This window comes from Massilia eburnea (assembly GCF_009720745.1).
In the GTDB taxonomy this organism is placed as follows: domain Bacteria; phylum Pseudomonadota; class Gammaproteobacteria; order Burkholderiales; family Burkholderiaceae_D; genus Rugamonas; species Rugamonas eburnea.
In genome coordinates this window covers 111,924-223,644 of the sequence record NZ_WNKX01000008.1, presented here as the reverse complement: position 1 = coordinate 223,644, position 111,721 = coordinate 111,924, and the positions used below count along the sequence as shown (strand labels likewise).

Genomic DNA, 111,721 nt, shown 5'->3' with positions numbered 1-111,721 from the left:
TAACTGGGGCGCTACCGCTGCCCGCACCGACGAGATCCCATTCGTCGTAGCCCGCGTTGTGCTGCAGGACTTCACCGGCGTTCCGCTGCTGGCCGACCTGGCCGCGATGCGTAACGTCGCCTCCAAAATGGGCGTGAACCCTAAGAAGATCGAGCCTCTGGTCCCAGTGGACCTGGTGGTTGACCACTCCGTCACCATCGACCACTTCCGCGAGCCTAAGGCCCTGGACCTGAACATGAAGCTGGAATTCTCGCGCAACAACGAGCGCTACCAGTTCATGAAGTGGGGCATGCAAGCCTTCGACACCTTCGGCGTGGTGCCACCAGGCTTCGGTATCGTTCACCAGGTGAACCTGGAATACCTGGCACGCGGCGTGCACAATGCATCGGGCGTGTACTACCCTGACTCGCTGGTGGGCACCGACTCCCATACCACCATGATCAACGGTATCGGCGTAGTGGGCTGGGGCGTGGGCGGCATCGAGGCGGAAGCCGGCATGCTGGGCCAGCCAGTGTACTTCCTGACCCCGGACGTGATCGGCGTGAACCTGACCGGCGCCCTGCGCGAAGGCTGCACCGCGACCGACCTGGTGCTGACCATCACCGAAATGCTGCGTAAGGAAAAAGTCGTGGGCAAGTTCGTCGAATTCTTCGGCGAAGGCACCGAGTCCCTGTCCGTGACCGACCGCGCAACCATCGCCAACATGGCGCCTGAATACGGCGCGACCATGGGCTTCTTCCCAGTCGACGACGCGACCATCGAATACTTCGAAGGCACCGGCCGCACCAAGGACGAAATCGCTGCATTCCAGTCCTACTTCAAGGCACAGGGCATGTACGGCGTGCCGAAGAAAGGCGACATCGACTACACCCGCGAACTGCACCTGGACCTGTCCACCGTTGCACCGTCGCTGGCCGGTCCTAAGCGTCCGCAAGACCGTATCGAAATCGGCAACGTCAAGTCCACCTTCACCGAACTGTTCTCGAAGCCAACCACCGAGAACGGCTTCAACAAGAAGGCCGACGAACTGACCAAGACCTACACCACCAGCAATGGCGTGAACGTGAAGAACGGCGACGTGCTGATCGCTGCCATCACCTCCTGCACCAACACCTCGAACCCGAGCGTGCTGCTGGCAGCCGGCCTGCTGGCCAAGAAAGCCGTGGAAGCCGGCCTGACCGTTGCTCCGCACATCAAGTCGTCCCTGGCTCCTGGCTCGCGCGTTGTGACCGAGTACCTGACCGCTGCCGGCCTGCTGCCATACCTGGAAAAACTGGGCTTCGGCGTGACCGCTTACGGTTGCACCACCTGCATCGGTAACGCTGGCGACCTGACCCCGGAACTGAACGCCACCATCACCGGCAACGACATCGTTGCGGCTGCGGTGCTGTCCGGTAACCGTAACTTTGAAGCGCGTATTCACCCGAACATCCGCTCCAACTTCCTGGCATCGCCACCGCTGGTCGTCGCTTACGCGATCGCCGGCAACGTGACCCGCGACCTGATGACCGAACCAGTCGGCCAGGGCAAGGATGGCAAGGACGTGTACCTGGGCGACATCTGGCCGACCTCGAAAGAGATCGCTGCCCTGATGAAGTTCGCGATGAACTCCAAGGTCTTCAAGTCCAACTACGCCGACGTCAAGGGCAACCCAGGCAAGCTGTGGGAAGCCGTCTCCTCGACCGAAGGCCAAGTGTACAACTGGCCTGATTCGACCTACATCGCCGAGCCTCCGTTCTTCGACGGCTTCGAGATGAAGCCGAAGGCAGCGGAAGCCGGCATCACCGGCGCACGTGCACTGGGCGTGTTCGGTGACTCCATCACCACCGACCACATCTCGCCAGCAGGCTCGATCAAGGAAGACGGCCCAGCCGGCAAGTGGCTGAAGGAAAACGGCGTGATGAAGGCCGACTTCAACTCCTACGGCTCGCGCCGCGGCAACCACGAGATCATGATGCGCGGCACCTTCGCCAACGTGCGTATCAAGAACAAGATGATTCCTCCTAAGGCCGACGGTTCCGCGGTGGAAGGCGGCATCACCCTGCACCAGCCATCGGGCGAACAACTGTCGATCTACGACGCGGCAATGCGCTACGTTGAAGAAGGCACCCCGACCATGATCTTCGGCGGCGAAGAATACGGCACCGGCTCCTCCCGTGACTGGGCGGCCAAGGGCACCCAGCTGCTGGGCGTGAAGGCTGTGATCTGCCGTTCCTTCGAGCGTATCCACCGTTCCAACCTGGTGGGCATGGGCGTGCTGCCGCTGCAGTTCATCGGCAACGATTCGGTGGAATCGCTGGGCATCACCGGCAAGGGCGAAACCTACGACCTGAAGGGCCTGGAAGGCGACATCAAGCCTCAACAGCAAGCTACCCTGGTGATCCACCGCGCTGACGGCTCGAAGAAGGAAGTGCAAGTCCTGCTGCGTATCGATACCCCGATCGAAGTGGACTACTACAAGCACGGCGGTATTCTGCCATTCGTGCTGCGCCAGCTGCTGGCTGCCTAAAACCGGTACCCCGGTGTCTGCCCCGCAGGGTCAGACACCGATGCTCTACCGTCAACGAACGCCGGGCTTGCCCGGCGTTTTGCTTTCAGGGTGTCTGACCCTGCGGGTCTGACGGGGCGGCCATCCGACCGAAGTACCGGTTTTAAACGCCGAGTCTTGCCGAATCCACTACAATAAGAATAACCAGGTTCCTTATTGACAAAGAAAAGCGCTATGCGTCGCCCATCCAAAGATTCAACCCACAAATTATCCGCCGACAGCCAGCGCCTTATCACCCTCGCCCAGGCCCTGGGCCAGGCCGCCAGCCGCATTGAAGAGCGTAACTGGGAACGGGTGCTGGACGCCCAGCTGCACAAACTGCTGCGTACCGGCCACCAGGAAACTGTCGACTCAGCCCTGAACTCCCTGTTCAGCGTGGACTTGCCGGCCTACGACATCCTGATGGACAGCGTGGAAGCCGTCAGCGAATCCGATTCCATCGTGGTGGAGGTCGACGGCGAGTCGCGCGAGTACGACATCCTGCTGGTCGCCGCCCCGGTATTGGCCTGGACGCGCTTCTCGATCGCTTCCGGCCAGATCCCGGCCGACATCCTGAACACGCTGTCCGCGCACTTCTCCGCCCACCTGCTGGCGGATGGCACGCACATGGCGATGTCCTCCACCCTGTACTCCATCGACCAGCTGCCACGCACCCATGCCGAAGCCTATTCGAAGGTGCACAAGCTGGCGCAGGCCGCCCTGAAAGGCCAGGCGCTGAAATCCGAGGCCAAAGTGGCCGAAACCGCGCCCTTCCTGGCCGACACCCGCTACCTGATGGTGGCTGTGGTGGCGCCGCACAACGGCCCGATGTTCCGCTGGCAGATGCCTGCCCATCACGCCGCCCAGGCCGAAGCGCGCCGCGATGCCTTGGCCGCATGGACCACGCAAGCCACGCCGACCGTAGCGCGCCTGCTGCCGGGCTGCGGCATCGAACTGCTGCTGCCGGAAGCCTATTACACCGGCTGCCGCGAAGCCGACAAGCTGATCCGCCCGGTCTCGATCCGCGCCGCCGTGCATTACCTGACCCATTCGCTCGATTGCGAGCCTTCCGACCTGCGCGCGGTCATCGCCGGCTTCGGCGACGAATCCGCACCGGACGGCCAGATCGACGAATACCGCGTCGCCTTCACCCGCCGTTCCGACAGCGACGTGATGTATGGCGTCGTGTGGCCGCTGTACGGCCAGGAGGACGAGGAAGGCACGCCGGCCGAAGGCCTGTCCGGCACCACGCTGGCCGATCTGCTCAAGCCGCGCACTCCAGTGGAAGAAATCGTCGAACACCTGAACGCCGCCGGCGTATCGCAGGTGAAGAAACTCGGTGAAAAGTACGTCGCCGAATACTGCGACGACTGCGGCGCTCCTCTCTTCGCCGATCCGTCAGGCGAGCTGGTCCACGCAGAAATGCCGGAAGACGCCGCCACCGGCACCGAGCACTTCCATTAAGCTGAAAAGCCCGCGGTCAACGCGGGCTTTTTTCTTGGGGCATCGGCTGTAGGACCTCTTGCTGGCATTGCGCCGGAGGAGCCTGCTGGACGACCGTTTGCGGAGGCATCTTCCAGAACAAGTTGCCCATCGCCATAATCAGCCCCGAGAAACCGATAAAGAGGCCGATGACTGTCGCCAACGTCCATCGAGCAATGTCGGCGCGCAGCGCCTCCATATCGGCTTTAGTCGCCAACGTCGGCAGAATCGCCTCGAAACGGACGAGGCGAAAATGGTGGTCTTCGTCCATACGTCCAGCATACGCCGGACGCACATCACTTCCAAGTGGAATACGGCTGCTTGATGAGGCGGGAATTGAGGTAGCGCAAATCGTGCGTGACGTCCTCGCCAGCCCAGTCCGGCTTGTCGAATTGAGCATCCTCAGCTGGCAATTCGATCTCGGCGACGACGAGGCCGGCGTTCTCGCCGAGGAACTCGTCCACTTCCCACACAAAGCCGCCGAAGGGAATGCGGCGCCGGTACTTCTCAATCAGCGGCCGTTCGCACAGCCGGTCAAGCAGTTCGGCGGCGTCGGCAAGCGGCACGGGATATTCCCACTCGCCGCGCGCCGCGCCTACGTTCTTGCTCTTGATGGTCAAGACCGCCTGCTCGCCCTCGATCCGCACGCGCACCGTGCGCTCGGGATGCGAAGACAGGTAGCCCTGGCGCAGCAGCACCGGCTCGCCTTGCGTGCGCCAGCCATCGCCCTTCACCAGGAACTTGCGTTCGATCTCGACGCCCATCGACTTACTCGTCCAGCGACAGCAGGATAGGCTGCAGGATCGCAGCACCCAGCGCCGCACTGCGCGCGCCGTTCCAGCCCACGGCCGGCACTGGCAGGTCCGCGTTGTCCTTGAACGGCATTTCCAGCGTCAGCGACAGCACCTGGAAGTGATGGCCGATGTACTTGGACGCCAGCGTCAGCATGTCTTCCTTGTACTTGGACGGCGCATAGCCCACCGCATCCTGGAAGTCCGGCGACGCATTCTTGTAGCGGTCAATGAAGTTCTTCTGGCGCGCCATCTGCGCCGGCGTGAAGTTCTCCAGCATTTCATTACCGGCCACGAAGTTGTAAGGCAGCGCCTCGTCACCGTGGATGTCGAAGAACATGTCAACGCCGGTTTCGTGGATCTTCTGTTTCACGCACAGCACTTCCGGCGAACGTTCCAGCGACGGGGTCATCCATTCGCGGTTCAGGTTCGCGCCAGCGGCGTTGGTACGCAGGTTGCCGCGGATCGAGCCGTCCGGGTTCATGTTCGGCACGATGTAGAAGCAGCAGCGTTGCAGCAGCTTGCGCGCGATCGGGTTGGCATCGTCCAGCAGGGAATCGATCAAGCCTTCGATGAACCATTCGGCCATCGATTCGCCCGGGTGCTGGCGGGCGATGAACCAGATTTTCTTTTCAGCTTCCGGCTCGCCGATGACGACCAGGTTCATGTCGCGGCCATCGACGGAGGAGCCGATGTCCAGCACGCGGGCGATCGGATTCTCGGCCACTTCGCCCAGCAGGCGCAGGTGGCGTTCCCACGAATACGGCTCGAAGTATGCGTAGTAGACGCTGTCGTTGTGCGGCGTGTGCTTGATGGTCATGACCTGGCCATCGAAGGAGGTCGGGACGCGGAACCAGTTTTCGCCGTCGTAGCAGGCAGCGGCGTTGTAGTCTTCAAAGCCTTTGGCGTAGGTGGCGTCGCCGGCGTTCAGGAATTTCATGGTCAACGCTTCGCCGCGCGCGCCCTGCACGCGGAAGTGGAACCACTGGTGGATGTCGGCGGCGTTGTCCTTGCGGAGGTTCAGTTCGATGTTCGCGGCATTGTCGGCGCGGACTACTTCGATGGCGCCAGAGTCGAAATTCTGGCTGATTTTGATGGTCATTGCGATCCCGTTCAGAGGCTTGGGTTGATCGGAACCGATATTGTACACACCAACCCGCTAATTCTGGGTCAGACCCAAGGGTCAGCCCCTCGAAACGCGACTGCCGCAGGCCAGGGTCAGACCCTTGGGTCTGACCCAGGTTTACCGGGTTTCAGTCGACGTTCCGCCCACGCGCCTTCAACGCCGCACGCACGCCGGCGCCATAAGCTGCATCCGCCTTATCAAAATGCCCCAGCTGCCGCTGGATAATCTCATCACTAACCTGGCTCAAAGGCCCGGCAATATTCTCGAACAGGTTCAACTTTTCCTGCTCTGGCAAAAGCCGGAACAAGTTACCCGCCTGCGTGTAATCATCCTCCTTGCCACGGCCGTCATAGCGCCCTGCCCCGCCATTCAGCGCCAGCGCCGGCTCCCCATGCCCCATGCCCTGCGGATTGGAGCCCGCCGCCTCGGTCGCCGCATAGTTCTGCTCCGCGCCACCGGCACCAACCGCCATCGCCCCATCCCGCTGCTGGTGATGAAAAGGACAACGCGGCGCATTCACCGGCAGTTGCTGGTGATTGGTACCCACCCGGTACAACTGCGCATCGTGATAAGCGAACAAGCGCGCCTGCAGCATCTTGTCCGGCGAATAACCCATGCCCGGAACGATATTGGCCGGCGACAGCGCCGCCTGCTCCACCTCCGCGTGATAGTTCACCGGATTGCGGTTCAGCTCCAGCACGCCGACAGGAATCAGCGGGAAGTCCGCATGCGGCCACACCTTGGTCAGGTCAAACGGATTCCAGCCCGTACGCTGTTCCCACGCCGCCAGCTGGGCGTCGGTCGCCACCTGCAGTTTCACTTCCCACTGCGGGAAATCGCCGTTGGCAATCGCGTTGTACAGGTCCCGCTGGGCATGGTCCGGGTCCGAACCCGCCAGGCGCACCGCATCGGCCGCGCTCAGGTTCCTGATGCCTTGTTTGGTCTTGAGGTGCCACTTGACGTAGACACGCTCCCCCGCCGCGTTCACCAGGCTGAAAGTATGGCTGCCGAAACCGTCCATGTGGCGATAACCGTCCGGCGTGCCGCGGTCGCTGAACAGCATGGTGACCTGGTGCAGCGACTCGGGCGTCTTGCTCCAGAAGTCGAACATCATGGTCGGGGATTTGAGGTTGGTCTGCGGGTCGCGCTTCTGGGTGTGGATGAAGTCCGGGAACTTGATGCCGTCCTTGATGAAGAACATCGGCGTGTTATTGCCCACCAGGTCCCAATTGCCTTCCTCGGTATAGAAACGCACCGCGAAACCGCGCGGATCGCGTTCAGTATCGGCGCTGCCACGCTCGCCGCCAACGGTGGAGAAGCGCACGAAGGTCTCGGTCTGCTTGCCCACGGCAGCGAACAGCTTGGCCTTGGTGAATTTGCTGATGTCGTGCGTCACGGTGAAAGTACCGTAAGCGCCGGAACCCTTGGCGTGCACCACACGTTCCGGGATACGTTCGCGGTTGAAATGCTGGAGCTTTTCAATCAGGTGGAAGTCCTGCAGCAGGACGGGGCCACGCGGCCCGGCGGTCAGCGAATTCTGGTTATCGGCGACCGGAATGCCGGAGGCGGTGGTAATCGGGGTCTGGCTCATTGGTTAGCTCCTTCATGTGATCAGTGAAATCATTCTAAAGAGGCACGAGTAATTAATAAATTTGATTAAATCTATGAAATCGATAGTCAAAATTGTTCATGGATGGCAATTCCCTCGAAGGTATCCGCTCCTGCGGCCCACGGCTTTGCCTTGAAAGCCCGCTGCGCATCCGCGTAGCCGGCCTGCCAGCGCTGGCTGATGCCCGCGCTCGAGAAATCAATATCCTTGGTATGGTCTTCGCAGCTCAAATGCGGGGCCTTCAGCAGCACCACGTGCATTGAAGTGCCGCAGCCCCACAGCGCCAGATCCCGCACCTCCGGCGAGCTGCGCAGGTCTTCCGGCATCTTCATCGCCAGCTCGCGGATCACGCGCCGCAGGCGGTGCAGCTTGCGTTGCTGCTCGATGTGGCTGGCGCGGCTGGCATACTGGATCTCCTTGTGCTTCTCCAGCACATCGAGCACGCTTAGCGGCTCGCTCCCGTCAGGGTTCCACACCTGGACCGAGAAAATCACCGAGTCGCGGCGCGGCTCATCATCCAATACCGCCTCGATCGGCGTGTTGGAGTAGATGCCGCCATCCCAATAAGGCTCGGTGCCGATGCGCACCGCAGGGAAAGCCGGCGGGATCGCGCCGGACGCAATCACATGCGACAGCTCCAGCGCTTCCTTGCGCGTGTCGAAGTAGCGCATGACGCCGTTGCGGGCGTTCACCGCTCCTACCGTCAGGCGCGTGTGACGCTCGTTCAGGTAATTCAAGTCCACCAGCCCGGCCAGCGTGTCGCGCAGCGCATTGGTGCGATAAAAGGAAGCGTTCTCCACGCCGAGCGGCGCGGCAGGATTCCACCAGGCGATTGGGTTCGGGTCGAAAAAGGCGGGAATCCCCTGCGCCAGCGTCAGCGCGTTGGCAAAGGCTGGCGGCAGGCTGCCGAAGATATCGTGCCGTTCCATCGCTTCCCAGAACGCACGCAGTCTCGGCAAGCGCTGTTCGGGCGGATTGCCGGCGATGATGGCGCCGTTCAGCGCACCGATCGAGGTGCCGATCACCCAGTCCGGCTCCACGCCCGCTTCGTGCATGGCCTGGTAGACGCCGAGCTGGTAGGCGCCGAGCGCCCCGCCGCCCTGCAGCACCAGTACTGCCTGTCCTGGCATGGCTTTCTTCACATCCGCACCGACAAGCCTACCGTGAACGCCAGGTCCGGCGTGCGGTGGTTCAAGCCGACCATGAAGGCGGTGTCGACGCGCACGTCGCGCGTCAGCGAATAGCCGCCTCCAAAATCGAAACTGGCCTGGGTGCCGCCGTCGCGCGCGCGGGCAATGCGCGGCGTGGATACTTCGACGAAGACGTCGGCACGCTCGCTCAGGCCCTTGCCCAGCGTGACGCCGAACATGCCGGTCGTGAAATGGCGGCCGTTCTCATCGCGGTCGCGGTAAAGGCCTGGCATCACGCCCAGGCTCATGTCGTGCGGCAGTTCCCACTCCAGCGGCATGCGAATCGAGGGGCGTGTGCCATTGCCCCTGAAATCGCGCGAGCCGGTCGCAAAATCCAGCTGCGGAATCAGGCCGGCTGTTGGGGTGCCGTCCTTGCCTTCGTTGATTTGCCATTTGATGCTCAAACCTGTGTCGCCCCAGCCTTTCGGGTGGCTTGGGTCGCTGCGGTCGGTCACGCGTCCATCCGTATCCAGCCGCAGTTCAAGGTTGTCCGACACGCCCAGGCGCAGCAGCAAGGGCGTGCTGCGGTCTTCCTTCGATTGCTGGAAACCGGTTTCCAGCTGCACGCGCCCTTTGCCAAGAACTTCGGGAGAGTCCACGAAATCGGGACGGTCGGTCGAAATCCAGCTATCAGGTTCCGCAGCCGCGCAGCACAAAGGCAGCGCCAGCGCGCACAGTACTATTTTCCTCATTCCGTTCTCCGGCGATTTCTGGCTCAGGATAGGAATATGCCATTAATACCGGAGATCAACAATGAGGTTAAACCATATGGATTTACCCGTACCGGACCTGCAAGCGAAGTTTAGCCACCGGCCAGGTTAAGGCATGCGCCCTGTCGTGAGCGCGAACGCCCAGTCCGGGCGGCCGTGGCGCTGCGCCACGCCTGCCGCCGCGTTCCAGTCATAAGCGATTGCATACTGCTCCACCGTCCAGCCGGGTCCGCTCTGTTCCACGATCGCGTAGCGCGCATGGGGCGTACCATTTTCAGCCTTGTGCGGATGCGGCAGGTCGCCGTGATAGGCCTGCAAGCCCACGCTGCCAGGATTGACGACCAGGCGTCCGTCACCCAGCAGCACCGAGCGCGGTACATGGGTATGCCCGCAAAGAATCAGCGAGGCCTGCGCATCGCCAGCGCGCTGCAGAACTTCATCGTAGGTGGCGACACGTTGCCCAGCCGGGTCGACACTCTCCATCCAGTACACGAGGTCCGAGCCCGGCGTGCCATGCACCAGCAGCACATCCTTTTGCAAGTGCATCGACGGCGGCAGCGACGCAATCCATTTCCGATGACCGGGCGCAATATGATCATGCGCCCAACGGTCCGATGCGCCCATGATTGCCGGGTCGTGTTGCAGCAGTTGCCGTTCGTGGTTGCCGCGGATGGTCGGCAAGTCCAATTGCATCAGGCGGTCCGCAGTTTCAGCCGGCTGCAAGGGCCCGGACAGGATGTCGCCCAGGTTGACTGTCACATCCACCTGGCGCCGCGCGATGTCGGACAGCACCGCGTCCAGGGCCCACAGGTTCCCATGAATGTCCGACATCACAGCAATACGCATCGCTGACGCTCCTAAGTGGCCAAAGCGGCGACCTGCGCCGCACTCAGGGCCCCATTATAGATGCGGAAATCGTCTATTTTCCCCTTGAAGTATGGATCGCGCGGGTATTGCGAACGGCCTATCCAGTTCTGCGTCGTACTGCGCATGCGGAACGGCGCATGGGTCATCGCGGTATTGGTCGCCACCGCGCTGCCGTTCACGTACATGGTGCCAGTGGTGCCAGACAGAGTCACCGCCACATGCACCCATTGTCCGGTGGGCAAAGCCGCGGTCGTCAACGCCTGGTCACCCCAGCCATTCATCAGATTGATGGCGAAGCGCATGCTGCCGTCTTCAGCTTTTGGCGTCAGGAACATGTAATGGGTGGGGCCGGATCCTAAATCGAAAATACGCGACCAATTGCTGCCGCCGTCCCAGAAGACCCACAGCGCGATCGTAAAGTCGGCCAGGTCGCTCACCAGTTTTGCCGGCAGCGCGATGTAGTCGTCGACACCATCAAGCAAGACGGCATTGCCTTGCCTGCCTTGCGTCCATTGGGCTCCGTTCATCAAGGTGCCGTCGTGGGCATTGCCGCTGGAATCGGACACCGTCGTGCCCTGGGACTCGCTGAATTGAAGAACCGTATGCGGTACCACCGCCGTCGCGACGCGCGCCTCTTTTGATGGTGCGCTATTGCCCGTGGGCGTCTGCGCCGTGACCGCGTAATAATAGGGACCGGGTTCCATGCCGCTGTCGGTGTAGGTGAGCAGGCCGCTGATGCCGGCGGCAACGGTAGTGTAAGGCCCGCCCGCCACAGGCGAGCGCAACACCGTGTAGCTGCTGGCCGTCGCCGTTCCCCACCAGGACAGTTCGACGTTGCCGCCCACCAGCCGAGCCGTCAGGCCGCTCGGCGCCGCATTCGCAGTGAGCGGATCACGGCTGAACGTCAGCGTTCCCACGCCAAGCTGGTCGCCGCCGCCGCCGTCGCCTTCCGGACGCATCATGGCCGTCATCTGCGCGCAGAACGGCGCTGCCAGCCCAAGCCGGTTGACGTAGTGGTGATAAATCATTTCCCAGACCGGACGTAAATGCGGCAAGGGGCCTCCCGCGATGGCAGTACCCGTGCCCTGCCTGTTGACAAGGGTATCGAAAGGCATCGAGAGATAGTACCGATTGCCGCTGGCATCGGACAGATTGGCCTTGGCTACGTATTCAGCACCTGCAAGAAAGCGGTTGTTGTCGTAGCCGTAGAAATCGTCGCCCTGGTTCCAGGCCATTTCGCAAAACGCGCCGGCGAGTCCGATGCCGAGCGTGGAGTGCCCCTGGTCGCGCGAACTTTCCTGCCATTGGCCCAGATAGCCGGGGTGGACAAAGGGTACCATCTGGCTAGAGGCGCCGTTGCCGCGGCCTGTCAGGAAATAGGATGCCGCCTCGTCATAGACGTCCTGGCGGTCGCACAGCACGCCGATCGCCAGCATGCAGGCCATGTTGCACAGGTCCCAGTTGGCCCAGAAATTGGTGATCTCGGAACCGTTATGCGTAATCAGGAACTCATGGTTCAGGGGATAGAACACAGTCAGCATCATGTTCTGGAAACGCGCAAAGTCTGCGGCGGCCCAGCCGGAGTATGTCCGCATGATTTCTGCAGCATTGGCGAACTGGTAGCCGTAGATGCCTGCGGCCAGGAAGCGGTCGGAATTACCGGTGACTGTGGTCAGCGTGGACGACCAGGCGTCCAGGAATTCCACCGCCTTATCGGCGAATGCCGTGTCGCCGGTCACCTTCCAGCGCACCGCCAGCTGGTAGCTGCGGGCCACGTCGATAAACAGCTGGCCGAAATTGCTGCCATCGCCACCGCGGATCACGGTTTGCAATGGGCGCGGGCTGGCATCCAGGTTCGAGTGGCCTGTGCGCAGCAGCTTGTTCCAGCCGTCCAGCCAGGGCTGCGCGCCCGCCGCCACCTTGGCGCGCATGCGTGCGAAGTCCGCTTCAGTATGCAGCAAGCCGGGATGGGTGAAGGTGCGGGCCTGGGTGACAGGCGCGGGTGGCGGCGTACTGGCGGAACCTTGGGGCGACTGCGCTGACGGCGATCCGCCCCCGCAGGCGGTGATCCCGAGCGGGCCAAGCGCCGCGAGGCTGACGGAGCCGGCACAAAAGGTCCTGCGGGAGAGGGACACATCCCTATGTTGTTTGCTCATGGTTACCTTTCGAACGATCCGCGGCAGGACGACGCGGGCGCTCGATAGTAACTTACCTCAGAGCAACAATTTTATGAGTACCTGATGAAATTTCTCGGGCGGCTGGACGGAATAAAGCGGCTTTTGGAATCAGTGACCTTCCAGCGCATCGGCCACCTTGTCCATTTGCGACGCCTTGGCAACGGCATTGGCCGGCTTTTTTTCGTTCGCCTTGGCTTCCTTTGGCTGGATGGGCGGCGGCACAGGCAACGTGGAAGCCACCCGCACCGTGTCCATGGCATACATGGACGCAGACAGCCCTACCGTTGCAATCAATAACCAGCGTACCCACCAGGAAAGCACGATGACCTCCAGCGAATTATTCTATTAATCAGTCTAGTTTCGAAATTTGCTGGGATTCTATTAAATTGTCACCGTGACCAAGAGTTTTGTCACTGTTGGGATTGCTGCGCCATATGGACCAGCTCCCAGGTATGCCCATCCAGGTCTTCAAAGCCATGGGCGTACATAAAGCCATGGTCCTGCGGTTCGCGCGGGGTCTTGCCCCCGGCCGCTACGGCCTTGCGCACCAGTTCATCAACCTCTTCACGGCTCTCGCAGGATAAGCAAACCAGGACTTCGGTCGCCTCATGAGCGTTGACGATAGGCTTGCCGGTAAAGTTGCGGAAGAAGTCTTCGGCCAGCAGCATCGCGTAAATGCTGTCTTCATGGATCACCATGCTGGCAGCATTTTCGTTAGTGAACTGGGGGTTGAAGGTGTAGCCCAGGGCGGCGAAGAAAGCCTTCGACTTTTCCAGGTTCTTGACGGGCAGGTTGACGAAGATTTGCTTGTTCATGTTGATCTCTCAAAAAGGATTTGCAGGAGGTTTGCAATCCTACGACGCGCCAGCTTTCCCGAAATCGACATCAAACGCCGTCGCGAATATAGCACTTCATTTCAAGCAAGAAGCTCGCAGATTGTCACAAACATAAATATTATAAAAAAATACAAAAATGTGACAAATGACATGCTAAATTGGTCAGTGCACCTTGAGCGTGAGCGCTCCGGGTTTTCCTAATCCATAAAAGTCAGGGAGATGTATGAAGAAAATGATCTTTGCCGCGGCATGCGTGGCACTCGTGTCCGGCTGCTCAGACCTGCCTCAAAAGGACAGTGCCGTTCACGAAGAGACGTACGTGATGACCGGATCCCATATTGCACGTAAGGCGGGCACCCCAGCCTACGGCGATGCAAAGGTGGTCTCCAAAGAGGAATTGGAACGTCAAGTGCAGAACCAGTCGGCCAACCTCGGGTCTGGCCCTAATCGCTGACTCGCGCCACCTGAACCAGAAAGTACAAAGGCCAATCCGAGGATTGGCCTTTTTCTTTGATACTGTTGGTCGGGGCGAGAAGATTCGAACTTCCGACCCCCTGCACCCCATGCAGGTACGCTACCAGGCTGCGCTACGCCCCGACTCGAGCCACAGATTATATCAGAGCAATTTGTGGTTTTGTCAAAGTTACCTCAAACTACAGGAATGGCTATCGATCGACTCCAGGCTGCGCGCGCGGCCGAACTCATTGCGCAATCGGATGGGCTGGTGATCGCGGCCGGCGCGGGCATTGGCGTGGATTCAGGCTTGCCGGATTTCCGTGGCAACGAGGGATTCTGGAAGGCCTACCCTGCCCTCGGCCGGGCGCAGATGGCGTTCACCAGTATCGCGTCGCCGCGCACTTTCCATGATGATCCGGCTTTGGCCTGGGGGTTTTACGGCCACCGTTTGGCACTGTATCGCGAGACTATGCCGCATGAAGGATTTGCGCTGCTGCGGGAATGGGGCGCGGCGATGGATCATGGCTGCTTTGTCTTTACCAGTAATGTGGATGGGCAGTTCCAGAAGGCGGGGTTCGATCCGCGTGCGGTGTATGAATGCCATGGGTCGATTCATCATCTGCAGTGCCTGGAGCCTTGCTGCAGCAAGATCTGGGCGGCGGATACATTTGTGCCTGATGTCGACGCTGACGCTTGCCGACTGCGTAATGAACCGCCCCGCTGCCCCGGCTGCGGCGGCTTGGCGCGGCCAAATATCCTGATGTTCGGGGATTGGGGCTGGATTGAGCGGCGCAGTGAGATGCAGGCGGCTCGGTTGGAGGCTTGGCTGGAGAAGGTGCGGCGTCCGCTGGTGATTGAGTTAGTGGCGGGGACGGCGATTCCTTCGGTACGCCATTTTGGGCAGGGCGTGGTGCAGCGGGGTGGGAGGATGGTGCGGATTAATCCGCGCGAGTTTGCGGTAGGGAGCGCGGAAGACGTTGCGATCGAAGCTGGTGCGCTGGATGGGACGCGGGCGGTTGCCGTCGCCCGTCTGACCCGCGCGGGTCAGACGCGTCCTGCTCACTGGCCGTGATTAGATGAACTTTACGGAGAGGCTGGCCAGGCCTTCGATGCTGCCGGTCAGGGATTGGCCGCGCGTGACCGCGCCGACGCCTTCGGGGGTGCCGGTGAATATCAGGTCGCCGGGTTCGAGGCGGAACAGCGTGGAGAGGTTGGCGATGGTTTCGGAAACCGACCAGATCATGTGGTCGGTACTGCTGGATTGGCGCACTGCTCCGTCCAGCGCCAGCGCGATCGCGGCGCTTTCGACGCCTGGCGCTTCTGACGCGCGGCGCAATTCGCCTACTGGGGCGGAATAGTCGAAGGCTTTGCCGATTTCCCACGGGCGGCCTGCGTCCTTCATTTTTCCTTGCAGGTCGCGGCGGGTCATGTCCAGCCCTACTGCGTAGCCGAAGATGTGCTTTGGCGCGTCCGCCACGGAGATGTCGCTGCCGCCGGCGCCGATCGCCACCACCAGTTCGCACTCGTAATGATAATTGCTGGTCTGCGGCGGGTATGGCAGTTCAGCCACCGCGCCCGGCGCAACCGGCACGACAGCCGATGCGTCGCCCGGTTTGCAGAAGAAGAATGGCGGCTCGCGGTCCGGGTCGGAACCCATCTCGCGCGCGTGGCCGGCGTAGTTGCGCCCCACGCAGTAGACGCGGCGCACCGGAAAGCGTTCTTCGGTGCCGTGGATGTGCAGTGCCGCGACCTGGTGCGGCGGGAAGATGAAATTGGTCATTTCTATTGGCCTCAAGTGAATAGGAGCGCCTGCATGGCGATGCGGAAGGATTTCACCAGCTCGGCGACCGGCAGTTCAGGATAATTCAACACCCTCAGTTGCAGCCCCTGGTGCAGGCAGATCACAGCCTGCATGCGCCCTTCGACGGTGATGTCGTCGGCAGCCAGGCCGTGTTTTTCGCGGCCGGACTTCAGCAACGCGAGAAGGCTCTCGCACATGCGGCGGTCGGCTTGCTGGCTCAAGGCTGCTATGGCGGGATTGCGGGCGCTTTCGGCGGCGATTTCCAGCGGCAGTGCCCAGTGGTCGGGGTCGAGGTTGTTGTGGACGCTCTGCTCGACGTCGTCGATGATCGCTTGCAGCGGGTCCGGCTGGCTGCCGATCTTGCTGATGATTTCATGCACCCGCGTTTCGTTTTCTTCCACGAAGGCGGCGATGATCGCGTCTTTGCTGGCGAAGTAGTTATAAATGTGGCCGGCGCTCATGCCGGCCGCCTTGGAAATCTCGGACATGCTGGCGCCGTGGAATCCGCTGCGGCGGAAACAGGTGGCGGCGGCGTCCAGTACCTGGCGGCGGCGGTTGGCCGCGCGTTCAGGGTCGATGTGGCGTTTTTCTGTCATAAGGCGTAACAATGGCCAAGGGATTGAGCTTTGTCAAATTACAACGTGCTATGATTGAACGGCAGTTACTTCATTCTTAAAGGAAAAGTGATATGCCCTCCCGTACCTCTCGCTCGATTGAGATGCGGCCTGCCGAAGCAGGCGATATGGCGTTCATGCAGCAGTTGTACGCTTGTACGCGCAACACCGAAGTTCGTATGGGAGGCTGCGACCTCGCCACGGAGACACTTCTTCAAGGCGTGCAGTTCAGGGCGCAGCAGTCCTGGTTCGAATCCCAATACCCGAATGCCGACCTGGCCGTGATCATGGATCGTGAGCGTCCGGTTGGGCGGCTGTTCGTTGATTATGGGCCGGGCGAATTGCGCATCCTCGATATCTGCCTCCTGCCGGAATACCGAAACCGTGGGATCGGGCTTGGGTTGTTGCGCAGCTTGCAGGCACAAGGGGAGCGTCTGCGCCTGCCGGTGCGGTTGAATGTCGCGCTGGGCAGCCCGGCGTTGCGGCTGCTGCAGCGTTGCGGGTTCGAGATCCTGGCGGTGGATGGCGTCTACAACTTGATGGAGTGGATGCCGCCGGCGGGGATTGATCTGGACTGAAAACCGGTAAGCCGGTGTCAGACCCACAGGGTCTGACACCCTCCTGTTCCACGGCCGCCGGTTTCGTCAGGCCCAGCCTCCCAGCACTTTGTACAGGGTTACCTGGTTGGCGGCTTTCGCCAGGCGCACGCTGATCAGGCCTTGCTGGGCGGCGTATAACGCTCGCTGCGACACCAGGGCGTTCAGGTAGGATTCGGCGCCTTTCTGGTAGCGCGCTTCGTGGATGCGGTAGCTGCGGCTGGCGGCTTCCGTCAGCGCGGCTTGCGATTCCACCCGTTCATCCAGCGTGCCACGCTGTGCCAGGGCGTCGGCCACCTCGCGGAAGGCAGACTGGATCGCTTTTTCGTAGCGCGCCACGGCGATGCCATTGTCCGCCCTGGCGATGTCCAGCCTTGCGCTGTTGGCGCCGGCGTCGAACAGCGGCAGCGTCAGTTGCGGCAGGAAGGTCCAGGCGCCGGTGCCGGCCTTGAACAAGTTACCCAGGCTATTGCTTGCGCTGCCTGCGGTGCCGGTCAGCGTAATGCTCGGGAAGAAAGCGGCGCGCGCCACGCCGATATTGGCGTTGGCCGCTTTCAGCGCATGCTCCGCTTCCAGCACGTCGGGACGTTGCAGCAGCACGGTGGACGGCGCGCCTTCCGGCAGTTCGGCCAGCGTGGTCACTGCGGTCGGCAATGCCTGCGGCAGCAGGCTTGCCGGCACTTGGGTGCCGACCAGCAGGGCCAGCGCGTTCTCGCCGGCCGCTACCTGGGCGGTGTACAGGGCCATGTCGTTGCGCGCGGCTTCGACACTGGTTTGTGCTTCGTACGTGTCGAGCCCCGAAGTTGCGCCCGATTCGAAGCGGCGCTTGCTCAGCTCAAATGTAATTTGCTGGCTCTTCAGCGTGTCCTGCGCCAGGCGCAGGCGCTCCTTGTCGGCAGCCAGGCCAAGCCAGGTAGTAGCGATTTCGGATACCAGGCTTAAACGCTGGGCGCGTTGCGCTTCCTGCGTGCCAAGGTAGGACTGCAAGCCGGCTTCCGAGGAGTTGCGCAGTTTGCCGAACAGGTCGAGTTCATAGGCCGCAAGCGCCAGGCCGCCGGTATATTGGCGGCTGATGTCACCGCCCGGCGCACGTGCGGCGCTCTGACCCACCTGGGCATTCACTTTCGGCAGCTGGGCGGCACGGTCGATGCCGTACTGCGCCCTCGCCTTTTCGATGTTCAGCGCCGAGACACGCAGGTCGCGGTTGTTTTTCAGCGCCAGTTCCACGACGTCGCGCAGTTGCTGGTCGCCGATGAAGTCCTGCCAGGCGATTTCGCTGGCTGGCTTGGCATCCGCGCCGGCGTTGGCGGGCTTGTAGGCCTCGCCTTGCGGCCAGGCCGCAGCGACCGGCGAGACCGGGCGCTCATAGGTCGGCGCCAGGCTGCAGCCGGCCAGCAAGGCCGCCGCTGCAAGGGTAAGGATCGTCTTTTTCATATCAGTTCGCCTCCGAAGCAATGACCGGTGCGGCTGGCGCAGCAGGCGCCTTGCGGGCTACCCACGCACGCACCACCACGAAGAACACCGGCACGAAGAAAATGCCGAGGAAAGTAGCCGTCAGCATGCCGCCCAGCACGCCCACGCCGATGGCGTTCTGGCTGCCGGAACCGGCGCCGCTTGCCATGGCCAGCGGCAGCACGCCGAGGCCGAAGGCGATGGACGTCATCAGGATCGGGCGCAAGCGCAGCTTGGCCGCCTGCAGCGTGGCTTCACGCAGTTCGATGCCCTTCTCTTGCAGTTCCTTGGCAAATTCCACGATCAGGATCGCGTTCTTGGCCGACAGGCCGACCACGGTCAGCAAGCCGACCTGGAAGTACACGTCGTTCGCCAGGTGGAAGCCCCAGGTGGCAAGCACGGTACCGATCACACCCAGCGGCACCACCAGCAGCACCGAGAACGGCACCGACCAGCTTTCATACAATGCGGCCAGGCACAGGAACACGATCAACACCGAAATGGTGTACAGGATCGTCGTTTGCGAGCCTGAGTCGCGCTCTTCCAGCGACAGGCCGGTCCACTCGAAGCCGATGCCCGGCGGCAGTTGCGCCACCAGCTTTTCCATTTCGGCCATGGCGACGCCGGAGCTGACGCCTGGCGCGGGCATGCCCTGCACGTTCATCGAAGGAATGCCGTTATAGCGTTCCAGGCGCGGCGAGGCGTAGATCCAGCGGCCGGTGGCGAAAGCGGAGAATGGCACCATTTCGCCCTGCGCATTGCGCACGAACCACTTGTTCAGGTCTTCGGGCGCCATGCGCGATTCCGGCGTGCCTTGCAGGTAGACGCGCTTGACGCGGCCCCGGTCTACGAAGTCGTTCACGTAGGAAGAGCCCCAGCCCACGCTCAGCACACGGTTCACGTCCGCGACGGACAAGCCGAGTGCAGTGGCTTTCTGCTGGTCGATATCGAGCTTGAATTGCGGCGTATCTTCCTGGCCGTTGGGACGCACGGCCATCAGCAGCGGATTCTTGGCGGCCATGCCGAGCAGCTGGTTACGTGCGGCCATCAGCGCATCGTGGCCGACGCCGCCCTGGTCTTGCAGCTGCAGGTCGAAACCGGTGGCGTTACCCAGTTCCATCACGGCTGGCGGAGCAAAGGCAAACACCATCGCTTCGCGGATTTGCGAGAAGGCGCCCATGGCGCGGCCGGCGATCGCTTTCACTTTCTGGTCCGGGTTCTTGCGTTCGGACCAGTCCTTCAGGCGCACGAAGGCCAGGCCGGCATTCTGGCCGTTACCGGCGAAGCTGAAGCCCGCCACCGTGAAGACGGAAGCGACGTTCGCTTTTTCATCTTCCATGAAGTGATGTTCCAGCTTTTCCAGCACTTTCAAGGTGCGTTGCTGGGTAGCGCCGGTCGGCAGCTGCACCATCGAGAACAGCACGCCCTGGTCTTCTTCCGGCAGGAAGGAAGTCGGCAGGCGCATGAAGGATACCGCCAGCACGGCCAGCAGTGCACCGTAGACCAGCAGCGAGCGGCCGCTGCGCGCCAGCATCTTGCCGACCAGGCCCTGGTACTTGGTGCTGTTGCGGTCAAACGCACGGTTGAACCAGCCGAAGAAACCCTTCTCCGAAACGTGTGAGCCAGGCTTCAGGAAGGTGGCGCACAGCGCAGGGGTGAACACCATCGCCACCAGCACGGACAGCACCATCGCGGACACGATGGTGACGGAGAACTGGCGGTAAATCACGCCGGTGGAACCACCGAAAAAGGCCATCGGCACGAACACGGCGGACAGCACCATCGCAATACCCACCAGAGCGCCCGAGATCTGGCCCATGGACTTGATGGTTGCTTCTTTCGGCGACAGGCCCTCCTCCGTCATCACGCGCTCGACGTTTTCCACCACGACGATGGCATCGTCCACCAGCAGGCCGATGGCCAGCACCATGGCGAACATGGTCAGCGTGTTGATCGAGTAGCCCAGCGAAAACAGCACGCCGAAAGTACCCAGCAGCACCACAGGCACCGCAAAGGTCGGGATCAGGGTGGCGCGGAAATTCTGCAGGAAGACGTACATCACGATGAAGACCAGGACCACCGCTTCCAGCAGGGTCTTGACCACTTCTTCAATCGACAGCTTGACGAAAGGCGTGGTGTCGAAGGCCACCTGGGCCTTCATCCCTTGCGGGAACTGCTTGCCTAGCGTTTCGACCTTTTTCTTGACCAGGTCCGCGGTTTCCAGCGCATTGGCGCCGGTGGCCAGCTTGATCGCCACGCCGACCGCAGGCGCACCGTTGTAGCGCGCCACAGTGTTGTAGTTTTCGTTGCCCAGCTCAATGCGGGCCACATCGCGCAGGTGCACGGTGGCGCCGCTGGCGGTGGTCTTCAGCAGGATGGCGCCGAATTGTTCCGGCGTCTGCAGGCGGCTTTGCGCCGTCACGGTGGCGTTCAGCTGCTGGTCCGGCACGGCAGGCGCGCCACCCAGTTCACCGGCCGATACTTCGGCGTTCTGCGCCTGGATGGCGGTCGTCACGTCGGCGGGCGTCAGCTGGAAGCCTTGCAGCTTCTGCGGGTCGAGCCAGATGCGCATCGCGTACTGGGAACCGAACAGCGTGACGTCGCCCACGCCCTGCACACGGCTGAGCGGATCGATCACGTTGGCGGCCACATAGTCGCCCAGGTCCGACTGCTTCATCTTGCCGTCTTCGGAGATGAAGCCGAACACCATCAGGAAGTTGCGGGTCGCCTTCGACACCACCAGGCCTTGCTGGGTCACGGCGGCAGGCAGCAACGGCGTCGCCAGCTGCAGCTTGTTCTGCACCTGCACCTGAGCAATGTCAGGATTGGTGCCGCTCTTGAAGTTCAGCGTGATATTGATGCCGCCGGTCGAATCGCTGGTCGACGACATGTAGCGCAGGCCATCGATACCCTTCATCTTCTGTTCGATGATCTGGGTGACGGCGTCTTCCACCGTCTTGGCCGATGCGCCCGGATAGGAGCCGGCGATCGAGATCGATGGCGGCGCAATGCTTGGGTACTGCGCAATTGGCAGGCCCTTGATCGCCATCACGCCTGCCAGCATCACTACGATGGCGAGCACCCAGGCGAAAATGGGGCGATTGATAAAGAAGCGGGACATGATTCAGGCTCCTCGCTTAGCGTGCCGCGGACCGGCGCTGCGCATCGCCGCCGCTGGTGTTCTTCGCCACGACTGCCGGCGCACCAGGCTTCACTTTCTGCAGGCCCTCGACAATGACGCGGTCGCCGGACTCCAGGCCGGATTTCACCAGCCATTTGTCGCCGATGGTGCCGCCGGTCTGCAGCACGCGCTGTTCGACCTTGCCTTCCTTGTTCAGCACCAGGGCAGTGGCCTCGCCTTTCGGGTTGCGGGTCACGCCCATTTGCGGCACGGCGATCGCTTGTTCGCTGACGCCAGTTTCCAGTACCGCGCGCACGAACATGCCCGGCAGCAGGTCATGCTTCGGATTCGGGAACAGCGCGCGCAGGGTCACGTTGCCTGTGCCCGGATCCACGCTCACGTCGGAGAACTGCAGCTTGCCTGGCAGCGCGTACTTGCTGCCGTCGGACAGCAGCAGCGTCACGGCAGCTTGCCCGTTGACTTTCTTGATCGAGCCGCTGTCCATCTCGCGCTTCAGGCGCAGCAGCTCTTCGCTGGACTGGGTTACGTCGACATAGATTGGATCCAGCTGCTGCACAGTGGTCAGCGCGCTCGCCTGGCCGGCAGTCACCAGCGCACCCGGTGTCACATTGGAACGGCTGATGCGGCCCGAAATCGGCGCCGCCACTTTGGTGTAATCCACATTGATGCGCGCCGAATCCAGCGCGGCTTGCGCGGCTTCCACTTCGGCCTTCGCCTGTTCGCGGGCGGCGACTGCATCGTCATAATCCTGGCGGCTTACGCCCTCGATCGCGACAAGCTCCTTGTAGCGGGCGACTTTGGGAGCGGCGGCGGCCAGGTTGGCCTTGGCCTTGGCCAGGCTGGCCTTGGCGGAGTTGAAGGCGGCCAGGTAGGTCGCGGAATCGATCTGGTACAGCTGCGCGCCGGCTTTGACGTCGGCGCCCTCGGTGAACAGACGCTTCTGGATCAGGCCACCGACTTGCGGGCGCACTTCAGCCACCTGGTAGGCGGCGGTGCGGCCCGGCAGTTCGGTGCTCATGGCCAGCGCCTGGGGCGTCACGGTAAATACGGCAACTTCCGGCGCCTGCTTGGCGCCGCCCTGGGCTGCGCTGGCCTGTTTTTCGCCGCAACCGGCAACCATTGCTGCCACCGCGGCAACAGCGCCCAGCAGCACAAATTTCTTTTGCATATTATTCATCTTTTTTCCCGAAAGACTTAGAATGAACGATCATTCTAACATGATTTGCGAAGCTGACCACAGGGTCAGTAATTCTACGCAGTGACATTTAGGCAGAATAAAAAGTTGCCAGATTGATATACTGTTCGAATGAGAACAGTTCAATGGCTTTCTGCACTGCTTGTGCAGATCACATGCATTCTTTCCTTCACTAGGGCGGCCCATGCGGAGAATCTGATAGATCGGCAAAGCAGGGTCTGGCAGCCGCCTGCAGAAGCACTCGAGATCCCGCTGTGGCCGAAGGGCCCACCTTCTCCGTCCACGCTCAAGGCGGGCCGGGAGTCTTACGGATTTGGCAGCAAGCAGATCGCTGGCCGTCCCTATGTGGCAGTCGAATTCGTTTCGCGTCCGACCATGTCGATCTTTCGGCCGCACGGCAAGGACAGCGGCGCGACGGTCGTCGTCTTCCCCGGCGGCGGTTACAGGATATTGGCGATCGACCTGGAAGGCACAGAAATCTGCGATTGGCTTACGTCCAAGGGCATCACATGCGTCTTGTTGAAATATCGCGTGCCGGGTTCGGGACCGTACTGGAACGAAGAGTGCAATTGCCGGCGCATTCCTGACCAGCCTTATGCGCTACAGGACGCGCAGCGCGCGATTGGCCTGCTGCGTGCGCGAGCGGAGGAATTTGGAATCGATCCCCGCAAGATTGGCGTGATCGGTTTTTCCGCTGGCGGGCATATGGCGGCGGAAATCAGCAATCACACCAAGCGCAGCTACAAGGCCATCGACAAAGCCGACCAGCAAAGTAGCCGGCCGGATTTCGCCATCGCGCTTTATCCAGGCCATCTCTGGAAAAAGCCCGGACTTACGCTTGAGCCGTCGATCAGGATTGCAGCCGACTGCCCGCCGACGCTGATTGTCGCTGCAAGCGATGACCCGACCGACGACCCACGCCATTCCCTCACCTATTATCTCGCGCTTCAACAGGCGAAAATCCCGGTCGAGATGCATTTGTACGCCCACGGCGGACACGCCTTTGCAGTACGCAAGACGTCAGATCCTGTCTCCCATTGGCCTGAGCTGGCGGAGAAATGGATGAAATCCATCGGGATGCTCGTAGAATAGCGCCTTTGAAAAGGATCACGGCATGAAAAAGACAGATCTGGCAAAGAACGACGCCAAAAAGCTGATGAACAAAATGGCGGCGCCAGGCGCTGCTGCATTCGGCAACGCTGGCGGACCGGCCATCGATAAACGTGAGCAGCGCAAGCGCGATCAGGCGCTTGGCCTGGTGCCGTTTGCGGTCAAGCTTAATGGTGATCTGGTGAAGCGGCTGCACACAATGGCAAATGAACGCGGCGTCGACATGAATAGCCTTGTCGCCGAAGTGCTGTCCAAGGGCCTCGAGGACTAAGTTGACTCGCCGCGAGCGCGTCTACGCGCGAGTTCGCGGTCAAGCGCGTTGGCAAAGTTCTGGCGGTCACCCTGATTGAATGCAGAAGGACCGCCGGTATCAACGCCGGCGCCGCGCAGTTCCTCCATGAAGGCCCGCATCGTCAATTGCTGCGCAATGGTGTCCTTGGTGTACCACTCGCCGCGCGGATTAAGCGGCATTCCGCCCTTCTCCAATACGAGGGAGGCCAACGGAATGTCGCCGGTGATGACAATGTCACCTGCGCTGAGGCGCTCCACGATTTCCGCATCGGCGGCGTCCGCGCCTGAAGGAACCTGCAGCGCCTTGATGAAGCGCGAACCCGGCACCCGGATCAACTGGTTTGCCACCAGCGTGACGTTGATCTGCGTACGTTCGGCAACGCGAAACAGGATGTCTTTGATAACCGAGGGACAGGCGTCCGCGTCGACCCAGATGTGCATGAATTGCATTCAAATTGGTTAGTTGAGCCGCACATTGTAGCTGCGGCGCCAACTAACCGGACAAATCAAAGCTTACGGGGTGGACGGCGTTGCATCGATTTGCACACTTTGCAGCGTTACCGACGAATAGGCCTCAAAGCCGGAGTCGATGCCGAGGATGATCCAAACATCGCCGTTGGCATCCGTGGTCACCTTCTGCACCTTGTTATTCTTGACCGTCTTGCTGACGTATGCGGTGCTGCCGCATGCGAGGCCGTTGGCGATATTGCCGATCACCTGGGCATCCTTGCCGCCTTGCGCCTGGTTGCCGCGGTCGATGTTCATGCGGGTGTCGTTGTTGACGGTGACGGCCTTCGGCTCCGCGGCTGTGGCGCCGGCGTAGATCCATACCGATTCGCCGGGCGCGCCGCCCACACCCTGGCAGCCGGAAGGTGTGTTGCTCGCAAACTTGAGCGAGAAGTCCAGGTTGTAGGTAACGTTCTTTTTGAGGCCGGAGAATTGCCTCTTCACGAACAGGAACAGGTCGTCGCTGCGGTTGGTGCCGCCGATGAAATAGCCTTTACCGTTAATCGGCGCCGGCAGCCCGCGCTGTTCGAAGGTGACGTTGGTCGGCGCGGTCTCCGGCGTGTAATCGGAAGTACTGCCCGTCCAGCCGGTAACGCCATCCCTGTCGAAGTCCACCAGCATGGAGGCTTTCTCCGGCCGGTCATCACCGCCGCCGCCACCGCCGCCACCGCATGCAGCCAGCGCGGACAACATGGTAATGGCGAGGCCGGCTTCGAGGACTTTTTTCATCATCTACCCTTCTTACAAAAGTTATTAGAGAAACCAATTGTAAGAAGCGGAAAAGGCGCCGCGAGGGCGCCTTTGTATGTAGAAGTATGTAGTCCGAAACTACACTTCTTTACTTCCAGTCGCCTCGCAATTCTGCTACCTGGCGGTACAGCATTTCGGGGGTGACATCGGTTGGATCGACCGGCTGGCCAACGGCCAGCGACAGCTGCGAGCGGAAGCCTTTGCAGAAGGCGCGTTCGAGCAGGCTGTCCTTGCTGCGGCTGAACAAGTGGCCCCACAGGCCGCGCAGCGCCATCGGAATGACGGGCACTTTGGTGCGTTCGATGATCTTGCTGATGCCGCCTTTGAACTCATTCATCTCGCCCGTGCTGGTCAGCTTACCTTCGGGGAAAATGCAAACCAGCTCGCCTTCATGCAGGGCTTGCGCAATATCGACGAAGGCTTTCTCCATCAGCCACGGGTCTTCCTTCGCAGGTGCGATCGGTATCGCCTTGGCGGTGCGGAAGATCCAGCCGAAGAATGGCGTTTTGAAAATGCGGTGGTCCATCACGAAGCGGATCGGGCGCGGGCTGGCGGCCACGATCACGATCGCGTCGACGTAGCTCACGTGATTGCATACCAGGACTGCGCCGCCTTCGGCTGGAATGCGGTCGGCATCGACCGTCTTCACTTTATGCACGGTGTGGATCAGGATCCAGGCCAGGAAACGCATCAGGAATTCGGGCACCAGCGAGAAGATGTACGCCGCCACCAGGCCATTCAGGATGGCTGTGACCAGGAACAGTTCCGGAATCGTGAAGCCCTCTTTCAGCAGCAGGATCGCCACGCCGGTCGCCACCACCATGAACAGCGCGTTCAGGATGTTCATGCCGGCGATGGTGCGCGACAGGTGCTGCGGGTCGGCGCGCAACTGGATCAGCGCGAACAAGGGCACGATGAAGAAGCCGCCGAATACGCCGATCAGGATCACGTCCAGGATGATGCGCCAGGCTCCCGGCTGCATCGCCATGGCGAAGGCATCCACCGTGCCGCTTGCGCTGTAGCCAAGGCTGGCCAGGTAGAGGTCAATGCCGAACAGCGACAGGCCGATGGAGCCGAACGGCACCAGGCCGATTTCCACCTTGCGGCCGGAAAGCTTTTCGCACAGCAGCGAGCCGGCGCCGATCCCCAGCGAGAACATCGTCAGCAGCAGCACGAAGACGCTGTTGTCGCCCTTCAGGAAATCCTTGGCGTAGACCGGGAACTGGGCCAGCACGATCGCGCCATAGAACCAGAACCAGGAATTGCCCAGCATCGACAGGAACACCGTGCGGTTGGAGGCGGAGAAGCGGATGTTGCGGACCGATTCGGTCAAGGGATTCAGGTTGACCTTGAGGTCCGGCTGCGGCGCCGGCGTATTTGGAATGCCGTGCGCAGCAACCAGGCCGAGTACCGCGAAGCCGACGGTCGCTGCCGCCAGCCAGGCAATGCCATCCGGCTTGAAGTTGACGATGATCGCGCCGAACACCTGGCCAAGCAGGATGCCGACAAAGGTTCCCATTTCAACGATGCCGTTGCCGCCAGTGAGTTCTTCCGGCTTCAGGTGCTGCGGCATGTAAGCGTATTTGACTGGGCCGAACAGGGTGGAGTGGGTGCCCATGCCCAGGACCGCAAGCAGCAGCAGCGGCAGCGTGTGCGTGAACCAGCCGACTGCCGCAACGGACATGATGCCGATCTCCAGCCATTTGATCATGCGGGCCAGCCTGCCCTTCTCCACCTTTTCAGCGATCTGTCCGGATGTCGCGGAGAACAGCACATAGGGCAGGATGAACAGGCCCGGCACCAGGTTGGTGATCAGCGATGCCGGCAGGTCGGTCCAGCTGGCGGCGTCGAACGCCAGCGCCACCACCAGCGCCGTCTTGAACAGGTTGTCGTTGAACGCGCCGAGGAACTGCGTCCAGAAAAATGGTGCAAAGCGGCGCTGCTTCAGCAGGTCGAATTGGCTGGGATGGCTCATGTTGCGGCACAGAAAAGTGAAAGTGCTGTCAACATACAGTACATCGGCCTACTGCTCAACCCACCTTGTCAAAGTATCGCAATTTAATACTTTCGCGCCACCTCATCACATACGTACCAGGCGACGAAATGCCGGGCCAACGGCCAGTACCAGCACCACCATGCGGCAGACGTGGAAGGCCGTGACCACCGGGACTTCCACATGCAGGGCGCGGGCAGTCAGCGCCATCTCCGCGATGCCGCCGGGGCTGGTAGCCAGCATTGCAGTTGCAGGGTGCAGCGCGCCGACTTTCGCCAGCGCCAGGCCGAATATAGCGGCCAGGCCCAGCGCGGTTGCGGTGCAAGCGACGACTGCCGCCATATAGCGCGGCGCCGTGTGCAGGAAGCCCGGCGTGAAGCGGGTGCCGAGCGACAGGCCGATACACAACTGGCCGGTACGCACCATCCACTCCGGCACGCCGCCGACCGGGATCTGGGCCGCTGCCAATGCTCCGGCTGCAAACAAGGGTCCGAGCACCCAGGCATTGGGTACGCCGCGCCGCCACAACAGCCATCCGGCCGCGCACGTAAAAGCGGCAAGCAGGCCGAATGCCAGCAAAGGCGCGGCGCCGCTTGGCGCCAGCGCAAGCAGGTGCGCCACCGCAGCCGGCACGCCCGAGCCGGCTGCGGTGAATGCCGCCGACGTCGAAGCCAGTGCAGGAGCATCAGCGAGCGGCGGCATGCCGTGGCTGCTCCAATAGCGCAGCACAAACGGCAGGAAGCTCACCACGAACATCAGCCGCACGCCCTGCGCCGCCGCAACGTGCTGTGCCGCCGCGCCATGCCTCTCCCCCTGCACCGCCATTTCGGATGCGCCGCCCAAGGCCATGCCGAAGAAGGCAGTGGCAATGCTGACGTCAGCAAGCCGCTTCAGCATCCATGCGCACAGGCAGCCCAGCGCCAGCGCAAACGCCACCGCCCCCAGAATATAGCCGGCATGCGCCGCCACCACCGCCAGCACGGCGGGCGTGAAGTACAGCCCAAGCACGGTGCCGATGGCCCACTGCCCTGCTGCGCGTGCGGCGACGGGACAACGCAGGTCGGCGCCGGCAATGCGCAGCGCGGCGCTGGCGAACAAAGGTCCGATCAGCCAAGGCAGCGGCGTGTCGATCCAGCGGCAAAAAAAAGCGGCCAGCAAGCCGGCCGCCAAAGCTTGGAGGAAGAAGCGTTGGTTTGTCAGAATACCCACAGTTTGTCGGCCGGCAGTTGCAGCCAGTACTGGCCATCCTGCAGGCGGTATTTGGAATGGGCGCGGACGCTGATGTCGCCGCGCTTGAACAGGCACTCCCAGCGGTCGCCCAGGTACATGCAGGTGACCAGGGCCAGTTGCAGCGAGTTGTCGGCCTGCTCGCTGCTCACGCGCACCTCTTCCACGCGGATCAGCGGAGCAATCGTATCGCCGCCCTGGCCGCGCGCGGTGGCCTGCAGCTTGGTGCCGGCAACGTCGATCACCACCTTGTTGCCATCGCGCGAGATCAGGCTGCCAGGCAGGCGGTTGTTGCTGCCCATGAATTCGGCGGTGAACAGGGTCTCCGGGGTTTCGTACATGGACTGCGGCGTGCCTTGCTGTTCGATCTTGCCGTTATTGAGCAGCAGGATACGGTCGGAAATCGCCATCGCCTCGTCCTGGTCGTGGGTCACCATCAGTGCCGACAGGCCAAGGCGCACAATCAGCTCACGCAGGAAGGCGCGCGCTTCTTCGCGCAGCTTGGCGTCGAGGTTGGACAGCGGTTCGTCCAGCAGGATGACCGGCGGGTTGTACACCAGCGCACGGGCAATCGCCACGCGCTGCTGCTGGCCGCCCGACAGCTGGTGCGGGAAGCGCTCGCCCAGGTGGCCCAGGCCCAGCTGCTTCAGCACCTCGGTCACGCGGCGGCCGATTTCTTCCTTGTTCATCTTGCGCAGCTTCAGGCCGTAGGCGACGTTGTCGGCCACGGTCTTGTGCGGCCACAGTGCGTAGGACTGGAACACCAGGCCCAGGTTGCGCTGTTCGGCCGGCATTTCAAAGCCCTTGCTGCCGTCAAACACGCGGCGGTCGCCGATGTTGATGGCGCCCAGGTGCGGGCTTTCCAGGCCGGCCACTGCGCGCAGCAGCGTGGTCTTGCCGCTGCCCGATGGACCCAGCAGGGCGACCACTTCGCCCTTTTGCAGGTGCATGGACACGCCCTTCAGGATCGGGTTGGCGTGGGCGCCGGTGCCGTATTGCAGGTGCAGGTCTTCGACAGACAGTTCGTTCATTTTCAGGTCTCGTTTCATGATGTGTGTCTCAGTTGTGCAGCTTGACGCCAAAGCGCAGCGCGATACCCAGGCCAATGCCGACTAGGGTGATGTTAATAAAGGACAGTGCCGCCACCAGGTCGGTAGAACCACCCGCCCACAGCGACACGATCAGCGCGCCAATCACCTCGGTCCCCGGCGACAGCAGGTACACGCCTGTCGAATATTCGCGTTCGAAGATCAGGAAAATCATCAGCCAGGCGCCCAGCAAGCCGAATTTGATCAGCGGCAGGGTCACGTCGCGGGTCACCTGGCCGCGGCGGGCGCCGACTGCACGCGCCGCTTCTTCCAGCTCAGGACCCACTTGCAGCAGCGCGGTGGAAATCAGGCGCATGCCGTAGGCCATCCACACTACTGAGTAAGCCAGCCACACCGCGAAGATGGTGGTGCGCAGGCTGCGCAGCGCAGGAATCAGGTTTTCCACCAGCCACACGGCGACGCCGCTGTCGGAACCTTTGAGCATGCCATCGAGCCAGCTAGGCACGAACAGGAACACCCACAGGAAGGCCAGGCCGGCCAGCAGGCCAGGGATGGCGCGCGGCACCAGCACGCTGTAGTCCAGGATGCGGGTCAGCAGGTCCGGCTTGCGGTGCATGGCCAGCGCGATAAAGCTGTAGCAGAAGATCGCCAGGCCGCCGCCGATCACGCCGATCAGCACCGTGTTGATGATGCCGCGGATCAGTGCAGGCTGTTCGAAGATGTCGCGGAAGTGCTGCAAGGTCAGCACGTCGGCCAGCTTGACGCCCTCGCCCCAGTACTGAACAAAGGAGCGCAGCGCGATGCCGGAAATCGGCATGAACACGGTCACCAGCAGCCAGGCGCCCAGCACGGCGAAAGCCAGCCACTTCCAGCGGCCCAGCGGCAGCGCCTTGCTGCGTGCGCCCTTGCCTTTGATCGACACGTATTTGTTGGCCGACTTGAGCAGCCAGCGTTGCAGCATCACCAGCGGCATGGTCACCGCCACCAGGCAGACGGCCACGGCGGCCATCAGGTGGTAGGACGGGGTGCCCAGCTTGTTGGTCAGTTTGTACAGGTAGGTCGGCAACACCAGGTGGCCTTCCGGATCGCCCAGCACCAGCACCAGGCCGAATACTTCGAAGCCGAGGAAGAACACCAGCACGCCTGCATAAGCCAGCGCCGGCATGATCATCGGCAGCGACACGTTGAACATCACCTGCAGCGGCGAAGCGCCGGAGACGCGGGCCGCTTCCTCCACGTCCGAGCCAAGGCTCTTCAGCGCCGAAGAAGCGTACAGGTAGACGTGCGGAACGTGGGTCAGGCCTGCAATCACCACGATGCTGGTAAAGGAATACACGTTCCATGGGATGAAACCGATCAGGTCTTTCACCCAGGTGGAGTAGAAGCCCACTGGGCCCATCGACACCACATAGCCGAAGCCCATCACCATTGGCGAAACGAAGATCGGCACCAGCAGCAGCGGGGAAATCCAGCCGCGACCCGGCAGGTCGGTACGCACCATCAGGAAGGCCAGCATGCCGCCCAAAGGCACGGCAATCGCAGCCAGGCCAGCCGCCAGCAGCAGGCCGTTCTTGAATGCCACGATGAAGTCCGGATCATCGAAGATGAAGCGGAAGGCATCCAGCCCTACTTCCTTGCCGGGCATGAAGAACGGCGCCGACAGGAAGCTCTGGTAGAAGATCAGGAACAAGGGCAGGAAGATGGCAACGCAAGTCAGCGTCGCCACGATCCAACGCGGCCAGTTGATGCTGGCGCGGCCCGTTCCCTGCAAAGTCGCGGTGGTCATGTACAACTCCTTATTTCTTGCCGGCGGTTTCTTTCCACTGCTTCAGGAAGGCCATGCGTTTTTGCGGGCCGAGGAACTGCAGCAGGATTGGGTGTACCGGCACCGGCTTGATCTTGTCCTGGCCGATCTGCTTGACCAGGTCGGACGAGGTGGTTTCGCCGGTGACGTCGGCGCGGATCGCGAACAGCTTGGATTCGTTGGCGATGATGGTCTGGCCGCGATGGGACAGGGTGTAGTCCAGCCACAGCTTGGCGGCGTTGACGTTCTTGGCGCCCTTGTTGATGAACATCACGCGCGACAGCACCAGGGTGTAGTCCTTAGGCAGCTGCACGCCGATCGACGGGTCGGTCTTGGCGCGCACCAGGGCGTAGGAACCGAGCACGTTGTAGCCGATCAGGTTTTCGCCCGAGGAGATGCGCTCCATCATGGTACCGGTGGAGGACTGCACGCGCACCTTGGCTTCGCCGAAGGCGTTTTCCAGTTCCAGGAATTTCGGGAATTCCTTGGCGTCCTGGGTCATGAACATGAAGCCGACGCCGGATTTTTCGATGTCGTAAGTGGTGACCTTGTCCTTGAACTTCGGCTGCTGGATCAGCTTCGCGAAGTCGGCGTGGGTCTGCGGTACTTCTTTCGCATCGACCAGGCGCTTGTTGTAGACGATGGCGGCCGGCTCGAAGGTAGTGCCGTAGGCCTGGTCGTCCCATACTGCCCAGCCAGGGATCTTGGAAGCTTCCACCGATTTGTATTTCAGGGCGTAGCCGTCGGAGGCCAGGCGCATCTGCAGGTCCATGGCGGAGGACCACATCACGTCGGCGGTATTGCCGCCTGCCGCCATCTCGGAGATGAAGCGGTTGTAGACCTCGGTCGAATTCATGTCGTTGTATTCGACGGTAATGCCAGGGTACAGCGCGTTGAAGTCGCGGATCAATGGCTGCGCGGCCTTGCTGTCGGTGGCGCCATACACCACCAGCTTGCCTTCTTTCTTGGCCGCGTCGATCACCTTCTGGTAATCGGCAGGATAGCCGGCAGGCGATTGTGCGAATGCGGTGCACGCGAACAGGCCGGTAGCGGCGGCCACCAGGGTCGTCTTGATCATGTTTGTCTCCTAGATTTTTGAGGGATGTTTCAGCGCACCAGGCCTAGCTGGCTGGCGCGTTTTCCGTAGTCGTCCACGGCTTTATGCACATACTCGTTGAGTGCCTGTCCTGTCAGGCTGAAGGGGTAGAATCCCGCTTCCGTTCGCAGCTTGGCATATTCGGGGGTCGCCATCAGGTGTTCGAAGGTCTTCACCCATTTGTGGTAGTCGGCATCGCTTACCTTTGGCCCCATCCACAAACCGCGAATCACCGGCCAGACGATGTCGTAGCCCTGCTCGCGCGCGGTCGGAACTGCTGAAAGCTTGCCCGGCAGGCGTTCTTCCGACAGCACCGCCAGCACGCGGATCGAGTCGCCGGCCAGATGAACTTCCGACGCATCGCCCGACACGACCTGCACGTAGTTGGCCTGCATTGCGGTGAACGATTCACCGCCGCCTTCCAGCGCCACAAAGCGCAGCACTTTCGGATCCAGGCCAGCCTGGCGCACCAGCATCGCCACCTTCAGCCAGTCCTGGCTGCCGACGGTGCCGCTGACGCCGATCAGGACTTTGGAAGGATCGCGCTTGAGTGCCGCCACCAGGTCGGCCAGCGACTTGTAGGGAGAATCGGCACGCACTGCGATCATGCCGTAGTCCGCACCCAGCGCAGCAACCCAGCGCACGTCATCGGCTTTGACCTTGCCGAACTTGCCTTGCGCGAGGTTCAGCAGCGAGCCGCCGGAGAACGCCACCAGGGTATCCGGCGTGGCGCTGCGCTGCGACACCAGGGAATGCCAGGCTACGGCACCGATCCCGCCCGGACGGTAGACCAGCTTCATGGGCTGGCCGCCCGGCATCGTCGCCAGGCTCTCGCGAGCCAGTTTGCACGTCAGGTCCATCGCGCCGCCCGGCTTGGACGGCACGATGCACTCTGCTGCGTGCACCTGCCCTGCCAGGAGCAGGACAGCGGCGAAGATAGAGGACAGGATCTTCATGGCTTCATTATTATCAGAAGCGGTGCTGCATGCCAACCATCAGGCCTTTTTGGCTGTCGCCAAAGCCGGCATCGTCGCGCGACAGGCCGACCAGCTGGTCATGCTTGCCGTTCGTGTAACCGAAAGTCGCGTACAAGTCGGTGCGCTTGGAGGCGGCGTAACGGTAACGTACCACGTACAGGGTAGGATCGGCGTCCTTGCCCGCGGCCAGGTTGCGCTGGTCGATGTGGTAGACAGCGCCGGTCAGGGTCACGTTAGGCTGCAGCTTGTACGCCACACCAGCCCAGAAAGTGTTGCCTTTTACATCAGCCACATTGGCTTTGCCGGCCACCAGCTTGTAGGTGCGGCCGCCCAGGTAAATCTTCGCCGGGCCGACGGCGTAGTAGCCGCCGAAGTGGAAGGCAGTGGTTTCATCGCGGTTGCCGGTGGCGGCGACCACGTTGCCGTTGATGCGCTCCACGGTGAACATGCCGCCCAGGGATTCGCCCTGGTAGCTGACAGCGCCGGCGTACTTGGCGCTGTCGGCCGAACTGGCGCCGGCGCCCTGCTGCTCGCCCATGCCGTAGCTGAAGCCGTAGTTCCAGTCGCCGGTCTTGCCGGAGTACTTGATCAGGTTATCGAAACCGGTGGTCATGCCGTATTTGCTAGGCAAGGTGGCGCTGCCGCCGGTGGCCCACGAATAGTAAGGCGCAAAACCCATCGGGTCGAAGCGGATCACGGTGTCGTACACGCTGGTGAAGGAGCGGCCCAGCACGACGCGGCCCCAGTTGCCTTCCAGGCCGACGTTGGCCTGGCGCTTGAACAGGTTGCCGTCTTGCGCGCCGGTGTCCATCAGGATGCCGCTTTCGAGCTGGAACACGGCTTTCAGGCCGCCCCCCAGGTCTTCGGAGCCCTTGATGCCCCAACGCGAAGTGTTCATGCCGCCGGAGCTGACGTGGGCAACGCTGCCGCCGCCTTGTTTTGCATCGGAAGTAATGTCGACGCCCATGTCGAGCAGGCCATATACCTGCACATTGGATTGGGCGTGGGCGGAAGAAAGGGCGGCAAACATCATTGCGACGGCCGCTGCCATCGAAGTTCTTTTCACAATCAGTCTCCTGGGTTTATAGTTATTTCAGTCATGCCTCGCTCTGGCACGGTTCAACTATAAAATCGCCAACCTTTCAATCGCCTTTCAGGCAAATGCCATGCGAATATTGTTAGTGGAAGACCACACAGAATTACAACACTGGCTTTCCAAAGCCCTTCGTGACGCCAACCTTTCCGTCGAATGCGCCGATAACGGCGCCGACGCTGATTCACTTTTGCTAACACAGGAATACGCCCTGGTGATCCTGGACCTGACCCTGCCCCGCATGGACGGACTGGAAGTGCTCAAGCGCCTGCGCGCACGCGGCGGCAAGACCCCGGTATTGATCCTCACCGCGCGCGGCGGGCTGGAAGACCGCGTGCAAGGCCTTAATCTCGGTGCCGACGATTACCTCGCCAAGCCTTTCGAGCTGATGGAACTGGAAGCGCGCGTGAAAGCCCTGCTGCGCCGCAGCGTCGGCAACGAGGCGGTGGTGTACGAATGCGGCTCGCTGCGCTTCGACACCGTTAGCCGCATGTTTTCCTATTTCGGCGAGAACCTGCAATTGACGCCGCGCGAACACGCCGTGCTGGAGGCGCTGATCACCAAAGGCGGCAAGCCACTGGCGAAAGAAAAACTCTTCGACCAGGTGTTCACATTGGCCGATGACGCCAACCTCGACGCCATCGATCTCTACATCCATCGCGTGCGCAAGAAGCTTGACCGCAAAGAGCCTGGCGCCGCGGCCATCACCACCTTGCGCGGCATCGGCTACCTCCTGCAGCCGGCCGAAGCGAAGGCCTGATGAAAGCCATGCTCGCCATGGGCAGCCTGCGCGGCCAGTTGCTGCGCTGGCTGCTCCTGCCCTTGGTGCTGCTGGAAATTTTCAACACCATTTCGGTCTACTACAACGCGGTCGACGCGGCGGACATGGCTTACGACCGCTCCCTGCTCGCGTCCACACGCGCGCTGGCGGAACGGGTCTCGGTGGAAGACGGCAAGGTGGTGGCGGACGTGCCTTACGTGGCGCTGGACAGCTTTGAGACCGATACCCTGGGCCGCATCTACTACAAGGTCACAGGCATCAATGGCGAAACGGTATCCGGTTACGACGATCTGCCCGCGGTGCCAGCCAATGTGCCGCGCTCGGAAAACTACCCTGCCCTGGTGCGTTTCTACCACGCCAACTACAACGGCCAGCCGATCCGCATCGCCGCCTTGCTGCAGCCGGTGTACGACAACAATATGCGCGGCATCGCCCTGATCCAGGTTGGCGAAACGCTCGATGCGCGCAAGGGCCTGACGCGCAAGATCCTGTACGACACCATCGCATGGCAAGCAAGCGTAGTGCTGGTGGCGGGCCTGCTGGTGTGGTTCGCGGTGAAACTGGTCTTGCGCCCGCTGATGCAATTGAAGCAGGAGGTTGAGGCGCGCGACGTGTCCGACCTGTCCGACCTGGACCCGGCCCTGGTGCACAAGGAAGTACGTCCGCTGGTGCAGGCCATGAATGCGTCGACCACACGTGTTGCGGGGCTGATCGCAAGCCAGCGGCGCTTTATTGCCGATGCTTCGCACCAGCTTCGTACCCCCCTGACCGTGCTCAAGACCCAGGCCGAACTGGCGCAGCGCGAACTGGAACGCACACCGTCCACCGCGCAGGAACTGCGCAACGTCGTGGCCAGCATGGCGGCCACCACCGACTCCACGGTGCACCTGGCCAATCGGCTGCTGATGCTGGCACGTATCGAGCATAACGAAAACCGCGAGCTGGTTGCCGTGCCGCTGCGCGAGACGGTGCAGCAAGTGGCGCTGGAACTGGCCTTGTCGGCAGTCGGGCGCGGCATCGATCTGGCGCTGGAAGGCGATGGCGAAGCTGAAGTCAACGGCCAGGCCTTGCTGCTGCATGAACTGGTCTCCAACCTGGTGGACAACGCCCTGCACTACACCCCGCGCGGCGGCAATGTGGTGCTGCGCGTGCTGCCAGGCGAGTCGGAAGTGCTCCTGGAAGTGGAAGACAGCGGCCCAGGCATTCCGCCGGAAGACCGCGAACGGGTATTCTCCCCTTTCTATCGCGCATCCGCCACGATGCAGGCCAATCCGGGCGGCTCGGGCCTCGGCCTGGCCATCGTACGCGATATCGCTGCCATGCACCACGCCATCCTGGAACTCGGCAACGGTTCCGATGGTCGCGGTTTGCTGGTGCGGGTCAGGTTCCCGCGCGCCACGCCTCCACCGGCAGCGTGATCGCGATGCGCGTGCCGGACACGCAATCCATCGCGAAGCCGCCGCCCAAAGCCTGCACCCTTTCGCGCATGCCGGCCAGGCCGACACCGGCTGCGGTACGGGCCGGGTCGAAGCCGATGCCGTCATCCGCTACGGTGATGTGCAACGCGTGGCCGCGCCGCGCAACCTCCACGCTTGCCGTGCCGGCACGCGCGTGCTTGACAACATTCGACAAGGACTCCTGCACGATGCGGTAAGCGGAGATAGCGGCATCGCCATCGAGTCCGGTGAAGTCGCCCTCAGTGTGCAGCGAGAAGCGGCATGAAGGATGGCTGCTGCCGACCTGCCGCACCATTTCCTCCAGCGCGCCTTGCAGGCCAAGCATGTCCAGCATTTCCGGCCGCAAACGGCGCACCAGCGTGCGGCCGCTGTTGTACAGGCCCAGCGCCAGCTTGACGATGGCTTGCGCCTTGTCGCGAATCTGCGCCGCCGTATCGCCGCCGGGCGCCCCCGCACCCTCACCATCCATGACTGCCGCGCCGGAGGCCAGGGCCGCAATCAGCTGGGCTTCGAGCCGCACTGCGATCAGCGTAGCGTTCAGTTCATCGTGGATTTCCAGCGCAATCGCCTTGCGTTCATCCTCCACCGCCGTGGTCACGCGCTGCAGCAGGCGGCGCTTCTCGGCGTCCGCCGCGCGCACCGCCTGCATCGAGGCCTGCAGCGAATCGGCGAACCCGCTGGTCATCCGCCACGCCAGTCCGGCGCATACCAGCAGGCCCGCCAGCGCCACCGCCAGTTCGAGCTGGAAGCGTGCGCGGGCCTTGCTCAGCATGGCGGTAGGCGACATGCGCACCTGCACATACCCCATGGTGCCAACGTTGCGGTTGCCGCCGCCGGTAATGTACAGCAGCCGCTTATGTATCGCCGCCTCGTAGTAGCGTGCTTCCGGCTGCGCATCGCCACGGCCCTCCACGTCCAGAAGCGGCTTGCGCGAAGCGTCGAGCAGGCTCACGCGATGAACGGCGCTGTCGGTTTGCAGCATGCCGTTGATGGTCGCGCGCAGTTCGTCGAACTGGCCTTGCACCAGGCTGATTTCGCTGCTTGCGACCAAAGCCGTGGCAAGCAACCGCCCGCGCTCGGCCAGTTCCGCATGGACTTCCGATTGGCGCGACTGGTAGTTGTACCAGGTGAGCGTAACGAACAAGGCGAGCACCGGCAGCAAGGTGATGGCCAACAGTCGGCCGCGCGTGCCGATGCGCCAGCTTGCGCGCATCAAGCTTGCAGCACGCCGTGGCGCACGGCCAGGCGCGTGATGTCGGCAGCGCGTTCAACGCCAAGCTTGTCCTTGATGGCCTGGCTCGAATTGCTGATCGTCTTGCTGGATACGCCCAGGCGGTCGGCGATTTCGGCATTGGTCAGCCCTTCCGCCATCAGCTTGAAAATCTCCAGCGAACGCTCATCGAGCAGCGCCTGCGGCGATTGCTCGCCCAGCACCGACAGGCTGGCCAGGCGCTCCGCAATGGCGGGCATGAAATACAGCTTGCCCTGCGCCGCCTGCTGCACCGCAGTGGCCAGTTCCGCCGGGTCGCAATCCTTGGTCACCAGCGCCCGCGCGCCGATGCGGTAAGCCTCTTTGACCAATGCGTCCTGGTCGAACTGGGTCAGGAAGATGATGTTGGCCTTGGGCGCTTTGGCAAGAATCTCGCGTGCGGCATCCATGCCCGTCATTTGCTCGCCAAAGCGTATATCGAGGATAGCAACGTCCGGTGTCAGGTCCTGGCAAGCCTCTACCGCCTCGGCCGGCGTTCGTGCCTGGCCGACTACATCGATGCCAAATCCGCCCAGCGCCATCGCAAAGCCACCCATCACTACCGGGTGATCGTCCGCCAGTAACACCTTGATCTTATTCATGGAATTTCCTATTTCTAGATGATGGAAGGATATCACGCTTGAGCCTAGCAATAAAAATTGCTTGCATATTTCCACGGAATGGAAGAATATCTTGCCATGGCCGCGCAATGCAGACTGCCAGCAAGAAGAAAGGAACATTTCCATGAACTTCGATACCTCCAACAAGAACTACTCTGGCCTGGCCTTCGTCGCTGTCTTGCACCTTGCTGTCGCAGGCTATATCGCGACGCATTCGAAGATCTCGATCTTCCACCCGGATCCGGCGGAAATCATTCTGGTGCCGAACAAGGATGTTCCACCGCCGCCACCGCAGGTAGATCCGGTCGACCCGCCCGAACTCCCGGCCACGAAACTGCCGGTGGTCATCCCGCCGATGATCGAAGCGCCGACGCTCATCGAACCGACGATCACCACCAGGCCCGCCGACCCGCATGTGATCAGCGATCCTGGCCCATCGGACCCAGGCAAGTTGCCGGTCGCATTGGAGCCCCCGCGCAAGGCAGCGCCGGTGAATGTCGCAGCGGTCATCGATGCCGCCAGCTGCGCCAAGCCTGCCTACCCGGCATCGGCGCTGCGCAATGGTGACGAGGGCACGGTCACCCTCGCCTTTCTGGTCGGTAAAGACGGCCGCGTGGCGAGCGCCAAGGTGGAACACACCAGCGGCAACCGCGACCTCGATCGCGCCGCCTTGCAAGGCCTGTCGATGTGCGCCTTCAAGCCCGGTACCATTGACGGGGTGGCGCAAGAATCGTGGGCCCGCATGCAATATGCCTGGCGCCTCGACTAGTATGTAAGCGCCCAGGCAAGCGAACGCGGCGGAAAAACGAATTCCCCTATCATGCGCCGGTTAACCATGTGGTTTCCGGCGCATGTCCTATGTTCATTAAGCTTTCCTTCCGCCAACTACTGCTGGGCGTCTTCCTGCTGATTGCCCTGCTTCTCAGCGCGACATCGATCCAGGCGCTGTTCACGCTGGACCAACTGGCCGCAGAAAGCCGCGCCGTCGGCCAGCACGCCGTGGCGCTGACCGCCAATGTGCAGCGCCTCGCCGAGCGCAGCGTTGCCATGGAGCGCAGCGCGCGCCAGTTCCTGGTGCTGGACGATCCGGCCTTCCGCGACCGTTATGATGCGGCGCGCCGCGATGGAGAGGATGCACTGGCAGCGTTGTCCAACGGTCTGCCCTCGGTGCCGAAAGCCAGCTTCGCTGCCTGGCGCGAGCAGGGCGAACAAGCCTGGAATGCGCTGCAGGCGCCGCGCTCCCAACGCAAGAAAATGTTGAACGTCGCGCTGGCCGGCCTGCCCGCCATCAACGACGAACTGGCGGAAGAAGTGAAGCGGGAGGTCGACCAGCGCAACCAGCGCATCCTGCTCGGGCTGGAGCACCGGCGCAGCGTGCTGGCCGGACAGCTGCTCGCCACCATCAGCCTGGCCGCCGCGCTGGCCGTGGGCTGCGGCTTCTGGCTCTCCCGTCCCCTGGCGCAGATTGAAGGCGCCATCGGCCGCCTGGGCGGCAACCGCTACGACCAGCCGATCGAAGTGGAAGGGCCGGACGACCTGCGCCGCCTGGGCCAGCAACTGAACTGGCTGCGCCAGCGCCTGGCCAGCCTGGAGGCCGACAAGTCGCGCTTCCTGCGCCATATTTCACACGAACTGAAAACCCCGCTGGCCGCCCTGGTGGAAGGCGTGGCCCTGCTGGAAGATGAAGTGGCCGGAACATTGACCGCCAACCAGCGCGAGGTGGCCGGCATCCTGCGCCAGAACACCGCGTCGCTGCAGAACCAGATCGAAGACCTGCTGCGCTACAACACCGCCACCTTCGCCGCCCAGCACCTGCAGCGCCAGCCGACCGATATCGCAGCCCTGCTGCGCGATGCGGTCGACGCACAACGCCTGCAATGGCAGGCGCGCCGCCTTGAGGTGACGGTGGAAGGCAATGCGCCGGCTATCGCCATCGATCCCGGCAAGCTGGCGATCGCCGCCAGCAACCTGCTTTCCAACGCCTTGCGCTACAGCCCGGAAGGCGGCGCGATACGCTTCATCATCGGCGAGCAGGCGGGTACGCTCGCCATCGACTGCATCGACCAGGGTCCCGGCGTCGCCGCCGAAGACGCGGCCCATATTTTCGAACCCTTCTACCAAGGCGAGCGCCAGCCGCCGGGCGCACGGCGCGGCAACGGCGTCGGCTTGTCCATCGTGCTGGAATACGTCAATGCGCACGGCGGTTCCCTGCAATTGCTGCCGGCCGGCGCCGGCGCCCATTTCCGGATCGAGCTACCTTATGACTATTAAGTTCCTTCCCCTGCTGCTGCCGCTATTGCTGCTTGGCGCCTGCGCGCAGCGCCAGCCGGTGACGGCGCCGCTGCCGCCCCTGCCGCCGCCACCTTCGCCCGCGCAGTTGACACTGGTGGTCGCGCCGCAGGACGAAGTAACGCCGCTGCTGGCCTATCACCAGTCGCTGCGCCGCATGACGCAGGGCGAACTGCTGAAGGAATTGAGCAACCTGGCGCAGCTGCCCAAGACGCCCAAGGCGCAGCTGCAATCGGCCATGGTGCTGTCGCTTACACGTGGCAACGGCGACCTGGCGCGCGCGCAGGCGCAGTTCGAGGTCGTCGCCAGCGCGCCCGAACCGGAAGCACAGGGCTTGCGCCAACTGGCGCAGATGCTGTCCGCGCAATGCGCCGATACGCGCCGCCTGCTGGACGACAGCGAACGCCTGCGGGCGCAGTTGAAAGACAACCAGCGCAAGAATGAGCAATTGAACGAAACCCTGGAAGCGCTGAAGGAAATCGAGCGCGGCCTGCCTGCCAGAGCGAGCAAATAATGAGCGATATGCGTACCCCTATCCCACCGCGCCTCCTGCTGGTCGACGACGACGCCGACCTGCTGCGCCTTCTCTCCATGCGCCTGAGCGCCAACGGCTACCAGGTCACCGCCGTCGGCAGCGCCGAGGCGGCCCTGGCCAGCCTGTCGATCGCCCTGCCCGCGCTGGTGATCAGCGACGTGCGGCTGCCGGAACGCGACGGCATGTCCCTGTTCCAGCAAATCCGCAGCCAGCATCCCGCCCTGCCCGTCATCCTGCTCACTGCGCACGGCACCATTCCAGACGCGGTGGAATCGACTTCGCTCGGCGCCTTCGCCTACCTGACCAAACCCTTCGACGCGCGCGTACTGCTTGAGCGCATTGCCATGGCGCTCAGCGTGGCCGCGCCCGAAGCTGCGCCGGAAGCCGGCAACGGCGCCTGGCGCGCCGACATCATCAGCCGCAGCCGCGCCATGGAAGAAGTGCTGCACGAGGCGCAACTGGTGGCGGCATCCGATGCCAGCGTGCTGCTGCGCGGCGAAAGCGGCACCGGCAAGGAATTGCTGGCGCGCGCCATCCACCGCGCCAGCCGCCGCGCAGCCGCGCCCTTCATTGCCGTCAACTGCGGCGCAATTCCCGAGCAGCTGCTGGAGTCCGAACTGTTCGGCCACGTGAAAGGCGCCTTTACCGGCGCCGTCGCCAGCCGGGAGGGCTTGCTGCAGGCAGCCGATGGCGGCACCCTGTTCCTCGACGAGATCGGCGATATGCCGCTGCTGCTGCAAGTCAAACTGCTGCGGGTGCTGCAGGAGCGCGTGGTGCGCCAGGTCGGTTCCGACAGCGGCCGTCCGATCGACGTGCGCGTGCTCTCCGCCACCCATCGCGACCTGGAAGCGGCCATGCTGGAAGGCCAGTTCCGCGAAGACCTGTACTACCGCCTGAATGTAATCACGCTCACGCTGCCCTCGCTGGCCGAACGCCGCGAAGACATCGGCCTGCTGGCAACGCGCTTCCTGCAGATGCTGGCCGCGAAATACGGGAAGACAGTGAACGGTTTCGCGCCCGAGGCGCTGGAAGCTTTATCGCGCGCCTCCTGGCCCGGCAATGTACGCCAGCTGTACAACGTGGTCGAACATGCCTGTGCGCTGGCCACGGCGCCGCTGCTGCCGCTGTCCCTGGTCCAGCGCGCCCTGCGCGTGCCGTCGCTGGAAGTCCTGAGCTACACGGAAGCCAAGCAGCGCTTCGAGCGCAATTACCTGGTGCAGCTGCTCAAGCTCACCGACGGCAACGTGGCCGACGCCGCGCGCCTCGCGGAGCGCAACCGCACCGAGTTCTACCGCCTGCTGCAGAAGCACGAACTCAATGCCGCGCAGTTCCGCAACGAGCCTGTCGCCGAGGAGCGACAGGCATAAAGCCCGTCAAATCAGGCGCTTACGGCATGCCGCCCCAATCCTGTCGCCGTGCAGCGACAAACATGCTGTTGCCGCACAGCTAAGTCATTGATTTCTCTACATGGCACGCCCTTTGCAAAGGTATGGACAACGCACCAGCGTTAAATTGCCAACCTAAAAATGGAGAGATAGACCATGAAGGATTCCAAACTGATCGCAGGCCTGTTCGCCGCCGCAGCATTCGCCCTCGCCTCGCTGTCCGCCCACGCACAGCAGGAAGCTGCCATGGCCGGCGCCGCCGTTGCCACCAACGACGCAACGCTGCTGGCCAAGGTCAAGTCAGCCCTGTCGGACCAGAAAGAGATCACCGTCTCCGCCAACCAGGGCGTCATTGTATTGAGCGGAACCGTGTCAAGCTCCGACGCCGGCGCTAAAGCGATCCAGGCAGCATCCTCCGTGGCGGGAGTAAAGGAAGTGAAGAGTGAACTGACTGTCGCCGGCAAATAGTGCCCTCGCTGCAGTAGTACCTCCCTTGGCGGGTGGTCCGTTTGGGTCACCCGACTTTTTTTATGCGTCGCGCACCAGCAGTTCGAGATCCTCGCTGCTGGCAATGGCGATCGTGAGCTGGGCGTGTTCCGGCTGCAGCCAGTGTTGCGCGGGCTGTCCCAGCTTGAATTCGGCCTCCAGCCTGCACCACGCGCGATAAAAGGCGGTGGCGCGCTCGCCGTCCGGCAGGCGGGCAATGCGCTGCGCAGTCGCGGCATCAAAACTGTGCTCGGCCAGTGCCGGAAAATCGCGCTTGCGGCCATGCAGCTCAATGTCCAGGCCAAGCGGCGCTGCCATGCTGGCGGCGCAGGCGATCCAGTGGCCGGCATGCGAAATACTGAAGAATGGTGCCGCGCCGGGCATGCATACTTGCGGAGCGGCGCCAGGACGCTCAATGAACTGAATCTCGGATGCCGCCACGTCCGGTCTGGCGAAGGCCAGTGCACGGCGCAGCAGGAGACGGCCGGCGACGAACTGGCGTTGCCTTTCGGTCCGGCGAAAACGACGGTAACGCTGCTGCACGCTGGCGCCAAGGCCTTCGAGGCCCTGTGCCAGCGTGGCATCGTCGATTGCGGCCAGGTCAAGCAGCCAAAGGGTCGCTTGCGGCCGCATGGCGATTACTTTTTCAGGCGGACGAAATCAGCCTTCAGCGCAACGCCGGTCATGATGGCGCCGTCGTGGCACTCAAACTCGGTATCCGAGGAGTGTGGCTGGTTGTTGTAGTTGCTCTGGATATTGATGATGGCGTCTGCGCCCAGGGCGTTGGCGCGCTTCTTCAGCTGCAGCATGGCCGACAGGAAGGCCCAGTTGCAGGAAGTCTGGGGAGTCTTGCCGACCGAGTTGGTCTTCTGGCTGGTCTTGTCGCTGCCCAGGTTTTCCATCTTGCCGGCTGGCTTCTGGTCGCCGAAGAAGAACTGTACGTCGTCGCCAAGGCGGCTCTTGGCATCATTTTCAGCCATCGCACCGGCGATCGGGAACAGCAGCTTGGTGTCGCGCGCCTGTGCAGGGACGACGGTGGAGATCAGGGCTGCTGCAGCGGCAGCTGCCGCGAACATCTTTTTCATTCTTATTTCTCCTTACGGTTGTGGGATTACTGCTTTACTGCTTTACTGCCTTGCTGTCGGCGCCGGTTGGGCCGCCGTGCGCTACTTCGTAATTACCGATCAAATAGTCGGTCGCCAGGTTCGATACGCGAGTCAGCATCATGCCGTCGCCCATACCCATGGTGAACCCGGCGGCCATGGCGTCAGCGCGCTGGAAGAATTCAGGCGTTGCGATCACATTGCCTTTGCTGTCGCGGATGTTCATGCGCATCAGAACACCCGAGCTGCCTGCCAATGGGCCAAACATCACGCGCGTGGCGGTACCGGTCAGTTGGAGCTGTTCAATGACAGGCTCCACCACCAGGGTGCGGCCGTTCTCAGGGCGGCTATTCCACTCCACCAGCTTTTGCGCCAGGTCTTTCTTGATGTTGGCATCGATACGCTCAACGCCCAGGTGCTTGCCCTTCACTCCCGGCGCAAACGCCACAGGCTTCACTTCAATGCGGCCAAAATTCTTGAACGCCTCGGCTGGCGGAGGATTGGTCTCGCTGGTGGACTTGACGCGTGTCGCGCAGCCTTGAACCAGGGCAAGGGCAGCCAGGCCGGCGACCATGAGGAGGGTACGGCGAGTAGTCTTCATTTGCTTCCTTTCTTGAAAATCAGGGATGTATTGATGCCGCCAAAGGCGAAGTTATTCGACATGACATAGTCGCACTGCATATGACGCCCTTCGCCAGCAATATAGTCGAGGGGTGCGCATTCCGGGTCGATATCCGTCAAACTTACGGTCGGCGCGTACCAGCCTTCATTCATCATCTGGATACTGATCCACGCTTCCAGCGCGCCGCATGCGCCCAGCGTGTGGCCCATATAGCTCTTGAGCGAGCTGATTGGCATGCTGCTGCCGAAGATCGAATGGGTAGCGTGCGATTCGGCGATGTCGCCGTGCTGGGTGGCCGTGCCGTGCGCGTTCACGTAGCCGATCGCCGAAGGCGGCAAATCCGCGTCCTCCAGCGCCAGCTGCATGGCCTGGGCCATGGTCGCCGAGTTTGGCTGGGTGACGTGGCAGCCGTCGCTGTTGGTGCCAAAGCCCACGATTTCGGCGTAGATATGGGCGCCGCGCGCCTGCGCATGCTCCATGTCCTCGAGGATCAGGCAGCCCGCCCCTTCGCCGATCACCAGGCCGTCGCGCGCCTTGTCGAACGGGCGCGGCGTGGTGTGCGGCGCGTCGTTGCGGGTGCTGGTGGCAAACAGGGTGTCGAATACGGCCGCCTCGGTAGCGCACAATTCCTCCGCGCCGCCCGCAATCATCGCGGTCTGCTTGCCGCTGCGGATTGCCTCGTAGGCGTAGCCGATGCCCTGGCTGCCGGAGGTGCAGGCGCTGGAGGTGGTGATCACGCGGCCGGTGGCGCCGAAGAACACACCGATATTCACCGGCGCGGTATGCGACATCATCTTGATGTAGGTAGTGGCATTGATGCCGCGCGTGCTGCGCTCCTCCATCATGCGGCCAAAATCTCCGATCGCGCTTGGCGTGCCTGCGGAGGAACCGAAGGACACCCCCATGCGCCCGCTCTTCAGCAGTTCGGAATCGATCAGTCCAGCGTCTTCCAGCGCCAGTTCGGTGGCGCGGGTCGCCATCAGGGCCACGCGGCCCATGCTGCGCATGGTCTTGCGGTTGAAGCGCGGGCTCAACTCGAATTCCGCCGCCGGCGCGCCGAGGCGGGTGTTCAGGCCCTCATAGTCTTCCCAGTCGGCCATGCGTACGATGGCGTTGCGGTATTCACCCAGGCGGCCGCGGATGGTCGCCCAGTCGTTGCCCAGCGGGCTGATGCCGGCCATGCCGGTGACGACGACACGGCGGTTCATGCCAGCCCTCCGTTCACGGAAATCACCTGGCGGGTAATGTAGCCCGATTCCTCGCCCACCAGGAAGCTGACGGCGGCCGCCACTTCATCGGCCGTGCCGACGCGGCGCGCCGGAATCATCTTCAGCACTTCGTCCATCGGCAGGTCTTCGGTCATGTCGGTATCGATCAGGCCCGGCGCCACGCAGTTGACGGTGATATTGCGCTTGGCCAGCTCCAGCGCCAGCGCCTTGGTGGCGCCGATAATACCGGCTTTGGCTGCGCTGTAATTGACCTGGCCGCGGTTGCCCACCAGGCCCGAAACCGAAGCCATGGTCACGATGCGGCCCGGCTTGCGGCGCTGGACCATCGGCATCACCAGCGGGTTGACCACGTTGTAGAAGCCATCGAGGTTGGTGCGCAGCACGATATCCCAATCTTCGCCGCTCATGGCCGGAAAGGCGTTGTCGCGCGCCACGCCGGCGTTACACACCACCCCGTAGTAGCAGCCATGCTCGGCGATGTCCGCTTCCAGAGCGGCTGCCGCAGCTGCGCGGTCGCCGATATCGAACTGCAGCACGCGTGCAGTTCGGCCCATTTCCGCAATCTGCTGCGCCACGGCCTCCGCTTCGGCGCGCTGGCTGCGGCAATGCACTACCACGTCGAAGCCATCGCGCGCCAGGCGCAGCGCAACCGCTTTACCGATGCCGCGCGACGATCCCGTCACCAAGACAGACTTATTCATTTCATACCCCATGCAAGAACTTATTGACATCATCGGGCTGGAACACAGTCAGCGTGGCGCTGGCCAGTTCCTGCCCTGCTTTGCCTGTATCGGCAATTGAACACTCGTAAGCGCCGAGGCCATTATCCCCGCGCATTTCCATCTTCACTTTTACCTGCAGCACCTGGCCATTGGCAAACAAGGGGCTATGGGTGCTGTAGCGGCGCGAACCAAGCAGGAACCCCGGCTTGACGGTACCGCCATCGCGCTTGGCCAGCCAGCCGGCATGCGCCGCCACTGCCTGCGCCATGTATTCGATGCCGACCCAGCTGCCCACGCCCTGCGCTTCCGGCGAATAGAACATGCTTGCCTCGTGGATCGCCACTTCGGCGGTCAGGGTTTCGGCGTCCGATGCCAGCACGCGATCGAGCAGGCACATTGCCCCGCCATGCGGAACCAGGGTGCGAATATCGGGCATCGTCATGCCAGCCTCCCCAGCACCAGGGCGGCATTGGAACCGCCAAAGGCAAACGAATTGCTCAAGGCATAGCGCAGCGGCCGGCCAAGCCTGGCGCCGGGCGCTGCCACATGCAACGGCGGCAGCGCCGGGTCAGCTGCACCGTCCCACAGCTGCGGCGGCAGGTAGCCTTCCGGATTATCGTCCTGCATCAGCAGCCAGCACAGCGCCGCTTCCAGCGCCGCTGCCGCGCCCAGCGCATGGCCGGTGAACGGCTTGGTGGAGCTGACCGGCACTTCGCTGCCGAACAGGGAGGCCACGACGCGCGATTCCATCGCATCGTTCTGCAGCGTGGCGGTGCCGTGCAGGTTGATGTAGTCGACTTGCTGCGGCGTGATACCGGCCCGCTGCAGCGCCTGGCCGATCGCCAGCCGCGCGCCGCCGCCTTCCGGATCCGGCGCAGACATATGGTGGCCATCGGACGACTCGCCCCAGCCGCACAGCGCTACCGCAGCAGGTTCGCGGCTCATGAGGAACAGGCCGGCGCCCTCGCCGATATTGATGCCGTTGCGGTTTGCGCTCAACGGGTTGCAGCGCGCCGCGCTGACCGACTCAAGCGCCGAAAAACCCGCCACGGTGAAAGCGCACAGCGTATCCACACCGCCCGCCACCACCGCGTCGCATGCGCCCATGGCGATCAGGCGCGCCGCGCTGGCCATGGCCTTGGCGCCGGAGGAACAGGCGCTCGAGTGCACCATGGCCGGGCCGCTGATGCCCAGCGCCTGCGCCAACAGCATTGCCGGCGCCCCCATTTCCTGCTGGCCGTAGTGGAAGTCGCCGGGCAACTCGCCGCCGGCTGCACGGACAGCCAAGGCCGCCTCCGCCTCGCCGACGCCGGAAGTGCTGGTGCCGATCACCACGCCGACGCGATGCGCGCCATAGCGCGCGATGGCTGCGTCGACCGCAGGCCGAATCTGGGCCAGCGCCGCCAGCGCGAACTGGTTATTGCGGCTGCGCTGCGCCAGCGGCAAGTGATCCACGGAGGGCAGCACTGCGCCGGCGGCGAGGCCCAGCGGCAGAACGCGGCCGGGGGAGCAAGCCTCGGTCGGCTGCACGCCGCTTTCGCCGCGCAGCAGCGCTTCGCGCACGGCCGCTTTGCCGTCGCCCATGGCGCATACGATGCCGCAGTCGTTCAGGAAAAAGGCCATTACTGCAACTCCGATTCAATGGTCAGGCGGTATTTGTAACGCAGGTTGTCCAGTACCAGCTTGCCGCTCCAGCGTGGCATGCCGCTGTAATTGATCACCATGATGGTCTCGCCATCCAGCGACAGCGTGCGGCGCAGGCCCTGCTCTTCCACCTGCCAGCCCGCCGGCAGCGCAGCGCGTACTGCGTCTACGGGCCACAGTGTGAGCTGCATGTCTTCCAGCACGTCTTCCGCCTTCACTTGCGAAGGCAGCATGGCGTGGCGCCACGACTTCAGGTCCTTGCCGTCATAGCTCAGGGACAGCACGCGCTGGCCCAGCGCCAGGCCGACAAGCTCCAGTTTTTGCGGTTCCACTTCCAGCGCCACATCCAGTTCGTCGTTGCGGCCATTGCGCTCCACGCGCAAATGCTGCTGAACGCTGATCGACTCGCCCAGCGTGGACGGCGCCAGCTTGAGTCCCAGGCGCGCGGCCGGCGGCGGCGTGCTCGTCGCGCAGGCCGACAGCAGCAGCGCCGCAATCGCAATCGTCTTAAGCCGCTTCCACATGCTTCTTATCCTCATTCATTACAAAGCAAGGCACCAATAGCCACACCAGCGCCGTGCCAGCCAGCATGGTCAGGCCGAATGCCTGCAGCGCAGGCGTGCTGCTCAAGCCCAGCAGGCCAAAGCCCAGGATCGCGTTGGCCGCGGCCATGCCGACTGCCAGCCATGGCGCCACCGGGCCGCGGCTCGCGCGCTCCGCCATGAAGACGCCATAATCCACCCCCACGCCGAGCAGCAGCATCAGGCCGAGCACATGGAACAGCTGCAGCGGCATGCCGCTCCAGCCGAGCAGCGCAAGCGTGGCCGTACTTGCCAGCAGGGTCGGCGCCAGCACGCGCCAGGCGCCGCCACGATAGCGCGGCAGAAGGAGCAGGAAAACCAGTGCATACGCCGCAGCGAGCACCCAGCCCATCATCACGCGGTAGCGTCCCAGCACGGCGGAGATTTCACCCACCTTGTCGACCCACTGCACGCCATGCATGCCTCCGGCGGCAGCACGCAGGCGCGGCAAGCCGCTGTACTGCAAACCGCGTACCGCGACAATACTGGCGAACTCCTTGCCATGCTGGCCAAGCCACAAGTGGCGCCAGGGTGCGCTCGCCGGCGCCGCCAGGAAGTCTTGAGGCAACAGCACCGCGGCGCCCTCCGCCGCCTTGGCGCGCGCGGCGGCGATCCAGTCCTTGTCTTCGCCTGCCTGCCGCGCCACGGCAGCCAGCGGGCCATCGTCCGCGAACAGCTTGTCCCTTACCAGCGCCCGGCGCTGCGCCTGCAGCATTTGCGACGGCACCCAGTTCGACAGCGCCTGGTAGCCGCCGATCACGCGATCCGCAATCAAAGGATCGAGGCTGCGTTTCAGCGCTTCCTCGCGCTGCAGCACTTCTTCTTCATTGGCGCCGCGCACCAGGAAATACTGGACCGGCGATGCGGAATCGAGCAGTTTTCCCAGCCGCTGCTGGCTGTCGATCAGGGCCTTCGGCGAGTTTTGCAAGAGGCGGATATCGTCGTTCGCACCAAGGCGAGCAATACCGGCCGCCAGCGCGGCGCCGCCCACGCAGGCCGCCGCGGCCAGGAGCAGGCGGCCGCGTGGTCCTGCGCCGGGACGCAGGAACGGCCAGCGCGGCCAATGCGCCAGCAGGCCAACGTATGGCGCTACCACCGGCCCCTGGCGCAGCACACCACCGCGCACAAACAGGGGGAACCAGGCCATCACCGTCAGCCAGGCGAATATCAGGCCAAGCGCCGAGAACACTGCCATCGCGCGCAAGCCAGGAAACGGCGTGAACGCCAGGCCGGCATACCCGATCACCGCTGCCAACAGCGTCAGGACCAGCGCCGGCAGCAGGCGGCGCAGCAGCGCATGGGAATCGAGCGCCGGGCTGGCCTCCATCCGGTTGCACAGGAAGTCGATGCCGTAATCCTGCGCCACCCCGATCAGGCTGGCGCCAAAAACCAACGTCATCAGGTGCACCTGCCCAAACAGCAGCCAGCATACGGAGAATGCGCCCAGAATGCCAACCGTAATCGACAGCAGCACCATCACGATAGGCCGTACGGTGCGGAACACCAGCCAGGTTAGCAGGACGATGCCAAGCAGCGAACCGGCGCCAATGGTATGCATTTCGCGCTGGGCCTGCGCGCTGGCAGCTGCCGCATGCAGGACCACGCCGGCCGGAATCAGGTCAACTTCCGGCACCGCCGCACGGGCGGCAGCGGCGGCACGCTCCAGCAGCGGCAGCACCTTGTCCTGCGCCGTGATCGAGAATGCCGGCACTTTCAACTCGAACGGCAGCAGCACGTACTGCAACTTGTCGTCGCCGACGAACAGGTAGCCGTCGCGCGGACGCACCGGGGTCTCCAGCGCGCGCTCCTGCACCCACCCTGAGAACAGGCCGAAAGGATCTTCCTGCCAGCTGCCCACTTTCGGACCGCCGAATGAGTTATACAGGCCGCCTAGCGCGGTTTCCGACCATGCTTGCGCGCCCTGCTCTTTCAGCTGCTGCTCCTGCTTCTCCGTCATCAGCACACTACGGTGCTTGCGGAAAAGCTGCAGCCAGTCGTCCTGGGTCTTTTCGTTCAGTGGCGTCGCGCCCACCACGCCTGGCTGCTCGCCGATGACCTTGCGGTAGGCGTCAGCCGCCTCCTTCGCCTTGTCCCAGTCCGCCGCCCCCACCAGAATGACCAGGCGCTGCTGCGCCGAATCGACCATATGCTGGAAGGAGTGCTGCAGCACCGGGTCGCGCTCCTGCACTGGCAACAGGGCCAGGATGTCGGTATCAGGCACCACGCGCTGCACCAACCACAGCCACGCGTTATGCCCGGCCACCAGGGTCGCGACGAGGAGCCACAACAGGGCGAAGCGGTTTGCCTTCATATCAGAATTGCGCCGCCTCTTCCGCCGTCATCGCAGATTCTCCCGTTTGCATGGCGGAGAACACGATGGCAGTTTTGTCGCCGGAAGCCTCGTTCATCTCGATACGCTTCACGTAGGAGCCGCCTTCCAGGTTGATCGTGCCGATCGCCTTCGCGAGCGCCGGTTCGCGCGCCTTCAGCGCTACCTGCCAGCTCTCCTTTTCCGCCGTGCCTTCGACTTCGAACATCTTGTCCAGCTGCGCCAGGTCGCCGCCCAGCAGCGAGAACAGCACGCTGTTAATCATGCGCACCACCGGTTCGGTCCTGGCATCCATGCGCATGGCCACGCGGTCGCCCTGCAGGTGGACGATCTCGTCGCGCGTCAGGCGCAGCGTGTTCGGGAAAGGCTTCAGGGTACGCCACAGCACGCCCTTGCCCTTGACCACGCAAAAGCGGCCATTCGACAGCAGCGGTTTCTTCATGCCGGCCAGGTTCTTGGTCTGGTCAAAGCGGCCGCACAGAACGTCCGGCTTGGCCAGCATCGACTGGATCTTCGCCGCCGGCGCGGCGGCGTGGGCGCCGGCGCCCGCAAGCAGCAGCACAGCGCATGCAGTGATCTTCTTCAGCATGGCAATGGCACTCCCAGCTTTTCAAACAGGATGGGCGGCGACACGAAGCACATTTCCTTGGTCGCCATATCGACGGCGACCTGGGTGGTGCTGGCCTTGTTCAGGCGACGGCCGGTGGCGGCATCGCTGATCAGGTACTCGATCTTCAGGCGGTTTTCCCACTCGACGATTTCGGCGCGCAGCTTGATTACCTGGCCGAATGTCGCCGGCGCCGCATAGCGCAGGTGCATGTCGATGATAGGCCAGCCGTAGCCGGACGCCTTCATCTCGACGTAGTTGTAGCCGATCTTGTCCAGCAGCGCGCAGCGCACCACTTCCAGGTATTTGACGTAGTTGCCGTGCCAGACGATATCCATCGGGTCCAGGTCGAAGAACTGGACTTGCATTTCAACTTCGGCGAACCAGCGCGATTCCGTCTTCTTACGCATACAGTTCCCACGCCTTGCTGCGGATGCGCTGCACCAGCATGCGCAGCTCAGGATCCAGGCGGCGGTCTTCCGCCACCACGGCGATATCGTCGGCCAGCAGCTGCTGCATCTGCGCCAGCGCGGCATGCGGGGCCATGTCAGGATTTTCGCGGCAGCGCAGGTGCACGCCCTGGCGCACGGTGACCAGGAGTGCAGCGGCGCACTGCTCCACCAGCTCCAGCACGCGCAGGCAATCGCGCGCCGCGATGGTGCCCATGCTGACCTTGTCCTGGTTGTGGCATTCGGTCGAGCGCGAGAACACCGAGGCCGGCATGGTCAGCTTCAGCGCTTCGGCGGTCCATGCCGAAACGCTGATCTGCAGCGCCTTCAGGCCATGGTTGATGGCCGCGCGCGGGCCGGTGGCGCCGGACAGGTTGCTTGGCAGGCCGTGGTTGTAGCGTGTGTCCACCATCAGCGCCATCTGGCGGTCCATCAGGTCGGCCAGGTTGGCGACCGCGTTCTTCATGCCGTCCATGGCGAAGGCAATGTGCCCGCCGTAGAAGTGGCCGCCGTGCAGTACGGTTTCGCCGTCCGGATCGATGATCGGGTTGTCGTTGGCGCTATTCAGCTCGTTTTCAATGGAAGTGCGGAAGAACGGCAGCGCATCCGCCAGCACGCCGATCACGTGCGGCGCGCAGCGGATCGAGTAGCGGTCCTGCAGGCGCTTGCCGTTGCGCTCCAGCAGTTCGGTCGGCAGGTCGCTGCGCAGCCATGCCGCCACTTGCTGCATGCCGCCGTGCGGCTTGACCGAAAACAGTACCTCATTGAAGTGGTGGGCGTTGCCGTCCAGCGTGAAGGACGCCATGGCCGTGATGCGGGTGCACAGGCGCATCAGGTATTCGGCGCGGTCGTAGGCCAGGCATGCCAGTGCGGTCATGACGGCGGTGCCGTTCATGATCGCCAGGCCTTCTTTCGGGCGCAGGCGCAACGGCGTGATACCGGCTTCGGCCAGCGCCTGCGCGGCAGGTACGGTCTCGCCGTCGCGCCAGACTTCGCGTTCGCCGCACAGTACCGCGGCCAGGTAGGATAGCGGGGTCAGGTCGCCGCTCGCGCCAACCGAGCCTTCGCTCGGGATCAGCGGCAGCAGGCCGGCGTCCAGCAGGCGCGCGATCTGCTCCAGCAAATCCAGGCTGACGCCGGAGTACCCTTTCGACAGCGACGCCAGGCGCGAAGCCAGGATGGCGCGCGTCTGCGCCGGCGAGAAATGCTCGCCCAGGCCGCAGCCGTGGTAGGTGTACAGGTGGTGCGGCAGCTCGGCTACCAGCTCCGCCGGCACGTTCACGGTGCAGGAATCGCCATAGCCGGTGGTCACGCCGTAGATATTGCCGTCCTCGCGCAGCAGGCGGTCGAGGAAATCGGCGCCGCGCTGGATCATGGCGCGGTAAGCCGGGTCGCCGGACAGCACGGCTTGCGCGCGGCCAGCGGCGATATCGACGATGTCCTCGATCGTCAGTCGGTTGCGGTCAAAGCGCACTTCGCGCTTCGCATTGGTCAGGTCAGCCAGGTGCATCGCTAGTATCCAGTTTCGGTAAATGCCAGAAGTCGTAAAAATTGAACCATTGCAGCGGGGCTTGCAGGCAGTAGTGCTGCAGGCGAGCGCTGTAGCGCTGCACGCAGTCCTGCAACGCCGCTTCGCGCGCTTTACGCGGCAGGCGCAGTCCTTCACTGAATAGTTCGAAATGCAGTTCGCTGCCGCCGTCGCGCTGCAGCGGGAAAATCAGGTAGACCGGGCATTGCAGCACGCCGGCCAGGATATAAGGCCCGACCGGGAACGGCGCCGGGGAGCCCAGGAAATCGGCCATCGCTACGCGCGGCTGGTCGCTTACCGGCACGCGGTCGCCGGCAATTACCACCAGCTCGCCGCGCGAAACGCGTTCGGACAACTGCATGGCCATTGCCGCATCCATATCGGTCACCTGCATCAGGTTCAAGGCGCTGGCTGGATTCAAGCGCGCCAGCATGCGGTTGAAAGCTTGCGCATGGCGGGTATGCACCAGCACCGTGATCTTCACGTCGGGCCGGTCGAGCGACAGCACGCGCGACAATTCCAGGTTGCCGAAGTGAGAGCACACAAGGAGGCCGCCCTGCCCGCGCGCGAGCATGGCATTGACAGAATCGACGCCGTGCAGCGTAACGCTGCGCGTATCGAACAGGCCGCCCCACAGCAGCATCTTGTCGAGGATGCTCTCAGCGAAGGCGGCAAAGTGGCGCAGCACGCCCAGGCGCGGCACCGGCGCGAACGCTGACACGCGGCGCAGGTATGCGCCGGAGACGCGCCGAGCGCGCGGCGCGGCCAGCAGGTACCAGCACAGCACCGGGTACAGCATGACGCGGAAAGGCCAGCGGCCCAGCACGCGGAAAATCCAGAACAGCAGGCGCATGCCCGCCACGAAGCTCACTTCGTTGATAGCGGCCCAGTGGCGTGGAGCGGCCTGGCTCATGCAGCGCTCCAGCGGCGCGCCAGCAGGCGCGGTGCGCGCCACAGCATGCCGAAGAACAGGCGTGCGTGCATGCACGAGATCAGCACGTTGTCGCGCCAGACCTGGAAGTGCGACACGCCATCGGCTGGATAGCCGACGCGGGTAGCGCGATTCACCATCGGCACGCCTTCCCAGAACAGGCGCACCAGGATTTCGATGTCGAAGTTCATGCGCAGGCCGAGGCGTTGGCGCGCCATCAATGCCAGCACCGGCTGCAGCGGATAGACACGGAAGCCGCACATCGAATCCTTGATCTGCAGCGACAGCGTGTTGATCCAGACCCAGATATGGGTGGCGTAGCGGCCGTACAGGCGGCCCTTCGGCACCGACTGGTCGTAGATCGGATAGCCCACCACCAGCGCATCCGGGCGTTCCGCGGCACTGGCCAGGAACCCTGCCACGTCGTCCAGGTTATGCTGGCCATCGGCATCCACCTGCAGGGCATGGGTATAGCCCAGGCGCGCGGCGGAGTGGAAGCCGGTCATCACGGCGCCGCCCTTGCCCTGGTTGACTTCATGCGTGACCAGCGTCACCTGCTGCGGGTGCGCCGCCGCCAGGCGCGCCAGTTCGGCCGCGCATTCACGGCGGCTGCCGTCATCCACCAGCACGCAGTGCAAACCGTGCGGCAACAGTCCCGCCACCACGCCCGCGATGGCGTGTTCGTGGTTGTAGACGGGGATGACGAAACAGGGTTTAAACACCAGCATCTCCGGCGCGGGTGAAGCGCAGCAGGGAATGGCAGTAGCCGATGTTGTCGCGCGTGGTCAGCAGGCGCAGGCCGGCCGCTTCCGCCAGGCGCACATAGTCCGCAGCCTGGTAAATCTTGGAGTTGCCGCTCGCCATGGCGGTGAAGTACGGCGAGGTGTTAATCAGGCAGTAGGCGGCGATATCGTATTGCTGGCGGTCCCAGAACGTGTCCATGATGATCAGCTGGCCGCGCTCGGACAGCGCCTCCGCCGCACGGCGCAGGATGCTGGCGATGGCCGCTTCGCTGAAGCAGCTGAGGAATTGGCTCATCCAGATCACGTCCATGCCGGCCGGCAGCGCGATTGAATCATCGAGCAGGTCGACCGGATGCAACTGCGCGCGTTCGCGCACGCCTGCCGCCTGCAGGTTCTGCTCCGCCACCGCCAGCTGGCGCGGCAGGTCGACCAGGTGCATTTGCACGTCGGCGTTGTAGGCCAGCGTGGCCAGGCTGAATTTACCCGTGTTGGCGCCGATGTCCATCACTTTGCGCGGCGCGGTGGCGAAGACGTCCGGCAGGATGTCCGGGAACGAGGTGTCCGAGTAGTAGTGGTCGAAGGCGAACCAGCTGGTCTTGGCCGGCTCCGGCAGCTGCGACAGGCCCTGGTACAAGGTTGGCCATTCACCCAGCGCTTTCAGGCCGTGCGGCTTTTCTTCATCGAGCGAACGCTCCAGGTCGAACAGGCCCTTGTAGTTAACGTCGTGGTTGAAATCCAGGTTGATCTGGGTGATCTTGTCGGTCAGGATGCAAAAGCCGACTTTATCGAGCACGTAGCGGCCTTCCTTGATCGCCACAGCGCCTGCGGACAGGCACGTCTCCAGCACCACTTTCAGCGCGTATTCGCTCCACTTGCCGTCGGCCGCCATCTGCTCAACGCTCAGGCCTGCACCGCCGGCATCGGCCAGCGCCTGCAGCATGCCGCGCTTCCATGCATAACGCACGCACTGGAATACAACGGGGCCGAAGGCGATCTTCTGCGCTTCGTAACGGGCGGCGAAAGCGGACTGGCGCGGCGGGGAAAACGATTTGTCTTGCATGGGCACTCGATCAAGGGTTGAAGGTCAGTCGGCGGCGAACAGTACGCGGCCGCTTGCGTGTTGTCCTGCATCGGACAGGTATTTGAATTGCATGCTGGACTTGGCGCTATCCCAGGCCAATTCCAATTGAACCGTTGCGCCAGGCGCGATGACCTGCTGGAATTTCAGCATGGCGATGTCACGGAATACCGGCGGCATCTCGAAGTAATGGCGTCCGCGTGCGATAGCCCAGTCCACTTGCACCACGCCGGGCAGGATCGGGCTTCCCGGAAAGTGGCCTTCGAAATACAGCAGGTCTTTCGGCACGGTCAGCGACAGCTTGACGCTGGCGTCTTCACGCTCAAGCTCGCGCCATTCCGGCTCGGTCGGACGACCCGCATCGGCGGGAACAGGAGCTGCCTGCTCCACCAGTAGCGCGGCCAGTGCAGCGTGCGTGGTTTTGCCCTGGGCGTTGACCGGCAACTGGTCCAGGTAGCGCCAGCGGCGCGGCAAGGCGACGGTCTCCGCGCTTGCGGCCAGCAGTACACGCAAGCTGCGGTTCAAGGCGAGCTTGCCTTCCGCCTGCAATCGGGCCCGACCTTCGGCGGAGAGCACCACGAAAGCGGCCAGGCAGGAGCGCGCGGCGCTGTCATCCAGCATCAGGCGGGCTTCGTCGACCAGCGGGCTGGCGCGCAAGGCTGCCTCCAGCGCGTCGAGTGAAATACGCTTTTCTTCCAGTTTGACGATACGGTCGGCGCGGCCCCGCAGCTCGAACCGGCCATCATCGGTCGCTTCGGCGCGGTCGGCCAGATGAAGCCAAGTGTCGTCAGCCAGGTGCGCCGAACGGACGGCGAGCGCGCCCTCCTCGTCCAGGCGCCATTCGACGTTCGGGAAGGCAGTCCATGCCGCGCTGTCCGCGCGTGTGCGCTGGCGCCAGGCTATGCCGCCCGTCTCCGAACTACCGTAGACTTCAATCGGGGCCTTGCCGAGCAAATCGGCGCAGGCAAATGCTGCTTCTTCCGGCAGCGGGCCGCCGGACGAGAACACGGCGCGCAGCTGGGCGCGCGCGTCCTGCCAGCCGGCCAGCTGCGGCAAGCGCTTCAGGTGGGCCGGGCTGCTGACCAGCAGCGACGGACGTTCCGCCAGCAGCGCCGCCAGTTCTTCAGGATACGCAACGCTGTCCGCCACCACAGGACGCCCAGCGCACAATGGCCACAGAACCTTGAATAGTAGTCCATAAATATGCTGGTGCGAGACGGTGGCGAGCACCGCCGCGTCCGCCCCAAGCATGTCGCCGAACATCGCCTCCAGCACATCCACTTCGCTGGACATCTGCGACAGCCGTTTAGGGATCGCTTGCGGAGCGCCCGTGCTGCCGGACGTATGCACGACCAGAGCCTCAAACGCGCCATCGAGCACCTGCATTGCTGGCGTGGCGCCACTGCGCGTGGCGGTTACGGCGCGGGCTGGCGCCGCGAGCGGAGCGCAGTCCGCGGGAAACTCGCCAAGGAAGCCGTCGACCCGGGTGCGCAGCGCTGCGCAAGAAGCGGGCAACGCGTCGGCCGTCAGCCAGACAGTCTTCCCGGCCTGCCACGCACCCAGCAGCGCCGCTGCAAATTCAAGGCTATCCTCAAAGTACAGCGCAAACTGGCAGCCCGGCTGCGCGGCGAGCATCACGCTCCAATCCTGCACACGCTGTACAAGGGAGGCGCAGCTGACGGCCTGTGAACCGCGCCATCCGGCTACGGCATGGGCTGGCCACGCCGCCAGCGACACCGGCAACTGAAGCAAGGCATCACGCATGCGACACCGCCTTGCGCATGCGCCGGCGCAGCAGGAACTCTCCACCGAACATCAGCCCCATCAAACCATAAGAGATCACCCCGTTGTACAGCGACCATACAGCCTCGCTGGCCCACAGCGCCGTCGCCAGCGCGATCGAACCATTCACCACGAAGAACAGGCACCAGGCCTGGGTCACGCGGCGCGTGTAGGCAACGCCTTCCGGCGGCAAATCCGGCTCGCGCAGGCGCGCCAGCCGTTCAATCATTGAAACAGGCGTCGTCAGGCTATAGCCGAACGCCGCCAGGAAAGCCATGTTGACCAGCACCGGATAGAGCTTCAACGGCAGCAGCACGTTGCTCCAGACGGCCAGTGCGGCAAGCACCATCGCGCCCGCCACCGACCAGCGCGCCGCCGCGCTGATGCGCAGGGCCGGCAGGCGGCTCGCAGCCGCCAGCAGCAGCACGCACGCCAGCCAGCGCGGCTCCAGCTGGCCGTGGCCAAGCCAGATCGCCAGCGGATAGAGCAGCGTCAACGCCGCGGTCAACACGTTCCAGAGCATCAGGCTGCCTCGGCGGTCGCCAGTCCTTGCAATGCCGCCACCACGTCATCGATGGTGCGGATCGTCTTGAAGGTTTCGGGGCCCATGCGCTTGCCGGTCAGCTGCTTCAGCTTCACGGCCAGGTCGACGGCGTCGATGCTGTCGATGTCCAGGTCTTCGTACAGGTTGGTGGCCGGCGTCACTTCCGACACATCCAGTTCGAACATTTCCGCCAGCAGGGTCACCACCCACTGGTACAGTTCATCCTTGCTCATTGCATTCAGATCAACCACGCTGCTCTCCTTATTGCTTGCGTTGGGTTTCAACCAGGGCAGCCAACGCACGCACGGAAGCGAAGTGGCGGCGCGTATCTTCCGAATCGGCCGACAGCGAAATGCCGTAGCGCTTTTGCAGCGCCACGCCCAGTTCCAGCGCGTCGATCGAGTCAAGGCCCAGGCCTTCGACGAACAGCGGCTCTTCCGCGTTGATGTCGTCCGGGCTGATGTCCTCCAGCTGGAGCACATCGATGATCATTTCTTTGACTTCCTGCTCAAACATGATGTTGGTATTTCCCCGCAAAGTAATGTTGTAAATAATCGGTCAGGCGGCGCGCAGCCAGCACTTCGCTGGCGCCCTCGCTTGTAAAGTGGCTGATCGCCACGTCATCCTGCACCGTGATGCTGAAGTGCACCCGGCGCGGCGGCACGCGCCACCACTTCTCCCCTTTGCCAAGGGTGGCTGGCGCGCATTGGATTACGACGGGCGTGATATCGCGTTCGCCACGCACGGCGATGTTTGCGGCGCCGCGCTTCAGCGCAATCACGCCGTCGGCACCGGTACGCGTCCCCTCAGGGAACACGATCAGGTTGTTGCCACGCTCAAGCGAAGCAATGCAATCGTCCACCAGTTCTGCCCCGCCGCTGTTGGCGATATACGAAGCAGCGCGCACCGGTCCGCGGGTAAACGGGTTGTCGCGCAGGCTGGCCTTGACAATGCAATCAGCCTTTTTGACAAAGGCCATCAGGAACACGGTATCGATCAAGGTTGGATGGTTGGCCAGGATCAGCAGGCCGCCCCGCTCCAGTTTATCCAGGCCACTTAATTCGTAGCGCAGCACGCCCAGCACGCGCATCATCTCGATGTAGACGCGGAAGCTGTGGCGAATCAGGTCGCGCGACAGGCGCACACGGGTTGCCTCGTTGCGCACCAATAGATTCAGCAGCGGGAACACCGCCACGCGCAGCAGCACGCCGCCCATGCCGAACAATGCGAAACTCAAGCCGGTGGCAAGCACCCGCCAATACATGAACGCCTTCTCAAACATGTCTTTGCCATTGCCATTGTCGCTGGTCCGCCAGGCGCACCAATTGCCGTTCGCCGGACAGGAAGAAGCGCAGCACCTGCAGCGCGCCCGGCATGGATTCCTGCGGCGCTTCGGCGCCGGCCTGCCAGCCAAGCGACAGCTCCGCGCCCGGCTGCAGCAGCCAGGCGAAAGCGAATGCCTGCTCGTCGCAATCTTCGAAATGGGAATACAGTTCCGGCAAGGCGGTATCCGCCATCACCAGCAGTACCTGGGGCGCGCCGTCGGCAAGCAGCCCGCAGGCTTCGATCACCGCATGTTCCAGCGAGCTCGGACCGGCTGCCAGCGCGATGTGATTGGCCTGTTCCTTGCGGGCGATGGTGAACAGCCCGGGATTGGCGTTGTGGACGGACATGCCGAAAGCCGTCGGCGACAGGGCTTCGCCGCGCGCCATGGCATCGAGCAGCTCCACCGAACGGCCAACCTCGCCGTGGCGCGAGCAATAAACAATAGGGATGCCGGACTCTCCGCCCAGGCATTCATAGGCCACTTCCAGCGCCATCTTGCCGAGTTGGCCGGCGCGGCGACGCAGCATCGGCGGCATGGCCTTGACGCCAGGCTCCCCCTCCGTACCAGGCAAAAAAGGTGCGCGCGACCACTCCAGCCACGCCTCCGGCGCGGCCAAAGACGGTGCCCATGCCGCCTGCCTGACGATAGAAAAACTCACCCCGCTCATTTACTTATTCTCGTGCAACTTGCTTTTTTATATACCCTTTTCAGGGAAGCACGAATTATAAACGAAGGGATTTACACTGATGCCCAAATATTAATCAATGTACAAAAATAAATTGCTATTGAGCATCAAAACTATCGAATTGTCACGAAATTCGTGTCAATTGACAACAGTTATGGAAGTCGGGGTCAGCTCTGGCAATCGGACATTTGTGTCTCGGCGCTTGCGCCGCGACACAAATGTCCGATTGCCAGAGCTGACCCCGACTTTTATTACGCGAGGTTCTCGAGGCGGATCTTGGTGACGCTGCCGACCACGCTGGCCAGCTTTTCGATCTTCTCGATTGCTGCGACCACGTTCTTTTCCTGCGTCTGGTGCGTCAGCAGGATGATGTCGGCCTGGGTCTCGCCTTCCGCCGGCTCTTTCTGCATCATGGCGTCGATGGAGATGGTGGCGTCGGCCAGGATGCGGGTCAGCTCGGCCAGCACGCCCGGACGGTCAACTACCGTCATGCGCAGGTAGTAGCTGGTGGTGATCTCGGTCATCGGCATGATCTTGATGTCGGTCATCGCGTTCGGCTGGAAGGCCAGGTGCGGCACGCGGTGCTCCGGATCGGCCGTCGCCAGGCGGGTGATGTCGACCAGGTCGGCGATCACGGCGGAAGCGGTCGGCTCCGGGCCTGCGCCTTTGCCGTAGTACATGGTGGCGCCAATGGCGTCGCCCTGCACCAGCACCGCATTCATCGCGCCTTCCACATTGGCGATCAGGCGCTTGGCCGGGATCAGGGTTGGATGCACGCGCAGTTCGATGCCGTCGACGCCGTTCACCTGCGCGCGGCGCGCGATGCCCAGCAGCTTGATGCGGTAGCCCAGTTGTTCGGCGTACTTGATGTCGATCGCCTGCAGCTTGGTGATGCCTTCGATATGCGCTTTGTCGAATTGCACAGGAATGCCGAAGGCAATCGCGGACAGGATGGTCGCCTTGTGCGCCGCGTCCACGCCTTCGATGTCGAAGGTCGGATCGGCTTCGGCATAGCCCAGGCGCTGCGCTTCTTTCAGCACAGTGTCGAAGTCCAGCCCCTTGTCGCGCATTTCGGACAGGATGAAATTGGTGGTGCCGTTGATGATGCCGGCGATCCATTCGATGCGGTTGGCGGTCAGGCCTTCGCGCAGCGCTTTAATAATCGGAATGCCGCCCGCAACGGCCGCCTCGAAGGCCACCATCACGCCCTTGGCCTGGGCCGCGGCGAAGATTTCGGTGCCATGCATGGCCAGCAGCGCCTTGTTGGCGGTGACCACGTGCTTGCCGTTGGCGATGGCCTGCATCACCAGTTCCTTGGCGGTGTCATAGCCGCCAATCAGCTCCACGACGATATCGATTTCCGGATCGTTGACGATCGCGAACGGGTCTGCCACGACTTTGCACTGGCCTTCGGTGCGCTCTTTTGCGCGCTCCAGGTTGCGGGCCGAGACGGCCACAATCTCAATACCGCGGCCGGCGCGGCGGCGGATCTCTTCCTGGTTGCGTCGCAATACGCTGAACGTGCCGGCGCCCACATTGCCTACGCCCAGCAAACCTACTTTAATCGATTTCATCTTTCAAATTCCCTGGTGTTGTTAGCTGTGCCCGTGCCGTTTTCGGTAGCCTTCCATGAAGCGCGCGATACGGCCGAATGCATCTTCCATGTCGTCCGAGTTCGGCAGGAAGACCACGCGGAAGTGGTCCGGGCTATGCCAGTTGAAGCCCGTGCCCTGCACGATGAGGACTTTGGTCTCTTCCAGCAGTTCGTAAGCGAATTGCTGGTCGTCCGCGATCGGGTAGATCTTTGGATCGAGGCGGGGAAACATATACAGTGCAGCTTTTGGCTTGACCACGCTGACACCCGGAATCTCGGACAGCAGCTTGTATGCCAGGTCGCGTTGCTTGAGCAAGCGCCCGCCAGGCGCCACCAGATCGTTGATGCTCTGGTAGCCGCCGAGCGCAGTCTGGATCGCAAACTGGCCCGGCGCATTGGCGCAAAGGCGCATCGAGGCCAGCATGTTCAGGCCCCAGATGTAATCCTTCGCATATTTCTTGTTTTCGCCCGAGAGCACCATCCAGCCGGATCGGTAGCCGCAGGAGCGGTAGCTCTTGGACAAGCCGTTGAAGGTCACGCAGAACACGTCGTCGCACAGTGCGGCGATCGAAGTGTGGGTGACGCCGTCATACAGCACCTTGTCGTAGATTTCGTCGGCGTAGATGATCAGCTGGTGCTGCCGCGCCAGTTCGATAATCTGCAGCAGCACCTCGTCGGGATACAGCGCGCCGGTCGGGTTGTTCGGGTTGATGACCACGATCGCCTTGGTATTGGGCGTGATCTTCTTGCGCATGTCGTCAATGTCCGGGTACCAGTCCTGCTGCTCGTCGCACACGTAGTGCACCGGCTTGCCGCCGGACAGGCTGACGGCCGCGGTCCACAGCGGATAGTCCGGCGCCGGCACCAGCACCTCGTCGCCATTGTTCAGCAGCGCGTTCATCGACATCACGATCAGTTCCGACGCGCCATTGCCCAGGTAAATGTCGTCCATGGTGACATTGGCGACCTTCTTCTGCTGGGTGTAGTGCATCACCGCCTTGCGCGGCGCGAACAAGCCTTTGGAATCGGTATATCCGGCCGCATTCGGCAGGTTCACGATCATGTCGTGGACAATCTCGTCGGGCGGATCAAAACCGAACGGCTGCATATTGCCGATATTCAGCTTGATGATCTTGTGGCCCTCTTCTTCCATCAGGCGGGCCTTCTCCGGCACCGGACCGCGGATTTCGTAGCAAATCTCGTTTAGCTTGTTAGATTTCTGAACCGGACGCAAAATCAATCCCTTACATGAAAATGCTGCAATGCGAAAATATCCATTCTGCCGAATTAAATTGGTTTAATCAACCATCGATATGCGCAAAACGTTACAATAAGATCTCTATTGTATTTAAATATAGCGAAAAGTTATGAAGCTCCACTCCAGCACCACTGGCCAATACCAGACCGTTTCCGGCTATTTCGACGGTGGAGTCGAGATCAACGGCCAGCCTTTCGCCCACAGCCTGCTGGTTTTGCCTGAAAGCGCGCCGCGCGCCTGGCCGGTGGCAAAGTTCGAGGAACTGACCGTCGAACACTTCGAACAACTGCTGGCCGAAAGCCCGGACGTGGTGATCCTCGGCACCGGCGAACGCCAGCGCTTCGTCCACCCGCGCCTGACCGCGCCGCTGATCGGCAAGCAGATCGGCGTCGAATGCATGGACACCAACGCCGCCTGCCGCACCTACAACATCCTGATGGGCGAAGGCCGCAAAGCCCTGCTGGCACTGATCATTGAAAAATAAAACTCTGCCCCCATATACACGCGCATGAGCCAAACCATCCCCGACTTCAGCGCCGCCATGACCAGCGGCCAGACCTTCCAGCTCTCCGGCCGCCCGGCCAAAGCCACCGTGCTGTTCTTCTACCCGAAAGACAACACCCCCGGCTGCACCACCGAGAACATGGCCTTCCGCGATCTGCACGACAAATTCACCGCCGCCGGTGCTGAAATTTACGGCATCAGCCGCGACTCGCTGCGCTCGCACGAAAACTTCAAGGCGAAACTGGGCTTGCCCTTCGAACTGATTTCCGACCCGGACGAAGCGGTTTGCCTGGCCTTCAATGTCATGAAGATGAAAAAAATGTACGGTAAAGATGTACGCGGCATTGAGCGCAGCACGTTTGTGATTGACGCAAAAGGCCAATTGGTGAAAGAATGGAGAGGCGTGAAAGTACCAGGTCACGTCGATGAAGTGCTGGAATTCGTGGCAAACCTGGGCTGATGGCAAGGCCCTCGCTGCGAATGTGTTAGCTCAACGGGAGCTTGTCATTTGAACGTGTCAGCCAGATTTTGAGTCGAGTAAGTCCTTCCACCCACTGTCCCCGGTGGCATGCCCACCGGCTTTCGGGCGACGCAGACGCCCGCCAGGCATCCTTTAGTTTTTCCGATTCACCCCCGCATACGTCCATGCCAGGCATCCGCCTTCGCGTGGGCGCATCCTTTTTGAGATTGAGATCCTGATGCCACTGCCAAAACTGCCTAGCAAGCCAGCGACCCTGCTGCTGGCTAAAGACTACCCGAAGGCGAGCGGAGCAAACCCGGTTCCCTTCCCTACCGAAGAAAAGGCAGCACCAGCGCCGAAGAAAGCGGCGCCAAAAACTGCTGCCAAAGCAGTGAAAGAACCAGCCGTCGTAGCCAAGAAGGCTGCGGCGAAAAAGACACCCGCGCTGAAGTCCGTCAAACTGCCGGACGACGTGCCAGCCCCGCCGCGCACCAAAGCCGCGCCGCAGGCTCGCTCCAAGGTCACGCCGATCAAGGCCGATGCACCGCACCCGGCCAAGCACAAGGCCCACGAAGTGGTGCTCAAGTCCGCCATCAGCCGCAAGGCCGATGTATTGGGCAACACCAAGCTGTTCGTACTCGACACCAACGTGCTGATGCACGACCCGTCCTCGCTGTTCCGCTTTGAAGAACACGACGTCTTCCTGCCGATGATGACGCTGGAAGAATTGGACAACCACAAGAAGGGCATGACCGAAGTCGCCCGCAATGCGCGCCAGGTATCGCGTACCCTCGATGCCCTGATCAGCAACACCGACGACGACGATATGGAAACCGGCATCCCGCTGAACAAGCTGGGTAACAAGGATGCCAAGGGCCACCTGTTCTTCCAGACCAAGGTGCAGGTAGCCGACCTGCCGGAAGGGCTGCCGCAAGGTAAGGCCGACAACCAGATCCTGGCCGTGGTGCGTTCGCTGGAAGCGGAGCAGCCTGGCCGCGCCGTGGTGCTGGTGTCGAAAGACATCAATATGCGCATCAAGGCGCGCGCCCTGGGCCTGCCGGCGGAAGACTACTTCAACGACCACGTTCTGGAAGACACCGACCTGCTGTACTCGGGCATCGTCCAGTTGCCGGACGATTTCTGGAACAAGCATGGCAAGGACATGGAGTCCTGGCAGGAGAACAAGCACGGCCAGTCGAGCACTTTCTACCGCGTGACCGGCCCGTTCATCCCGTCCCTGCTGGTGAACCAGTTCGTGTTCCTGGAACCGAACAACGGCGAGTCGCCGTTCTACGCTCAGGTGAAGCAGATCAACGGCAAGACCGCCGTCCTGCAAACCCTGCGCGACTACTCGCACAACAAGAACAGCGTGTGGGGCGTGACCGCCCGCAACCGCGAGCAGAACTTCGCGCTGAACCTGTTGATGAACCCCGAGTGCGACTTCATCACCCTTTTGGGCCAGGCCGGTACCGGCAAGACCCTGCTCGCCCTGGCCGCCGGCCTGGCGCAAGTGCTGGAAACCAAGCTGTATAACGAGATCATCGTCACCCGCGTCACGGTGCCGGTGGGCGAAGATATCGGCTTCCTGCCGGGTACCGAGGAAGAGAAGATGGGTCCATGGATGGGCGCCTTCGACGACAACCTGGAAGTGCTGAACAAGTCCGACGGCGAAGGCGGCGAATGGGGCCGTGCGGCGACGCAGGACCTGATCCGCTCGCGCATCAAGATCAAGTCCCTGAACTTCATGCGCGGCCGTACCTTCGTCAACAAGTTCCTGATCATCGACGAAGCGCAGAACCTGACGCCGAAGCAGATGAAGACCCTGGTAACGCGTGCCGGCCCCGGCACCAAGATCCTGTGCCTGGGTAATATCGCCCAGATCGACACGCCTTACCTGACCGAAGGCTCGTCTGGCCTGACTTATGTCGTCGACCGCTTCAAGGGCTGGGCGCACAGCGGCCACGTCACGCTGGCGCGCGGCGAGCGTTCCCGCCTGGCGGATCACGCGAGCGACGTGCTTTAACTGGCTGGCAGCAAAAAGCCCCACCTGCGCAGAGCGCGGCCCAGGCCGCGTTCCGGCTGGTGGGTTTTTTTTTAGTCCTTCTGGATGTTCTCTGCCAGGAAATCGATCAGCAAGCGCACGCCAGGCAGCAGTCCGCGCCGCGACGGGAATACAGCGTGGATCACACCGCCCTTCGGCACCCAGCCCGGGATCACGTCGATCAGCGCCCCGCTGGCCAGCGCATCTTCCACCACCATGCAGGGCAACTGCACCACGCCAACGCCCTCCGCCGCTGCCTGGCGCAGCGCCGTCATATCATCCGTGACGTAGCGCGGCTGGTGGCGAACGGTCGCCTGCGCGCCATTCGGGCCGTCGAACTGCCAGGCATGGTCGCGCGGCGGTCCCCAGTCCAGGCTTGGTAAATTCGCCGCCGCCAGCGCCTCCGGGTTCTTGAGCGACTTCCTGGGTCTCAGCAGCGAGGGGCTTGCGACCAGGCGCTGCGGACTGTTCGACAGCACGCGCATCACCAGGTCGCTCGATTCCAACGGCGGGAAGCGCACGCGCAGCGCGATATCGACCCCTTCGCCCAGCACGTCGACGCGACGGTTGGTTGCTTCCAGCATCACCCGTATCTTCGGCCACTGCTTCATGAAGCGCGCGACCAGGGGGCCGATGCGGTATTCCAGCAGGGCAGTTGGACAGCTGATGCGCACTACGCCCTGCGGTTCCGAACGCTGGCGCTCCATCACTTCACGTGCACCCTGTACTTCCGCCAGCACGGCCAGGCATTGCTGGTAAAACTCGCGCCCCGTATCGGTGACGGAAAAGTGCCGCGTGGTCCGCTGCAGCAGGCGCACGTCGTACTGCTGTTCCAGCGCCGCAATGCGCCGGCTCAATTTCGACTTCGGCATTCCGAGCGCCCGGCCAGCCGGCGTGAAGCCGCCATGCTCGACTACCTGTACAAAATAATAGAGGTCGTTCAGGTCATCCATCACAGGCGCCGTGCGATCGGGTGGTCGGGATTCAGCTGCAGCAAGTCCCACAGGTTGCCGTACAAGTCCGCAAAGACGGCGACCATGCCGTAGTCCTGCTGCTTCGGCTCGCGCACGATCCGCACGCCCTTTTCTTTCAGGCGTTCGTAGTCGCGCCAGAAATCATCGGTATTCAGGAACAGGAATACGCGGCCGCCAGCCTGGTTGCCGATAAAGTCCTCCTGCTCCGGCTGGGAAGCGCGCGCCAGCAGGATCGTTGCACCGCTGCCGCCCGGGGGCGCAACAACCACCCAGCGCTTGTCCTGCTCCGGCTGACAGGTGTCGTCCAGCAGTTCGAAGCCGAGCGTGTTGACGTAAAATTCTATCGCCTCGTCATAGTCGCGCACTACCAGGGCGATGTGGGCAATGGATTGCTTCATTTGCGCCGCACCTTGCGCCAGATCTTGCGCGCGATGGCGCCGAGAACAAACAGGATCAGCGCCCATGGCAGCAGGTAGGCCGCGCCGGTAATTGCGCTGGCAATGCCCTCGGACAGATTGCTGCCGAAGTCACGCGTTGCGCGCTGCACCGGCGACCAGAAGCCGCGCTGGCTATGCGACTGGATCGCAATATTCAGCAAGTCCATATTGACCCGTTCCATCAGGCGCGCCTCGACGCCGGCCGCAGCTTCAAGCTCGCTTTGCACGGTTGCCAGTTCCTGCGACAGCTTGATCAATGCTTCGGCGTTGTTGCCCACCTTGCTCTCCAGCGCCAACAGCTTCTCGCGGTAGGAGCGCAGCATATCGAGGCGCTTGGCATTATCGCGGATGGGGCCTTCCAGGTCTTCCGCGGTCGTGTTGCGCGAGGCGACTTCGCCGCCCGATGCCGCCAGCGCGATCAGTTTTTCAACGCCCTCGCGCTTGATGCGGACGCGGACATGTGCGCTCGACTCACGGCCTCCCGTCACGCCCGAGGCAAGCAAGGTGCATTGGTTCGCCACGTCAGCCTGGCATGCCGCCACCAGCTTGTCGAGCAGCGGCTTGATGCCTGCTTCTGACGCGTCGATGGTCACCGAATGCTCATATGCCAGGTATTTGCTGCGCTGGGCCCCTGGCGCCGCAGGACTGCCCGAAGCCCTCGGCTCCGCCATGTGTGCGGCACCTTGGGGGCCCGAAAAGGCCAGTTCCGAGTGCTGCGAACAGCCCTGCAGCAAAAGCAGCGCGAGCACGCTTGACCTTACAATGGTGGAAAGGATTAAAGTACGTTTACCCATATGACGAAAGGACCTCCAAATGTACGAACTGACCGTAGAAAACATGACTTGCGGCCACTGCGTGTCGGCCGTGACCGAAGCCGTGCACACCGTTGACCCAGCAGCATTCGTCGAAGTAGACCTGAAGGGCAGGCACGTGAAGGTCAACTCGACCGCAGCACTGGAACCGATCAAGGCCGCCATCGAGGACGCCGGCTACCCGGTCACCCGCGCAGCGGCTTGACCCGCACGCCGCGCTCGAGCTCGGGGTAATGGCGGAACACGTCATCCTCGTTATTGGCGAGCCGGCGCTTCGACGCCAGGTAGGCCGCGATCCTTGGCCGCGCGGCCACCCGCCCCGATACGCGCATCAAGCCTGGCCAGCGCTCAGCGTAAGCCTCCATCGCCTTGGGAAAGGCGTAACGCAAGCCATCGAGAAGCTGGAACATGGACAGGTCCACGTAGCTCAGGCGCGAGCCCACCATCCAGCCGCCGCGCCCCGGGTTGGCGCGTACCACCGATTCGAAGTAGTCGAGGTATTTGGGGATGCGCTCGACGACAAAATCGCGCGCCCTGGAGCGCGACTCGCGTGCCTGCTCTTCGTAATACAAGTTGACGGAAATCGGGTGATGCGTGTCGTGCGCCTCGCCCACGATGTCGGCAATGGTCAGTTGCAGCTGGTTGCACCACAGCCGTCCCTCTTCCGAGCGCGGCGCCAGCTTGTGGCGCGCGCCAAGGAACATCAGGATATTGGCGGTCTGCCCGATCAGCAGCCCGCCCGCCTGCAATACCGGCGGGGCGAAGGCGGCGCGACCATCGCGGCCGCCGGCGATCACGTCGATCATCGCCTGCATGCCGCCCTTGCCGCGCGCCACATCGATATATGGGACATCGGCCTCCTCCAGCGCCAGCCGCACGAATTCACCGCGGCCCTGGATCGTCGGCCAGTAGTAAAGCTTGTAAGGCTCCATCATTCCACCTCCTGTGCCAGCAGCCACTCCTCGACGGCGCGCACTTCCTCGCGCGGATCGCCGCCCTCGGGCCGCACAACATAAAAGTCAAATCCGCCCAGCACCGGCCCCACCGGTGCTTGCAGCAGCCCCATGCCGATTTCCTCTCGCACCAGGGGCAAGGCAGTGAGCACGACGCCCTGCCCGGCAATGGCTGCCTGCACTGCGTGCGATTCTTCGGAAAAGCGTACACCGGAAGTCGCGTCCAGCGCCACACCTGCCGCCTTGGCCCACTTGTCCCAGGTCTGTGCGCCGCGAAAACCACGCTGCCAGTCGAAATGTATCAACGGATGGCGCGCCACGTCGCTGGCCTTCCGGAGTTTAAGGCGCGGGCTGGCCACCGGAGCGAAGCCGGCCTGCATCAGCCTCCGCGATCGCAAGCCGGGAAAATGCCCGGCCCCGCCGCGCACTGCCAGGTCGGCTGCTCCACCGGCCAGGTCGACCGGCTTGTTGCTGGCCTGGACATTGAGGGCGATATCGGGATAAACCGCGTTGAAGGCCGTCAGCCGCGGCACCAGCCAGCGCGCGGCAAAGGCCGGTGTGGTTGACAGGGTAACGGTGCGGCGCTGCTCCCGCCGCAGCCTGTCGACACCGGCCGCAATGGCGTCAAAACCGTTGCCGGTTGCATGCTGCAGGATGCGTCCCTCGGGCGTCAGTTCGACGGCTCGTGTCTTGCGCAGGAACAGCCGTACTTCCAGCGCTTCCTCCAGCGCACGCACCTGGTGGCTGATAGAGGTTGCGCTGACCGACAGTTCCTCGGCCGCAAGCTTGAAGCTTTGCAGCCGGGCGGCTGCCTCAAAGCTGCGCAGGGCGGAAAGGGATGGCAGGCGGCGTCTCATGTTATTTACTATACATGAATCCTGTTCATCCATCTGCTGAGAAATGATCGTTTGTCCGTGGCCGGCTGCAGGCGCACAGTGTGGCCATCGCAAACACATAGGAGAGAACAAATGACCACCATCCTGCATATCGATTCAAGTGCACGGCCGGGCCGTTCGGGTGAGCAGGCACACGGCTCGCACACCCGGCGCCTGACTGCGCATTTCGTCGCGCGTTACCTCCAGCTCGATAGTGGGACAAAAGTCATCTATCGGGACGTCGGCGCGCAGCCGCCCTCGCCCGTCACCGGCGCATGGGTGCATGCGGCCTTCACTCCGCCGCCGCAACGCGAATCCTGGATGGCGGAAGCGCTTGCGCAAAGCGATGCGCTGGTCGACGAACTGCTGCAGGCAGACATTATCGTCGCCGGTGTGCCCATGTATAACTTTGGACCGCCAGCCCAATTCAAGGCCTGGCTCGACAACATTGTGCGCGTTGGACGGACCTTCGGCTTCGACCGCTCGCGCCCTGGCGAACCGTATTGGCCGCTGCTGGCGGATGCCGGCAAACAGCTGGTGATTCTCTCTTCGCGCGGCGATTACGGCTACGGTCCCGGGCAAAGGCTGGAAGGCATCAATCACGTTGAAGGATCGGTGCGCAGCGTCTTCCGCTATCTGGGCGTGACCGAAACGTACGGCGCCGCCATCGAATATGACGAATTTGCCGACGAGCGCCTGGCACGCTCCATCGCCGACGCGGAACACGCCACCGCACGCATTGCGGAAGGCGTCGCCGCAGGGCGCGTGCCAGCGGAGCGCCGCGTCGCCTGAGCGGCGGGCGGTGGCCGGGGAGGCCCCTACCTTCGGGGCCTCCCCGGCAAGATCCGGGCGGCTTGGCTATAATGGACCGATGCCCGAACTCCACACCATCTTACTGCTTGCCGCAGCAGGACTTTTCGCCGGCACGCAGAATGCGTTGGCTGGCGGCGGCTCCTTCATCACCTTCCCTGCCCTGCTGCTGGCGGGCCTCAATCCGGTCGCCGCCAACATGACGTCCACGGTCGCCATGTTCCCCAGCCAGACCACGTCCGCCGTCGCCGGCCGCAAATTTGCTGAAGGCGTGAGCGGCTTATCGTTCGCACAACTGTTCACGATCAGCATCGTGGGCGGCATTTTCGGCGCCATCCTGCTGTGGATCACGCCGCCGACCTTCTTCGCCAGGCTGGTGCCCTGGCTGGTGCTGTTCGCGACCGCCATGTTTGCCTGGGGCGCCTTCCGCCGCCAGCCGATACACGCGGCATCCAGCATGCCCAAGCCGGTGCTGGCCGTTATCCAGTTCTGTATTTCGATTTATGGCGGGTATTTCGGCGGCGGCATCGGCTTCCTGATGCTGGCCGCGCTGACTATCGCCGGCCAGCAGATCCGCGCCGCCACTGCCACCAAGAATATGCTGGCAATGGCGATGAACGCTTCGGCCACGCTGATCTTCGCCTTCTCCGGCATGATCAGCTGGGCTGCTGCCCTGGCCTTATGCGCTGGTGGTATTGCGGGCGGCCTTCTGGGATCGTGGCTGATCTATCGCCTTCCCCCGCAGCTGATGCGCATCTTTGTCGTGCTGGTGGGCGCAGTGCTCACCGTGTACATGTTCCTGCGCTGATCCCAGGGTCTGCAGGATAGGACAATCGGGGCGCTCGTCTCCGTGGCAAGCCTTCGCCAGGCTTGCCAGCGTGTCGCGCATTTCGGTCAGTTCCACGATGCGCTGGTTCAGTTCATCCACATGCCCCATGGCGATCGACTTGACGTCCGCACTGGCGCGCTTCGTATCCTGCCATAAGGACAACAGCTCGCCGATCTGCTCCAGCGAAAAGCCCAGGTTGCGCGCGCGCTTGATGAAGCGCAGCGCGTGCAGGTCCTTCTCACCGTAGATGCGGTAGCCGCTGTCGGTACGCGCAGTTTCCTTCACCAGGCCGATGCTCTCGTAGTAGCGGATCATTTTGGCGCTTACGCCGGAAGCGGCGGCAGCTTGTCCGATATTCATTGCTTATTCCTTCGATGGTTGCCAGCTGCGCAGCAATAGCGCGTTGCTGATCACGCTGACCGAACTGAATGCCATGGCGGCGCCGGCCAGCAATGGGTTCAGCATGCCGAGTGCGGCCAACGGAATCCCCGCCACATTGTAGATGAAGGCCCAGAACAGGTTCTGGCGGATCTTGCTGAAGGTGCGGTGCGAAATATCGATCGCGTCGGCCACCAGCAGCGGTTCGCCGCGCATCAATGTAATGCCGGCGGCGTTCATGGCAACGTCGGTGCCGGTGGCCATCGCTATGCCGACATGCGCCGCGGCCAGGGCAGGCGCGTCGTTGATGCCGTCGCCGACCATCGCAACGCGCTTGCCTTCTTCCTTGAGTTTCGCGATGACCGTCGTTTTGTCGGCCGGCAGGAGATTCGCCTCGACATGGCCGATGCCAAGCGCTTGCGCCACGGTTTGCGCGCTGCCCGCGTTGTCGCCGGTCAGCATGACGGTTGCGATGCCGCGTGCATGCAGGCGTTCGACTGCCGCGCGGGCATGCGGCTTGGGCTGGTCGGCGAAGGCCAGCAGTGCAAGCAGCCTGGCGCCACCGGCGCCGGCTTCGGCGAGCCATGAGATGGTATGGCCCTGCGCTTCCAATTCTGCGGCGCGCTGCTGAAGTGACGCCAGGTCTACGCCGCGCTCCGCCATCAGGCGCCCGCTGCCAAGGAGCAGGCCCATGCCATCGGCTTGCGCCGCCAATCCGCGTCCGGCCAGCGTCGTCACCGCGCTCGCGGTGAGCTGCGCCGCCCCCCCGGCAGCCGTCTCCGCATCGAGGACGGCACGTGCCAGCGAGTGCTCGCTGCCGCGCTGGATGGCGGCGGCAAGCTGCAGCGCGCGCTCGCGGGCGATACCGTTTGGCAGCAACTGCGCCAGCACCGGCTTGCCCTGCGTGAGCGTGCCGGTCTTGTCGAACACCACCGTATCGACCTGGCGCGCCATTTCCAGCGCTTCAGCATCCTTGATCAGGATTCCGTGGCGGGCAGCGACGCCGGTACCTGCCATGATGGCGGCCGGCGTAGCCAGTCCCAGCGCGCATGGACAGGCAATGACCATCACGACGACCGCGTTGATCAGGGCCTGCTCCGCATTGCCGGACACCATCCACCAGCCAATGAAGGTCAACACCGCAATCACCAGCACCACCGGCACGAAGACCGCCGCGACTTGATCGACCAGCTTCTGCACTGGCGCCTTCGCCGATTGCGCGTCTTCCACCAGGCGGATGATCCGCGACAGCGTGGTCTCGGCCCCGGTCGCGCTGGTGCGAACCAGCAGCAAGCCCTCGCCATTGATCGCGCCGCCGGTCACGCGGTCGCCCGCATGCTTGGCAACCGGCAGGCTCTCGCCGGTGATCAGCGACTCGTCGACGTGGCTCGCGCCATCGACCACCTCGCCGTCCACCGCCACGCGCTCGCCGGCACGGATCACCACAATATCGCCCACCCTCACCTGCTCGATCGGCAGGTCTGCGTCAGACTCCCCCTCGCGCCGCACACGCGCCGTCACTGGCCGCAGATCCTGCAAGGCGCGGATGGCGGAAGCAGTCTGCCGCTTGGCGCGCGCTTCCAGCCACTTGCCTAGCAAGACCAGGGTCAGCACCACCGCCGAAGCTTCGAAATACAGGTGCGCCATGCCCTGCGACGGAGACAGCGCCAGGTAGACGCTCAAGCCGTATGCCGCCGACGTTCCAAGCGCCACCAGCAAATCCATATTGCCTGCGCGCGCTTTCACCGCCTTCCAGCCGGCGCGGTAGAAGCGCGCCCCGAAGATGAATTGGACCGGCGTCGCCAGCAGCCATTGCAGCCATGCCGGCATCATCACGTGCAGGCCGAACCACTCCGCGACCATCGGCACCACCAGCGGCGCCGACAGGATGGCGGACAGGATCACGGCCAAGCCTTCGGAAATGCGCGGTGCGGAATCGGCCGCCGGGGCGGCCAGTTCGCTGGCTGTATAGCCGGCCTTGCCTATAGCCTGCTGCAAGGCGGCAAATGCCACCGGCGCATCGGAATCGACGCGCGCTGTCTCGGTGGCCAGGTTGACGGCGGCATGGGCCACACCCGGCACGGTGGCCAGCGCCTTCTCGACGCGGCGCACGCAGGATGCGCAACTCATGCCTTCAATGCGGACGGTTTGCTGGAACTGACTCATGGGACACTCCTCGCCTGTATTCTGGCGACCAGTATCAAGTATCCCATGATGGGAAGGTCAAGGACTATTTTTTAGAGCCTTTTACCATCGATAACCCATGCGCAGCGTCAGGCGCGAGCGGTCGTCATCCGGCATCTGGTCCGAACGCACCACCCGCCCATAGTCGAGCTGAAGGCTGGAACGCTTGCCCGTCAACATCCGCACGCCAACGCCGATGCTGCCAACGCGGCCGCTGCGCAGCTGCCCGGCGTAATTGCGGTTGTAGCGGATGTAATTGCGGTCATAGAACATCAGGGCGCGGCAATTGCGGAACAGCGAGGCGCACATATTGGGCGAGTACAGCTCGAGATTGCTGCCGATGCCGCCATCGCGCAGCACGTCGCGGTCGCGCATCATGTTGAGCGAGGTGAATACAGGCGGCGCCAGTGCATCCTGCAATGTCAGGTCGCCCGAGTTGTACTGGGTATTCACGCTGGCTTTCACGAACCAATCGCGCGGCAGTAACTGCGTCATGCTCGCAGCCAGGCGCACAGTGACATTATTGGCGTTGGGATTGCCGGGCCAGTCGGACAATCTCGATTGGCTGGCGCTCAGGTCGAACACAGTGGCAGGCGCTCGCTCACGCTCGCGCTCGGCCCGCAGGGGAGCGGCTGCAAGGTTTCCACAGGCGATGGCCAATGCGGCCATGCCGACCAGACGAGGCGCGGGGCTATTCATTTTCGTTCTCCCGGGCAATCACCCTGCTAATTTAGGCGAGATGGCCAAAGTGACAGGTATATTTTACTCCCGCATGGGCACGCACGGTTGAGTGTTGCTTATTTGGCGCTATCATTGACAAACTTGGGAAAACGACAAGAAAAGGGTAGTGCTGTGAGTGATACGGAACCATTGCAGTTGTACCGCAAATTGCAGGAAATCAGCACCCGCGTGCATGCCGCACGCGGTCTTGATGGGCTGATGGCGAGCGTGCCGGCCGACCTGTGCCACCTGTTCGACTGCGACCGCTGCCTGCTGTTCGTGATGGACCAGGAGAAGGATTACCTGGTCGCGCGCGAAACGCGGGTCGCCGTCACGCCGGGCAGCATCCCCGGCTACGTGGCCTTGACCCAGCAAGTGCTGGACATCGGCGACGTCTATGACGAGGCGCAACTGCGCGACATCTCGCCCGAACTGCAATTCCAGCGTGGCCCGGACCAGCGCACTGGCTATCGCACGCGGCAGGTGCTGGCCGCCCCCATCGTCGACGCGCAGGGCAAGGACCTGCTCGGCGTCATCCAGCTGCTGAACCCGCGCAGCGGAGAGCGCTTCAGCGCACTGCAGCGCGAATGCCTGCAAGCCTTGTGCGAAACACTGGCCGTTGCGCTGGCCGCCCGCCAGTCGCCACGCTTCGCCGCCACCGGCGGCGCGAAACCTGCCCGCGTCCACAGTGCTGCCGACGCCGATGCCGCCGCTGCGCTGGCCGACAAGATCATTACCGAGGCGTGCCGCCTCGATGCCTCCGACATCCATATTGAACCGCACACTGCGCGCGGGATATCGGTTCTGCGCCTGCGCCGCGATGGCGCCCTGCTGCCCTATGCCGAGGCTGCGCTGGACCTGCACGGCGCCCTGGTGGCGCGCCTGAAAGCCATGTGCGGCCTGCCCACCGTGGCGGCTGGCCACCCAGTCGAAGGCAAGCTGCTATTCCGCGAATTCAGCCAGCTGGATGTGGAACTGCGTGCCACATTCATTCCTTCCGCCGGCGGCATGGAAGACGTGGTGCTGCACCTGTTAAGCAGCGGCGCGCCGATGCCACTGGAACGCCTGGGCATGGCGCCCGCCGCACAAGACCAGCTGCGCGCCGCCATCGACACCACGCATGGCCTGTTCCTGCTGTGCGGCCCGGCCGGTTCGGGACGCACCACCGCCCTGCACTCGCTGCTGCTGCAGCTGGAGCGACCCGACGCCAAGGTCTGGACCATCGAAGAGCCGGTGGAGATCCTGCAGCCCGCAGCGCGCCAGGTGCCGGTGCAGCGCGAAACCGGTACCGACTTTGCAGCCGCCCTGCGCGCTGTGCTGCACGCCGATCCCGACCAGGTGGCGATTGGCGATATGCGCGACAGCGAAACTGCGGCCCTGGCCATCGAAGCAGCGCTGAACGGCCGCATGGTCCTGGGTTGCCTGCCGACAGCCAGCAGCACCGACACCATCAGCCGCCTGCATGAAATGGGCAGCGAACGCTTTGCCATGGCCGACGCCCTGCTCGGCGTGCTGGCCCTACGCCTGGCCAAGCGCCTGTGCGAGCACTGCAAGCTGGCTTACCAGCCGGGTGAGGCGGAACTGGAATTGCTGCTGGCCGAATACAGCGAGGAATTGCAGAAGACCGACGCCTGGCGCGCCGATCCGCGTGCCGCCAAAGTGCGCATCGTCAACGGCTGGCGCGAGCGCCATGGCGACGCGCGCGGCGGCTTCACGCTGTATCGGCCGGTAGGCTGCAGCGCATGCAGCAAGGGCTATAAAGGCCGCATCGGGCTGCACGAACTTCTCGTGCCCGGAGAGCATACGCGCCAGCTGGTGCGCGAACGCGCCACTGCGCCGCAGCTGCGCAACGCTGCGCTGGCGGAAGGCTTGCGGACTTTGAAAATGGACGGCATCGAAAAAATCCTGGCCGGCCTGACCGACGTGAAAGCTGTAAGGGGGGCACTGTGATTTCCCACCTATTCATCGGCGTCAACGACTTCGCCGCCGCGTACCGCTTCCATGCAGCCGTGATGGCTGCGCTGGGCCATGCACAGCGCTTCCGTGACGACAGCAAGCCCTGGGCCGCATGGCAGCCCGCTGGCGGTGGCCGTCCGCTGTTCATCATCGGCCGGCCCTACAACGGCGCGCCAGCCGCCCCCGGCAACGGACCGATGACCGCCCTGCTGGCGACTTCCCGTGCGGCGGTTGATGCGGCGCATGCGGCAGCGCTGGCGAACGGCGGCTGCTGCGAAGGTGCGCCCGGCCTGCGCCCCCAATATCACGCCAACTACTATGGCGCTTACTTCCGAGACCCGGACGGCAACAAGTTCGGCGTCTGCTGCCACGATCCCGCTTAAAGCGTTTTCTCGAAACAGGCCGCGGCCGGATTACCGGCGTAGCGGCCGAAGTTCTCGATACGCCGGTAGCCGTGCGCAAGATAGAACTGCACGGCGCGCGCGTTCACCAGCCGCGTTTCCAGCCGCAGCGCGCGGTAGCCGATGCGGCGCGCCTCCGCTTCGAGCCATGCCAGTAACGCGCTGCCGATGCCCTTGGTCCCAGGGCGCGCATACATGCGCTTGATCTCCGCGACGTCCGCGCTCTTCATGCCCGGCTCTCCCATTGGTCGCAGAGCGCCGCATCCCAATGCCCGGCCTTGCGCATCGCGCGCCAAGGCAAACCGCCCGCCATCGCCGCGTACATCGCTGGCGGCGAACTGGGTACGCCCGCTGTCGCCGGTGATTGACTGCAGCGTCTCGTCCAGTTCTGCGAGCAGCGCCACCGAATCGGGCGCCTCCGGATCCGCTGCCGCCACCTGCGGCAGCAGCTTGTACATGAAAGTGCTCGCGCCCAGGCGGCCGTCCGGCATGGTGGCGTACTGCGGAATCTCGCCGCAGCGCGCATAGCCAAGCTTGACGTACATGCCCTCGGCCGGTTCGCCAGTGCAGGTATCGAGCACAATCAGCGTGCGCCCAAGCGAGCGCGCAAGTACTTCGGCATGCCGCACCAGCGCCTGCGCCATGCCCCGGCGCCGCGCACGCGGATGCACCAGCATCTTGGACAGTTCCGCGCGATGGCGGCCATTCGGCATCCCCGCCGGCACCAGTTGCAGGGTGCCGTCGATGCGGCCATCGGCGCCGCGCACCACGAACAAGCGACGCTCGCCACGCTCCACCGCAGCGTGCAGGCCAAGCCAGAAGGCGCGCGCCTCCTCGTGCGGGAATGGCAGCTCGAAGCCGACACTGGCGCCGGCCAGCACGCAGGCGCGCAACACTTCCGCCAGTTGATCGGCGCCGGCCAGCAGCCCGGCCGCATCGAGTTCGCTTATGGCTGGCATATCGTCACCAGGTAATGGGCCCCGTGCGGGCCGGGGCAGGAAAAGCGCGTCGCGCCATACAAATGGAAGCGCAGGCAATCGCCTTTATGCAGGCGGTGCGTCACGCCATCGAGCGTGTAGTCCAGAATCCCGCTCAGCATCCAGATGTGCTGCTCCATGCCGCGCACCGGCGGCTGCGGGTAGTCGATCACGGCGCCGGCCGGCAGGTGCCCTTCCACCAGCTCGGCCTGGAAACTGCGCGCCGGCGGCGACACCATGCGGCGCCGGAATCCGCTGTGGGCGTCCTGCCATTCGGCCTGTTCGGCATGGCGCAGCAGCTGCGCCGGCTGCACCTCGACCTCCGCGATCAGGCGCGACATCGGCAAGCCGTACACTGCGCACAGCTTGCCCAGCATCTCCGCGGTCGGACTGGTTTCGCCGCGCTCCAGCCGCGACAAGGTGGCGCGGCTGATGCCGCTCTGCGTGGCCAGTTCTTCCAGCGCTAGGGCACGCTCTTCACGCAGCGCCGCCAGCCGCCGGACCAGCCGGTCTTCAAATGAATTTCCCATATTAGAGACAATATCTCAAATATGAGATGCACACAACAAGAAAAATGCGGCCCCGGAGAGCCGCAGTGTTCAATTGGAGCCCAGCACCCGCCAGCCCAGCAATACCAGCGCCAGCACGACGATGATCATTTTCCGGGTCGAGGCGCGCGCCAGCCACGGCGCCTGCTCCGTATTGCGAAGGCTGGTCGCTTCGCGGTTCATCAGGCGGAACTTGGTGGCGTAGTCTTCATTGGCAAAGCGGACCACCACTACGTCCAGGTCCGGATCAAAGGCCTTGGGCCAGATATTGATGGTCTTGCGCGCCCACAGCACCAGGGCCAGCGGCCCGTTGCGCAGCAGGAAATTAGCCAGGTGATTGCCCGCCGCATGCTGCTCGCAAAAAACGGTACGCTCAAGTGCAGGATGTCGCTCGTCACTGTCATGCCGCCGCCCAGGTTCGGCCGCATCGATTTCACCCGGCCAAGCCGGCTGGCGGCGCCCTGCAAGCGGTCTTTCTTGCCGCAGCGCGGACAGCTGTGCGGCCATTGCAGCGGTGGTATTGGGTCGCCGATGGCAACCCGGATTTCCGTCGACATGCATCATCCCAAAAATCCCAGGCGAAAAAAAGGGAGGCCGCAGCCTCCCTTCTTGACGTCATTTACAACATCACATGATCTTGGTGCCAACCCACCAGCCGATCGCAGCGATGAACGCCGACGCCGGAATGGTGAAGATCCAGGCCCAGACGATGTTGCCGGCCACGCCCCAGCGCACCGCCGACATCTTCTGCGACGAACCCACGCCGACGATCGCGCCGGTGATGGTGTGGGTGGTCGACACGGGCACGCCCAGCCCGGACGCGATCAGCACCGTGATGGCGCCGCCGGTCTCGGCGCAAAAGCCGCCTACAGGCTTCAGCTTGGTGATCTTCTGGCCCATGGTCTTGACGATGCGCCAGCCGCCGAACAGGGTGCCGAAGGAAATCGCGGTATAGCAGGACAGCACGACCCAGAACGGCGGCGATTTGTCGCCTGCCGCCACGTGACCGCTGGCAATCAGCAGCAGCCAGATGATGCCGATGGTCTTTTGCGCGTCGTTGCCGCCATGCGACAGCGAGTAGCCCGCAGCCGATACCAGCTGCAGGCGGCGGAACCAGCCGTCCACCTTGCGCGGGGTCGATTTCACGAACACCCACGACACGATCAGCATGATCAGGGAGCCGAGGAAGAAGCCCATCAGAGGCGAGATCACGATCCATTCCACGGTCTTGAGCAGGCCGTCGCTATTCAGGGTGCTGGTGCCGCCCTTGGCCACGGCCGCGCCCACCAGGCCGCCGATCAGGGCGTGCGAGGACGAAGACGGAATGCCGTAGTACCAGGTGATGATGTTCCACAGGATTGCGCCGGAGAGCGCGCCGAACACCACGTAATGGTCGACAATGTGCATATCGATCGTGCCCTTGCCCACTACGGCGGCAACCTTCAGGCCGACCACCCAGATGGCGACAAAGTTGAACACCGCCGCCATGGCCACTGCCGTCTGCGGCTTGAGCACGCCAGTCGACACCACGGTGGCGATCGCGTTGGCCGCATCGTGGAAGCCGTTCATGAAGTCGAAGGCAAGCGCCATCAGCACCAGCATGCCGACGACGTAAATGCTGATTTGAATGGTGTTCATTTATGCGTTCTCGACGATGATGCCTTCGATGATGTTGGCCACGTCTTCGCAACGGTCGGTCACGGTTTCCAGGATCTCGTAGATTGCCTTCATCTTGATCAGGTTGCGCACGTCCGGTTCGTCGCGGAACAGCTTGGACATGGCGGCGCGCATCACGTGGTCGGCGTCCGATTCCAGGCGGTCGATCTCTTCGCAGATGCCGACGATCTTGGAGGCGTTGTTCATGTTCGACAGCAGGGCCACGGCTTCCTTGACCTTCTCGCAGCAAGCCAGCACCAGTTCGGCCAGGCGCTTGGTTTCCGGGGTCACGGAGTGCAGGTCGTACAGCGACACGGTCTGGGCGCCGTCTTCCATCAGGTCCAGGATGTCGTCCATCTTGGTGATCAGCTTGTGGATGTCGTCGCGGTCCAGCGGGGTGATGAAGGTCTTGTGCAGCAGGTCGACCGCCTGGTAGGTGATCTTGTCAGCCTGCTTTTCGATGCTTTCGATGGCGTGTACGCGGTTTTCGAGGTCGTCGAAGTTAGCCATCAGGCCCAGCATCTCTTTGGCGCCCTTCACGCACAGTTCCGCGTGCTGGTTAAACATGTCAAAGAATTTGCCCTCCGAGGGCATCAAGCGTCCAAACATTTTTGTTCTCCGTTGGTTGATTCGTTGGTACTGCAGCATAGCCACCCAGCGTGGCTTGCCTGGTAATCAGTCGCCTTGGTAGATCGACAGGTTACCGGTGTAATTGCCAAACTTGGTGTACGCACCGATCCAGGTCAGGCGCACCGCGCCGATCGGACCGTTACGCTGCTTGCCGATAATGATCTCGGCGGTACCTTTATCCGGCGAGTCGGGGTTATAGACTTCGTCGCGATACAGGAAAATGATCACGTCCGCGTCCTGCTCGATAGCGCCGGATTCGCGCAGGTCGGACATGACGGGACGTTTATTGGGACGTTGTTCCAGCGATCGGTTCAGCTGGGAGAGTGCAATGACGGGGCAATGCAGCTCCTTGGCCAGGCCCTTGAGGGAACGCGAGATCTCGGAAATCTCGGCCGAGCGGTTGTCGCCCGGCTGGCTGCCCTGCATCAGCTGCAGGTAGTCGACCACGATCAGGCCCAGTTTCCCGCATTGGCGGGCCAGGCGGCGCGCACGGGCGCGCATCTCGATCGGGTTCAGTGCCGGGGTCTCGTCGATGTAGACCTGGGCTTCATTCATTTTCTGGATGGCGTGCGTCAGGCGCGGCCAATCCTCGTCGATCAGTTTGCCGGTACGCAGGCGGTGCTGGTCCAGCAGGCCGACAGAACCAAGCATACGCATGGCCAGCTGCACGCCGCCCATCTCCATCGAGAACACGGCGACCGGCAGGCCGGCCTCCACCGCCACGTTTTCGGCGATGTTCATCGAGAAGGCGGTCTTGCCCATCGACGGACGGCCGGCCACGACCACCATGTCGCCCGGCTGCAGGCCCGATGTCATCTTATCCAGGTCGGTCCAGCCGGTCGGCACGCCGGTGATTTCGGAGCCGGAATCGCGCGAATACAGTTCGTCGATACGCTCCACCACCTGGGTCAGCAGCGGCTGCACCGGCAGCCAGCCGGCGGCGCCGCGCGAACCCGCTTCGGCGATGGCGAAGATCTTCGCTTCCGCCTCGTCCAGGATCTGCTTGACATCCTTGCCTTGCGGGCTGAAGGCGTTGCCGGACACTTCGTCGGCCACGGTGATCAGCTTGCGCAGCACGCCGCGGTCACGCACGATTTCCGCATAACGGCGGATATTGGCCGCCGACGGCGTGTTCTGCGCCATGGCGTTCAGGTAGGCCATGCCGCCCACCTCGTCCGCCTTGCCCAGCATGCTCAGGGCTTCGAACACAGTCACCACGTCGGCCGGCTTGCCCGAGTTAATCAGGCGGATCATCTGCTCGAAGATGATGCGGTGGTCGTAGCGGTAGAAGTCTTCCGCATTCATGAAGTCCGCAATACGGTCCCACGCCGCGTTGTCACGCAACAAACCACCGATGACAGATTGCTCTGCCTCGATCGAGTGCGGCGGGATGCGGAGAGAATCGACTTGTGGGTCGGACTGGGGTGCGGCGTTCATGGCGCGCATTATACCTGCTTCGGCAAGCCGGGAATATCGCCGGAAAATAAAAAAAGCCGGGCGAACCCGGCTTTTTTGATGTAGATACGACGCTGATTAAGCAGCTTCGCCTACGACGGCAACGGTGACTTCCACTACCACGTCGGTGTGCAGGGCAACGGCCACTGGGAACTCGCCGGTGGTCTTCAGAGGACCGGTTGGCAGGCGCACAGCAGCTTTTTCCACTGCGAAGCCAGCTTTCGACAGGGCTTCAGCGATGTCGAAGTTGGTCACGGAACCGAACAGACGGCCGTCAACGCCGGCTTTCTGGGATACGGTCACGGTCATGCCGGCCAGCTTTTCGCCTTGGGCTTGAGCAGCAGCCAGCTTGGCGGCAGCAGCTTTTTCCAGTTCAGCGCGCTTGGCTTCGAATTCAGCAACGGCAGCGGCGGTAGCGCGGCGAGCCAGTTTCTGAGGGATCAGGAAGTTACGGGCGTAGCCGTCTTTCACTTTCACCACGTCGCCCAGGTTGCCGACGTTAACAACTTTTTCCAGCAGGATGATTTGCATAATATTTCTCCAGGATCTCTGATCTGATCGCTAATTAAGCGTGGTGCAGATCGGTGTATGGCAGCAGGGCCAGGTAGCGGGCGCGCTTGATCGCGGTGTCGACTTGGCGCTGGTAGTGCGCTTTGGTACCGGTCAGGCGTGCTGGCATGATCTTGCCGTTTTCCTGGATGAAATCTTTCAGGGTGTCTACGTCTTTGTAGTCCACTTGCTCAACGCCAGCGGCGGTGAAGCGGCAGAACTTCTTGCGCTTGAACAGTGGGTTTTGTTGCTTGCGCTTTTCTTTCAGCTTGAGCTTGTTTTTGTCGAACTTTTTACCGAATGCCATTTTAGGCTCCTGTATTTAAAAATTGCGCTGTCTTAAACAGCACGAAAATCAATGATGTGAAACACCAGGGTTCTGCTATTGCGGTTCTTCTTGGCCAGGAAGCCGGTGAACTCGTACAAGCCTCCAAGGGGCGCCTGACTGAATCGTTTTGACAACTCGCCTGCCGCAACGGCAGGGATCTCAAACTCGGTCAGTCGGGCAATGCCTGCCTCTGTCTGCTGCGAACTGTGCTGCAAGCTTGCATTCACAATCGGCAGGCCGGCCGGGGTGTAACGAATTTCATCCCGTTCGGCGATCAGGGCGGTCACCCGGAGCTGGTTGTACAGACCGTCTCCTGTCAGGAATTAGGCCGCTGCAGGCGCTGCTGGGGCTTCGGCGCGATGGCTCTTGGCCGCGTCTTCACGCTGGACCGACTTCATCATCGGGGAAGGAGCGGTTTCCGCTTTCTTCATCTTGACGGTCAGGTGACGCAGCACGGCATCATTGAATTTGAACGCAGTTTCCAGTTCGACCAGAGTTTCGTTGTCGCACTCGATGTTCATGCAGATGTAGTGTGCCTTGGCCAGTTTCTGGATCGAGTAAGCCATTTGACGGCGGCCCCAATCTTCAACACGGTGCACGTTACCGCCGCGCGAGGTCACGCTGGTCTTGTAACGTTCGATCATCGCGGGCACTTGCTCGCTCTGGTCCGGATGGACGATAAATACGATTTCGTAGTGACGCATTAATAACTCCCTTAAGGACTGTGAATATAGCCCACCCCGGCGTCAAGACGGGTGTGGGAAGAGGTAAGCCCGCAAGCATAGCAGACTTTGCCGCCCGGCTCAAGGTTTACTGACGCCGCGCAAAACGCCCTGCCCTGGGCCTGGCATGCTGGGCCATGGACCGTCCTGACCTCGCCTGGAAGCTCTTGCTGCTGCGCAGCCTGCCTGCTGTGCTGGCGAACCTTTTCCCGGAAATTTACGCCTTGATCGACTGGGCGCTCCGATATTGCATTCCCGACAAGAACCTGCCGCCCTTGGCAGCCGACAGCCGGACGGGTGAACGTGAACCTGATTTTGTTGCCATCGTGTCACTTAAAAGCGGGCAGCAGGCCTGCATTCACATTGAAATCCAATGTACCCGGCAAGCGTGCTTCGCAGAACGCATGGAGCTTTACCATGCCCGGCTGCGCGATCGTTTCGGCATGCAGGTCTTCAGCCTGGCAATCCTTGGCGATCCGAGTCCTACCTGGCGCCCGAACTCCACCTCGCAATTGCTTTACGGTTGCGGCACCACCTTCCGCTTCCCAATCGCCAAATTGCTGGACTTCCGCGACAGGCTGGAGACGCTGCTCGATGCAAGGGAGCCGGCAACCTTGGCACTGGCTTGCCATGTGATCGCCTTGGCTACCCGCCGCCATCCCGAAGTGCGCTACCGTACGAAGCGCCGCTTGTTGTGGTCGCTTCACGAAAATCACATCACAGGCCAGGAACTAATCGAACTGCAAAAGGTCTTAGACTGGATGCTGCCGCTCCCAATGGCTTGGCGAAGGAGGTTAATCATGGATATCGAAGAATTTATCCTGGAGCATGAGAAAGAGGACAAAAACAGCCTCAATTACATTATTCCCGAACTAATTTTGCGACGCTGCAAAAAGCGGGCCGAGGATGAAGGTCGGGCTGAGGGCTTGGCGAAGGGCTTGGCTAAAGGCTTGGCTAAAGGCTTGGCGGAGGGCTTGGCTGAGGGCCGGACTGAAGGCAGGGCTGAAGGAGAAGCGCTCGGCGCAATGCAGGGTCAGCGTCGCACGCTCATGCTTCAGCTGGAAGCGCGGTATGGCAGGCTACCCGGCCGCGCAATGAAAGCCCTGGCGCGCGCGGATCCGGCGCAACTCGACCAGCTGGCTGTCGCCTTGTTTGATGCGGACTCGCTCAAAAATGCTTTAAACGCTGCTGGCTTGCGTATCTGACGATACAGAAGCAATCATGATTCCAACCATGAAAGCAATGCCAGCCGCGACCCAGATAAGCGAAGCAATGACGTCAAACGTCCACATGCGCTCTGGGAACTTATAAAGGTAAGGCACAACCAGCAATCCCCGCAGCAGGCAAACCGCAGCGATGGTGCCCTGCGCCATTTGCGCAAACGGCAGCCAGTGCAAACGGCCTGCACCTGCCAGCGCATACAGACAGCAGACGAACATCAGCGCGCCGATGACTGCCGCGCCGGCTGGCGCGAACCAAGTCCCTGCACGGGCGGACGCCACCACTCCGGGCGGGGCCTGGAGGAAGGCGTACCACTCCGGCCCCAGCAGCGGCGCCGCAAAATGGATCAATGCACCGAAAAGCGAAATCCCCGCCGCCAGCAAGAAAGCAAGCCGTCCCATCCGCACCTCCAATGGTTATCGAATCAACATTAAGCCGAATATTTTCTGTCGATGCAACAAATTTGCTTGCAATTCCTTTCATACTGTACAAAAATACAGACTGTCTATAATCACAGTCCACCATGGCGCCATGATCAAGCTCACAGCACGACAAGAACAGATCCTCGACCTGATCAAGGATGCAATTGAAAACACGGGTTTTCCACCGACCCGCGCAGAAATCGCCGCAGAGCTCGGCTTCAAATCCGCCAACGCAGCGGAAGAACACTTGAAGGCGCTGCAGCGCAAAGGCGCAATTGAAATCACCGCCGGCACTTCGCGCGGCATCCGCCTGACCGGCAACTTCGGCGGCCCGGCAACCGGCACCGCAAAACCAAGTCCAGCTCCGCGCGCCAAAGTCGAATTCGACGACATGCCAGCCGTCCCTGCAGGCTTACTGGTCAGCCTGCCCCTGATCGGCCGTGTGGCCGCCGGCTCGCCCATCCTGGCACAGGAAAACCTGGAAACGACCTACAGCGTCGACCCCAACCTGTTCTCTGCCAAGCCTGACTTCCTGCTGAAAGTGCGCGGCGAATCGATGCGCGACATCGGCATCATGGACGGCGACCTGCTGGCGGTGAAAAAGACCGACAGCGCCCGTAACGGCCAGGTGGTGGTAGCCCGCATCGGCAACGACGTCACGGTCAAGACCTACCGCAAGACCGGCAGCAAGATCGAACTCCTGCCGGAAAACCCGGACTTCAACATCATCACCGTCAACCCGGAAGACGACTTCGCCCTGGAAGGACTGGCAGTCGGCCTGATGCGGACCTGGCACTGATGTTCAAGCTGTACGGCAGCGCCGAATCGGGCCACGCCTTCAAGGTGCGGCTGATGCTGGAAGTGGCGGCGCTGCCATACGAATACGAAGAAGTCGATTTGCGCCTCGACCGCGCGGCGCGTCCCGAACCTTTTCGCAGTCTCGCCAGATACGGCGAAGTCCCGCTGCTGGTGCACGATGGGCAACCCTACGTGCAATCCAACGCTATCCTGCTATTCCTTGCACAGCACACAAAAGCCTTCGGCGGCGAAACAGCCGAACGCTTGGCGCGCTGCCGCGAATGGCTGTTCTGGGAAGCCAACCGCATTGGCACCTCCCTGCCCCATCTGCGCTTCGGCCAGCGCTTCGACCGGCAAGCTTACCCGCCCGGCGTGCTCGATTGGATGCGCACCCGCTTCGATGCCGATATCGCCCGCCTGAACGAGGAGCTGTCCGACGGCCGCAGCTTCCTGCTTGGCGATGCGCCCACCGTCGCCGACTTCTCAACTTGCGGCTATATGTTCTGGCCCGAGCAAGCCCAGGTCGGCTACCCGGCGCACGTGGGTGCCTGGCTGGAGCGGATTCGTGCCCTCCCCGGCTGGCGCCATCCCTACAAAATGGCCGGCGTAGTGCCTTTCTAAGCCGTCCTGGCCGCAGATTCCTGCAGCCCGTCGCACCGGCGTGCCAAGAAGCCGCAGCAAGAGTTATCCTTCTTGCATCAACAAAAAGAGAAGGAGGAGACATGTTTGCCCGCCGTTTCAGCGCCACCCTGTGTGCGCTCGCAATTGCGTCCATCGCCTACGGCGCCGCACCGCAGCAGCAATTCGCCAAAATGGGCGACCTGCAGCTTGAGAGCAAAGCCACCATCAACGACTGCGCGATCGGCTACCGCACCATCGGCGCCCTGAATGCGGACAAGTCCAACGCCATCCTGTTCACCACCTGGCACACCGGCACCAGCCGCGACGCCATCGGCATGCTGCAAAGCGGCGCCTTGTTCGATCCCGCGCCATGGTATGTGATCGTCGTCGATGCGCTGGGCAACGGCGTTTCCTGCTCCCCCTCCAACAGCAAGACCCAGCCCGGCACTGCCTTCCCGCAATTTTCCGTGCGCGACATGGTGGAAAGCCAGCACAAGCTGCTGACGGAAAAACTGGGCATCAACCACCTGCACGCCGTCATGGGCTACTCGATGGGCGGCATGCAGACGTTCCAGTGGGCGGCAAGCTACCCAGGCTTCATGGACGTCGCCATCCCGATTGCTGGCACGCCGCGACTGACGTCTTCCGACATGCTGTTCCTGCGCATCGTCGAGAAGTCCGTGGTCGACGAGCCGGCCTATGCAGGCGGCCGATACACAAAGAATCCGCCCCTGCCGATGTATAACCTGCTGTTCGCCATGAACTTCGACAGTCCCGCACACCGCAGCGCACGCACCGCACCAAAGGACTTCGAGAAGTTCTACCGCGAGAGCATGGCCTCCGATCCAGACGGCACGGACGCCAACAACTCCCTCTGGCAGATCCGCGCCATCCTCGGCCACGACATTGCCCAAGGCGGCAAGATAGAAGACGCTGCAGCCCGCATCAAGGCACACGTTTATCCAATCAATGCCGCGCAAGACCACCTGGTCAATCCCGCGCCAAGCATCACCTTCGCCAGGCTGCGCAAGGAAGAAGCCACCATCCTCGACACCGACTGCGGCCACGGGGCACTGCGCTGCGCCATGCCCGCCATGAAAGCCGTGGTGGAAAAAGCGCTGCGCTAACGGCTGAGCCCGTGTCCCACCTTGGGGTCACACCCGTTTCGGGACACGGGCTCGGCCGATAAACAGCTGAACTCGTGTCCCATTTCGGGTGTGACCCCATGGTGGGACACGGGCTGGAGTGTATTAGTCGAGGGCGCTCTTGAAGTCGGCGATCAGGTCGGCGGTGTCTTCGATGCCGACGGAGACGCGGATCAGGCTGTCGGCAATGCCCATCGAGGCGCGGCGCTCTGGGCCCATCTCGTAGAAGATGGTGTGCGAGACGGGAATCACCAGGGTGCGGGTGTCGCCCAGGTTGGAGGTTGGGATCGCGAGCTTCAGCTTGTTCAGGTAGTCGAAGCAGTCGATACCTTCCTTCAGTTCAAAGCTCAACAGCGAGCCGAAATCCTTGAACAGCTCAGCTGCGATGCCATGCTGCGGGTGCGATTCCAGGCCGGGGTAGTAGACGGCAGCCACGCGTTCATCCGCTTCCAGCATTTCCGCCAGCGCGCGGGCATTGGCGGAAGTGCGGTCCATGCGCAGCGCCAGCGTTTCAGCGCCAACGGCGATATGGTGGGCAGCTTCCGGCGCCAGCGACGCGCCGAAATCGCGCAGCGCCTTGGCGCGGATCTGCACCAGGCCCCATTGGACCGAAGGGTTCTTTTTGTAGTTCTCGAAGATATTCGGGAACCTGGTCCAGTCATATGCGCCGGTATCGGTCAGCGCGCCGCCCAAGGCGTTGCCATGGCCGCCAATCGATTTGGTCAGGGCATTCACCACCAGGCCCGCGCCGACGTCTTTCGGGCGGAACAGGTAGGGCGAGGTCATCGTGTTGTCGACGATGTACAGGATGCCGCGCTCCGCGCACAGTTCGCCGATGCGTTTCAGGTCGGCGATCTGGGTGCGCGGGTTGGCGATCGTTTCCACGAACACCATGCGGGTTTCAGGCTTGAGCGCGGCCGCCACATTGGCCACGTCGGTGGCGTCGACAAAGTCCACGCCCACGCCCTGCCCGGCCACGGTTTGCCACAGCGAGTTGGTATTCCCGAACAGGAAAGACGACGACACGACATGGTCGCCGGCACGCAGCAGCGCCTGGAACACGGCGCCGATGGCGCCCATGCCCGTAGCGAAGCAGATCGTGCCCACGCCCTGCTCCATCTTGCTGACCTTATCCTCCAGCGCGGCAACGGTAGGGTTGCCCTGGCGGCCGTAGCGGAAGCCCGGCTCCTTGCCCTGGAAGACCGACGCCAGCTGGCGAGCGTCGGCATAGCCGAAAGTCACCGAGGTGTGGATCGGCTTGTGCAGCGAGCCGTGTTCGATGCCTTTCTGGCGGTCGTTGTGCAGGATGGTGGTCGTGAAGCCGTAGTTCTTCATCAGGATTCCGTCGTAGCTGTATTCAGGTTCAGTTGCGTGCGTGCCGCGTCTTCAGCAACCTTGGCCTTCTTTGGGTTGTGGCGCGCCTGCTCGATGCGGTCCAGGTACTCTGCCGACACGTCGCCGGTGATGTACTTGCCGTCGAAGCAGGACGCTTCGAATTCCGTCAGCGCAGGGTTGACGTCGGCGATGGATTTCTTCAAGTCTTCCAGGTCCTGGTAGACCAGCGCGTCGGCGGTGATTTCTTCACAAATCTGCTGTACGGTGCGGCCGTGGGCGATCAGTTCGTCGCGGGTCGGCATGTCGATGCCGTACACGTTCGGGTACAGCACCGGCGGCGCGGCGGAGGCGAAGATCACTTTCTTGGCGCCGGCTTCGCGCGCCATCTGCACGATTTCGCGCGACGTGGTGCCGCGCACGATGGAGTCGTCCACCAGCAGCACGACCTTGTCCTTGAACTCGTCGCCGATGGCGTTCAGCTTCTGGCGCACGGATTTCTTGCGCATCGCCTGGCCAGGCATGATGAAGGTGCGCCCGATGTAACGGTTCTTGATGAAGCCTTCGCGGTAATCCACCCCCAGGCGCATCGCCAGCTGGATCGCAGCAGGACGCGAGGAATCAGGGATCGGCATCACAACGTCCACCCCTTCGGCCAGGCCTTCGCGCTTGATCTTGTCTGCCAGGTACTCGCCCATTTTCAGGCGGGTGTTGTAGACGGAGGCGCCGTCGATCACGGAGTCAGGACGCGCCAGGTACACGTACTCGAACACGCAAGGATTCAGTTTCGGCGCGGCGGCGCAGATCTGCGCATGCAGGTTGTTGTCGTTGTCGATGAAGATCGCTTCGCCCGGCAGCACGTCGCGCACGAAACGGAAGCCCATGCCTTCCAGCGCCACGGATTCGGACGCAATCATGTATTCCTTGCCATCGGCGGTCTCGTTTTCGCCCAGGCACAGCGGACGAATGCCGTTCGGGTCGCGGAAAGCCAGCATGCCGCTGCCCGCGATCTGCGCCACCGCAGCATAGCCGCCGCGCACGCGCTTGATCAGCACCGTCACCGCCTGGAAGATGTTGGCCGGCGTCAGGTGAACGTCGGTGGAGGCTTTCTGGATCTCGTGCGCCAGCACGTTCAGCAACACTTCCGAGTCGGAATCGGTGTTGATGTGACGGCGGTCATTCTTGAACATCTCGTCCTTGAGCTGTTCCCAGTTGGTCAGGTTGCCGTTGTGCGCCAGCGTGATGCCGAACGGCGCGTTGACGTAGAACGGCTGCGCTTCTTCTTCGCTGGAAGAACCGGCGGTCGGGTAGCGGCAATGGCCGATACCGGAATTGCCGTTCAGCGAACGCATATTCCGGGTGCGGAACACGTCGCGCACCAGGCCATTGGCTTTGTGCATGGAGAACGTGTTGCTTTGGTTGGTTGCGATGCCTGCCGCATCCTGGCCGCGATGCTGCAACAGCAGCAGCGCGTCATACAGCATCTGGTTGACTGGTTGGTGGGATACGACGCCGACGATGCCACACATGGTGTGCTCCTAAACTTGGTACTGCGGATTTAACGAATTCTAAAAATGGACATGCTGCGCCACATCGGCGGGCAGGAATGGTTTTACGCTTCGCACGCCGGATTCCGCCATGGGACTCAACAGCGCGTTCTTCCAGAAATCCTGCTTCGGCATGGAAGTCATCCCTGCCAATATGACGCCGGCCAGCACAATCACAATGCCTCGCGCCAGTCCAAACAAGCTTCCCAGGCCGCGATCGGCCAGCGACAGGCCGCCGGCCTCGATCAGCGCCTCGATCGCCATGGTCACCAGGGCAATCAGGATGCGCGCAACGATAAACAGTGCAATGAAGGCAACAATCAGGCGCACCACGACGCCCGGGATGGCCTCCGGCAGCATGGCCGCGAGCCACGGGCCGTAAGCGTTGGCGACGACAAAGGCAATGATCCAGCCGGCCAGCGAGAGTATTTCTTTGACCAGGCCGCGCAGGGTGCCGATGATGACGGAGGAGACAAGCACGAAAATAACCAGGTAATCAAAAATCGTCACGTCAGTGCAGCCTCAGATCATCCTGTCAGGCCGGGGTCAGGCTGCCGTTCAGGCCCAGTTTGACCAGCTTGGCTTTGACCTTTTCGGCTTCTTCCTTGTTCGGGAATGGACCGACTCGCACGCTGGTCAATTCGCCACTGGCGGTAGTGACCTTTTGCGCATAGGACTTGATGCCGGCATCACCCAGCTTGCGCTGCAGCTCTTCCACTTTTTCTTTCGCGGCGAAGGCGCCGACCTTGATCACAAACTTGGTCGATGGCGCAGCTTCGGCGGGCTTGCCTTCCAGGATAGCCATGGCGCGCGCATCGTCGGACGGGGCGGGCTTGGCTTCCGGTTTCTTCGGCTCCGGCTTCGGTTCGGTGTGCTTTACTTCGGCCTTGGCGACTTTAGGCTCGGTCGCTTTTGGTTCGGCCGCTTTTGGCGGCTTTACAGGTTCGGTCACCGCCGGCTTGCTCGGCAAGTGGACAATCTCTTCGCCCTTGTCGAGGGCGGCGCCGGCTGCGGCGACCGGCGCCACTGTGCGCGAAGACGTCGCGGCGGCCGGCTTGGCGGAAGCAGGCGTTGTGGCTGGAGCCTGGCTTGGCGCGGCTGGCTGTTCGATTGCTGGAACCGGCGCAGGTGCGGTCGCAGGACCGCCATTCAGCGGCTCGCCCGGCTTGTCCTTGGACGGCATATTGATGGCGATATCCGACACCGACGATTTAGGTTCGGAATCGAGCAGCATCGGCAGGCCGATGGCAACAGCGAGGGCCAGCGCAATGGCGCCGACCAGGCGGCGGCGGGCGCGCTTTTTCTCTGGCAGTACAGGATCTGGAGTATTTTTACCGGCGCCGCGGCGCGGTGCCGCGTCGGCGCCGGCACTGGATGCGCGCTTGGAACGGGCTTTTTCGCTCAGGTCCCGGTCGTCCTGGGCGCGATAGTAGCCGCTGTCTTCACCAGCGGCATCTTGCTTGTCTTTGCCAAATTTCGATAACAAGCCCATGCGTGATTTTCTCAGTGGAGTGAGGATTTTTTCGCCGCCATGACGCCGGCGACGGTCAGGAATGATCCAAAGACCACAATTCTATCATTCTCGCCCGCCCTGCTCATCGCATTTGCGAATGCCTGGCCTGGATCATCGAAAATATTGGCGGTTTTCTCACCCATTTTCGGTTCAATCGACTGCACCTTGGCGGCCAGCTCGGAAGCGGTGGCCGCGCGCGGCGATGGCAGATTGGTAAGGCACCAATGGTCGACGCACGGCGCCATGGCCTTGATCACGCCATCGATATCCTTGTCGTGCATGGATCCGAACACCGCGAAGGTGTACGGGCTGTAGCCCATATTGCCCACGTTCTGCGCCAGCGCGGCAGCAGCGTGCGGGTTGTGCGCCACGTCGTAAATCACGGTCGGACGGCCCGGCAGCACCTGGAAGCGGCCCGGCAGTTCCACCATCACCAGGCCGGTGCGGACTTCCTGCGCGCCGACTGGCAGTTCCATCTTCAGCGCTTCCAGTGCAGCCAGCGCCGCGCAGGCGTTGAGCAGCTGGTTGGCGCCGCGCAAGCCAGGATAAGCCAGCGAATTGCGGCGCTGCGAACGGCCGCCATAGTTCCACTGCTGCTTGTCGCCCGCATAATTAAAGTCACGGCCCATCAGCCACAGGTCGGCGCCGATTTCCACGGCATGGTCGATCAGTGCCTGCGGCGGCACCGGGTCGCTGCAGATCGCCGCCTTGCCGGTGCGGAAAATGCCGGCTTTCTCGAAGCCGATCTGTTCGCGCGTGCCGCCCAGGTAATCCACGTGGTCGATGTCGACGCTGGTCACGATGGAAACATCGGCGTCGATCACATTGACCGCATCCAGGCGTCCGCCCAGCCCCACCTCCAGGATGACCACATCCAGGGGCGCTTGCGACATCAGGTGCATGATCGCCAGCGTGGTGAATTCAAAATACGTCAGCGAGATGTCGCCGCGCGCCCGTTCCACGAAATTGAATGCCTCCACCAGCTGCTCGTCGCTCGCCATGTCCCCATTCAGGCGCGCACGCTCGTTGAAGTGCAGGAAGTGCGGCTTGATGTACAGGCCAACGCGGTAGCCGCCCTGCAGCAGGATCGACTCCAGCATAGCGCAGGTCGAGCCTTTGCCGTTGGTGCCGGCCACCATGATGACCGGGCACTTGAACTGCAGGCCCATGCGTTCCTTGACCGCGCGTACGCGCTCCAGGCCCATATTGATGACGGTTTCGGCGTGGCGCGACTCGATCAGCGCAAGCCATTCGGGGAGGGTATTCGGGAGATTGGACATTATCGCCAGGGAGGGAGTCTGGGCGCGCAGCGCAGGAGGCTGCGCGCGCCGGGTAAAACGTAAAGCTTAGGCCAGAACTTCGACGGCCTGGTTCTGCATCAGCGCCAGCAGGCGGGCGATTTCTTCGCGCATCTGGCGGCGGTCCACGATCATGTCGATCGCGCCCTTCTGCAGCAGGAACTCGGAACGCTGGAAGCCTTCCGGCAGCTTTTCACGCACGGTGTTTTCGATCACGCGCGGGCCGGCAAAGCCGATCAGCGCTTTCGGCTCTGCCATCACCACGTCGCCCATGAAGGCGAACGATGCGGACACGCCGCCCATGGTCGGGTCGGTCAGCACCGAGATGAACGGCAGCTTCTTCTCGGCCAGCTTGGTCAGCATGGCGGTGGTTTTCGCCATCTGCATCAGCGACAGCAGGCCTTCCTGCATACGGGCGCCGCCGGTGGCGGTCACGCAGATGAACGGCACCTTCTGTTCCAGCGCAACCTGGGCTGCGCGGGCGAAACGCTCGCCCACCACGGAACCCATGGAACCGCCCATGAATTCGAATTCGAAGCACGCCACGACAACCGGCAGGCTCATGATCGAGCCGCCCATCGCGATCAGGGCGTCGGTTTCGCCGGTGGCTTCCATCGCCTGCTTCAGGCGATCAGGGTATTTCTTGCTGTCTTTGAACTTCAGCGTATCGACCGGCAAGGTTTCCTGGCCGATTTCATAACGGCCGCCGGCGTCCAGCAGTGCGTCCAGGCGCTCACGGGCGCGGATACGCATGTGGTGGTCGCATTTTGGGCAGACGTGCAGGTTCGACTCGAGGTCGGTACGGTACAGCACAGCCTCGCAGGATGGGCATTTCACCCACAGGCCTTCAGGCATTGTCTTGCGAGCGGCAGCGTCCGAGCGCTGGATGCGCGGTGGCAGCAATTTTTCCAACCAGCTCATAAATTTCTCCTCTTGCACTAACTTAGGCCGGAAGTGTAGCCGGTTCTGCCTGTCCTGTCGAACAAAACAGGCAGATTATTGCTTTCAGATCAACGCTTTTCGTCGAGTGCCTGGCGAATGCCGGAAACGAACGATCGTACTGATTTTGCAGCATTTTCCGGGCCTGCCGCCTCGATTTCCTGGATGATGCGGCTGCCGATCACCACGGCATCGGCCACACTGGCCACGGCCCTGGCGGTCGCGCCGTCGCGGATGCCGAAGCCGACGCCCAGCGGCAGCTGGACGTGCTTGCGGATCATGTCCAGGCGGCGCGCCACGTCTTCGGTGTCGATGTGGCCGGCGCCGGTGACGCCTTTCAGTGACACATAGTACGTGAAACCGCTGCCGACGCGCGCCACTTGCTGCACGCGCGCTTCGGTCGAGGTGGGGGCCAGCAGGAAGATCAGGTCCTGCCCTGCCGCGCGCATCTTGGCCGCGAATTCCTCGCACTCTTCCGGCGGGTAGTCGACCACGATGGCGCCGTCGGCGCCGGCGGAGCTGCTGGCGTCAATGTAGGCGTCGGCACCCAGGCGCTCGATCGGGTTGGCGTAGCCCATCAGGACCACCGGGGTGGTGCTGTTCGTTTTGCGGAATTCACGCACGAAGTCGAAGCAGTCGCGGATGCTGACACCATGGGCCAGGGCGCGCTCGCAGGCGCGCTGGATCACGGGGCCTTCGGCCATCGGGTCGGAGAATGGGATGCCGAGTTCGAGGATGTCGGCGCCGCCCTCGACCAGGGCGTGCATCAGTTCCACGGTTTTGCCGGGTTCTGGGTCACCAGCGGTGATGAAGGTGACCAGGGCTTTTTTGTTTTGCGCTTTCAGGGCGGCGAAAGTATTTGCGATACGAGTCATGTTTTTTCCTTTTCAACCCGGTAAACCTGGGTCTGACCCAAGGGTCAGACCCCGTCTACTCGGCAGCCGCGTGCATGGGTGTGCGCTGTTGACTTTCGAAGAAGATCAAAGGCCTGGACCCGCTCCCGCGGCAGGTGATCAGACATGGGTCTGACCCTTGGGTCAGACCCTGGTTTACCGGTTTTAGAACTGCAACCCAGCGCGCTGCGCCACGGTATGCATATCCTTGTCCCCACGGCCCGACAGATTAGCCAGGATGATCTTATCCTTCGGCAGCGTCGCAGCCAGCTTGGCCGCATACGCCAGCGCATGCGACGACTCCAGCGCAGGAATAATCCCCTCGATATGGCAGCAATCGTGGAAAGCCTGCAATGCCTCATCATCGGTAATCGACACGTACTGCGCGCGCCCCGAATCCTTCAGGTACGAGTGTTCCGGCCCCACGCCCGGGTAATCCAGGCCCGCCGAGACCGAATGCGTCTCGATAATCTGCCCGCCCTCATCCTGCAGCAGGTAGGTACGGTTGCCATGCAAAACGCCCGGGTAACCGGCCGTCAGCGAAGCAGCATGCTTGCCCGACTCCAGTCCCTCCCCTGCCGCCTCCACGCCAACCAGAGCCGTCGCAGCCTGGTCGATGTAGGGATAGAAAATCCCCATCGCATTCGAACCGCCGCCGATGCAGGCGACCACATAGTCCGGCTGGCGCCCGGTCATCTCAGGCATCTGCTGCAGGCATTCCTCGCCGATCACCGACTGGAAATCGCGCACCATCATCGGGTACGGGTGCGGACCCGCTACAGTGCCGATGATGTAGAAGGTGTTTTCAATATTGGTCACCCAGTCGCGCATCGCCTCGTTCAGCGCATCCTTCAGGGTCTTGGAACCGGATTCCACCGGCACCACGGTCGCACCCAGGAGCTTCATGCGGTACACGTTCTGCGCCTGGCGCTTCACATCCTCGCTGCCCATGTAGACGACGCATTCCAGCCCAAAACGGGCGCAAATGGTCGCGGTAGCAACGCCGTGCTGACCAGCGCCGGTTTCGGCGATGATGCGCGGCTTGCCCATGCGCTTGGCAAGCAAAGCCTGGCCGATCACGTTATTGATTTTGTGCGCGCCGGTATGGTTCAGGTCTTCGCGCTTGAAGAAAATCTGGGCGCCGCCCAGCTGGTCGGACCAGCGCTTGGCGTGGTACACAGGCGATGGACGGCCGACGAAGTGTTTCAGCTCATAGCGGAACTCTTCGAGAAACAGTTCATCCTTGCTGTAGCGCTCATAGGCTTCGCGCAGCTCGGCCAGCGCGTAGCTCAGGGTTTCGGCAACAAAGGAGCCGCCGTAAGGGCCGAAATGGCCGGTGGCGTCAGGCAGGTGGTAAGACGAGGCGTGGAACAGGTGCGCTGGAGGCGCATCAACCGGGGTTTTCATGGTGCGGATCTTTCTCAAACGTGGCATCTGCTGCCCGCACGCCGCGGATGAACTCCGCGATCAGGCGAGCATCTTTGATGCCCTTGGCGCGCTCGACGCCACTTGAGACGTCAACCGCGTAAGGGCGAACGCTGGCCACTGCGCCAGTCACATTTTGCACGCTCAAGCCACCACTCAAAACGGCCCGATGCGCGAGATCTTTTGGGATTAGAGACCAATCGAAAACCTTTCCTGCGCCGCCATATGCATCCACGAAGGTGTCGAGCAGGAGGCCCGAGAACAAGCCACTGGATGCGCGGCAAAGTCGCTCATATTCTAGCAGCTCAGCGCCGCTTGTGTCGGGTTTGACGCGGAAGACCCGCACAAACGCCCTGCCAGCCGCCCGCGCCGCCTCGGCGCACTGCTGCGCCGTCTCGTCGCCGTGGAATTGCAAAAGTGATATTGGCGCCACCGCCACGGTATCGGCCACCTGCTGCGCCGTATGGTTCACGAACAGGCCGACCGGGGTCACGTAAGGCGGCAGCAGCGCAATCAGTTCCGCTGCGCGCGCCGGCGTTACATAGCGCGGGCTCTTTTCATAAAATACAAAACCCACCGCATCGGCGCCCGCCGCCACGGCGGCCTGGACGTCTTCTTCGCGGGTCAGGCCGCAGATCTTGATGCGGGTGCGTGGCATTGCTTGATTCCTCAGAAAGCGGGCAGGATGCTGGGCTCTTCGTACGGCAGGCCCCATTGTTCGTCGTATTCGATTTTTGACAGGTACAGGCCGTCCGGCATGAAGGTCGGCGCCGCCTTGGTGCGATCCTTCCCCGCCAGCAGTTCGCCCAGCCAGTCGGTGCTTTCGCGTCCTTGGCCGACGTAGACCAGGGAACCGACCAGGTTACGTACCATGTGGTGCAGGAAGGCGCTGGCGCGCAGCGTGAACAGTATCATGTCGCCATGGCGCTCGATCTCGATCATCTGCATTTCCTTGACCGGCGTCTTGGCCTGGCACATGGAGGCGCGAAAGGCAGTGAAATCATGGGTGCCGATCAGCGGCTTGACCGCTTCGCGCATGCGTGCAACGTCCAGGTCCCAGTGCGTGAAACCGGCGCGGCCCGCCAGCAGCGGCGAGCGCACCTGGTGGTTGTACAGCAGGTAATGGTAGGTGCGCGAACGGGCGCTGAAACGGGAATGGAATTCCTGCTCCGGCGTCGGCGCCTCGGGCAGGTAGCGCGCCCAGCGCACGCCGATCGAATCGGGCAGGAAGGCGTTGATGCCGCGCACCCAGGCATGTTCGGCACGATCGAGCTCGGTGTCGAAGTGCACCACCTGGTTCAGGGCGTGCACCCCGGCGTCGGTGCGGCCGGCGCAGGTGGTGCCCAGTTTGACGCAGGCGAAGCGCTCAATGGCTTCCTCCAGCTTGTTCTGCACGGTCTGGCCGTGCGGCTGGATCTGGTAGCCAAGCCAGTCGGCGCCGTTGTACTGGATGCCTAATGCGATGCGTTTCAAAATAAAAAATGCCCGGTCAGATTGATCTGTGACCGGGCATTATACGGCGAATTGCTGTTTAGCCGAGCAGTGCGCGCATGGAGTTGGCTCGTGCAACCTGGTCGTCGCTGCCGCCGCGGATCACTTCATCCAGCAACTCGCGGGCGCCTTCCTTGTCGCCGATTTCCTGGTAGGCCACCGCCAGGTCAAGCTTGGTGTCCATTTCCATGTGCATGGCGGACATCTCTTCCTCGCCTTTCGGTGCGGCCGGCGCGCTCGCGCCGCCCAGGTCCAGGTTGATGCTGGACAGGTCGAAGTCGGCAGGCGCCGCAACCGGTGCTGCAGCAGGAGCCGGGGCTTCCATGCCTGGCAGGTCGAGTGCGAAATCAGCAGCCGACAGCGGCGCAGCTTCCGCGGCAGGAACCGGGGCCGCAGCTTCACCGCCCGAAGGCAGCGAGAAGTCCATGCTATCCAGTTCCGCCAGCGGATTGGCAGCTGGTGCAGCAGCAGGCGCTTCAGCCTTGGCGGCTGGCAGGTCCAGGTTGAAGTCCATGCCGATATCGGCCATTGCGTCAGGCGCCGGGGCAGCTTCCACCGCTTCCACCTTGGCTACTGGCGCATCCAGGCCCAGGTCGAAGGACAGGTCGTGCGCTTCTTCCGCAGCAGGAATTGGAGCTGGGGCAGGAATCACTTCAGCAGCGGCTGCAGCAGCAGGCGCTGGTTCATCGAAGCTCAGCCCGCCCAAGTCAAAATCCAGGGTATTGCTCTCCGCTTTGGCAGCCGGCTTGGCTTCTTCGGCCAGGGATGGCAGCGCGGCGGCGTCACGATCGAGGTCGAAGTCCATCAGGTTCGCTTCGGCAGCGACTGGCGACGCTTCGTGGCTCAGGTCCAGGTCCAGGCCGCCCGCATCCGTTGCAGCGGCGGCAGGCGCCGGCTCGGCGAACATGGCGGCGAAGTCGTTCAGCTCATTCGACTGGCTGGCGACAAACGGTGCAGCAGCGGCAGCCCCCGCAGCGGCGGCGCCGCCCAGGCCTGCAGCAGCTTTCGCTTGCGCGGCGCTGACGTACAGAGGATTGTCAGGATCGATGCCCGAACCCAGCGCGGCGGCTTGCGCCCACTCGTCGCCTACACCCTTGGTCATCGAATACAGCTCGCTGGCCTGGGTTTCGAAGGCGCGCGCATCCTTGCGGCCGGCGTAGATTTCCAGCAGCTTCAGGCGCACTGGGTGGCGTTCAGGGTGAACGCGCAGCGCTTCCTTCAGGATTTCCTCAGCCTGAGCATCACGGCCGTAGGCGATGTACACGTCGGCTTCCGCCACCGGATCGACTTCATTGGTATCGAGCTGGCTGGCCGACGGTGCGAAGTTGGAGTTGAACACGCTGTTGCTGGTGTCCACGCTCTGACCGCCGGTTTCGGCGAACAGGGAGTGCGCCGTGGTGCCTGGATCACCCAGGGTGCCGGTGGTTTCGGCGCTCGCCAGCGACATCTCCTCGGCGGCAGCCTTGCGGCGGCGCATGATGAGCAGCGCGGCGCCACCCAGCAGCGCGGCAACGGCGGCACCGATCAGGGTGATGTTTTCCATGATGGTGTCGACCAGGCTTGGGCCCACCGGGGCTGGAGCCGGTGCGGCAACGCTGCGTTTTGGCTTGGCCGGCTTGGCTGGTTCCGGCGCAGGCGCCGGTGCCGCAGGAGCTGCAGCGACAGGCGCCGCTGCGGATGCAGCTGGCGCCGATGCAGCTGGTGCCGGTGCTGGTCCAGGCGCTGGCGAGGCCTTGGCTGGCGCGCTCGCTACCGGGCTGGCAGCAGCTGCAGCGGCAGCGGCGCTGGCCTTCGACTGCGCGCTGGCGCCAGCCTTGTTCTTCACCTCCATCAACTTCTCGAGGTCATTGACGTTCTTTTCCAGCTCCTTCACGCGGGCGCTGGCGTCAGCCATCTGGCGGTCTTTGGCGATCTTGTCTTCCACCGCGCCAGTCTTGCCAGCCTTGCTGGCGGCCTCGCCGGCCTTGGACAGCTTCAGCTGGTCCTTGGACTCGGTGACAGCGGTCGGGCGCTCTTTCACCTGGGCCGTGATCTTGCCGGTCTGGCTCTGCTGGGCTTCCGGCTCCTTGGCCGGAGTGGCGGCAGCAACCTGCCCTGCCAGCTTGTTGCGGTAAGCATTGAAGTCGGCGGCATGCGCCACCACGACGCCGTGCGCTTCGCCCTGGCTGGTGCCCTTGATGGTGCTGGCATCCGGTACCGACAGGATGGTGCCGGATTTCAGGCGGTTCATGTTGTTGCCGTTGAATGCGTCCGGATTGGCGCGGTACAGCGCCACCAGCATCATGTCCAGCGAAACGTCGGCGGGTTTCAGTTGGCCGGCGATCTTGCCCAGCGTGTCGCCCTTGCGGACTGCATAGCTGTCGGCGGAAGCGCCACCCTGTGGCGCGCCATTGCGCGGCTCGCGTGCTGCGGCAGGCGCCGAAGGAGCGGCGCTTGCAGCAGCAGGAGCGGCGGCGGGGGCGGCGGCTGGCGCGGCGGCGACCGGAGCCGCCTTGCGCGGCGCAACCCCTGCCACTTGCGGCGCCTGCGCGGTGCGCAGGTCGGCAGGATCGAGCAGGAAGGTGTATTCACGGACCAGGCGGCCATTGGTCCAGGTCAGCTCCAGCAGCATATCGACGAAAGGCTCGTTGATGGTCTGGCTGGAAGTAATGCGGATGAACTGGCGAGCACCACGTGCCTCCACCTCAAAGCGCAGGCTGAGCAGTGCCGGATTGAATTCGATATTGGCGGCGCGGAAAGCATCCGGCGAGGCCAGTTTGGCCACCAGTTCGGACGCTTCTTCAGGCGAAACGGCCGTCAATTCGATTTCGGCGCGCAGCGGCTGCCCCAATGAGGAGAGAACAGTGAGCTTGCCAAGACCAGCTGCGTTGACGGAAAGAGGTGCGAGCACAGCCCCGCCGAGCACGGCGGCGGTCAGTGTTTTCAACGCGAACGAAGCGACCTTGGAAGGTTTTTGTACAGGCATAGTGGGCGACGAAAGTGGTTAACGTGGAAAGAAAGTTACTTTTCCAGAGGTCCAAACATAACATCATGCTTAGAAGCATGCAAGCATTCTCCCGCTAATACCCCTTCCAAGCCCCTATTCTGTTTCGTTCATGCCGAAAATATTTTGTGATTCAAAGAAAAAAGCCGGAATTCGCTTTGAAATCCGGCCCTTAGAAAATACTTCTTATCTTGATTATTAATCAGCAGGTATTAGCTCATTAATAACTAATTATTTATCGAGAACGATGCGCAGCATGCGGCGCAGCGGCTCGGCAGCACCCCACAGCAGCTGGTCGCCGACGGTGAAGGCGGACAGGTATTCGCCGCCCATCGACATCTTGCGCACGCGGCCGACCGGGATGGTCAGGCTGCCGGTGACGGCGGCCGGGGTCAGCTCCTTCACCGACGCTTCGCGGGTGTTCGGCACGAACTTCACCCACTGGTTGTCCTTGGCGATGATGTCGTTGACTTCATCCAGCGGCACGTCCTTGCGCAGCTTGATGGTCAGCGCCTGGCTGTGGCAGCGCATCGCGCCGATACGCACGCACAGGCCGTCGACATGGATCGGGGACAGGTCGAAGCCTTCGCCGCGGCCCAGGATCTTGTTGGTCTCGGCGCCGCCCTTCCACTCTTCCTTCGACTGGCCGTTGCCCAGGTCCTTGTCGATCCAGGGGATCAGGTTGCCGCCCAGCGGTACGCCGAACTGCTTGGTTTCCTCGGCCGACATGCCGTGCTGGGTGGCCAGCACTTGCCTGTCGATTTCCAGGATGGCCGATGCAGGGTTGTCCAGCAGGTGCTTGACGGAAGCGTTGATGGTGCCGTACTGGGTCAGCAGCTCGCGCATGTGCTGCGCGCCGCCGCCGGAAGCCGCCTGGTAGGTCATGGAGGTCATCCACTCGACCAGGTCTTGCTTGAACAGGCCGCCCAGGCCCATCAGCATGCACGATACGGTGCAGTTACCGCCGATGAAGTTCTTCACGCCCTTGGACATGGCGTCCTTGATCACGTTCAGGTTGACCGGATCGAGCACGATCACGGCGTCCTTGTCCATGCGCAGGGTCGACGCTGCGTCGATCCAGTAGCCGTTCCAGCCGGCTGCGCGCAGCTTAGGGAATACCTCGGTGGTGTAGTCGCCGCCCTGGCAGGAGATGATGATCTCGCAGCGTTTCAGTTCGTCGATGTTGGTGGCGTCTTTCAGGGTAGTCTCATTCTTCGCCATCTTCGGCGCAGCGCCGCCGGTGTTCGAAGTGGAGAAGAAAACCGGCTCGATATGGGCAAAGTCGCCCTCTTCCTGCATGCGCTGCATCAGGACCGAACCGACCATACCGCGCCAACCAACCAGACCTACGAGTTTCATTTTGCTTTCCTTTGGGTGTGAATTCTTTAAAGTGCCGCGACCACAGCATCGCCCATCTGCGAGGTGCCCACCTTGGTGGTGCCCTCTTCGTAGATATCCGGCGTGCGCAAGCCCTGTGCCAGGACCTTCTTGACAGCGTTTTCGATCCGGTCCGCCTGCTCCGCGCGATTCAGCGAATAGCGCAGCATCATGGCGGCCGACAGGATCGTAGCCAACGGGTTGGCAACGCCCTTGCCCGCGATATCAGGAGCCGAGCCGTGCGACGGTTCGTACAGGCCCTTGTTGTTCGCATCCAGCGAAGCAGACGGCAGCATGCCGATGGAACCGGTCAGCATGGCCGCCGCATCGGACAGGATGTCGCCGAACATATTGCCGGTCACGATCACGTCGAACTTCTTCGGCGCGCGCACCAGCTGCATGGCGGCGTTGTCCACGTACATATGGTCCAGCGCTACGTCCGGATATTCCTTGTGCACGTCGGTGACGATGTCCTTCCAGAACTGGAAAGTCTCCAGCACGTTCGCCTTGTCGACGGAAGTGAGGCGCTTGCCGCGCTTTTGCGCCGCCTGGAACGCCACGTGCGCGATGCGGCGGATTTCGCCTTCCGCATAGCGCATGGTATCGAAACCTTCGCGCTGGCCCTTGAAAGGACCATCCGGGCATTCGCGCACGCCGCGCGGCTGGCCGAAGTAGATGTCGCCGGTCAGTTCGCGCACGATCAGGATGTCCAGGCCCGACACCACTTCCGGCTTCAGCGTCGAAGCGCCGGCCAGTTCAGGGTACAGGATGGCAGGACGCAGGTTGCCGAACAGGCCCAGGTGCTTGCGCAGGCCCAGGATGGCCTGTTCCGGACGCAGCGGGCGGTCCAGCGTGTCGTACTTCCAATCGCCCACGGCGCCGAACAGGATGGCGTCGGCCGCCTTGGCCAGCGCCAGGGTTTCTTCCGGCAAGGGGTGTCCCTTGGCCTCATAGCCTGCACCGCCGACGGGCGCGGTTTCCATTTCAAATTTTTCGTCGAGTGCGTTCAGGACCTTCACGGCCTGGCCGACGATTTCCGGGCCGATGCCATCGCCCGGCAGGATTGCGATTTTCATTATTGATCTGTCTGTTCTGTTAGATAACGTTGGCCAGCCAGGGCTGGTTGACCAGGCGGCGCTCTTCAAACGCGCGAATTTCATCAGCGTGACGCAGGGTCAGGCCGATATCGTCCAGGCCATTCATCAGGCAGTATTTGCGGAAGGCGTCGATCTCGAACGGGTAGGAGACGGAGCCGTTGCTGGTGCTGACTCGCTGCTGCTCAAGGTCCACCACCAGGCGGTAACCCGGGAATGCCTTGACTTCATTGAACAGATGATCGATCTGCGCTTCGGTGAGAACGACCGGCAGCAGGCCGTTCTTGAAGCAGTTGTTGAAGAAGATGTCGGCAAAGCTTGGCGCGATCACGGCGCGGAAGCCGTACTGGTCGAGCGCCCAAGGCGCGTGCTCGCGCGAGGAGCCGCAGCCGAAGTTCTTGCGGGTCAGGAGAATCGATGCGCCCTGGTAGCGCGGCTGGTTCAGCACGAAGTCCGGATTGAGCGGACGCTTGCTGTTGTCCATGCCCGGTTCGCCGTGGTCCAGGTAGCGCCATTCGTCGAACAGGTTGGGGCCAAAGCCGGTGCGGTGGATCGACTTCAGGAATTGTTTCGGGATGATCGCGTCGGTATCGACATTGGCGCGGTCCAGCGGTGCAACTAAGCCATCAAGGACAGTAAATTTTTCCATTTGCGTTCTGCTTCGGTGGCAGGCGCGGGGCGCGCAGGCGGCGCGGCCCCAGCCTGCAGGGTGTTATTTCCCGCCAGCGCTAGTCACGACCTGGCCGGCCTTTTGTACGTCCCTGCCGAAACCGGACACAGTATTGCAGCCGGTCAGGACGAGGGCGGTAATCACGATAGCGAATAGGGTTTTCATTTCAGGACATCCTTATAGTATTCAGCGCAGGGCACGCACGTCGACAAAGTGGCCGGCGATACCGGCTGCGGCCGCCATGGCAGGCGATACCAGGTGGGTACGCCCGCCCTGGCCCTGACGGCCTTCGAAATTGCGGTTGGAAGTCGAGGCGCAGCGCTCGCCCGGATCGAGGCGGTCGGCGTTCATGGCCAGGCACATCGAGCAGCCCGGCTCGCGCCACTCAAAGCCGGCGGCCTTGAAGATCGCGTCCAGCCCTTCGCGCTCGGCCTGCTCTTTCACCAGGCCGGAACCCGGCACCACCAGCGCCAGCTTCACGTTGGAAGCGCGCTGCTTGCCGCGCACCACGGCGGCGGCGGCGCGCAAGTCTTCGATGCGCGAATTGGTGCAGGAGCCGATGAAGACCTTGTCGATGCGGATGTCTTCGATGCGGGTATTCGGTGTGAGGTTCATGTACACCAGGGCTTTTTCCATGGCGTCGCGCTTGACCGGGTCTTTTTCCTGGTCGGGATCGGGCACGCGGCCGTCGATCGACGTCACCTGCTCGGGCGAGGTGCCCCAGGTCACTTGCGGCAGGATCTGCGCCGCGTCCAGGGTCACCACGAAGTCGAACTTGGCGCCCGGGTCGGAATGCAGGGTGCGCCAGTAGGCCACCGCCTGCTCCCATTGCGGGCCAACCGGCGAAAAGGGACGGCCCTTGACGTAATTGATGGTGGTGTCGTCGACAGCGATCATGCCGGCGCGCGCGCCGGCTTCGATTGCCATATTGCAGACGGTCATGCGGCCTTCCATCGACAGCGAGCGGATCGCCGAGCCGGCAAATTCGATCGCGTAGCCAGTGCCGCCGGCGGTGCCGATCTTGCCGATAATGGCCAGCACGATGTCCTTGGCGGTCACGCCGGCCGGCAGCACGCCGTCCACCTGCACCAGCATGGACTTGGACTTCTTGGCCAGCAGGGTCTGGGTCGCCAGCACGTGCTCCACTTCCGAGGTGCCGATGCCGTGCGCCAGCGCGCCGAAGGCGCCGTGGGTCGACGTGTGCGAGTCGCCGCATACGACGGTCATGCCGGGCAGGGTCGCGCCCTGCTCCGGGCCGATGACGTGAACGATACCCTGGCGCTTGTCGTTCATATTGAAGTAGGTCATGCCGACCGACTTGGTGTTCTTGTCCAGGGTTTCCACCTGCAGGCGCGAGACCGGGTCTTCGATGCCGTGCGAACGGTCCGTTGTCGGAACGTTATGATCCGCCACCGCCAGGTTGGCCGACAGGCGCCAAGGCTGGCGGCCGGCCGTGCGCAGGCCGTCAAAAGCCTGCGGGCTGGTGACTTCGTGGACCAGGTGGCGGTCGATGTACAGGAGGGCGGTTCCGTCTTCCTCAGTGCGTACTACGTGGGATTCCCAGAGTTTGTCGTAAAGCGTTTTCATGATGCCGTCTGATGTGGTGAGCCTTCTGATTATGCCATATTTTGTGCAATGCAAAACCTAGCCGTTTTCCGCCTCGTGAGCAATTTCGCGTAGTTTTTGAGCGATGGCGCCAAATAAAAAAAGCCTGCAGCCCCTTTTTGGGAGGCTGCAGGCTTGTGTTTTCTGTATCTTCTTTTGAAGGGTGGCCCTTAGGCCGCCATTCTTACACTTCCCCTGCAACCGTCCATTAGGAACGATAGGCCAACTACTAGGACCAGGTCGCCCTCGGCGGAACGTGCGGTGCCGGTAATGCCGTCCACCGACAGCGCAGTCATAGGTTTGATGACCAGGTCGGCAGTACCGTCGACTGCCGACACGGCCAGGATGTATGGTTGCGGCGAGTTCACCACGATGCCCACGCGCTCCGAGCATGGCTCGTAGCCCAGCGCATCGGCCAGCGAACGCACCGGCAGCGGCCGGCCCTGGTCCTTCAGGACCGGCGCGCCACCCACTTCCATGAAGGTTTCCGGCAGTTCGACCACCCGCTCGACCACCGCCATCGGCAGCGCCAGCAGCGCGCCCGAGGTGGACACCAGCATGGTCGGCACGATCGACAGCTCGATCGGCAGGCGGATGGCGAACTTGGTACCCTTGCCCAGTGCGGATTCGATGTGGATCGCGCCGCGGTTCTTTTCCACGGCGGTCTTCACCACGTCCATGCCGACGCCGCGGCCGGACACGGAAGACGCCACTTCCTTGGTCGAGAAACCTGGCAGGAATACCAGCTGGTAGCACTCGTCGTCGCTCAAGTTCGCACTCGGCGAGATCAAGCCCTTTTCGCCGGCCTTGCGCTTCAGCGCGACCGGGTCCATGCCCTTGCCGTCGTCCTGCAGCACGATCATGACCGAGTTGGCCTCCTGCCATGCCTTCAGCGAGATATAGGCCTTCGGCGGCTTGCCCTTGGCCAGGCGCTCGTCCGGCGCCTCGACACCGTGGTCCAGCGCGTTGCGCAGCATGTGCACCAGCGGGTCGTACAGGCTGTCCACCACGACGCGGTCGACTTCGGTCTCCGCCCCCTCGATGGTCAGCTCGACTTCCTTGCCCAGGTCTTTCGCCAGTTCGCGCACCAGGCGCGGGAATTTCTGGAACAGTCGGCCCACCGGCTGCATGCGGGTCGCCAGGGTGGCGCGCTGCAGTTCGGTGGAGTAGCGCGATGCGCGCTCCAGGGTTTCGGTCAGGGCCGACATCAGCGTGGCGGCCTGGCCTTCGAACTTGAATTGCTGCAGGCGCTCCAGCAGCACGGCGGCCTGGTTGGCGGCCTGCACCGATTCGCCGGCCACTTCCAGCAGCGCGTCCAGCTTGACGGCGTCGATTCGGATGGATTCTTCTTTCGCCGGCGCGTTGGCCGGCTTGGCTTCGCCGGCCGGACGCTCTTTGACTTCAGGCGCCGGCGCATGCACGGCGGCCGGAGTGCCTTCGGCGGCGGCATGGGCCGCGGCCACGCCTTCGGCGCGCACTTCAGCGGCCGGGCGCACATAGGTGCCCGGCGGCACCACGGCCTGGTACATCCCTTCCCAGTCCAGGCCATCGGCGGATGGTGCAGGCGCAGCAGCGGCAGGCGCGGCGGCGGTTGCAGGCGCCGGTGCAGCTGCCGCAGGGGCCGGCGCAGCGGCAGGCTTGGCCTTGCCCGCAGCGGAGCTGGCCTTGCCTTCGATCGCCTCCTTCAGGATCGCTTCCAGGTCGGCCGGCATCGGCGCCAGTGCGTCCGGCGCGGTGCCGTTATTCAGGTCGGTCAGCTGGTCGGCGACGAAGCCGGAAGCCTGCAGCGCCGCCTCGATCGACAGCGGCGTGACCGGCGCGGCGCCGGTGCGCAGCGCATCGAACAGGTTTTCAGTCAGGTGGCAGGCCGAAACCAGCGCGCCCAGGTTCATGAAGCCCGCGCCACCCTTGATGGTGTGGAACGAGCGGAAAACTGCATTCAGCGTTTCCTTGTTGTCGGGGTCGCGTTCGAGGCGCAGCAAGTGCTCTTCGACGTTGACGGCCAAATCCATGGCCTCGACAACGAACTCCTTGAGCATATCGTCCATTAGAACCCCAGGTCGGCAAGCAGGTCATCGACGCTGTCCTGATTCAGGGCTTCCGATGGGACGGATGGACCCGACATCAGCGACACCTCTTTCTGCGCAATCTTCTCGCGCACATCCGCTGGAGCGTTATCCTTCAGCAGCTGCGCCAATTCGGTTTCGACCTTCTTGGTGATGGCGACGACTTTCTTGATCAACTGGCCGGTGATGTCCTGGAAGTCCTGCGCCATCATGATTTCCAGCAGGCGGGCTTTTTCCGCCTCGGTGGCTTCCGACACCTTGGCCGCGAACGCACGCGAATCGCCCGCCAGGGATTTGAATTCCTCGATACTCAGCTTGCCGGCGAACAGCGCCGCCCAGCGCTCTTCCATTTCCTTGGCTTGCTTGGACAGCACTTCCTGCGCCGGCATGCCGTCGTCCAGGGTATTCAGCACTTTATTGGCGGCCTGCTCGGTCAGCGAAGCGACGTATTCCAGGCGGTCCTGTGCGTCCACGATCTGGGTCGAGGCTTCAGTCAGCGCTTTGTCGTAGCCCAGTTCGCGCAGCGAGTCGTGCAGCAGGCGTACGATGCCGCCCAGGCGCTCGAACATGCCGTCCGCGTGTTCGCCGCCATCGGCGGCCGCTTCGCCCGCTGGCGCGGCCGGAGCGGCCGCCGGGGCCGGCGTCTTGCTGGCCGCGGCTACGGAATCAAACAGGCTTTCCAGGTCGTCCGAATCGCCTGAATCGGTTGCGGCAGGCGCCGGAGCAGCTGGAGCAGGTGCAGGCGCATTCGCCCGTTGCGCGGATACTTCCTCAAATAATGCATCGAAATCATCAGCGGCGTCGGTCATAATTCCTGCTTCTCCATAAATTTCTGGTTGCCGAAAATTGTCAAATTTGACGCTCGGCAATAAATAAGGCACTCACGCGAGTGTAACAGGCGCGCCCCCCTCAGTTCAATCTCTTAGCCCTACCCTCATAGTCTAACAAGTGTACTGTTGTATTTGCGGATAGTGTGAAATTCCCTCTGCAAGCCCATGAAATCGCGGGATTTTGCGCCTGCCGCAATGTCGCCAAGACAGTTTCTTGATAAATATCAACTCTTTACACCAGAACAATACCAATAAACGGGGCTACAATGAAGGCAGGAACTGGCTCTTTTAATCGTTAAAGGAGGCTGAGGTATGTATCGGAAAATCCTGATTACGACGGACGGCTCGGCCGTATCCAGCAAAACCGCCTGCGCCGGTGTAGAGTTCGCCCAGCAGCTCGGGGCCGAGGTGCTGGCATTGTTTGTGGCGCCGGAATACCAGTACCCGATTTACGTGGAGATCATTCCGCCCAGCTATCCCAGCGAGGAAGAATACCGGGCGGCGATGCAGCGCGCCGGCAATGAGCACGTGCAGTCCATCCTCGAGTCCTGCGCCCAAAAAGGCGTACGGGCCGAAGGCATGACTGCCTTTGCCGAAAGCGCCGCGCTGAAGATCGTCGACGTGGCCAGCCAGAGCAACTGCGACCTGATCTTCATCGGCTCGCATGGCCGCAGCGGCTGGGGCCACCTGCTGCTGGGCAGCGTGACCAACAAGGTACTATCGCACACCAAGATCCCGGTGCTGGTGCACCGCCTGATCAAGGACCCGCGCCCGGCCTGACCAGCCTGGCGTTACCACTCGCTCCCGCCATGCCGGCCGGAGCGGGAAGATTTGTTTTGTTATTTATTTTGAGGAACTATGATTCGTATTGTCATCGCAGACGACCACACCATCATGCGCGAGGGGCTCAAGCGCATTCTCGACGGAGCTCCTGACATCGACATCGTAGGCGAAGCGATCGACGGCTTCGAAGTCCTCAACCACATCCGCCAGGGCGGCTTTGACCTGCTGCTGCTCGACCTGTCCATGCCAGGGCGCAGCGGCGTCGACCTGATCCGCCAGATCCGCGGCGAATCCCCCAAGCTGGCCATCCTCATCCTCACCATGCACGAGGAAGAACAGTACGCCGTGCGCGCCATCCGTGCCGGCGCCCAGGGCTACCTGACCAAGGAAAGCGCGGGCACCCAGCTGGTGGGCGCCATCCGCAAGGTCGCCTCCGGCCGCCC

Annotated in this window: 113 protein-coding genes, 1 tRNA gene and 1 pseudogene (2 of these 115 only partly in view); 28 read left to right on the top strand and 87 right to left on the bottom strand. The window is 62.7% G+C overall.

The genetic code is table 11. The features are described 5' to 3' along the window. Together acnA and GM658_RS13330 are read left to right on the top strand one after the other, a co-directional pair. On the top strand, window positions 1-2,509 hold the 3' portion of the coding sequence (gene acnA / locus GM658_RS13335) for an aconitate hydratase AcnA (RefSeq protein ID WP_155454528.1). It extends 200 nt beyond the left edge of the window; 2,509 of the gene's 2,709 nt are visible here — the last part of the coding sequence; the start codon falls outside the window, past its left edge; it ends in the stop codon at window positions 2,507-2,509. Between the two features lie 213 nt (window positions 2,510-2,722). After that, window positions 2,723-3,991, top strand: a complete 1,269-nt coding sequence (locus tag GM658_RS13330) for a DUF2863 family protein (protein ID WP_155454527.1) — start codon at window positions 2,723-2,725, stop codon at window positions 3,989-3,991. A 16-nt stretch (window positions 3,992-4,007) separates the two neighbouring features. On the opposite strand, the gene GM658_RS13325 is transcribed toward GM658_RS13330, so the two are convergent. From GM658_RS13325 to GM658_RS13280, 10 genes are all read right to left on the bottom strand, one after another. After that, window positions 4,008-4,280, bottom strand: a complete 273-nt coding sequence (locus GM658_RS13325) for a hypothetical protein (protein ID WP_155454526.1) — start codon at window positions 4,278-4,280, stop codon at window positions 4,008-4,010. Window positions 4,281-4,305: 25 nt separating this feature from the next. Then, window positions 4,306-4,773: a CYTH domain-containing protein gene (locus tag GM658_RS13320; RefSeq protein ID WP_155454525.1), complete on the bottom strand. Its 468-nt coding sequence runs from the start codon at window positions 4,771-4,773 to the stop codon at window positions 4,306-4,308. A 4-nt stretch (window positions 4,774-4,777) separates the two neighbouring features. Continuing rightward, a complete protein-coding gene (locus tag GM658_RS13315) occupies window positions 4,778-5,902 on the bottom strand; it encodes a M14 family metallopeptidase (RefSeq protein ID WP_155454524.1) in 1,125 nt (374 codons plus the stop codon). A 151-nt stretch (window positions 5,903-6,053) separates the two neighbouring features. Further along, window positions 6,054-7,517, bottom strand: a complete 1,464-nt coding sequence (locus GM658_RS13310; protein WP_155454523.1) for a catalase — start codon at window positions 7,515-7,517, stop codon at window positions 6,054-6,056. Between the two features lie 86 nt (window positions 7,518-7,603). Next, window positions 7,604-8,665 carry a patatin-like phospholipase family protein gene (locus GM658_RS13305; protein WP_155454522.1) on the bottom strand — a complete coding sequence of 354 codons (1,062 nt, stop codon included), beginning with the start codon at window positions 8,663-8,665 and terminating at the stop codon, window positions 7,604-7,606. Window positions 8,666-8,673: 8 nt separating this feature from the next. Beyond that, window positions 8,674-9,417, bottom strand: a complete 744-nt coding sequence (locus GM658_RS13300; RefSeq protein WP_155454521.1) for a transporter — start codon at window positions 9,415-9,417, stop codon at window positions 8,674-8,676. Window positions 9,418-9,543: 126 nt separating this feature from the next. Beyond that, window positions 9,544-10,281 (bottom strand): metallophosphoesterase family protein, encoded by a 738-nt coding sequence (locus GM658_RS13295; RefSeq protein ID WP_155454520.1) that lies wholly within the window; start codon window positions 10,279-10,281, stop codon window positions 9,544-9,546. 11 nt (window positions 10,282-10,292) lie between these two features. Continuing rightward, window positions 10,293-12,458, bottom strand: a complete 2,166-nt coding sequence (locus tag GM658_RS13290; RefSeq protein ID WP_155454519.1) for a LamG-like jellyroll fold domain-containing protein — start codon at window positions 12,456-12,458, stop codon at window positions 10,293-10,295. Window positions 12,459-12,587: 129 nt separating this feature from the next. Continuing rightward, window positions 12,588-12,800, bottom strand: a complete 213-nt coding sequence (locus tag GM658_RS13285; RefSeq protein ID WP_155454518.1) for a hypothetical protein — start codon at window positions 12,798-12,800, stop codon at window positions 12,588-12,590. Between the two features lie 89 nt (window positions 12,801-12,889). Further along, on the bottom strand, window positions 12,890-13,294 hold the full coding sequence (locus tag GM658_RS13280; RefSeq protein ID WP_155454517.1) for a VOC family protein: 405 nt from the start codon (window positions 13,292-13,294) through the stop codon (window positions 12,890-12,892). Between the two features lie 244 nt (window positions 13,295-13,538). Here GM658_RS13280 and GM658_RS13275 point away from each other — a divergent pair, with 244 nt between their 5' ends. Next, the gene (locus GM658_RS13275) at window positions 13,539-13,769 is read left to right on the top strand and encodes a putative periplasmic lipoprotein (RefSeq protein ID WP_155454516.1); all 231 of its coding nucleotides are present in this window, start codon (window positions 13,539-13,541) and stop codon (window positions 13,767-13,769) included. 66 nt (window positions 13,770-13,835) lie between these two features. On the opposite strand, the gene GM658_RS13270 is transcribed toward GM658_RS13275, so the two are convergent. Next, window positions 13,836-13,912, bottom strand: a tRNA-Pro gene (locus tag GM658_RS13270). A 64-nt stretch (window positions 13,913-13,976) separates the two neighbouring features. Here GM658_RS13270 and GM658_RS13265 point away from each other — a divergent pair. Further along, window positions 13,977-14,843 (top strand): SIR2 family NAD-dependent protein deacylase, encoded by an 867-nt coding sequence (locus GM658_RS13265; protein ID WP_155454515.1) that lies wholly within the window; start codon window positions 13,977-13,979, stop codon window positions 14,841-14,843. On the opposite strand, the gene GM658_RS13260 is transcribed toward GM658_RS13265, so the two are convergent. After that, a complete protein-coding gene (locus tag GM658_RS13260) occupies window positions 14,844-15,551 on the bottom strand; it encodes a fumarylacetoacetate hydrolase family protein (RefSeq protein ID WP_155454514.1) in 708 nt (235 codons plus the stop codon). Window positions 15,552-15,562: 11 nt separating this feature from the next. Further along, window positions 15,563-16,168: a TetR/AcrR family transcriptional regulator gene (locus GM658_RS13255; protein ID WP_155454513.1), complete on the bottom strand. Its 606-nt coding sequence runs from the start codon at window positions 16,166-16,168 to the stop codon at window positions 15,563-15,565. A gap of 92 nt (window positions 16,169-16,260) precedes the next feature. Between GM658_RS13255 and GM658_RS13250 the strand changes: the two genes are divergently transcribed. Next, on the top strand, window positions 16,261-16,764 hold the full coding sequence (locus GM658_RS13250) for a GNAT family N-acetyltransferase (protein ID WP_155454512.1): 504 nt from the start codon (window positions 16,261-16,263) through the stop codon (window positions 16,762-16,764). A gap of 66 nt (window positions 16,765-16,830) precedes the next feature. Here GM658_RS13250 and GM658_RS13245 read toward each other — a convergent pair whose 3' ends face one another. From GM658_RS13245 to GM658_RS13235, 3 genes are read right to left on the bottom strand one after another with little or no spacing between them, the layout of a single operon-like run. Further along, complete coding sequence (locus GM658_RS13245; RefSeq protein WP_155454511.1) at window positions 16,831-18,216, bottom strand: efflux transporter outer membrane subunit; 1,386 nt, start codon at window positions 18,214-18,216, stop codon at window positions 16,831-16,833. Between the two features lies 1 nt (window position 18,217). Further along, a complete protein-coding gene (locus tag GM658_RS13240; RefSeq protein ID WP_155454510.1) occupies window positions 18,218-21,355 on the bottom strand; it encodes an efflux RND transporter permease subunit in 3,138 nt (1,045 codons plus the stop codon). Window positions 21,356-21,371: 16 nt separating this feature from the next. Beyond that, window positions 21,372-22,544, bottom strand: coding sequence for an efflux RND transporter periplasmic adaptor subunit (locus GM658_RS13235; protein WP_229416886.1), 1,173 nt, complete (start codon window positions 22,542-22,544; stop codon window positions 21,372-21,374). Window positions 22,545-22,682: 138 nt separating this feature from the next. Here GM658_RS13235 and GM658_RS13230 point away from each other — a divergent pair, with 138 nt between their 5' ends. Together GM658_RS13230 and GM658_RS13225 are read left to right on the top strand one after the other, a co-directional pair. Further along, a complete protein-coding gene (locus GM658_RS13230; RefSeq protein WP_155454508.1) occupies window positions 22,683-23,663 on the top strand; it encodes an alpha/beta hydrolase in 981 nt (326 codons plus the stop codon). A gap of 22 nt (window positions 23,664-23,685) precedes the next feature. Further along, window positions 23,686-23,952: a hypothetical protein gene (locus GM658_RS13225; RefSeq protein ID WP_155454507.1), complete on the top strand. Its 267-nt coding sequence runs from the start codon at window positions 23,686-23,688 to the stop codon at window positions 23,950-23,952. On the opposite strand, the gene GM658_RS13220 is transcribed toward GM658_RS13225, so the two are convergent. From GM658_RS13220 to GM658_RS13180, 9 genes are all read right to left on the bottom strand, one after another. Continuing rightward, window positions 23,949-24,413, bottom strand: coding sequence for a YaiI/YqxD family protein (locus GM658_RS13220; protein WP_155454506.1), 465 nt, complete (start codon window positions 24,411-24,413; stop codon window positions 23,949-23,951). The genes GM658_RS13225 and GM658_RS13220 overlap by 4 nt on opposite strands. A gap of 72 nt (window positions 24,414-24,485) precedes the next feature. Beyond that, window positions 24,486-25,211 carry a hypothetical protein gene (locus GM658_RS13215; RefSeq protein WP_155454505.1) on the bottom strand — a complete coding sequence of 242 codons (726 nt, stop codon included), beginning with the start codon at window positions 25,209-25,211 and terminating at the stop codon, window positions 24,486-24,488. A 106-nt stretch (window positions 25,212-25,317) separates the two neighbouring features. Then, window positions 25,318-27,204: an MFS transporter gene (locus GM658_RS13210; protein WP_155454504.1), complete on the bottom strand. Its 1,887-nt coding sequence runs from the start codon at window positions 27,202-27,204 to the stop codon at window positions 25,318-25,320. A 105-nt stretch (window positions 27,205-27,309) separates the two neighbouring features. Then, complete coding sequence (locus GM658_RS13205) at window positions 27,310-28,431, bottom strand: AbrB family transcriptional regulator (RefSeq protein WP_170298792.1); 1,122 nt, start codon at window positions 28,429-28,431, stop codon at window positions 27,310-27,312. Beyond that, window positions 28,419-29,480 carry an ABC transporter ATP-binding protein gene (locus tag GM658_RS13200; protein ID WP_155454503.1) on the bottom strand — a complete coding sequence of 354 codons (1,062 nt, stop codon included), beginning with the start codon at window positions 29,478-29,480 and terminating at the stop codon, window positions 28,419-28,421. Before GM658_RS13200 ends, GM658_RS13205 begins: the two co-directional genes overlap by 13 nt. A 28-nt stretch (window positions 29,481-29,508) precedes the next feature. Continuing rightward, window positions 29,509-31,284 carry an ABC transporter permease gene (locus tag GM658_RS13195; RefSeq protein ID WP_155454502.1) on the bottom strand — a complete coding sequence of 592 codons (1,776 nt, stop codon included), beginning with the start codon at window positions 31,282-31,284 and terminating at the stop codon, window positions 29,509-29,511. Between the two features lie 10 nt (window positions 31,285-31,294). Further along, window positions 31,295-32,380: an ABC transporter substrate-binding protein gene (locus tag GM658_RS13190; RefSeq protein ID WP_155454501.1), complete on the bottom strand. Its 1,086-nt coding sequence runs from the start codon at window positions 32,378-32,380 to the stop codon at window positions 31,295-31,297. Window positions 32,381-32,409: 29 nt separating this feature from the next. Continuing rightward, complete coding sequence (locus GM658_RS13185) at window positions 32,410-33,354, bottom strand: Bug family tripartite tricarboxylate transporter substrate binding protein (protein ID WP_155454500.1); 945 nt, start codon at window positions 33,352-33,354, stop codon at window positions 32,410-32,412. Between the two features lie 13 nt (window positions 33,355-33,367). Continuing rightward, window positions 33,368-34,441 carry a porin gene (locus GM658_RS13180; RefSeq protein ID WP_170298791.1) on the bottom strand — a complete coding sequence of 358 codons (1,074 nt, stop codon included), beginning with the start codon at window positions 34,439-34,441 and terminating at the stop codon, window positions 33,368-33,370. 100 nt (window positions 34,442-34,541) lie between these two features. On the opposite strand from GM658_RS13180, the gene GM658_RS13175 reads away from it, so the two are divergent. Continuing rightward, window positions 34,542-35,228: a response regulator gene (locus GM658_RS13175; RefSeq protein ID WP_155454499.1), complete on the top strand. Its 687-nt coding sequence runs from the start codon at window positions 34,542-34,544 to the stop codon at window positions 35,226-35,228. Further along, window positions 35,228-36,667 carry a sensor histidine kinase gene (locus GM658_RS13170; protein ID WP_155454498.1) on the top strand — a complete coding sequence of 480 codons (1,440 nt, stop codon included), beginning with the start codon at window positions 35,228-35,230 and terminating at the stop codon, window positions 36,665-36,667. Before GM658_RS13175 ends, GM658_RS13170 begins: the two co-directional genes overlap by 1 nt. Here GM658_RS13170 and GM658_RS13165 read toward each other — a convergent pair. Together GM658_RS13165 and GM658_RS13160 are read right to left on the bottom strand one after the other, a co-directional pair. Further along, entirely contained in the window at window positions 36,630-37,919 is a 1,290-nt protein-coding gene (locus GM658_RS13165) for an ATP-binding protein (RefSeq protein ID WP_155454497.1), read from the bottom strand. The genes GM658_RS13170 and GM658_RS13165 overlap by 38 nt on opposite strands. Beyond that, window positions 37,919-38,557 carry a response regulator transcription factor gene (locus tag GM658_RS13160; protein ID WP_155454496.1) on the bottom strand — a complete coding sequence of 213 codons (639 nt, stop codon included), beginning with the start codon at window positions 38,555-38,557 and terminating at the stop codon, window positions 37,919-37,921. Before GM658_RS13160 ends, GM658_RS13165 begins: the two co-directional genes overlap by 1 nt. Window positions 38,558-38,699: 142 nt before the next feature. Here GM658_RS13160 and GM658_RS13155 point away from each other — a divergent pair, with 142 nt between their 5' ends. The 5 genes from GM658_RS13155 to GM658_RS13135 all read left to right on the top strand — a co-directional run bounded on the left by GM658_RS13155 (window position 38,700) and on the right by GM658_RS13135 (window position 43,252). Next, window positions 38,700-39,344 carry an energy transducer TonB gene (locus GM658_RS13155; protein ID WP_155454495.1) on the top strand — a complete coding sequence of 215 codons (645 nt, stop codon included), beginning with the start codon at window positions 38,700-38,702 and terminating at the stop codon, window positions 39,342-39,344. 89 nt (window positions 39,345-39,433) lie between these two features. Then, window positions 39,434-40,846 carry a HAMP domain-containing sensor histidine kinase gene (locus tag GM658_RS13150; protein WP_155454494.1) on the top strand — a complete coding sequence of 471 codons (1,413 nt, stop codon included), beginning with the start codon at window positions 39,434-39,436 and terminating at the stop codon, window positions 40,844-40,846. Beyond that, window positions 40,836-41,378 (top strand): hypothetical protein, encoded by a 543-nt coding sequence (locus GM658_RS13145; protein WP_155454493.1) that lies wholly within the window; start codon window positions 40,836-40,838, stop codon window positions 41,376-41,378. Before GM658_RS13150 ends, GM658_RS13145 begins: the two co-directional genes overlap by 11 nt. Window positions 41,379-41,386: 8 nt before the next feature. Beyond that, window positions 41,387-42,766 carry a sigma 54-interacting transcriptional regulator gene (locus GM658_RS13140; protein WP_155454492.1) on the top strand — a complete coding sequence of 460 codons (1,380 nt, stop codon included), beginning with the start codon at window positions 41,387-41,389 and terminating at the stop codon, window positions 42,764-42,766. 174 nt (window positions 42,767-42,940) lie between these two features. Then, the gene (locus GM658_RS13135; RefSeq protein WP_155454491.1) at window positions 42,941-43,252 is read left to right on the top strand and encodes a BON domain-containing protein; all 312 of its coding nucleotides are present in this window, start codon (window positions 42,941-42,943) and stop codon (window positions 43,250-43,252) included. Between the two features lie 60 nt (window positions 43,253-43,312). On the opposite strand, the gene GM658_RS13130 is transcribed toward GM658_RS13135, so the two are convergent. The 23 genes from GM658_RS13130 to GM658_RS13020 form a co-directional block, all read right to left on the bottom strand. Further along, complete coding sequence (locus GM658_RS13130; protein ID WP_155454490.1) at window positions 43,313-43,903, bottom strand: 4'-phosphopantetheinyl transferase family protein; 591 nt, start codon at window positions 43,901-43,903, stop codon at window positions 43,313-43,315. A 5-nt stretch (window positions 43,904-43,908) separates the two neighbouring features. After that, complete coding sequence (locus GM658_RS13125; protein WP_155454489.1) at window positions 43,909-44,355, bottom strand: excinuclease ATPase subunit; 447 nt, start codon at window positions 44,353-44,355, stop codon at window positions 43,909-43,911. A 34-nt stretch (window positions 44,356-44,389) separates the two neighbouring features. After that, entirely contained in the window at window positions 44,390-44,974 is a 585-nt protein-coding gene (locus GM658_RS13120; RefSeq protein ID WP_155454488.1) for a hypothetical protein, read from the bottom strand. Further along, a complete protein-coding gene (locus GM658_RS13115; protein WP_155454487.1) occupies window positions 44,971-46,203 on the bottom strand; it encodes a beta-ketoacyl-ACP synthase in 1,233 nt (410 codons plus the stop codon). The genes GM658_RS13120 and GM658_RS13115 overlap by 4 nt, the downstream gene beginning before the upstream one ends. Beyond that, window positions 46,200-46,925 carry a 3-oxoacyl-ACP reductase FabG gene (fabG, locus tag GM658_RS13110; RefSeq protein ID WP_170298790.1) on the bottom strand — a complete coding sequence of 242 codons (726 nt, stop codon included), beginning with the start codon at window positions 46,923-46,925 and terminating at the stop codon, window positions 46,200-46,202. Before fabG ends, GM658_RS13115 begins: the two co-directional genes overlap by 4 nt. A gap of 1 nt (window position 46,926) precedes the next feature. Then, entirely contained in the window at window positions 46,927-47,388 is a 462-nt protein-coding gene (locus tag GM658_RS13105) for a hotdog family protein (protein ID WP_155454485.1), read from the bottom strand. Then, window positions 47,385-48,569 carry a beta-ketoacyl-ACP synthase gene (locus GM658_RS13100; RefSeq protein WP_155454484.1) on the bottom strand — a complete coding sequence of 395 codons (1,185 nt, stop codon included), beginning with the start codon at window positions 48,567-48,569 and terminating at the stop codon, window positions 47,385-47,387. The genes GM658_RS13105 and GM658_RS13100 overlap by 4 nt, the downstream gene beginning before the upstream one ends. Beyond that, window positions 48,569-49,114 (bottom strand): DUF3261 domain-containing protein, encoded by a 546-nt coding sequence (locus GM658_RS13095; RefSeq protein WP_155454483.1) that lies wholly within the window; start codon window positions 49,112-49,114, stop codon window positions 48,569-48,571. The genes GM658_RS13100 and GM658_RS13095 overlap by 1 nt, the downstream gene beginning before the upstream one ends. Then, window positions 49,098-51,482 (bottom strand): MMPL family transporter, encoded by a 2,385-nt coding sequence (locus tag GM658_RS13090; RefSeq protein WP_155454482.1) that lies wholly within the window; start codon window positions 51,480-51,482, stop codon window positions 49,098-49,100. Before GM658_RS13090 ends, GM658_RS13095 begins: the two co-directional genes overlap by 17 nt. Before the next feature lies 1 nt (window position 51,483). Continuing rightward, on the bottom strand, window positions 51,484-52,089 hold the full coding sequence (locus GM658_RS13085; RefSeq protein WP_155454481.1) for an outer membrane lipoprotein carrier protein LolA: 606 nt from the start codon (window positions 52,087-52,089) through the stop codon (window positions 51,484-51,486). Continuing rightward, the gene (locus tag GM658_RS13080) at window positions 52,083-52,517 is read right to left on the bottom strand and encodes an acyl-CoA thioesterase (RefSeq protein WP_155454480.1); all 435 of its coding nucleotides are present in this window, start codon (window positions 52,515-52,517) and stop codon (window positions 52,083-52,085) included. The genes GM658_RS13085 and GM658_RS13080 overlap by 7 nt, the downstream gene beginning before the upstream one ends. After that, a complete protein-coding gene (locus GM658_RS13075) occupies window positions 52,510-54,066 on the bottom strand; it encodes an HAL/PAL/TAL family ammonia-lyase (RefSeq protein ID WP_155454479.1) in 1,557 nt (518 codons plus the stop codon). The genes GM658_RS13080 and GM658_RS13075 overlap by 8 nt, the downstream gene beginning before the upstream one ends. Further along, a complete protein-coding gene (locus GM658_RS13070; protein WP_211841859.1) occupies window positions 54,053-54,997 on the bottom strand; it encodes a lysophospholipid acyltransferase family protein in 945 nt (314 codons plus the stop codon). Before GM658_RS13070 ends, GM658_RS13075 begins: the two co-directional genes overlap by 14 nt. After that, entirely contained in the window at window positions 54,994-55,743 is a 750-nt protein-coding gene (locus GM658_RS13065; protein ID WP_155454478.1) for a glycosyltransferase family 2 protein, read from the bottom strand. Before GM658_RS13065 ends, GM658_RS13070 begins: the two co-directional genes overlap by 4 nt. Then, window positions 55,730-56,818: a class I SAM-dependent methyltransferase gene (locus GM658_RS13060; RefSeq protein WP_155454477.1), complete on the bottom strand. Its 1,089-nt coding sequence runs from the start codon at window positions 56,816-56,818 to the stop codon at window positions 55,730-55,732. The genes GM658_RS13065 and GM658_RS13060 overlap by 14 nt, the downstream gene beginning before the upstream one ends. Window positions 56,819-56,842: 24 nt before the next feature. Beyond that, a complete protein-coding gene (locus GM658_RS13055) occupies window positions 56,843-58,600 on the bottom strand; it encodes an ApeI family dehydratase (protein ID WP_155454476.1) in 1,758 nt (585 codons plus the stop codon). Continuing rightward, window positions 58,593-59,141 (bottom strand): COG4648 family protein, encoded by a 549-nt coding sequence (locus tag GM658_RS13050; protein ID WP_155454475.1) that lies wholly within the window; start codon window positions 59,139-59,141, stop codon window positions 58,593-58,595. Before GM658_RS13050 ends, GM658_RS13055 begins: the two co-directional genes overlap by 8 nt. After that, window positions 59,141-59,413 carry an acyl carrier protein gene (locus tag GM658_RS13045; protein ID WP_443093811.1) on the bottom strand — a complete coding sequence of 91 codons (273 nt, stop codon included), beginning with the start codon at window positions 59,411-59,413 and terminating at the stop codon, window positions 59,141-59,143. Before GM658_RS13045 ends, GM658_RS13050 begins: the two co-directional genes overlap by 1 nt. Window positions 59,414-59,423: 10 nt before the next feature. Then, entirely contained in the window at window positions 59,424-59,678 is a 255-nt protein-coding gene (locus GM658_RS13040) for a phosphopantetheine-binding protein (protein ID WP_155454474.1), read from the bottom strand. Next, entirely contained in the window at window positions 59,671-60,444 is a 774-nt protein-coding gene (locus GM658_RS13035) for a lysophospholipid acyltransferase family protein (protein WP_155454473.1), read from the bottom strand. Before GM658_RS13035 ends, GM658_RS13040 begins: the two co-directional genes overlap by 8 nt. Next, entirely contained in the window at window positions 60,437-61,156 is a 720-nt protein-coding gene (locus GM658_RS13030; RefSeq protein WP_155454472.1) for a beta-ketoacyl synthase chain length factor, read from the bottom strand. Before GM658_RS13030 ends, GM658_RS13035 begins: the two co-directional genes overlap by 8 nt. Window positions 61,157-61,425: 269 nt before the next feature. Beyond that, window positions 61,426-62,748 (bottom strand): homoserine dehydrogenase, encoded by a 1,323-nt coding sequence (locus tag GM658_RS13025; protein WP_155454471.1) that lies wholly within the window; start codon window positions 62,746-62,748, stop codon window positions 61,426-61,428. A 21-nt stretch (window positions 62,749-62,769) separates the two neighbouring features. Beyond that, window positions 62,770-64,002 (bottom strand): pyridoxal phosphate-dependent aminotransferase, encoded by a 1,233-nt coding sequence (locus GM658_RS13020; protein ID WP_155454470.1) that lies wholly within the window; start codon window positions 64,000-64,002, stop codon window positions 62,770-62,772. Between the two features lie 133 nt (window positions 64,003-64,135). Between GM658_RS13020 and GM658_RS13015 the strand changes: the two genes are divergently transcribed. From GM658_RS13015 to GM658_RS13005, 3 genes are all read left to right on the top strand, one after another. Then, window positions 64,136-64,510, top strand: a complete 375-nt coding sequence (locus GM658_RS13015; RefSeq protein WP_155454469.1) for an Mth938-like domain-containing protein — start codon at window positions 64,136-64,138, stop codon at window positions 64,508-64,510. Window positions 64,511-64,534: 24 nt separating this feature from the next. Next, on the top strand, window positions 64,535-64,990 hold the full coding sequence (locus GM658_RS13010; RefSeq protein ID WP_155454468.1) for a peroxiredoxin: 456 nt from the start codon (window positions 64,535-64,537) through the stop codon (window positions 64,988-64,990). 238 nt (window positions 64,991-65,228) lie between these two features. Beyond that, window positions 65,229-67,013, top strand: a complete 1,785-nt coding sequence (locus tag GM658_RS13005) for a PhoH family protein (RefSeq protein WP_155454467.1) — start codon at window positions 65,229-65,231, stop codon at window positions 67,011-67,013. Window positions 67,014-67,084: 71 nt separating this feature from the next. On the opposite strand, the gene GM658_RS13000 is transcribed toward GM658_RS13005, so the two are convergent. From GM658_RS13000 to GM658_RS12990, 3 genes are read right to left on the bottom strand one after another with little or no spacing between them, the layout of a single operon-like run. Then, window positions 67,085-67,984, bottom strand: a complete 900-nt coding sequence (locus GM658_RS13000) for a LysR substrate-binding domain-containing protein (protein WP_155454466.1) — start codon at window positions 67,982-67,984, stop codon at window positions 67,085-67,087. Beyond that, window positions 67,984-68,403: a VOC family protein gene (locus GM658_RS12995; RefSeq protein WP_155454465.1), complete on the bottom strand. Its 420-nt coding sequence runs from the start codon at window positions 68,401-68,403 to the stop codon at window positions 67,984-67,986. Before GM658_RS12995 ends, GM658_RS13000 begins: the two co-directional genes overlap by 1 nt. Then, window positions 68,400-69,113 carry a DUF4349 domain-containing protein gene (locus GM658_RS12990; protein WP_170298789.1) on the bottom strand — a complete coding sequence of 238 codons (714 nt, stop codon included), beginning with the start codon at window positions 69,111-69,113 and terminating at the stop codon, window positions 68,400-68,402. Before GM658_RS12990 ends, GM658_RS12995 begins: the two co-directional genes overlap by 4 nt. Window positions 69,114-69,255: 142 nt before the next feature. On the opposite strand from GM658_RS12990, the gene GM658_RS12985 reads away from it, so the two are divergent. Further along, window positions 69,256-69,459 carry a heavy-metal-associated domain-containing protein gene (locus GM658_RS12985; RefSeq protein ID WP_155454463.1) on the top strand — a complete coding sequence of 68 codons (204 nt, stop codon included), beginning with the start codon at window positions 69,256-69,258 and terminating at the stop codon, window positions 69,457-69,459. Here the strand turns inward: GM658_RS12985 and GM658_RS12980 are convergent. Further along, a complete protein-coding gene (locus GM658_RS12980) occupies window positions 69,440-70,189 on the bottom strand; it encodes a glutathione S-transferase (protein ID WP_155454462.1) in 750 nt (249 codons plus the stop codon). The two genes, GM658_RS12985 and GM658_RS12980, sit on opposite strands and share 20 nt — an antisense overlap. Then, window positions 70,186-71,064, bottom strand: coding sequence for a LysR substrate-binding domain-containing protein (locus GM658_RS12975; RefSeq protein WP_155454461.1), 879 nt, complete (start codon window positions 71,062-71,064; stop codon window positions 70,186-70,188). Before GM658_RS12975 ends, GM658_RS12980 begins: the two co-directional genes overlap by 4 nt. Before the next feature lie 111 nt (window positions 71,065-71,175). Between GM658_RS12975 and GM658_RS12970 the strand changes: the two genes are divergently transcribed. Both GM658_RS12970 and GM658_RS29295 read left to right on the top strand, forming a co-directional pair. Beyond that, on the top strand, window positions 71,176-71,874 hold the full coding sequence (locus GM658_RS12970; protein ID WP_155454460.1) for an FMN-dependent NADH-azoreductase: 699 nt from the start codon (window positions 71,176-71,178) through the stop codon (window positions 71,872-71,874). Between the two features lie 79 nt (window positions 71,875-71,953). Beyond that, a complete protein-coding gene (locus GM658_RS29295) occupies window positions 71,954-72,700 on the top strand; it encodes a sulfite exporter TauE/SafE family protein (protein WP_155454459.1) in 747 nt (248 codons plus the stop codon). Here GM658_RS29295 and cueR read toward each other — a convergent pair. The 3 genes and pseudogenes from cueR to GM658_RS12950 all read right to left on the bottom strand — a co-directional run. Next, a pseudogene (cueR, locus tag GM658_RS12960) lies at window positions 72,701-73,081 on the bottom strand (Cu(I)-responsive transcriptional regulator); the annotation flags it as partial. 3 nt (window positions 73,082-73,084) lie between these two features. Next, a complete protein-coding gene (locus tag GM658_RS12955; protein ID WP_155454458.1) occupies window positions 73,085-75,265 on the bottom strand; it encodes a heavy metal translocating P-type ATPase in 2,181 nt (726 codons plus the stop codon). An 81-nt stretch (window positions 75,266-75,346) separates the two neighbouring features. Then, entirely contained in the window at window positions 75,347-75,982 is a 636-nt protein-coding gene (locus tag GM658_RS12950; RefSeq protein WP_155454457.1) for a ShlB/FhaC/HecB family protein, read from the bottom strand. A gap of 153 nt (window positions 75,983-76,135) precedes the next feature. On the opposite strand from GM658_RS12950, the gene GM658_RS12945 reads away from it, so the two are divergent. Beyond that, window positions 76,136-77,953, top strand: a complete 1,818-nt coding sequence (locus tag GM658_RS12945; protein WP_371865100.1) for a GspE/PulE family protein — start codon at window positions 76,136-76,138, stop codon at window positions 77,951-77,953. Then, window positions 77,950-78,342: a VOC family protein gene (locus GM658_RS12940; protein WP_170298787.1), complete on the top strand. Its 393-nt coding sequence runs from the start codon at window positions 77,950-77,952 to the stop codon at window positions 78,340-78,342. Before GM658_RS12945 ends, GM658_RS12940 begins: the two co-directional genes overlap by 4 nt. On the opposite strand, the gene GM658_RS29660 is transcribed toward GM658_RS12940, so the two are convergent. The 10 genes from GM658_RS29660 to rpsF form a co-directional block, all read right to left on the bottom strand. Further along, window positions 78,339-79,319, bottom strand: coding sequence for a GNAT family N-acetyltransferase (locus GM658_RS29660; protein ID WP_155454456.1), 981 nt, complete (start codon window positions 79,317-79,319; stop codon window positions 78,339-78,341). The genes GM658_RS12940 and GM658_RS29660 overlap by 4 nt on opposite strands. Then, the gene (locus tag GM658_RS12930; RefSeq protein WP_155454455.1) at window positions 79,307-79,867 is read right to left on the bottom strand and encodes a helix-turn-helix domain-containing protein; all 561 of its coding nucleotides are present in this window, start codon (window positions 79,865-79,867) and stop codon (window positions 79,307-79,309) included. Before GM658_RS12930 ends, GM658_RS29660 begins: the two co-directional genes overlap by 13 nt. Before the next feature lie 69 nt (window positions 79,868-79,936). Then, window positions 79,937-80,392 (bottom strand): hypothetical protein, encoded by a 456-nt coding sequence (locus tag GM658_RS12925; protein WP_170298786.1) that lies wholly within the window; start codon window positions 80,390-80,392, stop codon window positions 79,937-79,939. Window positions 80,393-80,512: 120 nt separating this feature from the next. Next, entirely contained in the window at window positions 80,513-81,523 is a 1,011-nt protein-coding gene (locus tag GM658_RS12920) for an inorganic phosphate transporter (RefSeq protein ID WP_155454453.1), read from the bottom strand. Then, window positions 81,524-82,150 (bottom strand): DUF47 domain-containing protein, encoded by a 627-nt coding sequence (locus tag GM658_RS12915; protein WP_155454452.1) that lies wholly within the window; start codon window positions 82,148-82,150, stop codon window positions 81,524-81,526. Window positions 82,151-82,216: 66 nt separating this feature from the next. After that, window positions 82,217-83,608 (bottom strand): replicative DNA helicase, encoded by a 1,392-nt coding sequence (locus tag GM658_RS12910; protein WP_155454546.1) that lies wholly within the window; start codon window positions 83,606-83,608, stop codon window positions 82,217-82,219. Between the two features lie 96 nt (window positions 83,609-83,704). Continuing rightward, on the bottom strand, window positions 83,705-84,157 hold the full coding sequence (rplI, locus tag GM658_RS12905) for a 50S ribosomal protein L9 (protein WP_155454451.1): 453 nt from the start codon (window positions 84,155-84,157) through the stop codon (window positions 83,705-83,707). 34 nt (window positions 84,158-84,191) lie between these two features. Continuing rightward, complete coding sequence (rpsR, locus tag GM658_RS12900; RefSeq protein WP_057259638.1) at window positions 84,192-84,482, bottom strand: 30S ribosomal protein S18; 291 nt, start codon at window positions 84,480-84,482, stop codon at window positions 84,192-84,194. A gap of 32 nt (window positions 84,483-84,514) precedes the next feature. Further along, window positions 84,515-84,790, bottom strand: coding sequence for a primosomal replication protein N (gene priB, locus GM658_RS12895; RefSeq protein WP_371865098.1), 276 nt, complete (start codon window positions 84,788-84,790; stop codon window positions 84,515-84,517). A gap of 36 nt (window positions 84,791-84,826) precedes the next feature. Beyond that, window positions 84,827-85,207, bottom strand: a complete 381-nt coding sequence (gene rpsF / locus GM658_RS12890; RefSeq protein WP_130311009.1) for a 30S ribosomal protein S6 — start codon at window positions 85,205-85,207, stop codon at window positions 84,827-84,829. A 155-nt stretch (window positions 85,208-85,362) separates the two neighbouring features. Here rpsF and GM658_RS12885 point away from each other — a divergent pair, with 155 nt between their 5' ends. Then, window positions 85,363-86,430, top strand: a complete 1,068-nt coding sequence (locus GM658_RS12885) for a FliH/SctL family protein (RefSeq protein WP_155454449.1) — start codon at window positions 85,363-85,365, stop codon at window positions 86,428-86,430. Here GM658_RS12885 and GM658_RS12880 read toward each other — a convergent pair. Further along, entirely contained in the window at window positions 86,404-86,847 is a 444-nt protein-coding gene (locus GM658_RS12880; protein WP_155454448.1) for a hypothetical protein, read from the bottom strand. The genes GM658_RS12885 and GM658_RS12880 overlap by 27 nt on opposite strands. A gap of 130 nt (window positions 86,848-86,977) precedes the next feature. On the opposite strand from GM658_RS12880, the gene lexA reads away from it, so the two are divergent. From lexA to GM658_RS12865, 3 genes are all read left to right on the top strand, one after another. After that, complete coding sequence (lexA, locus tag GM658_RS12875; RefSeq protein WP_155454447.1) at window positions 86,978-87,667, top strand: transcriptional repressor LexA; 690 nt, start codon at window positions 86,978-86,980, stop codon at window positions 87,665-87,667. Further along, window positions 87,667-88,287 (top strand): glutathione S-transferase family protein, encoded by a 621-nt coding sequence (locus tag GM658_RS12870; RefSeq protein ID WP_155454446.1) that lies wholly within the window; start codon window positions 87,667-87,669, stop codon window positions 88,285-88,287. Before lexA ends, GM658_RS12870 begins: the two co-directional genes overlap by 1 nt. Window positions 88,288-88,388: 101 nt before the next feature. Next, window positions 88,389-89,414, top strand: a complete 1,026-nt coding sequence (locus tag GM658_RS12865; protein WP_155454445.1) for an alpha/beta fold hydrolase — start codon at window positions 88,389-88,391, stop codon at window positions 89,412-89,414. 123 nt (window positions 89,415-89,537) lie between these two features. Here the strand turns inward: GM658_RS12865 and GM658_RS12860 are convergent, their stop codons facing one another. From GM658_RS12860 to GM658_RS12775, 18 genes are all read right to left on the bottom strand, one after another. Further along, window positions 89,538-90,767 (bottom strand): cystathionine gamma-synthase family protein, encoded by a 1,230-nt coding sequence (locus tag GM658_RS12860; RefSeq protein WP_155454444.1) that lies wholly within the window; start codon window positions 90,765-90,767, stop codon window positions 89,538-89,540. Then, window positions 90,767-92,293 carry an amidophosphoribosyltransferase gene (gene purF, locus GM658_RS12855; RefSeq protein ID WP_155454443.1) on the bottom strand — a complete coding sequence of 509 codons (1,527 nt, stop codon included), beginning with the start codon at window positions 92,291-92,293 and terminating at the stop codon, window positions 90,767-90,769. Before purF ends, GM658_RS12860 begins: the two co-directional genes overlap by 1 nt. A gap of 39 nt (window positions 92,294-92,332) precedes the next feature. Then, the gene (locus GM658_RS12850; RefSeq protein WP_170298785.1) at window positions 92,333-92,821 is read right to left on the bottom strand and encodes a CvpA family protein; all 489 of its coding nucleotides are present in this window, start codon (window positions 92,819-92,821) and stop codon (window positions 92,333-92,335) included. Between the two features lie 25 nt (window positions 92,822-92,846). Beyond that, on the bottom strand, window positions 92,847-93,803 hold the full coding sequence (locus tag GM658_RS12845) for an SPOR domain-containing protein (RefSeq protein WP_155454442.1): 957 nt from the start codon (window positions 93,801-93,803) through the stop codon (window positions 92,847-92,849). Between the two features lie 11 nt (window positions 93,804-93,814). Continuing rightward, window positions 93,815-95,104: a bifunctional tetrahydrofolate synthase/dihydrofolate synthase gene (gene folC / locus GM658_RS12840; RefSeq protein WP_155454441.1), complete on the bottom strand. Its 1,290-nt coding sequence runs from the start codon at window positions 95,102-95,104 to the stop codon at window positions 93,815-93,817. Window positions 95,105-95,170: 66 nt separating this feature from the next. After that, window positions 95,171-96,043, bottom strand: coding sequence for an acetyl-CoA carboxylase, carboxyltransferase subunit beta (gene accD / locus GM658_RS12835; RefSeq protein ID WP_155454440.1), 873 nt, complete (start codon window positions 96,041-96,043; stop codon window positions 95,171-95,173). Between the two features lie 89 nt (window positions 96,044-96,132). Beyond that, window positions 96,133-96,936, bottom strand: coding sequence for a tryptophan synthase subunit alpha (trpA, locus tag GM658_RS12830; protein ID WP_155454439.1), 804 nt, complete (start codon window positions 96,934-96,936; stop codon window positions 96,133-96,135). Between the two features lie 183 nt (window positions 96,937-97,119). Continuing rightward, a complete protein-coding gene (gene trpB, locus GM658_RS12825; RefSeq protein ID WP_155454438.1) occupies window positions 97,120-98,361 on the bottom strand; it encodes a tryptophan synthase subunit beta in 1,242 nt (413 codons plus the stop codon). Next, a complete protein-coding gene (locus tag GM658_RS12820; protein WP_155454437.1) occupies window positions 98,345-99,037 on the bottom strand; it encodes a phosphoribosylanthranilate isomerase in 693 nt (230 codons plus the stop codon). Before GM658_RS12820 ends, trpB begins: the two co-directional genes overlap by 17 nt. 11 nt (window positions 99,038-99,048) lie before the next feature. After that, window positions 99,049-99,852, bottom strand: coding sequence for a tRNA pseudouridine(38-40) synthase TruA (gene truA / locus GM658_RS12815; protein ID WP_155454436.1), 804 nt, complete (start codon window positions 99,850-99,852; stop codon window positions 99,049-99,051). 58 nt (window positions 99,853-99,910) lie between these two features. Beyond that, window positions 99,911-102,835 (bottom strand): motility hub landmark protein FimV, encoded by a 2,925-nt coding sequence (locus tag GM658_RS12810; protein WP_155454435.1) that lies wholly within the window; start codon window positions 102,833-102,835, stop codon window positions 99,911-99,913. A 249-nt stretch (window positions 102,836-103,084) separates the two neighbouring features. Then, window positions 103,085-104,212 (bottom strand): aspartate-semialdehyde dehydrogenase, encoded by a 1,128-nt coding sequence (asd, locus tag GM658_RS12805; RefSeq protein WP_155454434.1) that lies wholly within the window; start codon window positions 104,210-104,212, stop codon window positions 103,085-103,087. Between the two features lie 26 nt (window positions 104,213-104,238). Continuing rightward, window positions 104,239-105,306, bottom strand: a complete 1,068-nt coding sequence (gene leuB / locus GM658_RS12800) for a 3-isopropylmalate dehydrogenase (protein ID WP_155454433.1) — start codon at window positions 105,304-105,306, stop codon at window positions 104,239-104,241. Window positions 105,307-105,325: 19 nt separating this feature from the next. After that, window positions 105,326-105,973, bottom strand: coding sequence for a 3-isopropylmalate dehydratase small subunit (gene leuD, locus GM658_RS12795; protein WP_155454432.1), 648 nt, complete (start codon window positions 105,971-105,973; stop codon window positions 105,326-105,328). Window positions 105,974-106,036: 63 nt separating this feature from the next. Then, the gene (locus GM658_RS12790; protein WP_155454431.1) at window positions 106,037-106,159 is read right to left on the bottom strand and encodes an entericidin A/B family lipoprotein; all 123 of its coding nucleotides are present in this window, start codon (window positions 106,157-106,159) and stop codon (window positions 106,037-106,039) included. A 21-nt stretch (window positions 106,160-106,180) separates the two neighbouring features. Then, on the bottom strand, window positions 106,181-107,584 hold the full coding sequence (gene leuC / locus GM658_RS12785; protein WP_170298795.1) for a 3-isopropylmalate dehydratase large subunit: 1,404 nt from the start codon (window positions 107,582-107,584) through the stop codon (window positions 106,181-106,183). A gap of 185 nt (window positions 107,585-107,769) precedes the next feature. After that, complete coding sequence (locus tag GM658_RS12780; RefSeq protein ID WP_155454429.1) at window positions 107,770-109,647, bottom strand: chemotaxis protein CheA; 1,878 nt, start codon at window positions 109,645-109,647, stop codon at window positions 107,770-107,772. Further along, window positions 109,647-110,474, bottom strand: a complete 828-nt coding sequence (locus tag GM658_RS12775; protein ID WP_155454428.1) for a protein phosphatase CheZ — start codon at window positions 110,472-110,474, stop codon at window positions 109,647-109,649. Before GM658_RS12775 ends, GM658_RS12780 begins: the two co-directional genes overlap by 1 nt. A 333-nt stretch (window positions 110,475-110,807) precedes the next feature. On the opposite strand from GM658_RS12775, the gene GM658_RS12770 reads away from it, so the two are divergent. Together GM658_RS12770 and GM658_RS12765 are read left to right on the top strand one after the other, a co-directional pair. Next, window positions 110,808-111,275 (top strand): universal stress protein, encoded by a 468-nt coding sequence (locus GM658_RS12770; protein WP_155454427.1) that lies wholly within the window; start codon window positions 110,808-110,810, stop codon window positions 111,273-111,275. 78 nt (window positions 111,276-111,353) lie between these two features. Continuing rightward, window positions 111,354-111,721 carry the 5' portion of a response regulator gene (locus GM658_RS12765; protein WP_155454426.1) on the top strand. Its footprint extends 277 nt past the window's final position, so the window shows 368 of its 645 coding nt (coding positions 1-368); it begins with the start codon at window positions 111,354-111,356; its stop codon lies beyond the right edge, outside the window.

Bases quoted from the DNA above. Each gene is read 5' to 3' on its own strand.
- GM658_RS13330 (WP_155454527.1), top strand. From the start codon at position 2,723: ATGCGTCGCCCATCCAAAGATTCAACCCACAAATTATCCGCCGACAGC.
- GM658_RS13325 (WP_155454526.1), bottom strand. From the start codon at position 4,280: ATGGACGAAGACCACCATTTTCGCCTCGTCCGTTTCGAGGCGATTCTG.
- GM658_RS13320 (WP_155454525.1), bottom strand. From the start codon at position 4,773: ATGGGCGTCGAGATCGAACGCAAGTTCCTGGTGAAGGGCGATGGCTGG.
- GM658_RS13315 (WP_155454524.1), bottom strand. From the start codon at position 5,902: ATGACCATCAAAATCAGCCAGAATTTCGACTCTGGCGCCATCGAAGTA.
- GM658_RS13310 (WP_155454523.1), bottom strand. From the start codon at position 7,517: ATGAGCCAGACCCCGATTACCACCGCCTCCGGCATTCCGGTCGCCGAT.
- GM658_RS13305 (WP_155454522.1), bottom strand. From the start codon at position 8,665: ATGCCAGGACAGGCAGTACTGGTGCTGCAGGGCGGCGGGGCGCTCGGC.
- GM658_RS13300 (WP_155454521.1), bottom strand. From the start codon at position 9,417: ATGAGGAAAATAGTACTGTGCGCGCTGGCGCTGCCTTTGTGCTGCGCG.
- GM658_RS13295 (WP_155454520.1), bottom strand. From the start codon at position 10,281: ATGCGTATTGCTGTGATGTCGGACATTCATGGGAACCTGTGGGCCCTG.
- GM658_RS13290 (WP_155454519.1), bottom strand. From the start codon at position 12,458: ATGAGCAAACAACATAGGGATGTGTCCCTCTCCCGCAGGACCTTTTGT.
- GM658_RS13280 (WP_155454517.1), bottom strand. From the start codon at position 13,294: ATGAACAAGCAAATCTTCGTCAACCTGCCCGTCAAGAACCTGGAAAAG.
- GM658_RS13275 (WP_155454516.1), top strand. From the start codon at position 13,539: ATGAAGAAAATGATCTTTGCCGCGGCATGCGTGGCACTCGTGTCCGGC.
- GM658_RS13265 (WP_155454515.1), top strand. From the start codon at position 13,977: ATGGCTATCGATCGACTCCAGGCTGCGCGCGCGGCCGAACTCATTGCG.
- GM658_RS13260 (WP_155454514.1), bottom strand. From the start codon at position 15,551: ATGACCAATTTCATCTTCCCGCCGCACCAGGTCGCGGCACTGCACATC.
- GM658_RS13255 (WP_155454513.1), bottom strand. From the start codon at position 16,168: ATGACAGAAAAACGCCACATCGACCCTGAACGCGCGGCCAACCGCCGC.
- GM658_RS13250 (WP_155454512.1), top strand. From the start codon at position 16,261: ATGCCCTCCCGTACCTCTCGCTCGATTGAGATGCGGCCTGCCGAAGCA.
- GM658_RS13245 (WP_155454511.1), bottom strand. From the start codon at position 18,216: ATGAAAAAGACGATCCTTACCCTTGCAGCGGCGGCCTTGCTGGCCGGC.
- GM658_RS13240 (WP_155454510.1), bottom strand. From the start codon at position 21,355: ATGTCCCGCTTCTTTATCAATCGCCCCATTTTCGCCTGGGTGCTCGCC.
- GM658_RS13235 (WP_229416886.1), bottom strand. From the start codon at position 22,544: ATGCAAAAGAAATTTGTGCTGCTGGGCGCTGTTGCCGCGGTGGCAGCA.
- GM658_RS13230 (WP_155454508.1), top strand. From the start codon at position 22,683: ATGAGAACAGTTCAATGGCTTTCTGCACTGCTTGTGCAGATCACATGC.
- GM658_RS13225 (WP_155454507.1), top strand. From the start codon at position 23,686: ATGAAAAAGACAGATCTGGCAAAGAACGACGCCAAAAAGCTGATGAAC.
- GM658_RS13220 (WP_155454506.1), bottom strand. From the start codon at position 24,413: ATGCACATCTGGGTCGACGCGGACGCCTGTCCCTCGGTTATCAAAGAC.
- GM658_RS13215 (WP_155454505.1), bottom strand. From the start codon at position 25,211: ATGATGAAAAAAGTCCTCGAAGCCGGCCTCGCCATTACCATGTTGTCC.
- GM658_RS13210 (WP_155454504.1), bottom strand. From the start codon at position 27,204: ATGAGCCATCCCAGCCAATTCGACCTGCTGAAGCAGCGCCGCTTTGCA.
- GM658_RS13200 (WP_155454503.1), bottom strand. From the start codon at position 29,480: ATGAACGAACTGTCTGTCGAAGACCTGCACCTGCAATACGGCACCGGC.
- GM658_RS13195 (WP_155454502.1), bottom strand. From the start codon at position 31,284: ATGACCACCGCGACTTTGCAGGGAACGGGCCGCGCCAGCATCAACTGG.
- GM658_RS13190 (WP_155454501.1), bottom strand. From the start codon at position 32,380: ATGATCAAGACGACCCTGGTGGCCGCCGCTACCGGCCTGTTCGCGTGC.
- GM658_RS13185 (WP_155454500.1), bottom strand. From the start codon at position 33,354: ATGAAGATCCTGTCCTCTATCTTCGCCGCTGTCCTGCTCCTGGCAGGG.
- GM658_RS13175 (WP_155454499.1), top strand. From the start codon at position 34,542: ATGCGAATATTGTTAGTGGAAGACCACACAGAATTACAACACTGGCTT.
- GM658_RS13170 (WP_155454498.1), top strand. From the start codon at position 35,228: ATGAAAGCCATGCTCGCCATGGGCAGCCTGCGCGGCCAGTTGCTGCGC.
- GM658_RS13165 (WP_155454497.1), bottom strand. From the start codon at position 37,919: ATGCGCGCAAGCTGGCGCATCGGCACGCGCGGCCGACTGTTGGCCATC.
- GM658_RS13160 (WP_155454496.1), bottom strand. From the start codon at position 38,557: ATGAATAAGATCAAGGTGTTACTGGCGGACGATCACCCGGTAGTGATG.
- GM658_RS13155 (WP_155454495.1), top strand. From the start codon at position 38,700: ATGAACTTCGATACCTCCAACAAGAACTACTCTGGCCTGGCCTTCGTC.
- GM658_RS13150 (WP_155454494.1), top strand. From the start codon at position 39,434: ATGTTCATTAAGCTTTCCTTCCGCCAACTACTGCTGGGCGTCTTCCTG.
- GM658_RS13145 (WP_155454493.1), top strand. From the start codon at position 40,836: ATGACTATTAAGTTCCTTCCCCTGCTGCTGCCGCTATTGCTGCTTGGC.
- GM658_RS13140 (WP_155454492.1), top strand. From the start codon at position 41,387: ATGCGTACCCCTATCCCACCGCGCCTCCTGCTGGTCGACGACGACGCC.
- GM658_RS13135 (WP_155454491.1), top strand. From the start codon at position 42,941: ATGAAGGATTCCAAACTGATCGCAGGCCTGTTCGCCGCCGCAGCATTC.
- GM658_RS13130 (WP_155454490.1), bottom strand. From the start codon at position 43,903: ATGCGGCCGCAAGCGACCCTTTGGCTGCTTGACCTGGCCGCAATCGAC.
- GM658_RS13125 (WP_155454489.1), bottom strand. From the start codon at position 44,355: ATGAAAAAGATGTTCGCGGCAGCTGCCGCTGCAGCAGCCCTGATCTCC.
- GM658_RS13120 (WP_155454488.1), bottom strand. From the start codon at position 44,974: ATGAAGACTACTCGCCGTACCCTCCTCATGGTCGCCGGCCTGGCTGCC.
- GM658_RS13115 (WP_155454487.1), bottom strand. From the start codon at position 46,203: ATGAACCGCCGTGTCGTCGTCACCGGCATGGCCGGCATCAGCCCGCTG.
- fabG (WP_170298790.1), bottom strand. From the start codon at position 46,925: ATGAATAAGTCTGTCTTGGTGACGGGATCGTCGCGCGGCATCGGTAAA.
- GM658_RS13105 (WP_155454485.1), bottom strand. From the start codon at position 47,388: ATGACGATGCCCGATATTCGCACCCTGGTTCCGCATGGCGGGGCAATG.
- GM658_RS13100 (WP_155454484.1), bottom strand. From the start codon at position 48,569: ATGGCCTTTTTCCTGAACGACTGCGGCATCGTATGCGCCATGGGCGAC.
- GM658_RS13095 (WP_155454483.1), bottom strand. From the start codon at position 49,114: ATGTGGAAGCGGCTTAAGACGATTGCGATTGCGGCGCTGCTGCTGTCG.
- GM658_RS13090 (WP_155454482.1), bottom strand. From the start codon at position 51,482: ATGAAGGCAAACCGCTTCGCCCTGTTGTGGCTCCTCGTCGCGACCCTG.
- GM658_RS13085 (WP_155454481.1), bottom strand. From the start codon at position 52,089: ATGCTGAAGAAGATCACTGCATGCGCTGTGCTGCTGCTTGCGGGCGCC.
- GM658_RS13080 (WP_155454480.1), bottom strand. From the start codon at position 52,517: ATGCGTAAGAAGACGGAATCGCGCTGGTTCGCCGAAGTTGAAATGCAA.
- GM658_RS13075 (WP_155454479.1), bottom strand. From the start codon at position 54,066: ATGCACCTGGCTGACCTGACCAATGCGAAGCGCGAAGTGCGCTTTGAC.
- GM658_RS13070 (WP_211841859.1), bottom strand. From the start codon at position 54,997: ATGAGCCAGGCCGCTCCACGCCACTGGGCCGCTATCAACGAAGTGAGC.
- GM658_RS13065 (WP_155454478.1), bottom strand. From the start codon at position 55,743: ATGCTGGTGTTTAAACCCTGTTTCGTCATCCCCGTCTACAACCACGAA.
- GM658_RS13060 (WP_155454477.1), bottom strand. From the start codon at position 56,818: ATGCAAGACAAATCGTTTTCCCCGCCGCGCCAGTCCGCTTTCGCCGCC.
- GM658_RS13055 (WP_155454476.1), bottom strand. From the start codon at position 58,600: ATGCGTGATGCCTTGCTTCAGTTGCCGGTGTCGCTGGCGGCGTGGCCA.
- GM658_RS13050 (WP_155454475.1), bottom strand. From the start codon at position 59,141: ATGCTCTGGAACGTGTTGACCGCGGCGTTGACGCTGCTCTATCCGCTG.
- GM658_RS13040 (WP_155454474.1), bottom strand. From the start codon at position 59,678: ATGTTTGAGCAGGAAGTCAAAGAAATGATCATCGATGTGCTCCAGCTG.
- GM658_RS13035 (WP_155454473.1), bottom strand. From the start codon at position 60,444: ATGTTTGAGAAGGCGTTCATGTATTGGCGGGTGCTTGCCACCGGCTTG.
- GM658_RS13030 (WP_155454472.1), bottom strand. From the start codon at position 61,156: ATGAGCGGGGTGAGTTTTTCTATCGTCAGGCAGGCGGCATGGGCACCG.
- GM658_RS13025 (WP_155454471.1), bottom strand. From the start codon at position 62,748: ATGAAATCGATTAAAGTAGGTTTGCTGGGCGTAGGCAATGTGGGCGCC.
- GM658_RS13015 (WP_155454469.1), top strand. From the start codon at position 64,136: ATGAAGCTCCACTCCAGCACCACTGGCCAATACCAGACCGTTTCCGGC.
- GM658_RS13010 (WP_155454468.1), top strand. From the start codon at position 64,535: ATGAGCCAAACCATCCCCGACTTCAGCGCCGCCATGACCAGCGGCCAG.
- GM658_RS13005 (WP_155454467.1), top strand. From the start codon at position 65,229: ATGCCACTGCCAAAACTGCCTAGCAAGCCAGCGACCCTGCTGCTGGCT.
- GM658_RS13000 (WP_155454466.1), bottom strand. From the start codon at position 67,984: ATGGATGACCTGAACGACCTCTATTATTTTGTACAGGTAGTCGAGCAT.
- GM658_RS12995 (WP_155454465.1), bottom strand. From the start codon at position 68,403: ATGAAGCAATCCATTGCCCACATCGCCCTGGTAGTGCGCGACTATGAC.
- GM658_RS12990 (WP_170298789.1), bottom strand. From the start codon at position 69,113: ATGGCGGAGCCGAGGGCTTCGGGCAGTCCTGCGGCGCCAGGGGCCCAG.
- GM658_RS12985 (WP_155454463.1), top strand. From the start codon at position 69,256: ATGTACGAACTGACCGTAGAAAACATGACTTGCGGCCACTGCGTGTCG.
- GM658_RS12980 (WP_155454462.1), bottom strand. From the start codon at position 70,189: ATGATGGAGCCTTACAAGCTTTACTACTGGCCGACGATCCAGGGCCGC.
- GM658_RS12975 (WP_155454461.1), bottom strand. From the start codon at position 71,064: ATGAGACGCCGCCTGCCATCCCTTTCCGCCCTGCGCAGCTTTGAGGCA.
- GM658_RS12970 (WP_155454460.1), top strand. From the start codon at position 71,176: ATGACCACCATCCTGCATATCGATTCAAGTGCACGGCCGGGCCGTTCG.
- GM658_RS29295 (WP_155454459.1), top strand. From the start codon at position 71,954: ATGCCCGAACTCCACACCATCTTACTGCTTGCCGCAGCAGGACTTTTC.
- GM658_RS12955 (WP_155454458.1), bottom strand. From the start codon at position 75,265: ATGAGTCAGTTCCAGCAAACCGTCCGCATTGAAGGCATGAGTTGCGCA.
- GM658_RS12950 (WP_155454457.1), bottom strand. From the start codon at position 75,982: ATGAATAGCCCCGCGCCTCGTCTGGTCGGCATGGCCGCATTGGCCATC.
- GM658_RS29660 (WP_155454456.1), bottom strand. From the start codon at position 79,319: ATGCCAGCCATAAGCGAACTCGATGCGGCCGGGCTGCTGGCCGGCGCC.
- GM658_RS12930 (WP_155454455.1), bottom strand. From the start codon at position 79,867: ATGGGAAATTCATTTGAAGACCGGCTGGTCCGGCGGCTGGCGGCGCTG.
- GM658_RS12925 (WP_170298786.1), bottom strand. From the start codon at position 80,392: ATGGCCGCACAGCTGTCCGCGCTGCGGCAAGAAAGACCGCTTGCAGGG.
- GM658_RS12920 (WP_155454453.1), bottom strand. From the start codon at position 81,523: ATGAACACCATTCAAATCAGCATTTACGTCGTCGGCATGCTGGTGCTG.
- GM658_RS12915 (WP_155454452.1), bottom strand. From the start codon at position 82,150: ATGTTTGGACGCTTGATGCCCTCGGAGGGCAAATTCTTTGACATGTTT.
- GM658_RS12910 (WP_155454546.1), bottom strand. From the start codon at position 83,608: ATGAACGCCGCACCCCAGTCCGACCCACAAGTCGATTCTCTCCGCATC.
- rplI (WP_155454451.1), bottom strand. From the start codon at position 84,157: ATGCAAATCATCCTGCTGGAAAAAGTTGTTAACGTCGGCAACCTGGGC.
- rpsR (WP_057259638.1), bottom strand. From the start codon at position 84,482: ATGGCATTCGGTAAAAAGTTCGACAAAAACAAGCTCAAGCTGAAAGAA.
- rpsF (WP_130311009.1), bottom strand. From the start codon at position 85,207: ATGCGTCACTACGAAATCGTATTTATCGTCCATCCGGACCAGAGCGAG.
- GM658_RS12885 (WP_155454449.1), top strand. From the start codon at position 85,363: ATGGACCGTCCTGACCTCGCCTGGAAGCTCTTGCTGCTGCGCAGCCTG.
- GM658_RS12880 (WP_155454448.1), bottom strand. From the start codon at position 86,847: ATGGGACGGCTTGCTTTCTTGCTGGCGGCGGGGATTTCGCTTTTCGGT.
- lexA (WP_155454447.1), top strand. From the start codon at position 86,978: ATGATCAAGCTCACAGCACGACAAGAACAGATCCTCGACCTGATCAAG.
- GM658_RS12870 (WP_155454446.1), top strand. From the start codon at position 87,667: ATGTTCAAGCTGTACGGCAGCGCCGAATCGGGCCACGCCTTCAAGGTG.
- GM658_RS12865 (WP_155454445.1), top strand. From the start codon at position 88,389: ATGTTTGCCCGCCGTTTCAGCGCCACCCTGTGTGCGCTCGCAATTGCG.
- GM658_RS12860 (WP_155454444.1), bottom strand. From the start codon at position 90,767: ATGAAGAACTACGGCTTCACGACCACCATCCTGCACAACGACCGCCAG.
- purF (WP_155454443.1), bottom strand. From the start codon at position 92,293: ATGTGTGGCATCGTCGGCGTCGTATCCCACCAACCAGTCAACCAGATG.
- GM658_RS12845 (WP_155454442.1), bottom strand. From the start codon at position 93,803: ATGGGCTTGTTATCGAAATTTGGCAAAGACAAGCAAGATGCCGCTGGT.
- folC (WP_155454441.1), bottom strand. From the start codon at position 95,104: ATGTCCAATCTCCCGAATACCCTCCCCGAATGGCTTGCGCTGATCGAG.
- accD (WP_155454440.1), bottom strand. From the start codon at position 96,043: ATGAGCTGGTTGGAAAAATTGCTGCCACCGCGCATCCAGCGCTCGGAC.
- trpA (WP_155454439.1), bottom strand. From the start codon at position 96,936: ATGACTCGTATCGCAAATACTTTCGCCGCCCTGAAAGCGCAAAACAAA.
- trpB (WP_155454438.1), bottom strand. From the start codon at position 98,361: ATGAAAACCCCGGTTGATGCGCCTCCAGCGCACCTGTTCCACGCCTCG.
- GM658_RS12820 (WP_155454437.1), bottom strand. From the start codon at position 99,037: ATGCCACGCACCCGCATCAAGATCTGCGGCCTGACCCGCGAAGAAGAC.
- GM658_RS12810 (WP_155454435.1), bottom strand. From the start codon at position 102,835: ATGCCTGTACAAAAACCTTCCAAGGTCGCTTCGTTCGCGTTGAAAACA.
- asd (WP_155454434.1), bottom strand. From the start codon at position 104,212: ATGAAACTCGTAGGTCTGGTTGGTTGGCGCGGTATGGTCGGTTCGGTC.
- leuB (WP_155454433.1), bottom strand. From the start codon at position 105,306: ATGAAAATCGCAATCCTGCCGGGCGATGGCATCGGCCCGGAAATCGTC.
- leuD (WP_155454432.1), bottom strand. From the start codon at position 105,973: ATGGAAAAATTTACTGTCCTTGATGGCTTAGTTGCACCGCTGGACCGC.
- GM658_RS12790 (WP_155454431.1), bottom strand. From the start codon at position 106,159: ATGAAAACCCTATTCGCTATCGTGATTACCGCCCTCGTCCTGACCGGC.
- GM658_RS12780 (WP_155454429.1), bottom strand. From the start codon at position 109,647: ATGGACGATATGCTCAAGGAGTTCGTTGTCGAGGCCATGGATTTGGCC.
- GM658_RS12775 (WP_155454428.1), bottom strand. From the start codon at position 110,474: ATGACCGACGCCGCTGATGATTTCGATGCATTATTTGAGGAAGTATCC.
- GM658_RS12770 (WP_155454427.1), top strand. From the start codon at position 110,808: ATGTATCGGAAAATCCTGATTACGACGGACGGCTCGGCCGTATCCAGC.